Raw genomic sequence first — 115343 nt, 5'->3', positions numbered from 1 at the left:
GATGGTGATGTTCTCCGCATCTACGGCATAAATCAAAGGCTGGAAGCTCTTCATCATCACCCCTTCGTAACGCATCTCCACAAAAGGCAGGTAATCGTCAAAGTTATCGGAGAACAGCAAGGTGGCCCCTGCCTCCAGTTCGAGGGTTATGTTACTTTTCAAATGGATGCTTCCTGTCAGATAAGTTCCGGCGGGAAAGTAAAGCGTTCCTCCGCCATTGGCATTCAGGCGGTCGATGGTAGAGTTTATCAGCCGTGTATTCAAGGACTTCCCGTCTGTTGCCGCACCTGCCTTAATCATATCCACCCGTTCCGCACGGAGCGCAATAGTTACACAAAAACAGAAGAGGAAGAAAAGGGTTATTCTGAGTTTCATAGTCATATTGTTATTGATTATTTTTCGTTCACTACAAACTGGTATGTTCCGCTTTGTACCTCTTTCGGCGCTATCTCTCCGGGAAGGGTAACGACTGCGGTTGTATTTACCGGAACAGAAAGATTCAACGTAAACGTTCCACTCTCATAAGTCCAGTCTACAGCTATCACACCGTAAGGAGTATCATAAGAGCATTTCACATATTTCAGGTCACCAACCGGTTTCGGGGCAATACCAACAATCTGGTATCCATTCTTAACATACGGACGGATTCCGGCCAGCGAATTGAAAAACCATTCATCAATCTGTCCCATCATAAAGTGATTCCAGGAAGAGCCTTGGCGGGGGTCCCACTGTTCCGTCAGAGTTGTGGCGCCAAACTTGAGTTGGAATCCATATCCCGGTGCTTCTTCGTGGTTGAACATCTTATAGATAAGTTCATCCGCACCGTAATTGGCCAACGTCTGGATCAGATAGCGGTTGCCTACATCACCGGTGGTCAACCGGTTGCCATGAGCTTCCACATCTTTCACAAGGTTCATGAAGACCTTCCGGTTCAGGCGATGATCCATTTCATAGATGCCCTGGTGTCCGGCGCTTTGAGTGAGCCGGAGGAAAAGCGGCAATGCATTGCTGCACTGGCTTCCCGTGCCGTATTGTGCCGTATCATGATTCAGAAAGCGTTCATTAAACGCAACTATGATGTCGTATGCCAAAGAACTGTAATATCTGACATCATAATCATTGCCTACAATAGATGCCGCTTTAATTAAATAGTCAACGCTCATGTAATAGTGCGCCGTGGCTACCAACGGAACCGGTGTATTCCGGGAGAAACCGGCACGGAAATCCCCGTAATCATACCAGTCGCCCAGGCCGAAAGAGAGAATATGATTATCGGCCCTGGTAGACAAATAATCAATATAGCGGCGCATATTCTGATAGTATTTCTTTATCAGTGAATCGTCTCCGTATGTTTCATAATACATATACGGAAAAATGACCAAAGCTCCTCCCCACTCCGGAGATTCGGCAAAAGCGTCCATTCCCGGACCTTCAAAAACCACATATTCCGGTGCAGTCGTAGGCATCGCTCCATTGGCATGCTGGGCATCTGCCATATTCCGCATTATCTGAGGGGCAAAGGCTGTGAGATCATAATTATAGAACAAGCCCGGGCCATTGAGGTGCACCTGTTCCAGCCAACCCAGCTTTTCACGATGGGGACAATCCGTAAACACCGACTGCATATTGCTACGCACGGCTTTCTCTATCAGACGATGAGCCGCATTGAAGATGGGGTTGGAACACTCGAACGTAGATACCTTTCGTACCGAGTTATAGACAAAGCACGACTGAATGTTTTTCAGGACAGGCAGTTTTCCCGGATTCTTCTGTCCCTTCAGCACCGCCCCTTCCACCTGGATGTAACGATAGCCATAATAAGAAAAACGGGGATGCCAGGTCTCGTCGCCTTCACCTTTCAAGGTATATTCATAATAATGCTGGCGTCCCGTCTGACGCTGATTGCAAGCACCTTCATCGGTCAAGGCCTCGGCAACTATCAAAGTGACCTTTTGCCCCCGCTTTCCACGCACGGTAATCTCCGGGAAACCAGCCAGATTCTGCCCCATATCCAGTACAAAGGCAGAAGGATCGACCGTTCTTTTGGTTGATTTACAGGCAGAAAGAATCTGTTCAGGCGTAAGTTTCGTCACCTTCTGAATGTCATAGCGCTCCATAATCTTTACCGGAGCCGCCTTCTGCGGACGAAGCATTCCCTTCGGAGCTTCCTGAACCACTACCGGACGCCATTGCCTGTCATTGAAACCGATTTTATTCCATCCTTCCTGTTCACGGCGCGCATCATAATCTTCTCCCCCGTAAATGCAATTAAAAGTGATAGGGCTCAAATCGTATTTCCAGTCGTTATCCGAATAGATTGTCTCCCGCGTTCCATCCTCATAATTAATGACCAATGAAAACAAAAGAGTCGGAGCTCCGAAACTTATCAGCAATTTACGATAACGCCCGCCCTGCACATTATAAAAGCCGTTACCCAACAAAACACCGGCGACATTTTCACCTTTCTGCAACAATTCCGTTACATCATACGTATTATAATACACGCTTTTATCATAATCGCTCCAAAGCGGGGCAAACTCACTGTCGCCTACTTTCTTCCCGTTCAGGGAGAATTCATAAAATCCCAGACCGCAGACTGATGCGGTGGCTTCCACCACTTTCTTATCAGTCCTGAACTCCCGGCGCAGACAAATGCTTTTCTTAGCCAATGTGTCCACAGCCGCCCAGGCCGCTTTAACTTCCGGCTTCTTCAACTCTGCGCCATGAAATCTCCGTCCTTCGGGCAGACGGGCATCTTCACGGGTGATGGCGCCAATCCATTTTGCAGAAGAAAAGCCCTCGGGAGCTAAACGGAATTTCGCCTCACGGCTCCACTCGGACGGCGCATCCGTTTCATCCCAAACGCGCACACGCCAAACATAACTATAGGGACTGTAACGATGAATGTCAGCCTCTTGAGTGGATATTAACTGGCTTTGAGAAGACTTAACTTTTCCGCTGTTCCAGACAGAACGTCCCGTGCAGGTTTCACGAATTTCAACCTGATAGGCGGTCTGCCTCGTCCCGTTTTCGGATGACGACATAGCCCATCCCAGACGGGGATAACCCTCAACAATCACCATTCCCTCCTGCATTTCACAAGTGAGGCGGCTAACCGTTATATTCTTTGCCTGCGCCAGACAAGGCAAACAAAGAAGAAGAAGAATATATCTTTTTAAAACCATCATTAGTCTATCTCTATTTCAGTAAGTAATCACATCAGTCTATACAATAAATGATAATTTAGCGGGCGGATGCCCGCTAAAAATTGACAATTGACAATTAACAATTAGGCTGCGCTATATTGTGCTTAAACAATCGTTCCGAATGGTAATTGTCAATTGTTAATTGTCAATTTTTAGCAGCAAAGCCGCTAAACTATCATTTGCCATCATTTCAATGCATGTTCACAAACAATCCTCGTCAATGTATCCGCATGTCCCACTTCTTTTCCATCTACAAAGATGCGCAACCCTTTTCCCCGGTGGTAACGATCACCGTACTTATCCCAAAGAATAGTAAGATTATGCCCGTGATACAAAACATTGTCCAGGCAGAACCAATCCCATCGATCCGCCGGTATCAGCGGATTCACCTCTACCGTATCGTCCAGACGTGGGCGAAGTCCGATTAAACCCGTAATCATCAAATCATTGAAAGTGGAATGGTTGTAGTAACGGCTTCGTTCCTGGTCGCCTTTCAGCCAATAACCAGTCACTTCATCCAGATATTCGCCGATATAAGGCCGTCCGCGATGATATTGCGATTCCACATACAGCTCCATCTGACGAAAATAGACACTGTCTGACAACACAGTCTGCGGATAGTTATTCATGAAATTAGCCATAGCCGTGAGAGTCTGTGCCGAAGCAAACGGCCAGATTGCACCGTCCCACTCGCATTTACCTACTCCGTGTGTGCGGAATTCAGGATGGCGGCGTTCGGCTGTTGTCAATCCGTAAGGGGCGGAGAATCCCTTCTCGTCCATAATCTCTTTCCAGGCGACTGCATATTGTCCGGCTGTGTCCGGCAAATTGAAATACCAGGGAATATAACCGATAGCTTCGCGCACATTTGCGGAAGAATCCGTACGCATGGTTTCAAAAAACTGATGACGCGTATTCCACAGTTCACTCTGAACCAGACCTCTCAGTGTGTCCGCCTTCATTCCATATTTCATAGCTCCTCCCTCATCACCGGCAAAGATACCCATCAGCGAAAGCGCCTTTGCATTGCCATACATATAGCTGTTGATCGTGGGGCGTGCATACTTCTTTCTACGACCGCCGCTGATAGACTCTTCCATACCGTCCTGCACGTCTCCCTGCCAATACAGTCCGTTCTTCAAACGGTTTGTACGCTCCCAACGTTCATATTCCGTTTCCAGGTCCTTCTTCATGTCCAACATGAAATCCCTGTCCGCATCCACCATATAGCGGGCCAGCACGGCATCCGCATTCCAGGAACTGAACTTATCCATTTTCTTCATCGGACCACCTTCGTTACCACGATACCAGGTGTGAATAATCTGATCCAGATACTCGGGATTGCGAAGCCAACGGCTTTCATAAATATGATGCCCGATAGCACAAGCAATTAAATTGTATTTGTCGGCGTATGAACGCTGCACAAGGAACTCCGTCATGCCGTAACCGGCAGGAGTCTGTTTGATATGTTTACGTAGCGACCACCAACGGTAGTAATACATCTCTTCAAAATTACGTTGCGGGCACTCAAACAAAGGAATATTTTCTTCCATCCACTCCGAAGCTTTCGCATTTGGAATAGCCTGGGCTATATTCTCATCTTCCATTCCATTGAAATAATCCACATAATGCTTAAAATCCGCATAGTTCAGAAAAGCGGCTGTTGCATCTTTATCGGCAGAAGAAGTCTTCACATTGGCAATACGATATTCAACCAAAGCCTCCCGGGCACCTGCATCCAGAAGATCGTATGTCTGGTCGGCAGGAGTATCTACAGTGGGGAATGTGCGTGGCGCTCCGGTGCGGAAAGCTATTCGCTCGATAGAGGCTACAGGGGCAAAGAACATGCGGAGGCCCACTCTTTTACCATCCACATAAACCTGGATGTTACGGTCGGCAACCGAAAGAACAGCCTCGACATGATAAGTCTTTCCCGGCTCATACTTCATCATATTTCCGAAACGCGAACCGCCCTTGGCACGGAAAACGCCATCGGGAGTCAGTTCCAGGCGCGAACAGGCAATGCTGTTCTCATCCAGAAAGTCAATCTGAAGCGTACCTTTATCATTCTGTCCGGCCTGCAAATCAAAGGTTACTTTCAACTCTTTGGAAGCCGGGATTTTACGTTCCACCTTTGCATAATCAAAAGGATCTTTATCCTGCAGGCGCAGCCATTTCCCATCCAAAGAGACCGGCGCCCAAACCGGAGAATAAATATTCCAGTTCGTCAGTCCTGCAATGGTCTCATATCCGGAGAAATTATCATCCGCATGTGCGGACGCCTTCAGTTCTACGGGAACAGGAATACGGGATATCCACATGTCTTCCTTATTCACGCTGTAGGAAACCCACAAGTCACCATCGGCAGGTACTCCGTTTCCTTCCTGAATGCCACGGGCATATTGCGGGCCGTAAGATTTGTAATTCCCACCATAACGCATCGGAGGAATCTCACCATGCACCAGGTTCAGAGTCGTATATTCCAATCCATCTTTGCTCAGGGAGATTGCCAGCGGCCAGCGAAATTCCGACGGATTATACACGGTAGCATACATACCGTCGCTCAGACGCTGCCCCCAGATTTTCGCATTACTGTTGACAAAACCTTTGGCACGAAGCACAGGCTCCGCCCAGGTATGTCCGCCATCTTCACTGATGGAAGTCAGGGCATGTTTCCAAAGACTGGCAATACGCCCATCGGGTAATGTATAACAGTTGAACGCTTTATATCCCTTTTTCAAAGGAATAACCGGGTCTTCCCGGTCAGCTTCCTCCACCCATTGCATCATATACAACGGATTATCCAGAATTTCCTGACAGGCTTTTACGAACTCACGATCCTTACTTTTCCTGAAATATGGATAGTCAGTATTCTTTTCGTTGAACCCGTGGTTATAATAAATAAAATAGATCGGTCCGAAAGAACCATCTTTATTTATTTCGCGTACCACACGTCCAATTCCATTTCCATCATTAGGGTCATCCTTTTTATCCAAGGCAACTCCATAATTTCCCATTGTAATCAGTCGGCCCGATTTGGAAACATAAAATCCTACACGCTGGTGCATGATTGCAATCAAATCTTTAGCCTGTATGCCCGGACGAGACTCTTTTGTATATCCATCCGGTACCTTATAAGGTGGAAACACTACTTCCGGATTTGTCCACTGATAACCATCTTCAGAGGTCATCAGGAAAGTCTGCGAAGGCGGGATGTGCTCATCCGAAGGGTCAGACAGGTACTGATAATAAAACTGCCCGTTCCAATATGCCAGCATCGGCTGGTGATTATAAGTCCACCCGGCACCGTTAGATGCATCAGGGTTTTCACGGTTGGCACGTACCAACTGTATATTGTGCACTCCCACCACCGGAGACAACTGTCCGTCATGATAGGCAGGATTCGATAATTCCGTTCCTGTATAGTGGATTCTATCCTGCGCAGAAACTGTTGCTGTCAGCCATCCGGCAGCCAATACAAAAAGAAGTTTTGTGGAGTTATTCATGATTACGGTTTATTGTTTCGGATTTATAATTATTTCTTCTTATTCCCCTCAAGTAAAGCCTTGACAAGTGACTCCGGAGCTTTGAAGATAGTCCCGTGTTTATGTCCCACAGGTATGCTTACGTTTCTGGTTTCATCGGTAAAGTTAATAAAATCCCGGGTACGTACGGCTCCGTATATTTTTTTTCTGTAAACATCAAAATAAACAAGGTAATCCTCTCCTACTTTCTCTACCGACGGTCCCTCTACAAAGGACTCGGTAAACGGTTGCGAAGCTGGAGAATAAGGTCCTGTAAGTGAGTCGGCGAAAGCTACTTTCAAGTTACGTTCGGGACGTGTATTATCTTTAAGCACCATTACGTAATCGTTTTTCGCACGTTTCAGGATGGTAGCATCAATCGAACTGAATCCCGGATCATATAAAAGTTTGGTTTCCGATATCGTCTTAAAATCTTTCGTTGTGATGTAATATAAACGATGATTATTTTCTTCTTCCTCTATCCCTCTTTCAAAGCGACCCGGGACACAAGATGCCCAAACAACCATAAATTGTCCGTTCTCATCATCATAAAAAATCTCCGGCGCCCATACATTGACAGTCGTCGGTTCATCAGCCATTACCGGAATCATTTGTTGCTCCGACCAGTGGACCAAATCCTTGGAATATGCATAGCCAAATCCAAGATCTCCCTTCCAACTGGTAGTCCATACCAAGTGATAGGTCCCATCCGGGGTACGCACCATTGAGGGGTCACGCATCAACTGTTGTTGTCCCAATGCCGGTTTCAGCCAGACACCGGGAATGCTATCCCAATGCATGCCATCTTCACTATATAAATATCTTAATCCTTCATTAGCGGGCTCATGGAATGAAGTAAACATATAATAGTCTTTGTTTCCCCCACAAGAAGCTAAAAACAAGATGCTTATTGCAGCTAATGTATTTCTAAATTTCCTCATTTCTATAAATCTTTTATTCGATATTATATTATATATACAGAGTAGACGGCGGAAAAAGAGATTTGTACTCAAATAGAGGTGGAAGTTTCAATAACAAAAAAGGCAACCTTACAAGTTGCCTTTTTCCACATCAAACACTAACCATTATGGCGTTTATAGTGAGCCTCCACGTGCCTTCACACGTTTATACCACTCTTCACGTTCTTTCTTCAAATCATATCCGCGCTTAGCAAGATAATTATTGATTCGCCCTTTGTACTTGCCGAAAAAAGCATGTTTCCTATCTGAGTTTTCAGCATCAATGGCAAATTCACGGGCCTCTTTCAGCCAAGCATAAATCTGGGCCTTTTCATCTTCCTTAAGAGAAGGAATCATATCGAGATGCGATTTATAAGTTATTTCCAGAACTCCATACGTCATCCCGTCTTTCACTCCTTCTATTTGTTCCTCATTCAGAAAAAGGGACAATTCTGCAGGAAAAGCGAAATGAATCCGGTAGAGAGCTGCATCTTTAGCGTCTTCTGCAGCTTTCAACGCATTATTTTTCGCATCGCCAGTCAATCCCGACTCTTTGATTTCTTTTACTTTCGCATCACGTACCTCATAAATGTCATTCAATGTGAAGTAACGATTGGCAATAACATTGCGTACATCTTCAGCTACCTTCGCATCATTAATGCCAAGTTTATCCACAATTTTCTGCGAGCGTTTCACAATGGATTCTACATATTCAGGATCACGATTCTCTTTGTCCAGATCAATGGCTTGAGCAGTAAACACCCATCCGGTAAGAAATAACAAAGAGAGTAACAGTATCTTTTTCATAATTACATTAATTTACCTTTTTCAGCCAATGTATCGTAGTTATTTTTCATATCAGTCCAGTCAATCCTATTCTTGGTGCTGATACCATTGATGTATTTCTCAATATTGGTATATCCATCGCCGGTGCAGTCTTCATTCGCATCACTCGGATCATTCGGATTCAGCCCATTGGCTTTTTCCCATTCATCCGGCATGCCGTCGCCATCCGTATCTACGTATGGAGTACCCTTATATTCAGGATAACCTCCCACCTGACGAATATCAGTGATAATTCCCTGCTTATATGAATCTTTCGGCAAGCGACGATATTTGAAGTGTCCATCCTCATCCTGAGATTTCGGAGCCAATCCCCACATGTCACCATAAGCATCTTTCGGAAGTTTCTTTTCATAATAAACTTCTCCTGTTTTCACTTCATGTATGATGCGCTGGTCAACGATATCACGGCAAGGTATATTGGCACCCACATTTTTCAATACGGATTCATAAGCATCATTGGCAGACATGATATTTATATAAGGCATTACAAACGGCTCATAGGCACGCATATTCTCCGTATATCCGTCTGTGTTTCCCTGATTTTCAATCTGAATACCACCTGCCCAGTTGTCTTTTGTAATTTCAGGATAACCTTCCATGATATTACCATCAGCAAAAACACGGCCATACACCTTATAATCAAGTTTACTACGTCCGGCTTCGGGTTTTAGAATACGGTGTCCGACAGGAGAATCTTTCGGAGTCAACGGTCCTGGTTTATAGTAATTATTGACCACATTAAACATCGCACGATAATCACCGCCATCCATTGAACGGTGTACCCAATTATACACAACGTTATTCACAAAATTGAAAATGCCATACCAGCCGACAGAAGGATTACGTCCGGCATTGCTGGCCCAAAGGTTACGCATAAAGGCACAATTCTCACCGCCCAAAGTACTGCCAAAAGCATGATTATATGTATCCAGCGCTTGTGCGGAAATTGTATTCTGAATAGTAACATTCACCGTAGGAAGTTTCTCATCTTTATAGCCTTCGCCCGGACTGTACATGTGACGATAGAAAGAAATATTCTCATCCAGCCCCCAAGTACATGAGCAATGGTCAATCATAATATTACCAATTGGATTACCTCCAAATGAGTCGTCACGACGGGTTACCTTAGTCTCCCCACGGCGGAAACGCATATGACGTACTACAACATCGTGCGTATCTACCCAGAAAGATTCTCCGGCAATGCAAACCCCATCACCGGGAGCTGTTTGTCCGGCAATAGTGACATAAGGGGCACGGACAATAATTGGTGTTTCCAAACGAATAATACCTGCCACATTAAATACAATGATACGGGCACCGCCGCTCTCACAGGCCTCGCGGAAAGACCCCGGTCCACGGTCGTTCAAATTAGTTACGGTAATAACTTTACCTCCACGACCACCAAGAGTGAACATACCGCCTCCTTCAGCACCCGGGAATGCCGGAATCTTAGCCTGCGGCAAATCATCCGGACGAGAAGCCCAAGGAATATAAGGACGCCCTTCTTTAGCTTCCTTTTCAACAACAGGCAAAGCTTTTGCCCATGCTTCATCCGAGCGTTGGCGCCCTTCCGACATTATTTTTCCGCTGATTTTCCCGGCTTCTTGGGTTATATTGGGATATTGAGCCTTTACTGCGGTAGGGATCAACATTGCGACCGTACAAGCCGCTAAAACTACATGTCTCTTTTTCATTTATTTATTAAGTTTGTCAGATTGTTATTTCAAAAATACAATAATAAGACGAAAGGAAAAACGAATTGTAATCAGAAGAAATCATTTATTTTTTCATTTTACGCGCTTCCTGATCCTCTGTCGCCTTTCTCAAATCATATCCACGACTGGATAAGTAGTTATTGATGCGCCCCCGATATTTCGTAAACATCTGGCGCATTTTCCGGGGAGTTTCAAAATCCATACTAAATTCACGCGCTTCCACCAGCCAATGGTGCACTCTATTCTTATCGGACTCCGTTAAATTGGGTAATAGATCAAGAAAGTCATTATAGCGAACCTGAAACAAATTGTAAGTCATAGCGTCCTTTATAGTTTCCACTTGTTCATTATTCAGATAAAAAGAAAGCCAGGCTATATATCCGAAGCGTGAACGATACAAATCAGAATTATACTGATAGTAAGAACGTTCCAATTCGTCAGCTGCTTTCTCTTTAGGCAATCCCATTGCTTCTATTTTCTTATTCCGCTCATCATAATTCTGATGAATTTCCCGTAATTCCAAATATCGGTTAGTTATTACGATTTGGATATTCTCACGAATGGAATCATTGGTCAATGAAAGTCTATCCATAATTTCAGCTGTCTTTTTCCGGGCTTCGTTTACAGCATCAGCCGGAAGATTTCTTGTATTTAGCTTGATATCAGCTGCTAACATAACCGTTGTAGAAAGCAGTAATAAAATTAGAATGGAGAAGATTCGATTCATCATGTCTTTATAGTTTATAGTTATACATAAAATTGATTCAATAATAGGACGATAGAAAAGACCATTTGTAATCGCCAACAAAAGGAATAATAATAAAAAAGATTGAATCTTACTTTTATATAAGATTCAATCTTCAAATTATAAACAGAAAGGATTATTCCTCCGGAGTACAATAATAATATGTACCGTTTTGCTCATCTACGGTGAGACAGGAAGGAGTCTTATTTTCAATCATCCAACCGGCAGTCTGTTCAATCCAATTATTACCTTTGGCCGGATCATACATATCGTAATGAATAGGATAGATATAATACCAACCTCTCCAGGCAAACAGGAAGTTTTGGTCAGTTTCTTTTGAGCCGGATTCCATTCCATATTTATGTCCCATCTTCTCAATCGGATCATACGTCTTCATACCTACTCCATCATAAAATGCTTCTAATTTATCGAAAGCTATATCACGCTCTGCATCATTCATACTTCTTGTAATTCCTGGTACAGCTTTAAATAATTCATTATCAACTAACGGATGGTTTACTTCTGACCCAATATATTCAGGAACCGCATGGGCATTATCCAGATCATATCCCCAGATTTTACTGGTATGTTTAGTTCCAGACAATGGTTTCATACCCAACTTAGTTAAAATATTATTAGATTTTGAATATTCCGGCCTTCCATCTTTGCCATCATAAATTTTCCAACCAGCTCCCCAAGACGCCTCTGGATCATAATATCCATTTGCACTATTATAGCCACCCCCAATATTTGGGTCAAATCCTGCACCACCCTCAAATAACAACCAACGTTTTAAATCCCATGAACGTTTACCTTCATATGCTAGTTCAATTTGACGTTCATTTAATACAGCTTTTATTAATTGATACCGATCAGATATATTGCCTAAACCATAATTATTGGCACTTGAAATACCCACGCGAGAACGAATCTGCCCTAAATAATTCAAACATTCACCAGCTTTTCCTTGAGCAGCATAACATTCAGCCACATTCAACAGCAGTTCTCCATATCGATATTCCATCACATCAGTTCCACTCGTTTCTTCTGCACCTACTGCAATTGCGGGATCAGCCATCTTCCATACGATAGCACGACTCTTTCCATTTGCGCCACTATCACCTTTTTTACCATCGGTATAGCGATACATATTACTTTCCTCATTACTATACTTATAGGAAAATAACCAAAATTGCTTCTTTAATCCAGGCCATTCGCAACCAGAGAAAGCGAAAGTACGATAAAAACGCGGATCACGATTACGATAGAATTTTTCATCATCATAACCATTTTCTGCAATAGCTGTTTTACCATCCTTCATTGGAAAGGCTCTCAATATTTCTTCTGGAGCAGGTATACCAGCACCATCATTGCTGGCAACAGCACTTGGTCGAATTTTGCTTTCCCACTTATTAAAAGTTCCAGGAACCAACGGATCATCATTCATTAAAACAGTAATAATAGACTCTGGATTAAATGCTCCATTATAGTTATAAAAAGCTTTATCCCATGATTCAATATCAGTTACACTCGTACCATAACCGGCTTGTTTTGCAGCCTCTAAAGCTGTCAAATTAGCCGTCAATGCTGCTTGCCAGCGTTTACTGGAAGGATCATCCCAATTTGCATTGAAAATAGGGCTTGCCATAAACAACCGCGCACGAGCAGACATAGCCAATGCTGCAACTGAAGTGAAGCGTCCGTAATTCTCACCGTCCCACTTTGCTGGAAGTAACTTAGCAGCTGCTTCAAAATCAGCACATACTTTGTCAATACATTCTTGCATAGGTAAACGTGGAGAACGGTCACCATTTTCCGGCATATCAAGCTCTGTACAATAATACGGGAATCCCCCCCATTCACGAGCAGCATCAAAATAAAGCCACGCACGAGCAAACATAGCCTGACCTTTCAGACGATTCCAAAATTCATCATCAGCAATCAAGGAACGTGAACGATCAATCTCTTTAATATAATCATTAATCACATATACCGTAGGAAACAAAGTAAAGCGTTCAAAATTATTAAAGTTCTTTACGTTATTTCGCGGATCATTCCAATAAGGAGGATTGGCGATGTGGTTTCCGGCCTTTACATTTTTTACAATCTGTCCCGTATAATATGAACTTTTCCAACCCGTCATTTCTTCTGAGAAAATATTTTGTTTCCCACCAGTAGATTGATCTTGTCTCATTAAAGGATCAGAACCGCAAAGAGGAGAATTATACCTTGACAATATTTGTTTATAAATAGTCGCAAAGACAGCAGTAGCCTGCTGCGGATCGCTGTACACGTCAATAGTAGTCATATTGTTATAATCCTTTTTATCCTTCAGAAACTCATCACTACATGAAGAGAGTCCTATTAGTAGGCCTACTGCACCTATAAATATATTTTTTACATTTTTCATATCATCAATTTTAATATTAGAAATTACATCATTAAAATGTAAGATTAAGCCCCAAACTCCAAGTCCTTAAAGTCGGATATCCTGTCTTAACGCCATCATACATATTCACAAAATGATCAGGGTACGGATTATGGAAATCCCACAGGTTATTCCCTGTCAAGTTAATGGAAAGAGCATCAATATTCACTTTTTTCAGTATAGACTTTGGAAGAGAATATGCAAATGTCATATTACGCACATACATACGGAATGCAGAAACTTGCCAAAAATCGGACGTTTCACCATATGCATTGCCGGCAGCCATAGTCGGATAACGACCATTCGGATTATCTGTCGGGTCAAACATATCATTCACATACGAGAATTGACTCCACATAAATTTTCCTGTACCAGCCTGTGAACCACGAAAATCAAGAAATCCACCCCATGAAGTGGAAATCTGAGCCGACCAGCTGAAATTCCCCCATTGCAATCTCAATTTCGTATTGATACTATGACGGCGATTATCTGCTAACTTCGCATAATCTTCACCATGATCTTTAGAAATAACTCCATTAGGACCAGCAATCGTTTTATTTTCCGTATCAATATCTCCAGCAATATCTTCATATACTAACATACCAGGATACATCTTTTCTTTTGATGTAATACCCAAAAAGTTGGGGGAAGTACCCGCTGCCTCGGCAAGTTTTGTCAGATAATCCCAATAGTTATCAATATCGGCTTGGTTACGAAGAATTCCATCACCGCTACTGGTATGTTTCCAAGTTCTGAATCCATATTCACCTCCCATTCCATGATAGCCAGTATAGTCTGATCTATTAGCTGCCTCGGCGGGATAGTCAAATGTAGGATCTAAACCCAACACCGTTTTATTCCAAGAAACTCCATAGTCCATTCCTATAGAATACTTAATAGGCCCCCAGGATGGAAGTAACGATTGTTTAATATCATCACTCCATCTCACAGAGAGTTCAAATCCCCAGGCATCTTTCTTACCATAATTAATAGAAGGCAATTTGGCACCAACATAAATAGGCTCTTCAGGATCTGAAATTGTCATAATTAAATCTTTAGTCTTATCGTAGTAGAAATCAGTTGTAATAGATAAGCGATTGTCCAGCATATTCATATCCAATCCAATATTGTGCTTAATAGTAGTATCCCATTTGATATTGCGATTGGCTGTACCATTTATATTAGCTCCACTGGTATACTGCCCTCCCAAGGAACCAAAACCCATACCACCCGTAGGTTTTATATTATATATCTGTAACCATTTCCATGCTTCTACATTATCTTTACCTGTCTTACCTAAGCTATAACGTACTTTCAAAAAATCAAATATTTTACCCAAAAAACTATTATTAAAGAACTTTTCTTCGGATGCTACCCATCCTATAGAACCTGTCGGAAAAAACGCCCAGTAGTTTTCAGGAGCAAATTTAGTAGATGCATCGGAACGAAATACAAATTGCGCCAAATACCTGTTATCATACTTATAACTAGCTCTACCTATATAAGAGAGCGATCCACTTTCGTATTTTCTATAATAAGTCCCTTGAGCATCCGAACTTAAAGTCCCAGCTGTAGCGCTCGTTCCTCCATATGACAAACCCAATCCTCTATACAACTGCGATAAATCATCTCCTTTACCTTCTGCACGTTCAACCACTGCTGTAGCTGAAACATCATGTTTTCCAAATATACGATTATAAGAAATCGCAAAACTATATTGTTCACTTTTACTTGTAGTCTTAGCATACTTTACAGTTGGTTTCTTATCAAGATTATCACCATTCGGATCTCCATAATTTATAAGTCCCCATTCCGTATAATCACCTAACAAATGCATTTCTGGTTGATTAGTATTACCAGCACGGGCTAAAGTAAAATAATCACCAACCAAATTTGAATGTGAGTTATTATATGAAATAGCATAAGTACCTTTCAAATTCAAACCTTTGATAAAGGGTACATCATATGTCAGTGAAAAGTTAGCAGAATAACCATTAGTTTCATGATAACTTCTTGATTTAGAAGCTTCCTCCGCAAAATAATTCCATACAGAAGTACCGCTCACAGAAGCATCAGGCTTCGTATCTAATATTTGTGGACCGCCCCATGGAGATACATAATAAGATTCTGTCTTACCACTAACTTCATCATAAATTGAAGTCTCCCAAGGAATATATTTAGGCATATGGTTCAACATAGCATAATCTCTAGATGCTATCTGATTTCCCCATGGACCTGCTCCTACATTCGTTTGGATGTTATTACCCACTTTATCACTATTATAGCCAGATATAGTAGCAGATAGTTTCAAACCCGAAGTGACTTTCACTTCACCACCAGCACGAAAAGTCCATTTAGTATAATCCTGCACATCACCTAAATTCGTATCTTGCTTCTGATAATTGATTCCTGCAAAGAAAGTAACCTTTTCTGATCCTCCGTTGACTGTCAAAGAATGTCGGTGAGAAACAGACGAATGCCATGCCTCATCCAGCCAATTATAATTTAATTCTTTCATGGCTTCCAACTCAGCAGGTGAATACTTATAGTATGCATTATTATTATTACCATTCACTATATCAGCCTGATTATACAAACGATTGGTAAATACCCCCAACTCATAAGCACTCATAGTCTTTGCATGACTTACTGCATCAGCAAAATCTAACTTACCAGAGTAAGAAATTTTAGGGGTACCCACACTTCCTCTTTTTGTCTTTACCAGAATAACACCAGCCGAAGCTCGTGAACCATAGACGGCTGCAGAGGCATCTTTTAATACAGTCATACTTTCAATTTCCGATTGATTTAACATATTAAAAGCAATCATTGAAGGTTCACCATTTTCATCCACTTGAACTACATCATCAATAACAATCAATGGCTGATTGAAACTAGCTGAATTACCTTCAGAGAAGCTCATCGGTTGACGTACCTTAAACGTACCGGTAGAACCCGGGCGGCCATCACTTTGAGTAACCGAAAGTCCAACAACCTGACCCGATAGTGCATCAATAATAGATGAACCGGGTATATCCGGAATATCTTCCATCTTCACATTTGTCGCAGCACCAGTCAAGTCTTTCACACGTTGCGTACCATAACCGACAATAACAACTTCATCCAGCAATTCTGAATCTTCTTTCAACGTTACCTTTAGAATCTTATTTGCTGGAACAGTTACCACTTGAGTCACATATCCTATAAATGATATCTCAAGTTTTGCCCCTACCACTGCATTCACACTAAACATACCGTTTAAATCTGTAATAGCACCAACAGTAGTACCTACCACCTTGACATTAGCACCAATAATGGTTTCACCTTGTTCATCAATCACCGTTCCTTTCACTACTCCCTGCTGCTGAACCACATTTACCGCAGGCGCGTCCTTTGCGGTTACAGCAAAAGCTTCTACAGGAATCGAAAACAAAAAAGAGAGACAAATAATCTTTGCTGCGCTCAGATATCTGCTCTGTGTTTTTCTAGAAAAGATTTCCTCTTTTTTCATCTGTTCATTAATTTAAATTCAAAAATACAAGATTCCCTTAATCGGGCTCAATATTTATTTTACATTAAAAGGACGAACAACTAAAAAATATGTAATCACCTAAAAAGAATAAAAAAAGAAGGACTATCTATATTAACGCTTTATTCATCGGGCATTAAGCCAAGATGTTAAATATTAAAATAATATCTATTTTAGCAAATTACAGTTCATAACAACACAATATTCACATTTTACATAACACACCCTATCCTCCAAAATCGAAATCTGGAATATTTCACGAATAATACAAGAATAATAATGCGCTATTTCTGTATATTATTCCATATTTACAGCTATTTAATGCAGAAAAGGGTTACTACTTACGGGTGAAAAGGTTACTACTTATAGGCAATATGGCTACTACTTATAGGTAAAAGGGTGGCTACTTACGAATAATGCACTTATTTGCGTCATCTTTTTCTCCTATAAGCATACTTTTTAAAGAATATTTCGTTGTAGAATAAATGTAATCATTTCGATATTACACTATCATTCTGCAACTTATCCATTTTCTTTTGCATATTTCCTTATTTACGGATCACTGACTAAAAGAACGCATTCTCAGCTAACTAAAAATACAATTTGTCAGAATGTCAATGCCGTTCATAAAGAATGCATCAACCCACATCTCCTCTGCTCAATTCCCTCTCTCCTATCATATATTGCAATCAGAAATGCGTGAATTCAAAGAATAAGTCTTATCTTTGTCAGAGCTGTAAATACTAAAACTCAGCAGATATGGAAGAAATATACAGACGTTATCCGATAGGAATACAGAATTTTGAAGAATTGCGCAACCGGCAATGCGTATATGTTGATAAGACGGAATTAGTCTACAGATTGGCTAATACCGATAAAGTCTATTTTTTCAGTCGTCCCCGCCGATTCGGCAAAAGTTTACTTGTATCTACGCTCGAAGCCTATTTCCAAGGGAAAAAGGAACTTTTCAAAGGACTTGCAATGGAACGGTTGGAAAAGGAATGGACAGTTTATCCGGTACTACATATAGACTTCAGCTTGACCAAATATACAGAACTGACTGACCTCACAGGACAACTGAATCTTTTCCTACACCGCTGGGAAAAGATTTATGGAAAAGATGAAGTAGAAACGACTTCAGCAGAACGTTTGCAGGGAATCATATTGAGAGCCTACAAACAGACCGGAAAACCCATAGCTGTGCTAATTGACGAATATGACGCGCCCCTGCTGGACAGCAACTCTGATATCCAGCTACAAAAACAGCTCCGCAACGAAATGCGCAAATTTTTCAGTCCACTCAAAGGACTGGGACAATATCTGCGCTTCCTTTTCATTACAGGTATCAGCAAATTCAGTCAGATGAGTATATTCAGCGAACTGAATAACTTGAAAAACATCAGCATGCGTGACGACTTCAGTGCACTGTGCGGCATCACCGAGCAGGAGTTGTTGACACAATTGAAACCAGATATTGAGCAAATGGCTAAAGCAAACAGTGAAACTTACGAGGAAGCTTGCTTGCATCTGAAACAGCAATATGACGGTTATCATTTCAGTAAGCATTGTGAAGACATTTATAATCCGTTCAGCCTGTTCAATGCTTTTGATGCAAAAGAATATAAAAACTTCTGGTTCTCCACGGGTACCCCTACTTTCCTGATAGACCTGCTACAGGAATCAGATTTTGATGTGCGTGAATTGGAAAGCGTAGAAGCTACCGACGAGCAGTTTGACGCGCCCACCGAACACATAACGAGTCCTATCCCGGTGCTCTATCAAAGTGGTTATCTCACCATCAAAGGCTATGATCCGGACTTCCAAATATATAGGCTTGCATACCCCAACGGAGAAGTACGCAAAGGATTTATAGAATCCCTGTTACCTGCCTATGTACATCTTCCCGGGCAGAACAACACCTTCTATGTTGTTTCATTTATCCGCGATTTACGCAAAGGCGATCTTGAAAGTTGCCTGGAGCGCACCCGTTCCTTTTTTGCTTCTATCCCTAACGACTTAGAGAATAAGACCGAAAAGCACTACCAGACCATTTTTTACCTTTTGTTCCGCCTGATGGGACAATATGTGGATACCGAAGTAAAAAGCGCCATCGGTCGTGCAGATGTTGTCGTAAAGATGAAAGATGCCATTTACGTCTTTGAGTTTAAATTCGATGGCACTCCCGAAGAGGCTTTAGCTCAGATAGATAGTAAACAGTACGCTATTCCTTACCAATCGGACGGTAGACGAATAGTCAAGGTCGGAGTGAACTTCGACAGTGCGACGCGTACAATTGGGGCATGGAAAATAGAATAGTCAAGGACTATATTGCTGAGCGTGCAGCAGGTATAACTCATAGGAATAATTATAATTACAACACAAGATTCTTTAATCAAAATTTAAACACTGATTATCAAATCATTGCAAGAAGTTATTTTGTTGTCAACAAAAAGTTAAGAGTTTGTAGACAGGAAGTCAACTCCTTGTCAACAAACTCTTAACTTCTTGTAAGCAGAAAACAGATGATGTTTCTATTGTTTAACACTAAGCCTGTTCACGGTTGCCGCTATCGTTTCTCCCGTCTGTGCTGTGTCCGCAAATTCGGTAGCCAGTCGGCAAACGAAGTTCTTTTCCGCTTGCGCAGGGACGGGCTGACAGATGGGTGCGGCAGGCGGAATTTTAAGGTATTACATCTGTGAGGCACAATTAAGTTACGGGTGTTCGGGGCAGTTCCCCCGTCCACCCGTATAACCCCTATAAAATCAGAATAAATAGGACGAGTATTTTGTATTTCAAGAGAATAGTTTTATCTTTGCAGCAACATCCTTACCCCGCTTCCCGTCAGATCAGCGCGCTCAGGGTAAGCCTTTTATTTTTTATACCCCTATGACTAAAATTCCTTACCTCAAACAACTCATATCTTTTCCGGATCAGATTGCTTTGCTCAAATAGCGTGGGCTTGTTTTCACGGACGAAGCCCAAGCCTTGCACCTGCTACGCAATATCAGTTATTACCGTTTAAGCGGCTACTGGTATCCTTTGCTGGCAGACAAGCAAAACCATTTGTTCAAGCCCGGCAGTACATTCGATGCCGCTTACAATATCTATAAGTTTGATAGCGAGCTTCGTAAGCTGATTATTACGGAACTGGAAAAGATCGAAGTGGCTGTACGCACACAGACCGCCTATATACTCTCTTCCCAATGGGATGGATATTGGTTTGCCGATGCTTCCCATTTTAACAATCCGGTACGTCACGCCAAGATATTGTCAAAGATAGATGAAGAGTACCAGCGCAGTGAACATTGTCGATTCTATACAATAATCTGCTTCCCGGAAGGGCAAAGCGGAGCATTGCGGCTTATTTCGGGCTGCCCGACACGGTTTTTGCTTCATGGCTGCACAGTATTGTTTATATCCGTAACATTTGCGCCCATCATTGCCGCTTATGGAATCGGACACTTAGCATCCACCCGTTAATGCCCCGTTCACCACGCAAGCCCTTTGTCACGCTTCCGGCGAGTGGCACACGGCAGGTTTATTTCATATTGAGCATGACTGTTTATCTATTGGATATAATCAATCCCAACCACTCGTTTGTCGAAAGGTTCAAGGATTTGCTTTCCCGCTATCCTTCGATAGATGTCCGTGCGATGGGCTTTCCGGCTGGTTGGGAAAACGAGGATATTTGGAAATAGACAACAATGTTGCCTAAATTTATCAACGGAAAAGGTGCGACAGTATCTCACCTTATAATAGTCAAAACCTATATAACAAGGTAAGCGACTGAATACATATTATATTTACTCAGTCGCTTACCTCGTTATTACTTCTTATTTATTTCTGAAACACCTCCTTCAAATACTCAATATTCGTCCCATAGTTCTTTCTGACATTATGTACATCATCCTTATCCCGTGAGCGCTCTACGACCAGCCATCCGCTCCACCCTATTTTATCGAGTGTCTTTTTAACTTTATTCATATCCAGCCGCTTATTAAAAGGAAGAGTCACCCCATCCGTATCCGTGCAATGAATCTGACAGATTCTCTTTTTTCCTAAAATCTTAATTTCCTTACACAAATCACGTCCATTCTCTAATGCATTCTGAAATTTGAAATAAATCTTGATGCCGGAAGAATCTACCTCCTTCAACAACTTTACATCACCTTTGGCATCCAATTGGGTTTCAATTCCGATTACTAAACCTTCGGAAGCAGCCATATCTCCCACTTCTTTCAAACGCTTCACAACTTCAGCCCGAAGCTCCGGTTCTCCTTCCCACCCTGCCTTTATTCCTCCTAAAGGAAGAAAAGCAACTTTGGCATCCATCACTTTCATAGCTTCCAAACAGTCCCGAACCAACTCCTTATAATTAGTACGCTCTAAAAAAGACTGACCGTAAAAACCGGACATGGCAACAGAGGGAACTTCCAGTTGAAACTTCCGGGCAGTTTCACGAAATAATTGTTGAAAATGAGGTTCACGCAGTTTATTATCGAACATCTCCCTTTTACCAAGAGATCCCATATCCAATTCTACACCATCACCTTTCAATTCATGTACCAACTGAAACGAACCGATCTTCTGACGCTTCAAAATCATCCAATCACATACGGCTACTTTATAGCGATGTGCAACTTGTATACAATCATCATGAACTGCCTCACAGTTCTGAGCTCCTGCAGGAAGCAAGACAAAAAGAAGTAAATAAATACTAATCAAGACTTGTTTATTCATACTATTAATTAAATTCAAAATTTTTCTCATTTATAATACTATTCAGTTTTTGCGAGAAAACAGCATCATTATCCCTTCCCCTGAAAAGAGAATAAAAAGAATATTCCTCTACGAGAGTCAAGTTTATCTTAAACTTAATAACAAGACGAAAAAAAATATCTTCTGTAATCATCAGTTCTTCTATAAAAAAGGACTGAGTTCTTTTTTATAATTTCAAATACAAGATTATTTTGTAATCACTAATGCGGAAAATCGATGCTCTTACTCTTAACACGTAATGCTATAACTGTGTTGCAACGTTGCTGCACATACTTTGCAATGATACTGCATATACTTTACAGCAGCACTGCATATGCTTTGCAGTAATACTGCACATGCTTTGCAGTAGCACTGCACATGCTTTGCAACGAGACTGCACATACCTTGCAGTGAGACTGTTTCCCTTTTGCAGTAATTCAGTGACATGGATGTAGGGGAACAGAACAGTAGTACATTGATTATCGACTCTAATCCCTTTAATTAATATATAGTGGGGGATGTGGGTGTCCGCACCAAGAACTACCCACTTGAAAGCCCTTTTATGCACATATTAAGAGAAAAGATTCCACACATGCAAAAACGAGGTATTTATTTGACTCATAACAATATACACTGAAAAACAGCTTAAAATTCAGTGCTGACAAAACGTTTGTCGTCACTTACCAACACCTTATCAGCACTGCCGTCAAACCCCGACTGGCAAAGGGTTTGAGAGTTATCAGTGCTGGAGTGCTGACAACTTAAAAAAAACTATATTGAGAGAAAATATAGGAATCACCATGCAATCACATACTCAAACCCATCGAACTTGGGAACAATGCCAAAACCGGAGGCACGAAATACATTAGCTATCTTCCGCTGTTCTTCCGGCGAAATCAGCCGGTCTCCCTTACGACAATGATAGAAGTAACGTTCACACGAAAAACAGTTGACGACTCTGAGGCGGATGCTGTGAGCATCTTTCAAGGGAAAATCTTCAAAGAGATGAGTCATCCCCTTAGCATAGCGAAGCGGTTCGCTCGAACGGTAAAGGGGGCAGGCAGACAGGTCGGACAATTGTTCAACATAAATAGCATTCACCGTATTTACGGTTTGAGGTTGCAGTTCTTCGCTCTCTGTGAGTAACTTCGCCGCTATGGCTCTCAGACAACTGTTCGCTTTGGGACAACAGTCTTTGCCTGCAAAACAATGGGCATAGCCATGAGGGATATCTTGTTTTAATATCATAATGATCTGAAATTAATTGGACATTGCAATTTCATGCAAATGTACCCAATTTATTCCAATACGCGTCAAAATATACTGCTAATAATCCTATCTTTCAACATTGCACATTCATCTTTCAAAAGACCGCAATCCACATCGGCGGGAGCCAATAATACAGCTTTCGCCTCCTCCGCATCGATTATATCCTCCGGGTGTACCCTGAAATAAGCCTCCCATTGAGAAGCCAATTCCGGAGCCACACCCAGTGCATAATCTATGAAATCTTCATCCATCAAAAAAAACTTTACCTTAGCGCTCATACCTATGTCCTTTTTTTAAAGCATTTACATAAATAGGACGCTGTTATCCCGAACGTGTACTCAATACCTACCTTCTTTTGCCTATATTAACAGTTTTCCTGCAATCCTATTACCCTACCAAAGCACGCAATTTTGTCAATCCCCGGTGCATCAAATTGCGTACAGACTGATAATTCATATCCATAATCTCGCAAATATCTTCGTATTTCTTTTCTTCTATATAGTATAAGGTGAGCGCCTCGCGCTGCCGGGGAGATAACTGGTCCATAAGGTTATTGACCAGCAAGAGATTGCTCCGCGTCTTCTCTTCCTCCATATAATCGTCTTCCACATCCGTAGGTGATACCGCATTTATCTCTTCGACGGCCGTGTCGGACATATACATGCGTTTGCGAAGTTCATCACAGAGTTTATTCTTTAATGAAATAAACAAATAGGACTTCAGATTTTCAATGACGCCCAGTTCATCCTTCTTCACATAAAGCTTCACAAAAATATCGTGGATGCAATCTTTCAGCAACTCTTTATCAATAGTCAACTTCAACCCATAATTAAAAAGAATGTTAATGTGCGAATCGTATAGCTCAGAGAAAGCTGCCATATTGCCCGCTTGAAAAGAGGCAAGTAAAGTTTCGGTTGAATTATTAGTCTGTTCCATCATAGCATTAATTCGATTGATTTGATGTTGCAAAGCTATGCGGTATCGACTTAATCTTTAGGTAAAATCTGATATGGAGATTGAAAAAACAAGTACTATGTTTTATAACACTTTTTTATTAGATATTACCTATAAAAAGAAAGGTCCCATCGAATTGGCTTCAACGGGACCTTTTGTTTTACAGTTTATGGAACCAATAAATTCCTTCTTCCTTTTCCGAAGTCTTCAAATGATATACATCATTTATTTTCAAAGACTTAGATATCACATCCACTCTTCCTGTATCAGGGTGAATGTACTTTAATGCATACTTTCCGGACGATAGTGGAACAGGAATTTCTGTTCCGGACTTGGAATAAATGATACTTCCGATACCAGATTTTACCATTTTTCGATAGTCACCCGTGTCTGTTTCTTCTACCTCCATCATCGCAGCATCCTTCAGGAAAGCTTTGTCGGTGCAGGGTATCACCGGACACGAACCTCCCGCCATGAATACCGCCCATCCCATAGCCGGATAATTTTGTGCATAGAAAGTAACCGCCTTATCCGGAAACTTCCGGCGATACTCTCTCACAGCTTTATACGCTTCATCAAAGGTCACCTTTCCTGCCTTCATTTTACGCATGTGTTGGCGGGGAGCCATATTCTTTCCACCTTCCGGAGCAAAAACACCATCAGTATTATAATGCCAGTAACGGATATCTATAACGTCTACTACAGCAGCCCGTTTCGGATCAGCAAGAATGGCATCTTGCACATCTTTCGTGGTACTCAATGCTATCTTAGCCTTTTTACCTGTTTCGGCTTCCCATTCGGCTATTACATCCAGCCAGAATTGCACAAAATGCAAGGGACCCGTAAACTCGGCGCTGGTCAGCTGGATTACATTCGAATTATCGGCAAAGTTATTCAGGCACTGACGGATATACTGCCGGTGTAATTCGCGCCGCACCGGATGGTTAATATCATAAAACATATCTGCAACAAAAATTCTTTTGTCACCGGCAAACGGAACAGGCTCCGAAAATCCCGTCCGGTTGATATTGTTGCTGCTTCTCCAAGGGCAGTCTACCCAATGCGCACCGGCTTCCAGAATGTTATGCTGAAAATAGTTCTCATGAAACAGAAGCAATCCTTCCTTGCCACCTTTCTCCGCAAATTCTTTCAGACGTGACCAATACCAGGCATTGGGGCGATTCAGATCATATTTGCTTAACCCTTCCCAGGCAGTTCCCTGACCACTACGTCCGAAAGGTTGCTCATAGAAAGGTCCCCAGACATCCCCGTCGCGACGGCGGACACGTTCATGGTCATCACGGCGACGGTCATACCAAAGTCCGTAATTCTGGTCGAAAACCAATATATTCTTTTGCTTCATAAAGTTAACCACCGAATCGATACGGTCTGTCAGCCCCAAGCCTTCACGCCCCGGAACAAAACGGGTAATAGCAGGACTTGCTTTCTTCAACTGGCCGGTTCTGAGTTTACCGTTCCACCAGGGAGTGGTGCGGCTTTTTCCTACTAATAAAGCCCCATCCATTTGAATACGCCCGTTTGCAATCACAACTTCAGCCGGGGTCGACGCTTTGCTCTGAGAGTTTTTCTTCTCTTTCATATCATCAATTGACTTCAATCCGGCAATTGCCACCGAAGGTGCAAACTCACCTTGTTCAATCCAATGTTCTAATGTCAACCGCGGATTATAAGTCTCTTTGGCAAGTTCCATCGCAGCTTCAACGGTAGGGCTACTGGTCGCATTCGTATTCCGGGGTAGAATACGGGCACGTTCTGCACATTTTTTTTGCAAACGTTCTTCCAACTGAGCATAAAAAAGGCTGCGTGGCTGTACATGATTATTGGACTGCGCCCATTCACCGTCACCAGAGAATTGTGCCCAACATCCGTAGGCACGGTTCATCGCATCTTTTGCCGGAGCATAACATTCTATTTCGGCAGCGGTGCATTGCCAGAATAAACTATTTGCCGTATTCCAGCCGGCTCCATTCTTATCTTGTCCCAGATTCTTGAATGTAAGGTTATGACCGTCTATATTGACCACATCGAACAGCAACCCGCATGCCCAGGCATCAATGGAACCGCTGAATCCAAGTGATTCATACGAGTCGCATTGTACAAAGGCATTGGGTCCGGCAGCACAATATCCGGCGGCAAAGTCATGGATGCCCTGTTCCGAATAGCAACGCTGAAACAAGGTTTGCTGCCCCAAAGTATAGAAAGTGCAACGACGCATCCCTCCAATCTCAGAAACCGGTTCTCTGGAGATGCAGTCTTCGACCGTAATCTTCGCTCCCGTACGCTCCACAATGACCGCACTGCCGGAAAAATGCTTGAAGTTTATCCGCCTGACCCAGCAGTTTTCCGCATTGGCAATAGAAATGCCCGTCCAGCAATGATCTTCATCTTTGGGATAACGTTTATCATAATCAGAAACCAAAGTCATATTTTCGATACCACACTCCTGTATTCGTCCATTCCATTGATAAGGGGTGACAACCGAAGCACCGTATTGAGCATCTAACGCCACCGTCAATGGAGCATCGATAGTTATCTGATTGCCATCCACTTCACTTATAGTCCGATCCCAGGTCAAATCCGTATCACCGGCTTTCCATCCTAAGGCGCTGATGCCTCCTCCGAAGATGTCACACCCTAAAGAAGCAATCCATTCTTTGCTGGAAGGCCGTGTCACCATTATCCGGTCACCTTTCTTCAAGGAAGCAGAAGCAGATACCTGCAAGGTTCTTGCATTTACCGGAACATAAGCTGAAAGCACCTGCAAAGTGTCTTTTACATTCAAATCGTCCACTCCTTCCATATATATGAAAGCTCCTCTGTCCACTCCTTTTTTCAGCAGAACAGTCTGCTCCTTATCCATACCCCGGAGCACAATGCCGGACGCAGAAATACGAATATTTCCGGATAAAGAGAACTCTCCCCGATCCAGCAATACGGCTCCACGGAAACCGGAAGCATCAGGAACCAACGATGCCACATAGTCAACGGCACGTTGAATGCGCGCAGTATTATCACCTGCCTGCCAGGAGACAAACACCGCATTCCGGGTGGAAGGGATATCCTGTTCGGAAGCACGGTAGCCACAATATGAGTAATCGAGGAAAGCAAAGGTTTGCGCATATCCCTGCGCAAACCCCATACTCAATAATCCTAAAAGGATAATCTTTAATTGTATATTCATTACAACAAACTTATTTTTCCACCATACCTTTACAGCAGACTTTTTCGTTTGGACAAAGTATCATGATTGTTCTTCAAATCCGTCCAGTCTACTTTCTTTTTCGTATCCATACCGTTGATATACTTCTCAATATTAGTATATCCGTCTCCGTTGCAATCCTTCACGGCATCTCCCGGATCATTCGGATTCAGCCCGTTAGCTATTTCCCACGCATCCGGCATTCCGTCACCGTCAGAGTCAACATAAGGTTCCCCCTTGTATTCCGGCAATCCTCCTACCTGACGAATATCTGTGATAATACCTTGTTTATAAGAATCAGCGGGCAAACGTCTTTTCACATAAGGTGAAACAAATTCCGGAGCGTCTTTCACATAAATGGCTTTTCCGGTTTGCACCGTCTTGATGATACGGGCATCCACCGCATCACGTTTGGGTAAAGTTGCTCCCACATTATTTAAGACAAAGCTATAAGCCTTCTTAGCATCCATAACAGTCACGGGAGACATTTCAAACGGTTCGTCCACCCTGATTTGCGGTATAAACTTGTCGGCATCCGCTTCATTGGCGAGTTGCACGCCACCGTCCCAGTTATCCTTCGTCACTTTAGCATTGCCGTGAACGATATTTCCATGCACATAAGCTTTCCCAAAAGACATCGGTTTACTCTTATCACGTCCGGCTTCCGGTTTCAGAATGCGATAAGAGATCGGTTTGTCCAACGGAGTAATAGGACCTGGCTTGAAGTAGTTGTTAATCATGTTATAGAAACTATTGTTATCACCTCCGTCAACGGAACGGTTCCACCAGTTGAAAACAACATTGTTGACAAAGTTGAAGTCACCATCCATACCCACCGAACTGTTACGGCTGATATTGGAAGCGAAAAGATTGCGGCAGAACATGCTGTTATGACCACCTATTGTAGCTCCGAACGCATGATTATAGGCATCCAATGCTTCTGAAAATACGGAGTTCTGGATTGTAATGTTCACAGTCGGCAGCTTTAAACCGTGTCCGTCTGCTCCCCGATTATAAACATGCCGGTAGATGGACATATTCTCATCCAATCCCCAGCTGGCAGAGCAGTGGTCTATGATAATGTTTCCTACGGCATTTCCTCCTAAGGCATCATCACGGAAAGCTACGTCCTGCGCCCCACGACGGAAACGCATATGACGAATCACAACATCGTGCGTATCAATCAGAAAAGACTGACCCGTGACGCAGATACCATCACCGGGAGCTGTCTGACCGGCAATCGTCACATAAGGAGCACGCACATTTATCGGAGCTTTCAAACGGATAACTCCGGAAACATTGAAAACGATGATACGTGCACCGCCCGTTTCACACGCCTCACGCAAGGTTCCGGGACCTGAATCTTCCAGCGAGGTGACTACAATAACCTTACCGCCACGTCCGCCGGGAGTATACATACCTCCACCTTCCGCACCGGGAAAGGCAGGGATATTACTTTTTATCAGATCTTCCGGTTTAGAAGCCCACGGTTTATAAGGACGTCCTTTCTGTGCTTCTTCCAAAACTACCGGCAAAGCTTTCTCCCATGCCGCATCCGATTTCCGGTCGAACTCTGCTTCCTGTTTTGCCGCTCTCGCTTTCACTGAATCGGGAATGACAGGATACTGTGCTGCAACCGGTAATACACATGCAACCAGCATCCAGGCTGATAATACTTTCTTAATGTTGTTCATTCTTTAGAATCTTATTAGGTTTTCTAAGAAGACGGTCAAGAAAACATTTTGTAATCAGTTACTTTTCTCCTTTCCGCCATTCATTCATATATTCACGGGGAGTCTGGTTATATTTTTTCCGGAAACATTTACTGTAATACCCCGAATCTTTGAAACCGACGGCAAAGGCAATCTCGGAAATACTCAAATCTGTATTTTTAATAAGTTCTACAGACTTGTTCAAACGAATATCCTTCACCAGATCGACCGGTGCCAGTCCGGTCAGACTCTTCAACTTCTTGAAGAATGCCGAACGGCTCAAACCAATTCCGGAAGCTATCGTGTCGATATTAAAGTCACTGTCGTCCATATTTTCCTCAATCACCTGATGTATCTTTTCAAGGAATTGCACATCTTTCTTCACAAGATATTGCTCGTAGCTATCTTCCTCCGAAGGATTTTGATTTTCCATTTGCTGGCGGACGCGCTCACGGAACAGTTTCCGCTCAGAAAGCAACTGATCGATGCGCGCCAGCAAATACTCCTTGCTGAACGGTTTGGTGATATATGCATTGGCTCCCAAAGTTATCGCTTTCGTTTTAGCTCCTTCATCATTCTTCGCTGTCAGGATAATAACAGGAATATGACTGATTTGGAAATCCTTACGAATGGCTTGCAGCATTTCCAGACCATCCATTTCAGGCATCATCTGGTCAGTCACCACAATATCCGGATGATGCAGATGTATCTTCTTCAATCCTTCCACCCCATCGTTAGCGATATGGATATTAAACTTATCTTCCAGCTGAAGCTTTATCAACTGGCAAAGATCCTTATTATCCTCCACCAATAAAAGAGTCGGTAATGAAGTATCAATTTCCGACTGTTCCTCTGTACCTTCTTCTGTAGCGGCATCAGCTACGTCAGCAGCTGGAGCAGTCTCTGTATCACTGACATAGAAATCCACTTCCGTTGAACGGTAATGTTCCTTATCCAGCAATAGCTCTACAACAAACACAGAGCCATGCCCTTCCGAACTTTCGGCACGGATTAATCCATGATGCAGGTTTACAATTTCTCTGGAAAGCGCCAGCCCGATACCTGTGCCCTGATAATATGATTTCTTGGCATTTTCTCCCTGCGAAAAACGTTCGAAGATCTCAGTCAGTTTGTTTTGCGGGATTCCAACCCCGTTATCTTTTACCTGCAGGAAACAACGTTTTCCATCTTCCGCAGTCCCGGTAGTCACATGAATGCTACCACCCGAAGGAGTAAACTTGAATGCATTTGATATAATGTTACGGATTACAATACTCAACTTCTCTTTATCCGCCCATACCATGATAGCCTCATCCGGCAATTGGAAAGTGAAACTAATCTCGTTTTCTTCGGAAAGGACACGGAACTCTTTCTGGAAAGAAAGCACCATCTCATTAAAATCAATCAGTGATACATGCAGACGCATTTTCCCATTCTGTATCTTCCGGAAGTCCAGAATCTGATTAACAAGCTGCAGCATCTGATTGGTATTCTTTTCCATCAGTTCCACATATTGTAATCCTTTCGGAGACAGTTTCTCACGCTCTTTCAACTCCTGTATCGGCCCTTTTATCAGAGTCAAGGGAGTGCGGAGTTCATGGGAAATATTGGTAAAGAACTTGATTTTCATTTCCGACACTTTCTGTTCGATATAAATGTCGTTCTTCATCTTAATCATAAAGAAAGCCAGGCGCAAGCCAAAATAAAGGGCAGCGACACCCAGGATTACATAAACAAAGATTGCCCACCAACTTAACCACCAAGGCGGCAAGACGGTAATATCCAATGTGCAATTGGAAACCAGCTCCGGATTTGCTTCATCTATCGTTTCAACCCGGAAGATGTAAGTTCCGGAAGGTACATTGGTGTAGGAAGCGATACGGTTCTTACCATTGTAGTGCCACTCTTTCTCATAACCTTCGAGTATATAACGATAGGACACCCGATTCTGATTATAAAAGTTCAATGCAGCAAACTCTATGGTAAACATGGACTGATTGTAGTTCAACCGGATTGCATCAGCAAACGTAATCGCTTCTTTCAGAACCGGATGCTCACGAAAACTACGCAAATCGCGATTGGATATTTTAAAATCGACAATGCGCGTATCATAGTTCGTATGCTGTGTTTCCAGCTTATCCGGTGAGAAAACCAGAATACCTTGTTTGGAACCGATCCAGAGGTCACCGTTCAATGTACGGAGAGCACTACTTTCTTCAAGCTCTACATTCAGAAAGCCATCATATCTATCATAATTACGGAATTGTTCGGTCGCTTTATTGAAGCAAGACAACCCTATCTCCGTAGCAAACCAAAGATTTCCATTCTTATCTTCTATAATTGATTTGACCACGTCATTATTCATTCCCTCACGAATACCATAGGACTTGAAAACCGGCTCCCGTTTCTCTCTATCATAATGGACCAACTTATTCAGACCACCTCCGAAAACGCTGACCCAGATTTGCGCTTCAGAATCTTTATACAACACATAAATATCATTGTCAGCTACATTCGAGCGCTCGCTCACCTGCCTGTACGTTTCAAACTGAATATCTTCGGGATCGGCAAAATTGCCGTCAAAGGACATCAGACCATCCATTGTTCCCACCCAGATGCGCCCGTCGTTGTCCTCCGCCATTGTACGCACTTCCATATAAAGCCCATAAAGGGGGTATTGTTTCAGACCGTTATATTTATGCTTGAAAACAATCGTTCCGTTCTCTTCGCTAATCAGATTCAGACCGCCGCCCAACACACCTACCCAAATACGCCCCTTACTATCCTGATAAGTGCAATAAACATCATTATTGCTGATTGAATTCGGATTCTTAGGATCATTTTTATAACGTGTGAAACGCAAACCTTGTGGAGAATTCATATCCGGTTCGGCTTTGACAAGCCCATTTCCTTTAGTTGAAAACCACAGATTTCCATCTTTATCCTCCATTATATGATACACAGCACCCACCAGATAATTTTTCTCCGAGAAGATTTGCTTTACCTGTCCGTTACGGTCAAGACGATAAAGAGCCTGCCAACGGGTTCCTGCCCAGATATCTCCGTTCTTCGCCTGATAAAGAGCACGTATTCCCTGATTCCACGAACCGGAAATCTCACCCGCAACCGGTACAGGTGAAACTTCTTTCAGTAACTGAAACTGCCTTTTTGGGAAATTAACCCTATACACTCCGCTATCTGTAGAAGTCAACCATAGGATGCCATCTTTATCTAACAACAGATGGAAAAACAATTGATTCGGCTGGTCGTCAGCAAAAGGCTTCGACTGGTTCAACCGTATCATCTCCAGTTTCTCGCGGTCAAACAAAAGAATCTCTCCTCCGGGAGTCAGAAAAAACATTCCTTGTTCACCGGCATCCTGCATTTCAAAATTTCCAATGGAGTTCTGATCAGGAAATGTAAAATGACGGCTGCTTTTATTTAAAGGATCATAGTATATTAATGCACGGTCGTCCTCCTGAAACCATATTTTATCATATTTGTCGATGAATATAGCTTTATTTTTCCCTTTAATGAAAAACGGCAGTTTTACCAATTGCTTGTAGCCGATATTATATTCATACACACCTTCAACAGTAGTAATATACATCAACCCTGTTTCTGTCACCAACAGGTTGGAAATCGGTAGATTAATTTCCGGGATTTCATAGCGGTTGACCACGCCATTCTGCGGATCGATACTATAAATATGCCCATTCAAATCTCCTAACCACAGATATTGAAAATTATAGGATGCACAAGTAAACTGATGCGGATCGGCAGCAATCTTCTTCTGTACGAAATCAGCAGGCTTATCTTTCAAAGCCGATCCTTTTCTCAAGGAAAGGATTTGGTAATCCATTCCAATCCAATTGATAAACTCGTCAGTTTCACAGAAGATGTTATTCTTCAGGCGCATATCATAGAGGTTGACATTGGGACGCGAATCATGCAACTGCTTCATTGTTATCTTGCCTTCTGCATCCGTATAGGCACGCAACAAGCTCTTATCTTTAGTCAGCAATAGCACATCTCCATCCTCCGTTGTCTGAATCTTAATAATCTGGATATTTTCAGAATACTCTTTCACGTCATCATAAACAGCATGGAAACTCTCATGCTTTTTATCAAACAAGTAAAGTTTACGGTCGATTGTCTTAATCCATAGAAAACCGTTTTTATCTTCTACGATACGCTGAATTTTACGCGGAGGGATATCGGCGGAATAAAACCCGTCACGATTATCATAGGAACGGAACTTTGTGCCGTCAAAACTACACAGCCCATACCAAGTACCAAACCAGATAAAACCGTCGCTTCCTTTTAAGGTACAATTAACGATATTATTAGGCAAACCTCGTTCAGCCGTGTAGTGTTCCACAATCATATTAGGGTAGGCAAAAGCACAAAGCCCCATCATCGACAGCAATAGTATTAGAATAAATCGTTTTTTCATTTATAACAATAGTGATATAAAATGTACCCCAAAGATAAGCTTTTTTTCAATAGCGACCGGGCATATCCGTATTATTTTTCAATTCCAAATTCAGTTTGCTGACGTTCAACCTCATCCAATACCTTTTGCCGTTCCTCTTCAGTGAGCCTTACTTTTGTATCGGATGCCTCTCCGGCAGTTCCGGTTCTTACTGTTGAAGAAATCATCTCCTGTTCCTCATAGCAGAAAGGTAACTCGGCGGGGACACTTTCGAATTCCAGTTCGGCAGCAGTCGGCGCTTGCGTACCTTCAAACTGCACACGAGCCTTAACTCTTATCTTTCCAGCCTTTCGGGTAGAACGAATCAGTACAGGGGCAGAACCGAATTCCACCGCACGGGGATTTGCACCAATTGCGGCATCTCCAATAATTTCTCCCTCACCTTCCACTGTAAAAACGATATTCTCTTTAGCCAGACGACGTACGTTTCCATTATCGTCAGTTACTTCGGCCACCACCACCATAAAATCAGAGCCATCCGCTGTCAGTTTCACGTCCTGTGTATCTACATACAGACGCAACTTGGTAGAACGGCGTGAAGGCATCTTCTTCTGTGTACAAACTACTTTCCCGTTTATGATACCTTCGGCAATCATGTTGACTTTCTGCCAGTTTTTTTGAGTGTAGCTATAGCCACGTGCCTCCCAGAAATCCCAAACATTCTCGAAAACAACAGGTGCATTCGGCAAATGTCCTTTGGTATGGGGCACAGGCTTTGTCCAGTTTTTTGTTCCATCGTAAACAGAAAGCCGGATGGAGTCGCAATTGCTGAATACCACCACATCAGCATCTGAGAATTGCGACATCTCATGAGCAATGAACACCATCGGCCCACATTCTGCCAACGGGTGCTGAAGGCAGGCCGGTGACTGACTACGAAACATTTCATAAGCGTATTTCTTCTGACGGAAAGCATCATAAATTCCACCCCAATACGGGTCAGGATGATACCCGCGCTGATGGTCGAACGGATGCCACTGTGCACCACCGATAAACAAACCTGTGGTACGATACATTTCACCATAGCTCTTAGCCAAAGAGAGTGCCTGCACCAGCAACGGACGTTCCCCCCAGCTGCGGCTCGCACGATTATCGTTGTTATGGGCATACCAGTCATCCACATTCTCTCCAAACTCACGGGTGAAAATGCATTGTTCCGGCCTATCTTCTTTTTCATCATCTCCCGGCCAACCGTACACAACATCATAATGTTCTTTCACCCCCGCCGAATGTACATCGGCAGCAGCTACCGGACGTCCCGGATAGGGATATTCTTCTTTGGTGATTTCAAGTGCTTTCAAGGCAAAGTCAAGCGGATAGCGGGTTTCGTTCAGAATAGGTTCCCACATCAGAACGGAAGGATGATTACGGTCGCGACGAATCATCTCGCGCGTATTCCGGTGAACCAGTTCTCCGAACTCCGGCGCTTTGTTCCAGTATTGCCATCCCGGAGTAGCGACAATCACAAACAGTCCAAGCTCATCACACGCATCCATAAAGGAAGGATCTTGCGGATAATGGGCGGTACGGATAATGGTACATCCGGCATCGCGCAGACGTTTGGCATCACGCCATTGCTGTGAATTCGGCAAAGCATTGCCCACATAGGCAAAATCCTGATGCCGGTTAGCACCGACCAACTGTCCGAAAGGTTTCCCATTCAGCCAGAATCCATCCTTACCACGGAATTCAGCCAAGCGGATTCCGACACGTGTAATTCCTCCGTCAAGGGATCGGGTGCCTTTTTTAACGCGTGATTGTAATCTATATAGATAAGGTGTATCCGGCGACCAGAGTTTAGGGTTCTTCACTCCCAGTTGCTGACGAATTATTTTCTTTTCTCCGGGTTTCAAAGAGAGTTTACCGGAAACCTGGCCGAGCACTTTACCGTCAGCATCTGTCAGTGTCGTTTCCACTGTGACAGTCTCCGAACGGGTATTATCATTCCGTACTTCCGTATTGGCATAAACCTGTGCACTCTTTTCACTGATTTTATCATAATGCACAAACACACCTCCGCCTGCAACTGTCTGAGAATCCATAGCATCAGTAATGGCGACAGGAGATTTTGCAATCATCCACACATCGCGATAGATTCCGCCATGATAAGCAAAATCCAATGTATACTGGCGTTTTCCCGGAGGATAAGATTTGTCATCACTATTATCCGTAAAAACAGCAAGCAAACAAGAGTCTCCGGCTTGTACACCATTGGCGGTCAGGTCGAGCGTAAAAGGCAGATAGCCTCCGATATGTTCCTGAATACGTTTACCGTTCAGGTAAAGAATCTGTTTTCCCATCACAGCTTCAAAATGGATAAGCACGCGCTTTCCTTTGGTTTCAGCCGGAACAACGAAATGTTTCCGATACCAGGCAGGCCCCTGGGAATTGCGGCATCCGCTCGCTTCGGCAGGCATCAGTTCCACGGTATGTGGAGTAGAAACCACTTGCCAGGAACGGTCGTCAAAATCCACAGTTTCCGCTCCACGGATATCACCTTTAAAGAAGCGCCATCCCGGATTAAAATTATAGACTTGCCGTCCACTGCCCGGAAGTTGGATAAATCCGGCAACCGATATTTCAGGGCGATGAGTTTCCGCCGCACTTCCGGTTAATGGCAATAACAGCCAAACAGTCAAGAGTAAAAACAACCTGCTATTCATAGTTTTCTTAATTTATATTATCCGTTTGTATTCCCAATCATTACAACTATATCTTCCTTCCGACTTTCCGGCAAGACTTTTAAATCCGTCACTTTTCCATCCTTCAAGGTCGCTTCCACCGTTGTGTCACCGGGTGCATGAAGTTTAAAGTGTACATCCCATTCTTCAGGCCAGGCAGGAAACAAGAGAATACGCTCTCCGTCAGTCTGCAACAACATTTCCTGAAGTCCTATCATACCGCTGCCTCCCCAATTATGATCGGGCGTCCAGTCGTAGCCCGGTCCCCAGAAAGCGGGGAAACGATGTGGCCCATCAGAGAGTTTTGCCAAAGCAAGCCGCCCGGCCTCTTCTGTCAGTCCCAGACATGCCGCCCAGATGTTATCCTGTTTCCAACCGATATGCGAACGGAACTTGACTGCTTCAGGATCATATAAATAGGTATTACGTGCCAGTTCCAGATTCTCCTTACCCACTCCGTAAATACGCCACGGAAACACTGGATAAAGTTGAGGAGTCTCTACATTATTGATGCGTTCCCAACTCTTGGCAGGAGAAATCGTCTGCTTCACAACCGAAACACCTTTCAGTGAATCTTTCACTTCTATGTACCTCAACGGAACAGGAGGAATTGTTTCCAGCATTTCATTTTTCTTTCCGTATGTTTCCAATACAGTCCGTAACGCAGCAATTGTACTGCTGGCATTGTTCGTCATTTTATACGTTTCGCAGGCAGATCCGGGGAAAAGAATAAGATTTCCGTCTCCATCCAAAGCATTCCGCCCCCGTCGGGAAGCAAGCGAACGGTAATGTTCGTCGAAAAAGGACAGTGAACTTTCAATCAAAGGCAAATACCCGGTAATATCGGCATCCGCATAATTCTTCGTTTCCAATATCATCTGGCAGAATTCAAGCACTGTGTCCCATTCATATTCCAACCATGCGTTATACTCCAAGCCCTTATCGAACCAGGCCGGACGTTTAAAACCATATTCCGCAGGATTGGGTAATCCGAAGTTCTCAATCTGTTCGCAGAAGCAAGCTCCCCCGTGTTGCCAATACACACGACTACGCAATTCCGCATTCTTCAGCATACGGTTATAAAAATCGAATTGAGAAAGCATCATATCGAAGTCACCGCTTTTCAACATCGGCCAATATACAAGCCGTTGGTTCTGTGCGGTCATCGTTCCCCCTCCCCATTTCCGGTAATCCGGAGTAAAAGATTGCTTCTCATCTATATGGCAGGGATCGAAAGTAAACAATCCGCCATTGAATTTTGTCGGCACACTGCCGTATGCATTACAACCCAACATATACCGGAAAAGAGTATAGTTTCTTGCAATCTCCTGTGCCTCTCCCTCCGCTTCTATAAAACTGCGTTGCCAAAAGGCGTTCCACCACGAACGGGTCTGCTTTTTGTCGTTTGAAACGATTTTCGAAGAAAGTTTCCCATGTGGGGCTATCCTCTTCAAAGTTGCTTGCAAACCCTGCTTCCATTGTTCTGTGGTTTCTGTCTGAGCGGTGTGGAGTATGATGGAGAATTGTTGCTTCCGCACGGGCTTTGTTGAACGGAATTTCCAGGCCCGATAATCCGTTCCGGCATATACTCCCTCCGCGGTACCTGCATATTCCAAGTCTTCCAGCAACAGGCATCCACCGAAAGTCAGGTTCTTCAAAGGATTCATCAATTGGGGTTTAACCTCCTCCATGCCTTGTTGTGCCACTGCCACATCAAAAACGGTTGCTTCCGGATTGCGGTGGTAGAAACTGAGGGAGTTGAGAGTTGGGAATTGAGAGTTGAGAATTATGCTGTCAGCAGCCATCACCGCTCCTTTCGGGGGAGCCCACTTATAGGAGCATTGTTGCCCCTCGCCTTTCCTGATTGCCCGTTCGCGGTATCGCCAGTTTTCATAAAAGACTTCCGCTTGCAGAGGCTGGGCATTGGCTATTTCCACATGAATTACCGGATGGAAGACGTCCGCCCAGATTTGTACCTGCGTACCTCCTGCCGCTATCTCGACAAATCCATCGTTCAACTTTAACTCCTGCCGGAAATTATCCGCATCTTTGAAAGGATTGGGAGACATACGAATACGGAAACGGCCTTGCTTCAACTGGCAGTTATTCTCATCAAAAGTGCCGCTACGGCTTACGTAAAACAACACATCGCCGTTTTCCACCCATACATTCATACCAATATCTCCGCCCCCGCAAGGCATAGATTCAGAAGAATTGCGACTCGGGCTATTCCAAACGACATTGGCATGCTGGCTCCAAAGAGCCGACACGCCAACAAAAGCCATTATTATGGTCAGGTAGATTCCCTTCATAGTTCACTTGTCACCAATCATCCGAACGGAAAGAACCTAACGGTAATCCTTCACAGTACACATCTCCTTCCACATAATTCTCAAATCCATACCGGACAGCCACCGGATGCGGCACCTTGTCGCTTTTCACAAGCATCTTACTCCGTTCAATCCATGCTTTAGCCGGATAGAAAACCCTGTCTTCACCCGCAACCTGGAAATTCTTCGATTCGAAACAATTCTTGCCACTGATCCACATGCCTGCACGCTCAAAGCTGACAATCACTGTATCATTTTTGATTTCAATACTCTTATAATAAGGGCTTTCACCATTCACACCTTTTATTCCGTATGTTTTTGTCAGGGCAAGAAGTGCCAGACGTTCACCGGCAAGACGTTTTTTTGCAGGATGAATGCCCTTCTCCATCCCGGCATCCAGCAATACGGCCATGCCACTATTCGGAACGCGGTGTTCCACCTTTGCCTGTGCTTCCCGCAGATAAGCCGAATTTATCACTTCTTTACCTTTTTCTGTGATAATCCCATAATCGTATGGGGCAATTTGGCAATAGTAGAAAGGGAAATCTCCCTGTTTCCATTCCGCACGCCATCCGTTAATCAAGGTAGTAAACATATCTGCGTAAGTGTGGGCACGATTATAGTTATCTTCACCCTGATACCAGATAACTCCTTTCATCGTCATACCAATCAGTGGATGCAACATACCATTGTAAAGCACGGTCGGAGTACGGTTCTTCGATTTGATGTCTGTCTCCGACCGGGGTATTTTTGCCTCCGGAAAGGCTTTCAACCAATCAGCCGTCATCCATGCCTCACAGGCAGAACCTCCCCAGGCGGCAACTACCAACCCTACGGGAACATCCAATATTTCATTGACTAATTTTCCAAAATAATAAGCGGTCGCACTAAAGCCACGCACACTCAAGGGAGCTGCTTCCTCCCATGAACCGACAACGTCATTCTGTGGTGTAAAGGCGGAAGTACGTTTCACCGTAAATAAACGGATATTTGAATTTTTGCTGTGAAGAATATCCATATTGGCATTCTCCACCGGTTGATTTTTAAAACCTTTCATTGGCATCTCCATATTACTTTGACCGGAACAAAGCCATAATTCACCTATCAGAATATTATTCAGTGTTCGAGGAGTTCCATCGTCAAAAGTCAGCGTATAAGGACCACCGGCCACGGGGGTAGACACTGCCAGTTTCCACGCGCCACTTTTATCAGCGGTTACTGAATATTGCTTTCCATTCCAGCCGGTAGTTACCGTCACCGTTTTATTCGGAGTTGCCGTACCCCAAAGATTAGCCTGGGTCTGTTGCTGCATCACCATGCCATCCGAGAATATTGCCGGTAACTTTACTTCGGCCCATGCCGGCAAACAGGCGACTACTAATAAAGCCGCTAATACTACGCCTGTCTTAATCATAAAATTTTTCATTGCCATATATTTTTATTCTTTTGTAAAACTCAAAGGTCCCAGCAAACCCGCCGGAAGCAATGTTTTCTCCTGTCTCCTGTATTTAGCATTCGTCCAGATGCCGTCAAACGGCATTTTCCCTTCATCAGCTCCTTTAAGGGCATTTGCCCAGGTATTCGTCACCTCGATTTCAAGAACATTTGTTCCTTTCTTCAAAGCCGGTGTTATATCAGCACGGAAAGGAGCTGTCCAAACAGTCCCGCAATCCACACCATTCACACGGACAGTTGCCAGATTACATACCTCTCCTAAATTCAAATAGATACGCTGCCCGTCCTTCTGTTTACCCTTCCAGCGAAAGGTTGCCTGATAAATAGCTGTTCCCGAATAATAACGAATCTTCCCATCCTCCTCTTTGCTCCAGTCGAAAAGATTCTTTCGGGTAACCGTATGGCCGTTTGTCGTGAAGGTCACGGTATATTCTTCCGTTTCGAAGGCTATATCCTGAGATTCCTCCACAGAACTATTTCCTTCCGACGCTTTTGGCAAATGATTCTCATTACTATCCACCGGGAAAACAACAAATACAGACTCATCGGGTGCCAATGTCAAAGTAACTTCCGTACGGTTGGCATTCTGTTCATAACCGGGTGCAGCATTTATTTCACCGGTCACCGGATTCCAACATTCCGGCTTTCTTCCACTGATACGCATGCTGGCCGTAAACGTACGTGTTTCTTCTCTCTGATTGGCTATAAAGTAAATGTCTCCCAATTCACCACAACGGTGTGTCCAGGCAATGTCTTCTAGCACAATCAAATCACGTTCCAAACCGTATGCAGAGAAATCATCTTCCATGTAAGGGAGGGAAGGGATCAATACGCCTGCCTCTTTCAGTTCGTTAATCCTCTTCTGCACTTCCGGAGATAAGTCTACCGGACCGGGATTCATCGGACGTGAGAGTGGCAATATCAGCACTTTATAGCTGGCTCCGCCCGGCAATGTCATCCTGCCATTCTCCGTTTTGGCCAGTCGCAACAATGCATCTTTATTAAAACTGTCGTAAGCATAGCCACGAAGCGGATTCACCCACTTCTCCGGGTCAGCCATATTGGCGGAATGTGTGACTCCCACAGGACGCACCCGCAACGGTTGCCCTTCATTGGCCAACCGGATACGTTCACTCTCCACTCTTTCCTTACCAAAAATTCCGGGTAAAGAAGGGACTAACCGTTCCGGAAGTATGGAACGTCTTGGAACTTCCTCTCCGGTGAAGACCGCAATATCCGTTACCGGATGCCCGTACTGCAATAACGCCTGACAACGGGCTGCATACTCTGAAAGTGCTTTTGCACCCTTATTCCACCAGGTCTGATCGCGCTGAAAGAAAAGCCCGATACCATCCAATGTCATACCCGGTTTACGATTCAACCACGGATTATGAACGTATACATGATAGAAAAGACGATTGATGCCTAATGCGTAATTCCGGTCAAGCAATGCTTTCAGCATACCGGGATGTTCATCCCAAGTGCCACGCACTTCCGTAAAGCCCTCTGCCTGAATTATATTTTTACCATATATATGCGCTCCGCTGACAGCATCGAGCATATCATTCAGTTTGTCGTGAGTCGGGCTGTTCAGCCAGAATTCCCCCATAGGAAGGTCTACTTTTTGATAATGCAGCAACCCGTCACTCACCATAGTAGGTGCCACACATTCAGCAGAAAAACGGCAATCATATTCTTTAGCGCAATCAGCCAACACCTGATAGAAAACATCTACTACCAATTCTGATATAGTCGTGCGAACATCACGCAATACCTTCTCGCTATGCCGGGCACTTTCCATAGGAATACCTGCCAATAATGGCAAATAGGGCATTAAATCATAGCCACGGCGTTTACGGAACTCGGCAGCAAAATTATCGCTCCAATTCTGGCTGCCACACTCCCAGCTATCTACATGCATATATTTCAATACACGACGTGCCACTTCCGGCTCGGTCTTCACAAAAGCTTGCGCAAACCAGTTATCAAACTGTTTACGGACTGTCTTCGCGCTAAACTTGTCACATTCCAGTCCTTTCCCGCCTCCACCGGTTGCATTGGTATGTCCTGTAGCAGTATGTCCCATACGGAGCAATTTCCACTTTCCTTCAGGAAGAACAGTTGTCAACGCACCATATCTATATTGATCTGTCAGATTGATAACCTGTGAAAGGGAATAGCAATCATCCTTGCTCACTTCATCTTCTCCGGTATCGGGAGCAACACGCCAGACTAATCCGGCTTTTCCTTCCCACTGGTTCAGACGGGCTTCCCGATGCAGGCGCAATCGCTTAATCTTCAAATTCGGCTTCCACTTGGCAGCATCCATGTCTTCACTACCCGGTTCGCTCCCCTCAGGTGTCCAGTAAAAGCGGAAATAGCGGGCAGTCGTCGCAGGAATAGTATGAGTGGAATTCTCATCCGTATTCTGCCATCCCTGACGGGCAGGTGCCAATTGCTTTACCAGACGATAATTCACACCGTCTTCACTTGCCATCACTTTCAGCCGGTGTGCCTGATAGTTGTTGCCGTTTAATACCACCTCAATGTTACGGCAAGTGAAAGGACGTTCATATTCATACTGAATATAGCACGGATACGAAGAGCGAATAACTCCGGCAGCATCCACATTCACTACTTTTTTAGAATCAAGATTTTTTCCGACAGCTATATTGATACAAGTGACCTTGGCAGGCATTTCATCTGCCGCATCTTCTACCGGCAAGGCAAACAGAGATATATCTTTATAAAAGCCTTTATATGCTTCAGGCTGTGGCAGATGCAATGCTTTGAGCTTTCCGCCATCAACTATCGTATCACTCCACACTACTTTCTGCATGGACTCTTCAGGAGTAATCCAGGGACCGCCTGCCAATGCAAAACCATCACAGATATGCATGCCCAGTTTTAATCCTAAACGGTCGGCTTCCTTCATACTGAAACGTATCAACTCCCACCATTCCGGCGTTAATTGCTGCGCTTTTCCTGCATATTGCGCTCCTTCTTCAAGTCCTTTAATAGGCATCAGATAAGTACCTCCCAGCCCGGCTTGCTTCATAGCTTCCAAATCGGCAGTAATCCCTTCTTTTGATACGGCGCCAAACATCCAGTACCAGAAAGTCCAGGGTTTCGCTTCGTCCGACGGGTGAAGAAACTGCTCATGAAGTGAACGCATCTGTTGGGCACAGACAGGACATACAGTAATCCATGCTATCAGGGATAATGCAATAATTCGGTATTCTAATCGGTTTTTCATTCCAAGTCTATATGTTTACTCTAAGAAAGAGACGAAAAACAAAGTGTTTTGTACTCATTATTCTCTTTCTCTTTTTAATATAGCTACTTATCACACAGAGGCCAATGAAAGCAATACTTAATTACGGTACAGTTATGGGATCAAGTTTGAACGAAAGCGAGATATTGCCAATAGCATAAACAACTAATCCCAAGCCTGCGATGAACGATTTCAGCACAGAGGATGCAGAGGGTATAATTATCTCTGAATTAGAAGTATAAAAGCTCTGTGTCCTCTGTGGTGAAAAGAATCATAAGCGAAAAGGAAGGAATAAATTATTTCTATTTGCTTCGTATTCAGAAGATGATTCCTGTATGCCTTTCTTTTTTCGCCGCTTGGCTGACAAGACTTGTTTTGTTAGGCATTCTTTCTTCGTTCCACTATAGTTATCCTTGCGTTCCACTATAGTTATCCGCAAGGAGCACTATAGTTACCCTTGCGGACCACTATAGTGGAACGAATAAAAAGTAGGCAATGAAGAAGATCTGATTAGGCAATGGGAGAAGTCCGGACAGCATCTTGACGGAGAATCAGATGCGGTGCCTTGTACTCTTGATTTTGATTCAAGCCCACAGATTTCTTATTATTTCTCAAAAGGAAAGGCAAAACCCTCATATTTTAAAAGTTATCTTTATATTTGCCCATTCGTTCTTTAATAAAAACAGAAAACAGGAGTGGAAATATATGGGAAAGCAGCCTAACTTTGACTGTGACAAATATCACCAAATTGCGCAAATGGCCCAAATGGGATGGTGGGAATCGGACCTGAAAAATCGTCAGTATATCTGTTCAGACTTTATCGTAGACTTACTTGGACTTGAAAGTAACCGGATCAGCTTTAACGATTTTCACGGAAGAATAAGGGAAGACCATCGGAAACGCCTCAAAAACGAATTCTTTTCACTCACAAATATAGAGACTTACGAGCAGATGTTTCCCATCAAAGCAAAAGATGGAGAAATATGGGTGTATTCCAAAATCAGCTATAAGCAGCCGGATGAAGAAGGGCACAGAAATATCATAGGATATTTGCAGTGCATAGACAATCACCCCGAACAGCTGAATAAAAACGTGAACATCCTGCAAGTAAACAGCTTGCTTTATCAACAAAACAATATTTCCCATTCACTGCTCGCTTTCTTGCAGTCGGATGACATCACAGAGATTATCAACAAAATTTTGGATGATCTTCTTAGACAAATCAAAGGAGACCGCACCTATATATTCGAAATAGACCGGAAAAACAAGGTGCAAAGCTGCATCTATGAAGCAACAGCAGAAGGAATATCTGAAGAGCTGAACTTCTTGCAGAATGTGGCCTGGGACGATTCCCTTTGGTGGGACCGACAAATTTCAGAAAAGAAATCAATCATCCTGAATACGCTGAATAATATGCCCGCTGAAGCGCAGGTTTATCGGGATACATTGGAAGCACAAGACATTAAATCGGTAATGGTGGTGCCACTTCTATCCAAAGACCAAGTATGGGGATATATGGGCATAGATATGGTGAGAACACATCGCAATTGGAGCAATGTTGACCATCAGTGGTTTTCCTCTTTAGGAAACATCATCAGTATCTGCCTCCAGTTGCGTAAAGCGGAAATCCAGGCCAATAAAGACCGTCAGGCACTGGACCACAGCGAAAAGATTCTTCGCAATATTTATAAGAATTTGCCGGTAGGCATCGAACTCTACGACAAAGATGGATATCTGGTAGATATGAATGATAAAGAAATCGAGATATTCGGCCTGAATGATAAGAATGAGGTGTTGGGAGTCTCCTTATTTGATAATCCTAATATTCCGAAAGATGTAAAAGAGAAATTAAAAGCCAGGGAAAATGTAGACTTCTCAATCAATTATGATTTCTCCAAGATTGATAAATATGTGAAAAGCCACAGAAGAGATATCATTAACCTGACCACGAGGGTAACCCCTCTTTATGACTCTCAAAATCAATTTATCAACTACCTCTTTATTAATATAGATACAACAGAGACAACAACTGCATATAGCAAAATACAGGAATTTGAAGATTTATTCCTTTTAATTGGCGACTATGCCAAGGTGGGCTTTGCGCACTTCAATATAATGACCCGAGATGGTTATGCGCAAGATACATGGTACCGCAACTTAGGGGAAAAAGAAAATACTCCCATGCCGCAGGTTATCGGTGTCTATTCGCATGTACATCCGGAAGACCGGGCGGTGTTGATGAACTTTGTACGCGGAGTGAAGGAAGGGAAAAACACCAGCCTCAGCAAAGAAGTGCGTGTAAATAAAGGAAATGGAAAATATTCGTGGACCAGTATAAATGTAATGGTCAGGGATTATCGCCCACAGGATGGAATCATTGAAATGCTGTGTATCAATTACGATATTACGCCTCTGAAAGAAACAGAACAGAAACTAATCATTGCCCGTGATAAAGCAGAGGAATTGGACCGCTTGAAATCTGCCTTTCTGGCTAATATGAGCCATGAGATACGCACTCCACTCAATTCTATTGTTGGCTTTTCCAGCCTTCTGGCAGAAACGGATGACAGGGAGGAACGCCAGGAATACATAAAAATTGTAGAGGCAAACAATGAACTGCTTTTACAACTGATATCGGATATCTTGGATCTTTCAAAGATAGAAGCTGAAACCTTCGACTTTGTTTATACGGATGTGGATGTAAACGATTGTTGTAGGGAAATCATAAAATCCATGCAGATGAAAGTGAAAGGAGATGTTGAGCTGGCTTTTGAGAAGTATTTGCCCGAATGTCACATCCATACGGACAAAAACCGGTTTACACAAGTCATCACCAACTTCATAAACAACGCACTGAAGTTTACGAAACAAGGCAGCATCTCTTTAGGATACGAACAAACGTCGCCTCAGGAGATAAAATTCTATGTGCGCGACACGGGTCTCGGAATTCCCAAAGAAAATCTGGATAACATATTCGAGCGTTTTGTGAAACTGAATACCTTTGCGCAAGGCACGGGACTCGGACTTTCCATCTGCAAAAACATTGTCACACAGATGGGAGGAAAAATAGGTGTGGAATCGACCGAAGGGGAAGGTTCATGCTTCTGGTTTACACATCCGTATTAATCATTTTATTTTGTATCTTTGCGCCCAATTTACACTAAAGCGCAACAATCATGCAAAAGAATACACAACGTCCGGTCAGTTCTATTGCTTATCCTATATTGATAGCATTAAGTATTTCACATTGTCTGAACGACCTGTTGCAATCGGTGATTACCGCCACTTATCCGCTTTTTAAGGAAGACTTGACACTGAGCTTCGCACAAATCGGATTAATAACACTGGTTTATCAAATGTCTGCATCCGTCTTTCAGCCGGTATTCGGGTTATTCTTCGATAAACGTCCGTTTGCGTGGACGCTGCCGATGGGGATGTTATTCACCATGGCAGGATTGTTGAACCTGGCATTTGCCAACAACCTTTATTGGGTGTTGTTTTCCGTATTCATCATAGGTATAGGGTCATCGGTACTTCATCCGGAGGCATCACGCATCACGTCCCTTGCTTCCGGAGGCAGAAGAGGACTGGCACAATCACTGTTCCAGGTTGGCGGAAACCTGGGAGGATCACTCGGCCCGCTATTGGTGGCGCTGATAGTTGCGCCTTACAGCAGGCATAACATTGCGCTGTTCGCCATTTTATCCGTAATAGCAATCGTAGTGATGATTCCCGTCGGCAAGTGGTATAAAGGTTATATAACCCGGCTGAAGCGTGACCACATCGCTCTCCAGCCACACATGCAGATGCCTTTGCCGATGGATAAGACGGTTTTGTCCATCTCTATACTGCTCATACTGATCTTCTCGAAGTATATTTATATGGCAAGCCTCAGCAGCTATTATACTTTCTATCTGATTCATAAATTCGGGGTAAGCGTACAGGATTCACAGCTCTATCTCTTCGTATTCCTTGTGGCGACAGCTATCGGGACGTTGCTGGGTGGCCCTATCGGTGACCGTGTCGGACGGAAATATGTCATCTGGGGGTCTATCCTCGGAGCGGCACCATTCAGTTTGCTGATGCCTCATGTGGGATTGGTTGCAACAATCATATTGAGTTTCTGTGTCGGGCTGACGCTTTCATCTGCTTTCCCCGCCATCTTATTATATGCACAAGAATTACTACCCAACAAGCTGGGATTGATTTCCGGATTATTCTTCGGATTCGCTTTCGGAGTAGCGGGTATCGCCTCTGCTGTATTGGGTAATATGGCGGACAAATTCGGCATTGAAGCAGTTTATAATGTCTGCGCTTATATGCCTTTGCTGGGGTTGGTGACTTGGTTCTTGCCTAATTTGAAAAAGAAAGGGAAATAATTATATATTCACATAAGTAATAAATCAAAATTAGTTTGATATATAAATGATAATTTACCAGCGTAGCGCTGGATCAAGGTTTCCTTTCGGCATACTCATTGACGTGATAGTACCTGGTAGGCTGAAAGCCTTTTATCTTATAGCCCAGGGCAACGCCCTGGGGGATTGCCATGTGTTTCTCTTTGCACCCTGTAAGGGCATTACAGCACACATGGGCTTTTGCCCTTACAGGGCGTAAGATTGTGGGAGCATCCATTACCCAGGGTGTTACCCTGGGCTGTAAGATAAAAGCCTTACAGGCTTAGGAAATGCACGCTGGTAAATTATCATTTATCAAAATAATCATGTACTTTTGTATTCCGGAATAAGCAACTTAACAGGTTTACATATATGATACAAATTCGTCCCAGCCAGTTTTCAGACTTAGACCGCCTGATGGAGATATTCGATTATGCCCGCAACTTTATGGCATCTGTAGGAAACGGTAACCAGTGGATCAACGGCTACCCACAGCGTGAACTGATTGCCAAAGAAATCACCGACGGACATTGCTATGTATGTGAAGATGAATATAAAAAAATCGTCGGAACATTCTGTTTTGTTCCGAGTCCCGATCCGTTTTATGCTCTTATCGAAGACGGAGCTTGGTTGAATGATGAGCCCTATTACGTCATCCACCGCATTGCCTCTGATGGAAGTTATAAAGGTATCGGTGATATTTGTTTAAATTGGTGCGCCAAGCAATATCCCAGTTTACGTGCGGATACACATAAAGACAATATTATCATGCAAAACTTGCTCATGCGGAACGGGTTTGTCCGTTGCGGAGTTGTGTATGTATCTAACGGGACAGCAAGAATCGCATACCAAAAAACAATCAGATAACTTTTAAGGAAAAATCAAGTAAAAGACGAAGAACAAATTAAATATGATCTTTCATCTGAGCTTTCGCCCCTAAAATTATTTATTTCAAGTAATGATAACAGAATATAATACAAAAACCAGCTTAGAATATAATATACCCTATGTTCTCATAACTTACAAAAAGTTTTACCAATCCTCACTATAATCGCTCATTTAGTCTTTTATTTGCTTCTGTTTTAGTATCTTTGAACCATTAGAAACAGCAGTTGTTGTAAGTTTCTGTACCTTTAGTAGTTGTGATTTGCTTTCATTTTAGTATCTTTGAACCATTAGAAACAGCAATCCGGTCATTTGATCCGTGTATCTGCCTGTTGTGATTTGCTTTCATTTTAGTATCTTTGAACCATTAGAAACAGCACAGCCTCCTTAGCGTCATTCGTACGGGTAGTTGTGATTTGCTTTCATTTTAGTATCTTTGAACCATTAGAAACAGCGAGATTGCAAAATTTATGCGAGAGAATAAGTTGTGATTTGCTTTCATTTTAGTATCTTTGAACCATTAGAAACAGCGCTACAATCATCATTTTGCTATTCATATAAGTTGTGATTTGCTTTCATTTTAGTATCTTTGAACCATTAGAAACAGCAGAAACTGAATAAGTATGTTTATGACCACGTTGTGATTTGCTTTCATTTTAGTATCTTTGAACCATTAGAAACAGCCTATGGGCATGACGAGTTTCAGCCACTGTGTTGTGATTTGCTTTCATTTTAGTATCTTTGAACCATTAGAAACAGCTGCGGTAGACAATAGTCTTGCTTCCCTTATGTTGTGATTTGCTTTCATTTTAGTATCTTTGAACCATTAGAAACAGCGACTGATACGTTGGCGGATGCGTTGTCGTTGTTGTGATTTGCTTTCATTTTAGTATCTTTGAACCATTAGAAACAGCCGCACTTGACCCGCCTAAACTACACTCACAGTTGTGATTTGCTTTCATTTTAGTATCTTTGAACCATTAGAAACAGCTGCATCTTGAGCTTACGCTTGTAGACCTTCGTTGTGATTTGCTTTCATTTTAGTATCTTTGAACCATTAGAAACAGCCTTCCAAGCAAATCAAGCAAATATTGAGCTGTTGTGATTTGCTTTCATTTTAGTATCTTTGAACCATTAGAAACAGCTAATGCGTATTATTTGCGATTTGTCGTTTAGTTGTGATTTGCTTTCATTTTAGTATCTTTGAACCATTAGAAACAGCTAATAATAGGGGGAATATAATAATTCTTAGTTGTGATTTGCTTTCATTTTAGTATCTTTGAACCATTAGAAACAGCGTTTTTACTCGGCAATATAATTGCTTCTTAGTTGTGATTTGCTTTCATTTTAGTATCTTTGAACCATTAGAAACAGCTATTTAACATATTCTAGTGGAGTAAATACGTTGTGATTTGCTTTCATTTTAGTATCTTTGAACCATTAGAAACAGCATGGACAGGTAACAATGTTGCCAAAATACTGTTGTGATTTGCTTTCATTTTAGTATCTTTGAACCATTAGAAACAGCGCCAAGAAGGATGAAGTATTATGGAACATGTTGTGATTTGCTTTCATTTTAGTATCTTTGAACCATTAGAAACAGCTCAAAGAACAAGAGGTTGATGTAGCATATGTTGTGATTTGCTTTCATTTTAGTATCTTTGAACCATTAGAAACAGCGAAAAAATAGGACTCGCGTCATGGTCTCTGTTGTGATTTGCTTTCATTTTAGTATCTTTGAACCATTAGAAACAGCTATATCAAGTAAATAAGGTGGCGCTTTTTAGTTGTGATTTGCTTTCATTTTAGTATCTTTGAACCATTAGAAACAGCAGAGATACAAAAAGACATATCATTAACAATGTTGTGATTTGCTTTCATTTTAGTATCTTTGAACCATTAGAAACAGCCATCAGACAACAGACTTGGACAGAGATAGCGTTGTGATTTGCTTTCATTTTAGTATCTTTGAACCATTAGAAACAGCACTCGCGGCATGGGCTCTTGAAACCATAGGTTGTGATTTGCTTTCATTTTAGTATCTTTGAACCATTAGAAACAGCTATAGGACTACAACTGCAACAGATTCAGTCGTTGTGATTTGCTTTCATTTTAGTATCTTTGAACCATTAGAAACAGCAGGCATGGCTCTGCAATACGGATATAATGAGTTGTGATTTGCTTTCATTTTAGTATCTTTGAACCATTAGAAACAGCAGATTCCCTATTACAATCTAATAATCAATCCATTACATTGCAAATTAGAATTATAAAAAACAAGCTGTTTTCAACTAAAAATCCCGCTAATTGGCGGGATTTTAATTTTAAAACAACTCTAATTGTTGTCCTGGCGCACCCGCATCCTGAGCCTTTTTTCCATTAAAAAGTTCAATATTGCCAAATTGTTTATCTGTAATACACATGATTCCTATCTGCCCAAACTCTGGCAAAAAAGATTTAACTCTTTTTATATGTACATCCGCATTTTCACTACTTGCGCAGTGACGTACATAAATAGAAAATTGGAACATAGTAAAACCATCCTTTTGCAGATTTTTTCTAAAATCGGCATATGCCTTCCTATCCTTTTTAGTATCAGTAGGCATGTCAAACAATACTAATACCCACATAATGCGATATTCACTAAAGCGTTCCATCACATCTCAGGATATGATAGTCTGCGTAACTCACCGCTAAAGCATTTGTAAAGAGAGGCAGTTGTTTGCCCCACCGCTATCATCAAAGGACTACGCTTGCCCGAAATGACAACATCCAATGTTGGAATTGACAAAAGTCGCCCTTTTATCTCTTTTGTCAATACCTCATAACCTATCCCACTCTTCACAATACCATAAACCAAGTCATCCACATACGGCCGGTAAGGTTCCATTATATCATCAGCCAAACAATAAGCATTATACCGATTGTGATGATGAATACCCAATGTAGGCAGAAGTCCACTCACCACCAACCCACGCGCCACAACAGCTCGTAATATAGCATATCCATAATTCAATAAATTATTAGGTGGAATACCTTCTCTATCTCTTGTAAAGCCCTCTATTTCAAATAAATTTTTCCAATAATAAGCTGCGGCACGAGCTTCCAAGTTATCTGGGTCTCCACTCTTCACATCGGCCGCCCATATCCTCATACACTTTATCTCTTCACCCGAACATCTCTGCAATACAGCAGCTTGATTCTCTATTTTCTGCTTGACAGTCTGTTGCCATAATTGTTTTGTTAATGGAAGTGAAGCATTCAATTGCTGCCGAAAACGCTCATTTTGAGTTGTATTACCATACAAAGGAAGCATTAAACCAACAGGCATACTTTTACTATCACAAGTAATAATAGCACAATTATTTTCAAGCAGAGCCTCTAATACTCCCGAAGTAACAGTTATCTGTTTATTATCCAACACCACTACACCAATATCTTCTATTGGCTTAGTCACTTCTGACTTCTGTTTGAATCCTTCTGGTAAAATTCCATTCTTTACCACTTCCGGTAATTTTATCACTAACTGCGCATTTTTTAAAGATAAATAAACCGGATTTCCAAAATAAAATGTCTTTTTAATCATAGTATTTCTATTTTAATGATTACCACTCATCATCTACTTCAAATGGCAATTGATGCATATTATTCGTTTGTAAATATCAACTAATTGGAGTTACTAAATAGAGCTTTGATATTAACAGCAAGAACCCTTCTATGATTATTTCTACCTGGGGACAAGTTGTCCCCAGAACATTTACCATTTTCTATTCTGTTTTTTACAATCTGTAAAATTGACTCTGTCAGTCAATAGACCTATTACATCAACAAAGAACTCTTTTCTATTCCAAACCAAATGTTTTTTTTCACAAAAAGTATACTCATTTTAAAGTTCCAATCTTTATTATATTACCCAACCTATCCACTTTTAAAGGAATACATTTCTCTTTAATTGATTCTTTACTATCTGTAATCTCAACTTTATTTAAAGAGAAATATTCTACCTTGTCAACTATCATATTTGCAATTGCATAAGGAACTCCATATAAACGATTTCCTGTAAAACTAACAACTTTATATATCCTTTTCCTATCTATCAGTTCCTCAATCCTACCCCGCTCCAATTCTTCCTCTGTAGGCACATAAACCAAGTCATTCGGTGACAACCAGAACAACAATTTATTTCCAGCCTCATTTTTCTCCGGAACAGGAGTATAGCCTTGCTTTTCACGTTCAATTACAATATTCAAAGGAATTGTTTCATACACTCTCTTTCCATCTCCCATAGCATAGACAGCAAAAAATAAATTCGTACCCTTAGCTGCTTCTACAAATTTAGTTGATTTCTGTCCTGTCTCACCCACACTATATTTATTACCACGTGGTTCGTAAACCCTTAGTTTATAAATAGGTTGATGAGGTTTACCATTATTCAGAAATTCCAGATTCCTATTCATTTCGTCAATGCCATCAGGAGAAAAAGCTAAATCCGCTTTTCCTTCTTTAGACTCCAAATGTTTCAATAATATTTTCTGAATTCCAGTATCTGTAATGGATTCAATAATTTTTTTCTCTGTAAAACTTGTATCCAAAGCTTTGCGCACAGCTACCAATGGTTCCGAAGAATTATCTGTAAAATAGTAAATAGCTATTTTTGTCAGATTCAAATCTTTCCAAAGAGCTGTATTTTCTTTAAAATACTTCTCAACACGTTTTTTATCATAGTTATAAGAAAAGAGCTGCAATATCTTCGCTTTTAATTTTTTATCTACAATCATTTCAGGAGTGTCCAAAGCCACAGACAATCGTACCTCCTTTACTTTTCGAAGATTCACTCTACCGAATACCGTGTCTTTATGCATAGGCTTCCTTATCGCCCAATTATCCCCTTTAGTTTGTGCTAATAACGTCTTCTTACCTTTTTCATCATAAGACTGATAATAATTAGTACTCTTGTTTATCACCCGAATATTCTGCTTAAAGCTTACCACAATATCATTCAAAACAGCCTGCACATCTTGTGTAAATGTATCCCACGGTTTCTTGATCATCCATTTATAGTTTCCATTATCATCCGTCTTATATTTATCACACAATAATCTTTGTAAATCACGCCGAGTTATTTCAGCATCCTTCCTTGCTGACTCATTATTTAAATAGTTAATGTGATTTCGTGAGGCACAAGCTATAACGATAGCATCCATCGCATGATGACGATGGTCAATACGCTTTTTACTAAATCCCTTTTGAAGTTCCAGCGGCAGTTCAATCTGAAAAAAGCGTTTTCCATCCTTACATTCCCAGTGTCCGAAGCATTGGGTATCTTTTAATTGGTTTAAACGTTCGAATCGGGAAGAAACAATACTATTCCAAACATCATTCAATCCCCAATCCTTCTTCAATCTATCCGTAACGCTACCCGTACAAACCACCACATTCTTTGAGATTGCTTCCTGTTCATACTCGCCATCCTTGTCTTTCTCACGGACAACATTGGAAAGTAAAGTTTTAATTACCTTACTAATATAACGGCTATCATTTAACTGGCGTTTGATAAACTCTTCCGGTATATCATCCATCAGCAGCTTTTTCATCTTAGCCCTCGATTTCGAATAATGTTCCTTCACAAACTGTTCATAAGCCTCAACAGAAAAAATCGTAACGACTTTACCGAAATTCAATTCGACTTTTCGTCCATGATGCTCTTTTATAAACTCATATCCCAAGTATTTATCTTTCAACTTATTCACTTCTGATTCGCAAATTACTTTATTGCTGAACGAATCATCAAAGAAACGAGATTGGGGAATTATATGTTCTATCTCATAAGCCGGTGTAAACAGTTTGGCAAGAGGAATAATTTCTCCTGTATAAGGAGAACGATATTTCTGCTCCAACCATAGTTTATATCGCATAAATTCTGATTTTGAAGGAGATTTACTGTCTTTCAGTTTTTTCAGGAAATTCTCAATATCTTCCGGGATATCCGCTACATAATTTAATATTCCATCTTCATAAATACGTAACAACTCCTGCTGACTTGGTGAATAGGGACGCACATTTTCAATGTTATATTCGGGATTCACAAATTCCGTCAATAATGCCTTGATGCGAAGATTAGCATTTTCATTTTCCAAAACTTGCATCGTCATTTTTGCCCTATCCTTTGCTGTATTTTTCATTTCGCGCCCTAACTCCACATGAATTTCATCAATAGTCCCTACACGCTTCCAAATATCACGGACCACACGTAGTGTTTCCACTATGATTTGCTCTACTATCGGATTACGCAAAGAATGCTGCTTGAATGCTTTCAAATAAGCGTCTATATCAGATGGCGTTTCCCATTTAGCGATGTCCTTCACTTCAGAATGCCGCCCATAGACAACATAACAAACCAACCATAAAGGTAAACCTCTGAAGTCATCAACACTCTGCAAATGTATAGATTTCTCATGAACTTTATTATGAATCTTTTCATCATATTCGCCAGTTACGATTTTGTCTATACGCTCTCTAGTCGTTTCATCAATAGCATCTGCACTCCAGTATTTTCCCATTCGCATCAATGGCAACAGTTTCTTAATAGCTTTGGCAGAATAAGCTCCATACTCTTTTTCAAATGGAGGCGCTTTCTTAAAGGTTTCAACGAAAGCGACCTTATCTAAAGCATGCTTAGTTGCAAATGTGGCTAACGCCTTCTCTAATTCAACTTTATCACTGACTGAATATAGTATATGCCACAGAGCCATCTCATTTTCTGCAGATAAAATAAAGTCTCCGGAGAAGACATGTGCTTTGTCTAATCGGGATTTTATTAAATATCTTGTTTCATTGCAAGGATACATTTTATCTTCCACATAATTCCAACGATAGTTGACTGCTTTATTTTTCAGATTAAACTGAGGATATTTCAGAAAATTCTTCTGGTCAATTTCCTTACGTTCATTCAACCATTCAAATAAAGCTACACAATCTTCCTCTGTATTCAAAAATTCACTAGTCACATCCACATCAGTCAACAATCTGTCTCCTTGCTGCCTTTCTTTTTGATAAATCCTGATATTCGATAGAAAATGCCACAAACGAAACTCTTGAAATAATGGATGCGACTTAGCTATACACTTTAATGACGCATGCTTTATTTCACCAGTCTCCTTGTCCACATATTCATTCTTCTCATAAGGGCAATCGTCAATCAACGATTTCTTACTCTTCAATGGACGCTGATAAAAAAGGATATCTTCTGTAAACATATACACAAAATCACGATTAGCGATGTTGCGCTTGTGTGCATCATTTTGCGGATATAAACATTCAAGACATTTCTTATATAAATCACGGTCTTGCAATTCAGTATGGAAAACAGACTGTTTTTCTAATATCTGCTTTAGCTCTTCTTTATAAAATTTACGTTCTATAGTACGTACTAACTTTCCTCTTATCTTCTGCTGAGGTTTTTGCAGTAATATATCGTAGATATACCAGCCCACAGTCTTACGACTATCGGCCACATCCGCTTCTGTTTTCTTCTTTATCAGTGTCCAATCATCTTCCTTTGGGGCACGGAACGAACGTTTAACCTCACCTTGTTTATCAACTTTAGGAGTTCCATCTTCATTCAGATCTGTTGTCACAATAAACTCCTTAATTTTGCCCTCCCAATCTAATGGGACATTACTTGACCGACGATAAATCCATCCATTTTCCAAATGTACATTATACCAGGTATCTTTTCCCTTTTTTTCGTCCGTTGCCTCCACACACACTACTTTCAAAGCATAATATTCAACCTGCTTATTGGATTTTTCTTCTTCCTCTTCACCTCTCAGTTGGTAATATCCACGTTTCTGATTGAAATTTAATATAATCCACGCTAATTCTTGTTGAGTTATTTTCTCTGTCAGAGCCTTTTTTCTTAAATAATATATAGTCCAGTCATAAGGCACTTTTTTACCATTTGCCACTAATGTTGGCTGATGTTGTGCAAAATCAGCCAGCATCTCGTTAAAAGCGGCCTGAAAGATGAATTCATATTTTCCAGTATCACTCCTCTTCCAGGCCAATTTAGGCTCTGTCAGATTCATAAATTGTCCTGGATGTTTATCCCAGCTTATCTGCTCAGAATAATGTTCCGGCAAAAATTCTAATATGTGCAATACTTTGTGCAATCGTTCACGCCTCAACAAACATCTTTCACGCAAACGTCTTATCCCGCGGAGACGAGTTCTTTCTGCCGTCTGTGAAGTGGTATTTCCCCTATCAAAGTCTCCCAATATAGCAGCATCCATAGGAATTATTCGACTGCCAGCCATCTCTAACCATATTTTTTCACTTTGTTCGGTAATTATCGAATTTATGACAGACCATCCCACACTATTGGTTCCCAGATCCAAACCCAGTGTTACTTTTTTCATAATATCATGTTTTAAAGTTCATATTCACAAAAGTAGAAAAAATAAATATCAGAAGTATAGATTATACCATTTTTATTTCCTATCTTTGTCGTACTAAAATGAAAGAAAATCACAATAAGGATTATTCCGTTGTGAAAACATTAGGTTCCCTCGTCCTTTAACGGGGGATTTTTTATGCCTTGCCCCTACTACACTTTCAACACCATGCACAATTATTAATTCTTTTCCTGAAAACTCTCCATCGTTTCACTATTATTTATACCTTTGCATGCTAAAATTTTCTCATGCAAAGGATGTGATTTTTTCATGCAACATTTGTTGCACGAGACATATACAAATATTGCATGAAAGAGTTATACTTGTTGCACAAATAAATTCATGCGAATGCAATATTAATTCGTCAGAACTAAAGAATTTAATTACTGAAAGAACAAGAATATATTTATGCACTTCGTAAAAACAACATCATTAACCCTTTAACTCAAAATCTTATGAGTGCATATTATGATCTTTACGAAACGCCCGCTCCGAAAGGAAAAAAAGCAGAAAAAGCGCTTCACGCCCGTATCTATCCTAAAAAAACGTACACCACCAAAGAGTTTCTGAAACAAGTAGCTATGCTCCAACACCTTCCGTACGCCCTGTTGGAAGGAGCTCTACAGGGTATTACGGACGAATTGTGCGAATTGCTATCGGACGGTAATATCGTAGAATTAGGAGAACTCGGTTTCCTTAGCACTTCCTTGAAATGTCTGCGAGAAGCCACGCCGGAGAAAAAGATACGTGCAGAATCAATCGTCTTCAAAAATGTGTGTCTGCGCACTAGCAAGGCGTTCAAAAAGAAAATGAGAACTCAAATGACCTTAGAACGTATCCAGTCACCTACCCGTCCTTCAAAGGGAGACATCAATATCGAAAAGAAAAAAGAAGCATTGCTCACATTTCTCGATAAAAATGTCTGCGTCTCACGGAGAGAATACATCAGGCTGACCGGTAGCGGAGAGCGAACTGCCATGAACGAGTTGAATGCATTTATCACTGAAGGCGTCCTGCGCCGACGCGGAACAGGCAGAAATGTAGTATACATCAAAAATGAAGAAGGAAAATGAAAGAACTAGATCAAAACCCTACGCAGTGGTTCGTCTTCTTTAAGGACCAACTGCTGCTGAAAAAAGAAAGAACAGAAAAAGGAGAGATTAAATACAGTGTACCTTATGGTACGAAACCACCGTTGAAACCCGGTACAGGTAGCACTATTCATGAAGTATTTCTGCCTACGGATGAAATGGTGCACGCATTCGACATCGAACAACTTGTTGAGGAAACTGAAGACTGGATCATGGTCAACCTGCGAGGCTCTTACGAATACATCACCCTGGATGACTACAAAGCTGCCGGAAAGGCTTATCAGATATTGTATTGGGATCAGCACAGTCGCTTTTGTCCGGTATGTGGCACGCCTACGGAACAACAAACAGCTATCATGAAAAAGTGTCCTTCGTGTGCCTACGAAATATATCCACCCATTTCTACCGCTATCATCGTACTGATACGCCGTGGAGAAGAACTTTTGCTGGTGCATGCACGCAACTTCCGCGGAACATTCTACGGACTGGTAGCGGGATTCCTTGAACCCGGAGAAACGCTGGAACAATGTGTAGAACGGGAAGTAATGGAAGAAACGGGATTAAAAGTGAAAAACATCACTTATTTCGGAAATCAGCCTTGGCCCTATCCCAGCGGATTAATGGTAGGTTTCATTGCCGATTATGAAGACGGAGAAATCAAACTACAGAAAGACGAACTCAGTGCCGGTGCTTTCTACTCCAAAGAGAACCTTCCGGAAATACCACGTAAACTAAGTATCGCACGGAAAATGATAGACTGGTGGCTAAATCAAAAAGAAGAATTAAAAAGTTAAAAGGAGAGAGATAAATGAAATAAGAACAGATTGCGGAGGACACGCACTCAACAAACGAACAACTACGAATGAAACGACTCTCATTCACATCAACCAATCGCGTGCAACCGCAATCTGTATTTTATCTCTATCGGCAACTGCCTCCCGGCAGCCGACAACTTTTAACTCTTAATTCTTCAATTTTAAATGATCAGAGTCCCACCTTTCCCTCAATCAACAGTATCACCGCTATTACGGAGCAAACCGCAATGGCCAGTGCCAGCCAACGTTCAGCATGAGAGAAGATTGGTTCCCCCTGCGCCCGGTTCTGTTTGCGTGCCACTACATAGAAATAGATACCCACCAAATAGAAAATGGACGTCACAAGCAAAAGCAACAATCCGCCTGCATAGAGCAACCAAAGGCAGAATAAAGAAGACACGATACCGATAAAGCGGTATTGACCAATCTTCTTCGGATCTGTTGTGCTCAGTTCCCCTTTCATAAAGCTGGCTTTCACCAGATAGATTCCGCAGAACAGATAAGCGGGAAGGATCATGACACCGGTAATGTCGATAGCGGCATCGTAAACCGACTTTGCCATAGCAACCATCACCATAAACACCTGCATGATGATACTGGATATCAGCAAGGCATAAATAGGTGTCGACTTCTTATTCTCACGTAGGAATGACTTCGGCAATATCTTTACCTGAGCAGCCGTATAGGGTACTTGCGCACACATCAACGTCCAGGCAATCCAACCACCAATAACAGAGACTATGACACTGAGCACCACAAAGGTATAAGCCCAGTCGCCCACCGCATGTTTCAGCACGTATGCCACGGACGGGTCATCCAACTTTGCCAGTTCAGGCTGGTGCATGATACCATAGGACAAAACGCTGATTAATGCATAAAGCACCAACGCCAGCAGAAAACCGATAACACCCGCTTTACCCACATCTTTACTGTTGCGGGCATGGGCAGACATCACCACGGCACCCTCCACACCGATGAAGCACCAGAGGGTGACAAGCATGGTACTCTTCACCTGTGCTCCTATGGATCCCAAGTCAGGCGTATGTCCCCAGAAATCAAAACTCAGCGCACCTATTTTAAAGAAAATAAAGAGGATAATGACAATTAATATCAACGCCGCGAACTTCACGATAGTGACTATTGTATTCAGGGCGGCAGCAGCTTTCACACCTCTTGCCACAATGAAATACATGGCCCAAATGAAGAACGATCCAAACACCACCGTCTGCCAGCCATGATGAAGCAGCACAGGGAGAAACTCACCGAACGAGTCATTGAGCATCACGGCAAACGCCACGTTACCCATAGCTGCACACAGCCAGTATCCCCAGGCAATGTTAAATCCCACATAATTGCCAAAACCCTCTTTTGCGTACTGATAGATACCTTCATTGAGATCAGGACGGGCATCGGCCAACACCTTGAAGTTGAGCACAAGGAACAATACTCCCACTCCCGAAATGACCCAGGAGATAAGAGTGGCCCCTAACCCCGCTCCTTGTGCCATGTTTTGCGAGATATTGAAAATACCTCCACCAATCATGGAACCGAAGACGATAGCGACGAGTCCGCCCAATCCTAATTTCTTTGAAGTATCCGCCATATCACTTATTTAGCTAATGGTGCATAACCAAAGTTCAGGAAACCGATAGCCGTCAGACAGTATGCAAACGGATTATCGGAAGGTATATTGATGAAATTATGGAATAACTCCTTATCACCGTCCTGTTCCATGCCACGCATGGAGAGTTCATGATTCAACGACTTATTCAACCACATGCGTACTTCTGCACCCGCTATTTCATCATCAATCTTTGAGTCGTAATACTGCACATACTCGGCAGCAAAACCTCCCACAAACTTACCGTTCTTCTTTGCCCATACGATGCCCACGCCGGTAGCAATTGCTTTATGTTCGACATAGTTGGCACCCGATCCGGCGACAATCACTTCCAGCACTGCTCCATGATGAAACTGGTCTTTAATGTCGGGACGGAAAGGCAGATAATGGAATTTCTGATTCATCTCCGGGGTAATGGTCACCAGGTTGCCACGTATTTCGGGCGGCATAACAGAGGTGTAAGGAATTACATTAAAGTTTTCAATTCCGGCTTCGTGCAAGGCGAGGTCATAGGCAAAGGTTTCATAAGGCTGAGGTGGAATACCGTCATTAAAAGCGCCTGTACCACCTGTTACAAATCCGAAAATGGGATAACGTGTCCCTTTCATTTCATCCATGATAAAAATATTTATATAGGTAAAGTCTAGGTTAGGTCTTATTATTCAATCATTGCCAGGTGCTCAAGTCCCAGCTTCTTTTCCCACTCGTCGATAGGCATGCCTTTTAGGTCGGCAGCTTTCATTCCCTCGGGAATGGCATTCTGAGCCAGATAAATGTACGGGGCGCAAGTCAACGCGCAACCCACTTGATTCGGTTCTACGAAAGTGTACTTGTAGCCTACATAAATGCGGTCGTACTCTACCGACTGGTCTTGTCCACACAGCACAATGCTGTTGGTTACTTTACGGAGTGAGCCTTCCAGGAAACCTATGATTTCGGCTTCGGTAGTCCTATCATCGCCATACGTGTTGGCATCCTCGATGAAGAGGCAAGAGCCGTCACTACGATTTTTCAGGATAGCGATGCCAATGGCCGACCATACCCACACAGGTCCGCGGGCTGTCACATCCTTGTTGGCGCAGATGACGTGTGCTCCCGGCATGGGTGGGAAGCGTCGCTGGCCCTCACGTCCGAAGAGGCGTTCGCTTGCTTCCAGCAATGGGCGGGCATTATATACGGGAATAGCGGGTTTTCCATCCGGTTGTTCCTGCATGTACATGGGTTTCTCCTTACCTGTAGCAATATCTTCGTGTACAGCGAGGTCGTATCCCCATACAGCACCGTTCTGACCACAGAAAGAAGATACGGTCAGCATATTGATTTGTCCGATATAGGCATCGTTCTTTTCGCAACGGTCATACGAAACAATGTTTTCGGTAACTACGTCAAGGTCTTTTACATCGACTGTGCCCACTGAGAGTTTCATGGTAGAGATGTATCCCTGACCATTCGGAGCACCGGGGTTCATGTAACCCATGCAGAATTCTTTACTTGGCCCTACGGCCTGTTCAATCACTTTAGCGGCATCATACTTAATGCCGGCAACAAGATCTTTCATAACTATTTTAGTTTAGGTTTAGATGTTGCTTATAGAACGGCATTTAACAGAGAATGATTAGAGGAATGACTTAAAGAAAGTAAAAGAACCTTAATCCGGAAAGAAAGCACACACTGCCCGGCAAAAAACAAAAAAGGTGCAACCCTTCGCAGGATTACACCTTTCCTTCTGCCTTACAGCAGTTTATCTTTAGATACCGAGTGACTTACGAACAGCCACCACCTTTTCTTCTGCTTCTGCATCCGCACTGGCGTAGCATTTCGGGCAACCCATTTCGCCCTTCACCTCGATATAGAACTTGATTTTCGGTTCTGTACCCGACGGACGAACAGAAATCTTTGTACCATCTTCCGTGAAATACTGAAGAACATTTGAAGTCTCCGGCATATCCAGATCAACAGCATTTCCTTGAGCATCGATCATCTTCAATGTCTTATAATCCTTGATCAATTTGACAGGTGAACCTCCGATTTCTTTCGGCGGGTTAGCACGGAAGTTATCCATCATGGCTTTGATTTCATCCGCACCGCTCTTACCGGGTTTCACTACGTTTACAGTCGTTTCTTTAGAGAAACCATACTCTACATAGATATCCATCAGCACATCATACAGCGTCTTGCCCTGATCCTTAGCCCAGGCACAGATCTCAGCCAACAATGAACAGGCAGAAACGGCATCTTTATCCCGAACAAAATCTTCTGCCAGGAAGCCGTAACTTTCTTCACCACCACCAATATATTGCTGCTTGCCTTCGCTCAAACGAATTTCACGTGCAATCCATTTGAAACCGGTGTAGCAATCACGCATTTCAATCTTATTCTTATCAGCGACAGCCTTAATCAGTTCAGTCGTTACAATGGTCTTCACGATGAAGTCGTTGGGCTGCATCTTGCCCATTGCAATACGGTTCTTGATGATGTAATACAAGAAGATCAGACAAGTCTGGTTACCATTGATAAGCACCCACTCGCCCTTATCATCTTTGCAAGCCATACCCACACGGTCAGCATCCGGATCGCTCGCCATTACGATGTCGGCATCAAGTTTCTTCGCCAATGCGATAGCCATAGAAAGCGCCTCAGCATTTTCAGGGTTCGGAGATACCACAGTCGGGAAATTACCGTCCTTCACCATCTGTTCGGGTACGCAATTTACATTCTCAAATCCCCATTCTTTCAGAGAAGAAGGAATAAGCACACGACCTGCACCATGCAGAGGAGTATAAACTATGCTGAGATCTTTCTGACGCTTGATAACTTCCGGATCTATAGAAATAGAATGAACCATATCCAGATAAACCTTATCTACATCAGCACCAATGATCTGAATCAGGTCTTTGTTACCTTCAAATTTGATGTCGGCAACAGTCACCTTGTTTACTTCATCGATGATAGCGGTATCGTGCGGAGCAAGTACTTGAGCACCATCATCCCAATAAGCCTTGTAACCGTTATATTCTCTCGGATTGTGGCTGGCAGTGATATTGATACCGCTCTGGCATCCGAAGTGACGGATAGCGAATGAAACTTCCGGTGTAGGACGCAAATCATCGAAAAGATATACTTTGATGCCGTTTGCAGAGAAGATGTCGGCAGAGATTTTAGCGAATTTGTCGCTATTGTTACGGCAGTCATAACCTACCACTACGGAAATCTGCTCTTTGTCCTTGAAACACTTATTCAGATAGTTGGAAAGCCCCTGTGTTGCAGCGCCTACGGTATAGATATTCATGCGATTGGTTCCAGCACCCATGATGCCGCGCAGGCCACCCGTACCGAATTCCAAATCCTTATAGAAACAATCTATCAACTCAGTTTTATCTTCGTTTTCCAACATGCGTTTTACTTCAGCCTGAGTTTCGGCATCGTATGCCGGGGTGAGCCACATCTGGGCTTTCTCAGTTACCTGCTTGATAAGTTCCTGATTTTCCATACAATTATTGTTATTTTAGAGGTTAAAATATATCTATTAGTTGTAAGACACAAATGTAGGCGAATAAGTTCAAATATCCTACTTTTCCATTAAAGATTTACACTGCTTTGTACAGATTTCACAGGCTTCTTATTGTTCCTGCGAAATCTACAAAGCCTGCAACAGGGTGTTACTTCGGCATCTTATAGCGATCACCGGTTTGTTTCACGTATTCTTCCAGAAACTCTTTCGGATATCCAGGACGTATCACACCTGCCGGTTGACCGATAGCATTACGTTCAAACTTACCGTCTTTCATACGTTTCACCACACCGTCATTGTATTTTACGATAAGGAATTCGCCGAGACGTTTCCAGGTATCGAGCGTACTCTGCGCGGTCATATTCGTATAGTTAGTCAGGAATGCTTTTGCCTGGGCAGGATCTTTGGAATAGAGTTTGGATGCAGCCGATTCGATTCCTTCCTGTGCATCATTGAAAGTAGTTTCCATCTCCGACTGGCTTGCACGTACATCGCCAATCATCAGGTCGTAGCGGGGATAAACCATGTTCGCCACCCAGTTGAAAATCCAGAAAGAAGAATTCCAGGAGAAGGTGATATAGTCGGCACCATCTACACGAGAGTAGCATACAGGCACTTTATCAGTACAGCAATATACAGGGGTGAAAACAGTCATGTTGGCATCATCCGTACCGAACCACAGCACGCCACCGATAGCATCGGGCATGGTAGAGCGCATCTGAGATACGAAAACGAAACCTGACTGCTGGGTAGAGATGGGACGTTCGTTGAAATATTCCTGGTCGTTCACCTTGAAGGACAGCGGAGAAAGACGGTAAGGGGTGTGATAAGGACCGGCACCAAAATCTTTGCTGATATCCAGCGGAGTACCTTCGTAATGGTCGCGCATGGCATTCTTCACATCCTGTACGGAGATTTTGCGGTTGGCTTTCAGGTAGAGAGGCATGGGCTGATTGGTTTTACCTTCTATATAAGGAAGGAATTCCTCACCACGATCGGTAAACATATTGAAGTAACTCCATACGCGGGCTTCGCAGTAACGGCGTGCACCGAAATCCAGAGGAGCGTATGCATCAGCAAAGCTGAAATCTTTGTTCACACCGTTGAAGTAACCTTTTTCGCGGGCAAAAGAGATGACATCGGAAGAATACATACAGTTGTTCTTATCATTCATATCGAACTGGTGAATGCGCGACTGGTTGGCATGTGCCGAGATGCAATCATCAGGGATGCGCACAGCCACCCACACGGCACCACGCACACCGGGGCCTTTGCCAATCATCTCCATAATCCAGATCTCGTTCGGATCAGCGATAGTGAAAGACTCGCCACTGCTGTAATAGCCATATTCCTGTACAAGGTCAGTCATTACCTTGATAGCTTCACGGGCGGTACGGGCACGTTGCAGACCGAGATAAATCAAGCTTCCGTAGTCGATGATACCGGTGGTATCTACCAGTTCCGGACGACCTCCGAAAGTGGTTTCAGCAATGGTAAGCTGGAATTCGTTGATATTGCCGATGACGTTGTACGTCTGGCGTGCCTGCTCAATCTGTCCCAGATACTTGCCGGTGTCCCACTCATGCACATCCATCAGGGTACCTTTCTTATGTATGCCCGCAGGATAATGATATAACTCGCCGAACAACCCGTAAGAGTCGGCAGAATAAGAAACGATTGTAGAACCGTCCGTGGAGGCATTCTTACCAACAATAAGGTTGGTACAAGCCAGTGCATTCACTACTGCAACAGCCACAAATAAGACGGAAAGAGTCAGTCTTTTGCTTTTCATACTTTAGCTATTTAAATTATTAATTCATGTGTCACATATATACAGACTTGTTTACCAGACGAACGTAAACTGTTCTGTTGCCCGGTTGCCGCAACCATCCGTCACGGTGATTTCCACCACATGCTTACCCCGTTCCACCCGTTTAGGGTCAATCTCATAGACCAGGTTCCCACTGATGGAATTAGGTTTGCCAAACAAGGCATACTTCCCGTCGATGGTGCCGCGATAACTGCTTATGCCGGTTTCTTTATCCTTCGCCTTGAACGTAATGCGTCCCGTGCGTCCCCACTGTTGCGGGTTCAGCGGAGTGATTTCAGGAGGCACGGTATCGATAGCAACGGTATACGTACCCAACTCCCGGATGGTCGTCTTCATGAAACCGTCCTCGTACTTGCCACCTATGCTATACTTCCCGCCCCGGGAGTTCACGCCTGCCACATAGTATTTCGACCTATCTTCCAGAGGGCGGCGACGCAAGCCGATGCTCAACTCGCAACGGCCATGTAAAGGGATGCGTGTGTCATTCAACTGATAAGTAAAGGCAACGTCCCCGCTATCTGCACGCACGACATAATTCAGGTACGCGTCGTCATACAGCATCCCGCGAGGAATCACCAGCGACAGACCGGGTTCCTGCAGATAGTTCACCTTATCCCAGCGGAAGATGTACTTCTCCCGATGTTCCACAGGAGCTATCTCCGCCCGCTTTCCATGCACGGTGAAGCGTACTTTCGAAGTGTTTCCCAGGGCATCCTTCAAGGTGTAGACAAAGCGGTACGGACGCTCTTCGTTGATATCAATCAGTCCCCGGTTATCATTTGAAGCATGCAACATCCGCAATGTATTTCCCGGTTCGATGAACGATTTCATATATTGCCCGTATGTCCACGAGTTAATCATGCGGTTCTCGTTCTCCGAGAAGCGATCCACCACACTGCGGAACACTTCCACGCTGTCCACTTCCAGGATAACCGTGTGCACACCGTAACGGTTGTGCACACCATCCATATAGTCGTATGCACGGATGCCCGCTCCTATCAGTCCCCAGGCAGTGATCGGCTGTTTAGGGCTAAGAGGAAAAGCCTGACGCTTCTGGGTTCCGTCCACCATTCCCTTGCCGGGTTGCGGAAACAGCATGATGCCTTCGGCACGCGGGGCGGTGTTGTCCTTCACTTTCTTCTTGAAGAAGGGCAGAGGGTCCACGTAGTCATCCGTATCTGCCTCAAACACATCAAGATGCAGGTGAGGGCCAAAGGAATATCCGGTATTACCGCTCAGAGCGATAACCTGCCCGGCCTTGACGATATATTCGCCCGGTTCGGGGATAATCTCTACTTCCCATGTCTCCTTTTCGTACTGCAAATCTTCTACCCGGCGGGCTATGTCGCCCACAAAAGCGCTGAGGTGGCGGTTGATTGTTTTATACCCGTTATTATATGCCACATCGAGCACATAGCCCGAACCATGAGTGACACGGATACGCGAAATGTATCCGTCGGCCAGCGCCCGCACGGGTTTACCGATGGTGCCGCCCGTCTTGAAGTCGAGTCCGCCGTGGAAATGATTGGCACGTATTTCACCGAAATTACCGGAGAACACAATAGGGAAATCGAAAGGAGGAGTGAACGTTGCCTGAGATTGCACATCCCCACCCGCTTGCGGATAGGCCTGCACTCCCCATGCAAACAGTATAAGGGATAATATAGAATGTTTCATATAGGTCAATAAACAATTTGTCGGGCAAATGTACATTATTCCGGGTAGATTATAAAGGAATGCAAGCAAATATTACCCGATAAATGCCTACCTTTACCGCGACAAATGCCAAAATAATATGCAAATCACCTACTATTTCCGCACCTCCATCCTCGTATTGGCGTGCATTTTACCGGCTTTTACGCCTGCCCTGGCTTCCGGAGCAAGCACCGTTCCGGACAGTCTGCTGACAGAAAAATACATCCGAAGCATATACATATCTGCGCCCGACAGTGCCCTCCACCTGCTCGACGAGGCCGAAAAACGCCGCCTCCCCTCCATGCCTGCGTTCCACATCGACATCCTGCGCAGCATGGTGTACGAAAGCCAGGCCATGTACGTCCTTAAAGAACGTTGCCTGCGGCGTGCCTTGCAGAGCGACTCCGTGCGACTGGTACCTGCACGCCGGCTGCGTCTGCTCTCACAATTGTCTTCCACCCTCGACCGCCTGAACCGATACGAAGAAGGTATCAGTATCTCCACCGAAGCCATCTCCCTCGCCCAAGAGCTGAAGCAAAGAAGTGCCGAGAGCGAACTTCTCTTCACCATCGGACGGATATACCAGGGCATGAAGAACCCCGACCAGGCGCTGGAGTATATGCTCCGTTCCATCAACCTGCTGAAGGGCAGCGACAACGTGCGCGAACTGGCCCTGCTGTCCACTTTCTACGGTGATTTGTCCTCCTTCTACGAGGACCGGAAGCAAAACGACGACGCCATCAGCACATCCGAAGCGCGCGCCGACGTCATCCGCCGCATGAGCGAAATGCCTGGCCCTCCGGCGGGGTATATCGACCAGCAATATGGCTACCTCTACTCCAAGCTGGCCTGCTTCTATCAGGAAGCGGGGCAAGCGCAAAAGGCAGCCGATGCATACGCCCGTTACCGCTCCACCCACTTCTCGCAGGCGTTTCCGGGCAATGCCGAAATCACCCCCTACCTTTTGAAGTCCGGGCAATATAAGGAAGCCCTGGAACGCAACAACACCTGGCAGGGAGTATTTACCGATGGAGACAGCATCAGTTACGGCTATCTGGTACTTCTGGACCGTTACGCCCGAATTTACCGTGGGCTGAAGCAACCCGCACTTGCCGATGCCTACCAACGACGCATCACCGTGCTGACCGACAGCATATATGCCCGCGAAAAACAGAGCCGGGCACACGAATTCGCAGTCATCTACCAGACCTACGAAAAGGATATGCAGTTGCAGAAAGAACGCAGCACCGCCCTCCTCCTGCGTGTCAGTATCGCCATTGCCTGCCTTGTCATAGTCCTGCTGATTATTATACTCAGAGAACGGCAAATGAATCTGCGGCAAACCCGTCAGCGCAACCGCATAGCCGCCCGGCAGATAGATGAGTTGCTGGCACAGAGGGAGGAGTTGAGAAAGATGTATGCGGAAGTAAAAGTTGACAAGGGGGGAAGAGAAGAGGTTGACGAGGGAGAAGAGGATGTGCAGGAGGACGAGGAAGAGAAAGACGAGGAATCGCCTATCGGCTATATCCCCTCAGCCGACGTCAGTGAGAAAAGTCGCCGCCGCTTCATGCAAATGGAAATCGAACTGTTGGAAACAAAGGCTTTCCTGCGTCAGCTGAAACGTGAAGATTTACAGAAGCTTAGCGGACTGAAAAAGAACGATGTCAGCCGCTTCATCAGAGAGAACACCGGCACCAGCTGGAATAATTACCTCAACAAACTGCGCGTAGGTTACTCCGTGTCTCTGCTTAAACAGAAGAGGCTCTACTCCATAGAGGCCATAGCCGACATGGCCGGATTTCAGAGCCGCAGCGTTTACTACGATGCATTCGAGAAGATATATAAAATGACACCGGCACAGTATCGCGAGACGATAGACACGGAGGAGGAAGAACAGGAAGAGGAGGATTAAATAACCCTCACACCTCCCAGCATTTCCATCCTCGATTGGCACAGATATAGACCACATAGGTACGTACATGATAGTTCGGAAAACGCCTCAGTGTATCGTCCGCATAGCGATGCACCTGATCTACATGGTCAGCCAAAGGGGCATCCAGCGCCAGCACCTTTTCCGCATCCTTTGCCTTGAAGTATTTGAACTCCACCAGACGGTCGTCCGTATAATAGTCCGTGCCCGGTATACCCGTCATCTCAAAGTCGGCACGACCTTCGGAGTTGTTCTGCTCGATGGCGAAGGTGTAACACATACTCAGATAGCGTGATACCAGTTCGAAGAAAGAGCAACGGATGAAGTTCTCATTAATCTTATCGAACACCTGTGCGGGGAACTGACCAAGGTATTGCTCGAAGTAATTCTGCACGAGCGATTCGAACCGTCGTTCTTCCGTGAAACGTTCGTAGACGGGTGCGTAGCGCATAGCGCCGCCGTCGATACGGTTCAACACGTTGTAATAATCCATATAGATGCTGCGCATGGTCAGGTTGGGCAACGTCATGCGGTAGGCATTCTGCAGGGTGGTCATGCCCAAGTAGAAAAGGCTGACGGGATAGAAGTTCTTGTCGAAGAACTTCTGCTTGTTGAACTTGCTGGAGAGGTCGGCAACGTTGTAGTATAGCCCGTCGTTGATGACAAGGGCGTCCAGCATTTCCTTCGAGTTCTCAAGCGAAAGGGTGAGCCGACGCAGCCAACCGACATCGGTGCGCAGGTTCTCGTCAATCAGTTCTTCGGGCACTTCACCGTTATTGACTGCGAATTTCTTCAGGAAATAGGTCAGTATCGTTGCGTTGAAGAGCTTCTCGCCACGGGGGCTGAAGCGGTAACCGTCGTAGTTGTTCACAATGAGCTGCCAGATTTCATCGTAACGTTCCTGGCTTCCGGTGTATTTATCGAGTACATAGCGCAGGTACACTTCCGTTTCGGCGTAGGTGAAGCCCAGCATGTTGATGAAGTCATTTTCCAGTGTCAGTATTTCGGCAATGTTGTAACCGCTGGTCAGGTCGTCCATCGTCGCGGGCAGCACGCCGGTACAGAAACAGGTGCGGACGCTGCCTTCGCCGATACCGGCTTTGATTATCTTGAAGAAGGTGCGCAGGAAGCTGTCTTTGGTGGTGACTTTCTCGTAGAGCGGATCGTTGTAAGAAGTCAGTAGTTGGTTGGTGAAGTTGTCATATTCGTCAATCAGGACGTACACCTTTGGCAGGTCGTGCTCACGGGCATAGTTCAGGGCTTCTTCCAGCATCTTTGAGGCATTGCCGAGAGTGGTGAACTGAAAGTCACCGAAGAGGTCGCGATTATGTGTCACCATGATTTTCACAGGACCACAGTTCAGGTCGTTGAAGTTCTTCTCCAGCCCTTCCATGTCGTCCGCCATCACCATCTTCGAGAAGTCGTAGCGAATCACCATATATTGGTTATGCTCCGGTGTGGGGTGGCTACCTACATACGTTCCGCCGAAGAGTCCCTCAAACTTTCCCGCCAAGGTGCGGTCATAATAATGTGCCAGGGTAGACACCAGAAGGCTCTTGCCGAAACGGCGGGGACGCAGAAAAACGGGAGCTTTGTAAAGCTCCAGACGGGGGATATAGTCTGTCTTATCGACATAATAGAACCCGCGGTTGCGCATTTCAGCAAAATCCGCCACCGCATAAGGGATAGTTATACTTACTTGATTGTTCATATTCATCACTGTCTTTGTTACACCCACAAAAGTACGAAAGTTTTTTGTATTAGCTTATTCACGTACAGGTATAATTTCCTCCCAATCCTCACTTCGCACCTCGTTATTTGGAGATAAACTTCTCTAAACTGTAATCTCAAGAAGGGTTCACCACAGAGGACACAGAGGGCACAAGGGCGGTGAATTGGACAAAGAGAGGGAGTAAATCATTCATCCGCCCTCTCCATGCCCTCCGTATTCTCTGTGATTCACCAATTATTTTCCTCTCCCCTCCCCCCTCCCAGAAGCCCTTCTGAGCGGGGTGGCGACAAATTCGGACACCAAGGCGACAAATCCGGACAGGAGGTAGGGTGTATTTCTTGCCCATCTGCGCAGTTCTTATGAACTTCGCCGCATATTTCATTACTACAAGTATTCACCCTATTAATAAAAACGAGTAAAGACATGAGAACAAGAAACCTATTCATCGCACTGACGATGATGACAGCCACCGCGGCAATCACCGCATGCAGCAACGACGACAACCTGGAAACGGTAGACCTCAACAAGCCTATCGACCTCAACCTGAGCATCGGACAGCCCGGCACTAACACACGTGCCTCTGTATCTAACGGAGGAAGCGCTTCCACCTTCACGTCGGGCGACGAGATCAGCCTGACCGCCGTGACCAAAGCCAAGACGGGAGACACCCCGGTAGCCATCGACGTTGAAGGTGCCACCTACCGCAACACCCTTACCTATACTTACGACACCGGACTTCCCGCAGACGAAGCCTTCTACTGGCAGAACACCAGTGATATGCACAGCTTCTACGCCTACTACCCCGCACAGACGAACTTCCCCAAGAAAGCCGACGACGCTTCTTATACTTATACCCACAGCTTCACCCTGCCCACCACCGGCAGCAACATCGACAACTCCACCCTGGCGAAGCTGAATGAAGCCAACTTCATGTATGGCGAGAAAGACTCCAAAGCCACCAACAAGGGTATCAGCCTGGAGCTGAGCCACTGCATGAGCCAGATTACGTTCACCGTGGAAAAGGGTGCGGGATATACAGCCAGTGAAGCCATGCCCACCATCACAAAAGCCGAAATACTGAATAACAAAGGAATGTACACCACCGGAACTTTCAGCCTGAGTGCAGGAAAAGTGACCGCCACAAACGGAGTAACCGCCGGAACACAGGCCATCACCCCTTACAGACCGAAGGACAATGATAGCAAGGACACCAACACCTGGTACGCCATCGTCTTCCCGGGACAGGCGTTTGCCAACGGTAGCGCCTTCATCCGCTTCACCACCAGCGACGACACCAGCGGCAGCACCACCTATACCTACAAGCTGGAGTCAGCCCTCACCTGCACAGCCAACACCAGCTACAACTACGCGCTGAAGCTGAATCGTGGAAGCGTCACACTGAGCGGCCTCACCATTGCACAATGGACGAAAACCGACAAGAGCGGCAACGCAGGTATGGATTTCCCCGGCACCACCCCCAAACCCTAATACACTAACCCCTTCATCCCCCCCCGACCACCATTATGAGAATGACCGACAATAACTTCGGAAGCAACCTGCGCCTGGCACTGGCCATAACCGCCACAGCGGGCGTGATGATATGCCTATGGCTGTTGCTGCACAGCTGCACGCCCCAGACCCTCGACGACGACCGCCCCACGGGTACGGGCATCGCCCTGCGGCTGGGCACCGTCAGCATGGAGCGTGGCGGCAAGGCGCCGACGAGGGCATCGTCGGCCATCACCACCATGAGCGGGTGGGAGTTTGCCTCCGGAGACCTGCTGAACGTGTACGTGCAGGCCACCGGAAGCGGCACACAGGCAAGCAAGGGAGTGTACAGCCGCAACAGCACCGGCGGATGGGAGCCACAATACTCTACGAAAGCGGCCTACTGGCAGAGAAGCACCGGAAACACCGTCAGCATCCTGTGGGGACCCGAGGCGGATGGAAAGGTGTATCACCTGCCCGATTCTTACGACGCACTTCCCGGCAGCGACATGAAAGCGAAGATGTGGAACTACACGAAGTGCACCAACTTCGCCAACCTGTGGCGCTGCTGCGACCTGCTGCACTACCAAGCCGCCGACATCCCCGCCCAAAACACCGCCCTCAGTGCCGAACTGAGCCACAGCATGGCGCAGCTATGCGTGGAGCTGACGGCAGGTAAGGGCATGACGGAAGACGACGTGAAGACAGCCACCGTCAGCATACTGGGCGCATACGGCTGCTACACCACCGATGCCACCAGCCTACAGCCCGTAGCGTGCCAGGCAGAAGATGCCACCGCCACCTCCTCACCCACTACCAAGGACATCACCCTGCTGAAGAACGGCGATACCTCGCTGAAGCACTATGCCCTGCTGCTGCCGAGACAGGTATTCCCTTCTTCGGGACGGATGATAAAGATAAGCATCGGCAGCGGTATCTACTATTACACCCCGACCGGAAACGTGACCCCCACCGCCGGAAACTGCCTCAACCTGAAGTTGCAGGTGGATAAGACCGCCGTCAACGCCTTGAACGTTTCATCCACCGGATGGGACAGCGAGGTGACTACGGGAGAGCCGCCGACGACAGACGGTGAAGTGACAGTGGTTCCTTCCACCGCAGGAAGCCTGACATTGCCCACCAACCTGTCTGGGACAGATAACAAGCTGATGATAACGGGACAGATAGACGGGGAAGACCTCAAAACGCTAAGTAAAAGTATGGACAAGTTCAGCGAACTGTATATAAACGCTACGCTGAGCGGGACGACGGCATTGCCGGAGGAATTTGCTAAGAACATGGCTAATTTAAAGGTCATTACACTGCCGAAAGGGATGACGCGCATAGAAAACTATGCATTCCGAGGTTGCGCAGCCCTGACAAGCATCAGCCTGCCGGAAGGAGTGACAAGCATAGGAAACTCGGCATTCAGCGGTTGTGCAGCCCTGACAAGCATCAGCCTGCCGGAAGGGGTGACAAGCATAGGAAGCTGGGCATTCGGCTATTGCGCAGCCCTGACAAGCATCAGCCTGCCGGAAGGGGTGAAGAGCATAGGAATAGATGCATTCTACGGTTGCGCAGCCCTGACAAGCATCAGCCTGCCCAAAGAACTGACGAGCATAGGAGAACGGACATTCTGCCTTTGTGCAGCCCTGACAAGCATCAGCCTGCCCAAAGGGGTGACGAGCATAGGAAGAGAAGCATTCAGCAGTTGCGCGGCCCTGACAAGCATCAGCCTGCCGGAAAAGCTGACGAGCATAGGAAGCTCGGCATTCCACGGTTGCAAAGCCCTGACAAGCATCAGCCTGCCGGAAAAGGTGACGAAGATAGAAGAACAGACATTCGACGGTTGCGCAGCCCTAACAAGCATCAGCCTGCCGGAAGGGGTGACGAGCATAGGAAACTCGGCATTCAACGGTTGCATCGCCCTGACAAGCATCAGCCTGCCGGAAAAGCTGACGAGCATAGGAAACGCGGCATTCAACGGTTGCAAAGTCCTGACAAGCATCAGCCTGCCGGAAGGGGTGACGAGCATAGGAAACTCGGCATTCTACGGTTGCGCAGCCCTGACAAGCATCAGCCTGCCGAAAGGGGTGGCGAGCATAGGAAGCTGGACATTCAACGGTTGCACCGCCCTGACAAGCATCAGCCTGCCGGAAAAGCTGACGAGCATAGAAAACGCGGCATTCAAAAATTGCACCGCCCTTACTAAAGTCATCCTCCTCACCGGCACCACCCTGCCCACCTGTGGTAACTCCACTACTTTCAACATGCAATCCCCCTCCCCCGTCCTCTTCCTCCCCGCCATATCCGCCGAGGAATTCGCCGCCGCCACCGACAAGTACACCAAATGGGGTTCCCCCACCCCCGCCTGGTCCGCCGTCCACTACGCCTACTCCCCCGGCTCCGGCACCACCCCCGCCGACTACGCCAACCCCGACAACTACCTCGGGCACTGGCCTTAAACGCTAACTTAAAGAACCCCCAATAATAAACCCGATTATTCACCAAACCCATAAAAAAAACTAAAAGCTTATGGCAACCACCACCTTTACCAAACTCATCAGCCTCGTGGCCTACGACGCCACCCTGACCGAGCGCCCGGACGACTTCTACCTCCGCGCCAAAACCATGCCCGACACCATCGACCTCCACGCCGTGGCCCGCGAAACCGCCCTCCGCCTGGGCGGCAAGAACGAAGACGAAGTCTACACCCTGCTCAACGCCGCCGAAAGCGTGAAGTGCGATGCCCTCTCGTCCGGCTACATCGTAGCCACCCCCACCGCACTGATGCAACCCTGCGCCAGCGGCACAGTGCTGAAAGCCGACCTCTCGAAAGCCCCCGACCGCACCAAAGTGAAAGTGTACGCCACCCTCAGCATGGGCCCCGCCCTGCGCCAAAGCATGGAGGCGTGCCAATTGGAAATCTTCACCCAGCCCGCCGTCGTAGGCCCCCTGCTGAACGGAGCCGTAGCCGCCACACGCACCACTGCCGACGGCGCCACCACCCGCGTCCCCCTGCCCGGAAAGAACATCACCCTCACCGGACGGAACCTGAAACTGGCAGGCACCGACCCCGCCGTAGGCGTAACGTTCACCTCCGTAGAGACGCCCTCAAAGAAAGTGTTCGTCCCCGCCGAAGACGTCACCATCAACGAACCCAAACGCCTCATCTTCGTCCTGCCCGCCACCGTCACCGACGGACTATGGCGAGTAAGCATCTCCACACAGTACGGCAGCGGCAGTAGCCGTGTCGTGAAGAACCTGCGAACCTACGAACTGGACGAACCCATCGCTGTGGGCACAGCCGCCGAAGAAGGCGGAAGCGGTAGCGGAGGAGGACAAGGCGGAGGAGGAGGCATAATAGACCCCGATCCGCTGGGATAATTATCCGATGATTACAACGCTGCCTCTCCCTTTGCGCAGAAGGAGAGGCGGGTGATACCCTTAACCATTAGGCGGGTGACACCCCTAACCATTAGGCGGGTGACACCCCTAACCATTGGGCGGGTGACACCCCTAACCATTGGGCAGGTGACACCCCTAACCATTGGGCAGTAGATGCCTGCCCCCGTTAGCGCCTTGTTCAATCGGATTAGCTGATATAATGATGATTTTTTAGACACGGATTACACGGATTTTAGTAAACCACAACAGTGAAATCCGTGTCTGAAAAGAAAAAGCACCGAGATAAATACACATAGTTTAAACAGCCGTCCGCACGGCAATTGTCAATTGTCAATTATAAAAACAGCCTTATGAAACGAACCATCCGCTTGTCCGCCTTGTCTGCCGCCATCCTCGTGATGGCCGCCCTCGCCACCGCCTCCTGCACCGATGCCGTCGCCCCCCTGGCCGACGTGCCCTCCACCGGCGTGTCCACCGATGATGAAGAAGAAGACCTCACCGGGAAACCGATACAGATAGGCAGCGTCGTCAGTCTGGCACCCAATGACGGGGCGGAAACTCGTGCCATCTCCACAGATCCCGACTTCCCCGTAGAAGGAAGCACGATGACGGTGTGTTGCTTCGTGCCGACGGACGCTGTGTTCGGCAAAGCATATTCCCCTGCCGCCCACGCCAACTACATCTATGACGGCACTTCTGCTTCCTGGAAACCCACCAACCCCGATGCCCCCCTCTGCTGGCAAAGCGGCACACTGCGTCACTTCTTCGCCGCCGTTTCGCCCGCAGTGGATGATACGGAGGTGGATTTCGGGGCGGGGGCGAAAGCCTTAATTAGCGAATCAGGAACAGATGCCGATGGCAACTACGTTGTCAACAATATGGTGTTCGACCCTGCCTTCAGCCTGCCCGTCACCTGGACTAACGAACTATACACAGCGTGGGGGCGTGTGCGTTCTACAGGCATCCGCAGCGATTGTTATTACTACAAACCCAAAACTGATACCCAAATCAGCCTGACGCTGTGCCGCCCTCTGGTAAGCATAGACATCATCAGCGAATCCACAAAGGTGATGCTACGCAATGCACCTTCCGCCACAAACAACACCAGCATAGGAGACCTCGAAAGTTATCCCATCCTCCGCACCATGCAGATGCTACCCTCCGATGGTGGGTCGATACATCGTGCCTATACGCTGCCGTACCCCTACAGCGATACGGGAAAAACGAATATCAGCTTTACCACCGATGCCGGAGCCAGCATATCCACCGTAGAAAAGGAGAAACTGATAGCGGGAAGCAAGGTGATGATAAACGGACAAGATAATACATCGGCCGTGACGAACAGCACGGCGGGAGGACTGTCAACGGCACTCAGTGGGGCAGATCCGAATAAGAAGAAGATTGTGATTGGAGGGACGATAAATGATGCGGATATGAGTGCGCTAAAAACCTTCATCAAGAGTAATAGCATCACGGATGTAGTCATTCTGGCGGATGGGGTGACGAGCATAGGAGAAAGTGCATTTAGCGATTGTTCCTCCCTGACAAGCATCAACCTGCCGAAGGGGGTGACGAGCATAGGAGAAAGTGCATTCTACGGTTGCATCTCCCTGACAAACATCAGCCTGCCGGATGGGGTGACGAGCATAGGAGACAATGCATTCGCCCAATGCGCCCTGATAAGCATCATCCTACCGGAAAAGCTGACGAGCATAGGAATGGCTACATTCGCCAATTGTGAGGATCTAACAAGCATCAACCTACCGAAAGGGGTAACAAGCATAGAAGATGGTGCATTCTGTGGTTGCACCTCCCTGATAAGCATCAGCCTGCCGGACAAGCTAGCGAGCATAGGAATGGAAGCATTCGGCTATTGCAGCAACCTTGAAGAAATATCCCTCAGCGGCATCAACGACCAGTTTGAGCTTGCATTACCCACTTTGGGCAGCAAAGCATTCACTAGCACCAAGCTCAACACCCTCTACCTGCGTGACGTCCCCGAAGCTACCTTCAAAGCAAACCTATCCACCTACTCCACCTGGGGCAACATCAGTTGGAAGGCCATTCAGTACGACTACAACGGCACCGGTGACGACCTCGACGGGGCAAACTATGCAGGCCATTGGGTAGCCCCGTGAGCCCGATAACGAACAACAAGAACAACAAGAAACTAATATGAATATCAACCCCATGAACATCACCCACCGCACCCCCATCGCCCGCCGCGCCGCACTCCTGTTGTGCGCCGCACTGCTGGCACTGCCCTTCTACCCCCCTCTGCGGGCGCAAGAAGCCCAAGCAACGCACGAAACGCACGAGTCCCAAGCTACGCACGAAGCACGGGTAGCGCAAGCCCCCTCCGCCGCACCCCGTCCGCCCCGCCTCGCCCTCACCGCCAACCTCCTCTCCTGGGCCACCCTCGCCCCCAACCTCGGCGCCGAACTCTACCTCGCCCCCCGTTGGAGCCTTGCCGCCGACGCCTCCTTCGGCCTCTGGACATCGAGCCACCGCACCCACGCCTTCCGCTCGTGGAGCGCAGGCGGCGAACTGCGCTACTGGCTCCACAGCCCCCGCGGCACATTCCGCCGCACCCACATCGGCCTCTCCGTGCGTGGCGGCGAGTACGACGACACCTTCTTCGGCCCCGGCACCCGTGGCGAAGCCCTCATGGCAGGCATCACCCTGGGCTACCGCTTCCACCTCCCCCGCCGCTGGCAAGTGGACGCCGGAATAGGCGCCGGATTCATCCACACCCGCTACGACCGCTACCGCTGGAACTCCCGCTTCCACCGCTACGAGCACACCGGAAGCCGCACCCGAAACCTCCCCGGCATCACCGACCTGCACGTCAGCCTCGTCCGCCTCTTCTAAGGGGGACACACGCCGCGGCACCCCCATAACCCAACCCATAAGTTAAGTAAGAAAGAAGAAAGAATATGAATACCAACCCACTCCACAGCCTCGCAAGCGTCACGGCCAGCGTCACGACCAGCCTCACCGCCTGTCTCCTCGCCCTCGCCTGCCTCACCGCCTGCGACCGCAAGGAACTCTTCGAGCACCAAGAACTCTACGCCGCCACCGTCAGCATCCGTCCCGACTGGCAGTCGCAGTCCCCCACCGCCTCCGCCCTGCAAATACGCATCCGCGGCACGCACCCCGCCACCGACTTCTCACCCGCCATCAGCACCGACACTACCTTCACCCTGGCAGCGTCCGGTGCCGCAGCCGCCTCTGCCGAAGCCGCCGCCAACGCCACTGCTACTGCCGCTGCCTCCGCCGCCAATGCAGCCCTACCCGAAGCCCTCCTCACCCTGCCCGAAGCCTCCTACAGCCTCATCGCCTGGCACGAAGCCTCCGGCCTCACCTTCGACGGCACCCGCTTCCGCCTCTCCACCCTGCCCGACGGCACCCTTGCCGAACCCGCACCCCTCTGCGCCGCCGCCATCACCTTCTGCGCCATCGCCGGACAAGAAAACCGTCCGCCCCTGAAGATGCAGCCCCATACCCGTCTGCTCAAACTCACCCTCAACATCAGCCAAGGCACCCCCGAACTACTGACCGACGTCACCGCCACCCTCACCGGCTGCGCCGCCACAAGGGAGATAAGAGGAGGAGAGAAGTTGACAAGGGGAGAAGATTGTGAGTTGATGAAGGCGGAGGCTTGTGAGTTGACGAAGGCGGAAGGGGACAAGTTGACAAGGACAGCTGAAACCGGAGACGTGGGCAGCATCCGCCCCGTCTTTACCCGCAACGGCAACACCCTCTCCGCCACCCACCGCCTGCTGGGCATCGCCCCCGCCGTGCGGCAGCAACTCACCCTCACCCTGCACTACGCCGAGGGCGAACTGCAGACCCAAGTCTACGACCTCACCTCCTTCCTCTCCGGCTTCAACCGCTTCAGCCCCGACACCGCCGACGAAGTCTTTACCCTCACCGGCGACCTGCAACTGCAGCAAAGCCTCGAATCCCCCGGAATCTCCGGCACCATCACAGGATGGACCCCGGGAACGGAAACGGACTTGGAGGCGGGAAACAAATGAGTCACATCATCACCATATCACTTTATAGCATTATAACTTTATAACATTATCACCTTATCACATAACCCCATTATCCCCTTATCAATATGAAGTACCTAAGCATCCTCGCAGCCCTCGCCCTACTGGCAAGCTGCACCAACAGCGAAAACGCCCCCGGCACAGGGGACAGTGAACAACCAGTACCGGTAAGCCTCTCGGCAGGCATCGCCCCCACCCGCGTCGTCAACGACGAATGGACAGCCGGAGACGCCATCGGCCTCAGCCTCTACGCTGCAGGCACCACCGAGCCCGCCTCCCCCGCCGTGCTCAACTACCGCTACCTCGCCACCACCACCGGCGCCACCACCGGCTTCAGCCCCGCCACCACCCAGCAAACCGCCTACTATCCCACCACCGGCGCCCAAGTAGACCTGCTGGCCTATTACCCCTACGCCGCCACCCTCAACCCCGACGGCATCCTGCCCCTCGACGTCAGCCGCCAGCAAAGTCTCCCCGCCATCGACCTGATGAGCGCCACCGCCACCGCCGATAAAGACCATCCCAACGTGGCCCTCCGCTTCAGCCACCGCCTGACACGGCTCGTGTTCTCCATCAGCGGAAAAGGAAGCGTCAGCACCGCCAGCCTCGTAGGCGCCACCCTCACCATCCGGGGCATGGACACCCGCGCTGACTACAACCTGCACACAGATACTTACACCACCGCCGATGCCGCTACTGCTGCTGCCGGTAATACTTCTTCTACTACCGCTGCTTCCGGTGACAATAACACCTCCCCGCAAGATATCTCCGTCCCCCTCAACGCCTCCGGCACGCAAGGCACCGCCATCGTGTTGCCCCGCTCCGCCGCCGCAGGCGCAGGCGTCAGCTTCATCATCACCCTGACCGACGGAAGCCACTTCACCGCCCACCTCAGCGACACCCACGAACTGAAAGCCGGAACAAGCAACCTCTTCCGCATCACCCTCAGTCCCGAAGGCATCAGCATCACCGCCACCATCAACCCCTGGGAAGACGCCCCCGAAACCGACCTCTCCACCTCCCCGGTGACGATAGCCGCAGCCACCACTTCCTCCGACAGCAATAGCGGAGACGGCGGCGGCAGTGGAAACGGTGACGGCAGCGGCGACGGCAGCGAAACCTCCTTCTCCCCCGGCAGTCAATTCACCCTCTGGGCAGGCTCACCCACCGGCACCGGCACCCTCTTCACCCTCGGCACCGACGGCCAGTGGAGCACCGCATCTCCCCTCTACTGGGATGCCTACCCCGCCGCCTCCACCACCTTCCACGCCCTCCACCTGCCCGCCGACACGCCCGCAGGCAACCAGATGCCCGACGTGATGGCCGCCACCGCCCCCACCGAACGCTTCGCCCCCGTCACCCTCGCCTTCGCCCACCTCACCGCCCAACTCAACGTCACCCTGAAACCCGGCGCAGGCATCACCTCCGAAGCCCTGCAAACCGCCACCGTAACCGTGCCCCAAGCTATCACCGCCTACGAACTGAAAGGCATCACCCTCACCCCCGGCACCACCCGCGCCGACGTCACCCTCAGCGGCACCCGCGACCGCCGCCACGCCCTGCTTCTCCCGCAAACCATAACCGCCGGCCAACCCCTACTCCGCCTCACCATCGGCGGACAGACCTACCGCCTCGACGCCACCGCCCGCAACGGCGCATTCGAAGCCGGCAAAAGCTACACCCTCAACGTCACCGTGAGCAATGCCGAAATCACCGCCACCGTCAGCATCAACCCCTGGCTGACAGGAGGCGACAGCGAAGGAGACGCCGGGATGGAAATCTGAGAGAAAGGAAGGGAAAGTATAGGACTTGCATAAAAATACTGTTGTAAAACACTCCGCCCGCATGAACATCGGAACCGGGAAATCGTTATCTTGCGACGTCTTTCGAGGGTATGCCGACAACCATCCGCCTACATACAGGCAGTACTTCCGGCAGCCCCTCTATGTTTAACCCCCCAAATTAAAACTGTTAAGGTTATGATTATCGGAGTACCTAAAGAAATCAAGAACAACGAAAACCGTGTAGGAATGACCCCTGCCGGAGTAGCCGAGTTGGTGAAACAAGGTCATACAGTGTATGTACAGGCATCTGCCGGTGCAAACAGCGGTTTCGCGGATGAAGAGTACACTGCAGTGGGTGCGAAAATGCTGCCAACCATCGAAGCGACCTATGCCGCGGCGGAAATGATTGTGAAGGTGAAAGAACCTATCGCCCCCGAGTACAAACTGATTAAAAAGGGTCAGGTGGTATTTACCTATTTCCACTTCGCTGCCGATAAAATATTGACCGAAGCCATGATAGAAAGCGGCGGTATCTGCATCGCCTACGAAACCGTGGAGAAGGAAGACCGCTCTCTGCCCTTGCTCACCCCTATGAGCGAAGTGGCGGGACGCATGGCTACCCAGGTAGGCGCCCGCTTCCTCGAAAAGCCCCAAGGCGGAAAAGGAAAACTGATGGGTGGCGTGACAGGTGTACGCCCCGCACGGGTGCTTGTTCTGGGTGGTGGCATCGTAGGAACCAACGCCGCACAGATAGCCGCCGGCATGGGTGCCGAAGTCCTGATTACGGACATCAACCTCTCCCGCCTCCGCTACCTCAGCGAAGTGATGCCGAAGAACGTGAAGACGCTCTATTCCTCCCTGCACAACATCAAGATGGAGCTTCCCAACATAGACCTCGTGATAGGTTCCGTCCTCATCCCGGGCGATAAAGCCCCGCACCTCATCACCAAAGAGATGCTGAAAATGATGAAACCCGGAACAGTCCTCGTAGACGTCGCCATCGACCAGGGCGGCTGCTTTGAAACCTCCCACCCTACCACGCACAGCAAACCGACGTATGTAGTGGACGGCATCGTTCATTATGCCGTTGCCAATATTCCAGGTGCCGTACCCTTCACCTCCACCATGGCACTGACAAACGCCACGCTGCCCTACACCGTAGCACTGGCCAACAAAGGCTGGCGGAAAGCGTGCAAGGACGATCCCGCACTGGCCCTGGGGCTGAACGTGGTAGAAGGACAGGTGACGTATAAAGCGGTGGCTGATGTATTCGGGCTGAAGTATGAGCCGATAGAGTTGTAATAGTTACGAGCTACAAGCTACGAGTGGCTGCGCTATCACGCTGCAAAGTACTTGTAGCTTGTAGCTCGTAACTCGTAGCCCATGAATTCTTCACGACACGCTCAATGTGTCTTGGAAAACCAATCCTTAAACTCCTGCACACGTGCCTTGCTTACCAGCACTTTCTCATCCGATACCTTACAACGAAGATTAATAGACAGACGGTTGTTGAACCATAAATCAATATCCTTGATAGCCTCACGGGAAATCAGAAATTGCCGGTTGACACGGAAGAACAGGGATGGATCGATACACTCTGTTATTTCATCCAGCGTTTGTGGAAATGTATATTCCTTACCATCGGCAAGAACAACCTTCACTTTACAGTCCTGAATATAAAACAGCAGAATCATATCCACCGAAACCGGTAGCAACTTGTCACCCTTCACCGGAATGAGAAAATGCGTTTTATAACTTTCCCGCTTTTTCAGCGAATGAATTAATTGCAACAAAGCATTGTCAGGGGATTTCCCTTGTTCCGAACCATGCAACTGCTCCAACTTATGGAAAGCTTTCTCAATATCACTCTTGCCAATAGGCTTCAACAAATAATCCACACTGTTCACTTTGAACGCACGAAGAGCATATTCATCATAGGCCGTAGTGAAAACAATAGGGCAGGTAATATCTACATGATCGAAGATTTCAAAGGCTGATCCGTCAGCTAAATGAATATCCATAAAGATCATGTCCGGCATAGAATATATGGCAAACCAATCCAATACAGCCGCAATACTGTCCAAAGTAGCCTCTATTTCCACTTCCGGCTTCACTTCCTGTAACAAAGCTTTCAGGTTGCGGACTGCCGCTTTCTCATCTTCTATAATAATTACTTTCATGAAACACTCGGTATTAAAGGAATACGTATGGTAAACTGCTCGTTCTCGCTGATTTGTATCTCCCGCTTGTAAAGCAAATGATAGCGTTTTGCAAGATTTGCCAGTCCTATACCAGTTCCGGTAGTAGCAGTCAGTTTAGGCTGCACCGGATTGGTAACGATTAATTCTTCCCCTTCGGTATAAATACGGATATTCAATGGATGCCTGTCGCTTATTTCATTATGTTTCACTGCATTCTCTATCAGCATCTGGACTGCCATAGGAGGCAAATAATAATTGGCATATTTATTATCAATACAAATATCAAAAGAGAGATTATCTTCAAAGCGCATCTTCAACAAAAAGATGTAGGCTGACACAAATTCTATTTCATCCTTCACACATACACTTTTCGAATCATTTCCCTGCAAGGTGTAGCGCAAGACACGGGAAAGTTCCTGAATGTATTCCTGTGCTTTATCCTGGTCTTCGCGTACCAGTGACCGGAGAGTATTCAGAGAGTTAAAAAGCATGTGCGGATTCAATTGATTCTTCAAAGCCTCATACTGGTTTAGGATGTTCTCGGCCTGCAACTGCTGATTTTCTATAACGACTTCCTGCTGGCGCCGGATAAGGTAGGATATATAACAACTTCCCGATACGGTACAGGTTATTATAAAATCACGCAGAGGATGCAGATAATGATGTACCATGGCATCAATGGCCGGAATATCGAAAGTGTGATGCAGGAATACAAAACATTTCCCTAACAAACTGCTTAAAATCCAAGTCAGTATCAATGACAATATCATCTTCTGCCAGGTAATTTTTACAGCCGGCTGGTTAAAGTGGAACAGCAAAATGTTCACCTCAAACAGAATCACAAGAGAGATGAAAGTGAAAAACACTTCACTTGCCACATCAGCAGGCCTCATGCCCGGAAACAGTGTCTGGCTCTCGAAGACATCAAAGAGAGAAACCAATTCCGGAAAATGAATCAATGTTGCCACGGAAATGGAAACGATGAGTATGAACAGAGTATACCGATTTTTCATGCTTGCAGTATTTTACATACAAAGATACATTTTATTCCATCACATCCTTATTTTTTCAAAGATAAGGAACCTTATTGTTCAGCCGAAGCCTGCTCTTTCATAATCCTTGCTGTGACATACATACCAGGACGGAATTGATTGTCCACAGTATCTACCCTGGCATAGACTTCAACAGAGCGTGTATCTTCATCCACTTTCTGCCCGATAGATATCAAAGTAGCCTTAAATACTGTTTTTCCCATTCCGTTTACACGAAATTGTACCGGATTTCCCACTTTCATATCTGCCAGATCCTTTTCATAGGTTGTCAATCTGAGTAAAGTCCGACTTTTATCTACTATTTCACAAAGGACATCTCCTACATTCATATATTTACCGACATTCATTTTCACATCTGCCACATAGCCATTGATCGGAGCTTTAATCTGCAAAAAAGGTTGAATACCCTCCTTCAGCAAGACTTCAGGTTCCACTTCCAGTAATTTCAACTGTGCAGCCGCCGCCTCCACACGGCTTTTCATTGAAAGGTAATCTGCCTTGCTTTGCTGAAGTTTCTTTTGGGAGGCTGCTTGTTCGGCAGAAAGAGCTTGCTGGCGAAGGTATTCCGCTTCCAGAAATTCAGTCTGTGCATGACTGTCCAGATATGTCTGTTGTAAAGTTATAAAGTCGGGATTTTCCAGAGTAGCCAATACACTCCCTTGCCGTACAGGTTCACCGGGCAACAAAGAAGTACTTTTAATAACCCCACCCATCGTAAGCGAAACCGTCGCCATCCGTTGTGGAGGAATAACCATTGTACCGTTAAATGATACCTGATTGGGTTTAGAAGTAGCTGAAGTGATAGCATCTACCTGAATGCTATCTGTCACGTTTTCTGCTACGGCAACAGCAGTAGCCTCTTCTGCCGGTTGTACTTCTTTGTTCTCGCCGCATGCTGTCAGCACCAGCAGAATTAAGGGGAAAGTTATCTTTTTCATCGTCATCATTCTATTTAAAAAGTTCGTATTCAAGGGCTGCTATATTGTATTGATATACCGTTTCGAGGTATCCGCGACGAATGTCACGCGCCACATTAACGGCTTGTATAAATTCAGTTATATTAGTTTCGCTATGTTGCAACTGCAGGTTAGCCACCTTCAACAGTTCATCCGCTTCTTTCAATGCCGATGTTGTATAATAGCGCAGACTTTCAGACTGGCGGCGCAAACTGGCAACAGCTTCCGAAACTTTGTTATATAGATTCTGTGTATTAGCCTCAGCTTCAGTTCTTGCTATGACGGCAGCCACTTTCGCTTGCTTTATCTTGCTATGCCGCGGCAAGAAATAAACCGGAAAGGAAACTCCAACCATCCACGAATTCAATCCTTTCAGTGGAAGTATATCCTGACGTACGTAACCGAAGGAAAGTTCAGGGAAAAATCGGCTTCGCTCCACATTCAATTGTGCTTTAGCCTCATTAGCCTGACTCTGAAAATAATTCAGATGGACTTCCGAAAAAGACGGCACCTGATAATCTACCGGAAATAGTACCAATGCCGTATCTGCCGGAATCAATGGCCGGTCTGCATAACAGACCCAATTCAGGCGTGACAAAGCCAATTTTTCCTCTTCTTGTGCCTGAAAAAGGCGATTCTTCATATCCACAGCCATACTGGTGGTCATGTTTTTCTCCAGCAAAGTTATTTCTCCCTGCTGATAACGCAACTCACCCATACGCTGTAATTGCCCGGCCAATTTGTTCTGGTCACTGTATAAGGCACGAAGATTGCAAGCATACAGATAATATGCCCATGCACGCTTCACTTCCGCCACCACCTCTTTTTCAACAATCTTCCGGTAGAAAGTCCCCGTTTCAACCTGCCTGTTCACCAAGGCATTCTTATAAAAAGGAGTCAACAGAGAGCCTAAGCCTTGGGTTACTTCCCACTGCTTGTCTTTTCTAAGTTCACCATTCAGTTGTCCCCATGAATAGTTCATCTCGGTAGGAGACAATTCCAAAACTTCTCCCCTGCCCGCCTTTACCTGGCGGATTGCCGCAGAAGCTATTTTCAACCGGGGATGGTTCTGCTTTGCCAGTTCTATAGCCTGCTCCATCGTCACTTTCTCCTGAGCTTTCGCCGTAAAGGGCAACATAACAGCCAACAATAGAAAGAAGAACAAGAACTTTTTGGCAGAGAAATGACGTTTCCATACCACTGTATAGCTTACAATCTGATAGAAAACAGGAATAATAAGCAGTGTCAATACAGTAGATACAATCAGCCCGCCAATAACTACAGTAGCCAACGGACGCTGCACTTCGGCGCCGGCCGAGGTGGCAATGGCCATAGGAACAAATCCCAAGGAAGCAACCAGTCCTGTCAAGAAAACAGGCCGCAACAGATGAGCGGTTCCACGGGCAATCACCCGTCTGGTAGAAAGAGCATACATAGTTTCTTTTCTTATATCATTAAAGTGATTAATCATTAAAATACCATTGAGAACCGCTACACCAAAGAGGGCAATGAAGCCTACTCCCGCCGAAATGCTGAATGGAAGACCGCGTAGCCATAGTGCCAGAATACCGCCAATCAATGAAAGAGGCACGGTAGAGAACACCACCAATGTATAAGTAACATTCTTGAAAGCGAAAAACAATAGTAACAGAATCAGCATCAAAGCTACCGGTACAACAACCAGCAAAGTGTTGATGGCATTCTGCAAATTCTCAAATTGTCCGCCATATTCGAAATAATATCCGGGCTTTAATTGAATATTCTTGTCCAGCGTCTTCTGTATATCCTGCACCACCTGCTGAATATCCGCTCCACGCACATTGACCCCGATTACAATACGACGTTTGGTTGCATCCCGGTTAATCTGTAACGGACCATTCACCAAATCAATAGTAGCTACCTCACTGACCGGTATCTGAATGCCTTCATTGGAACGGACAAAGAGTTTATCCAGATTCAAATCAGCCACTTTATCCTGATCCAAACGAACCACCAAGTCAAAGCGACGCTCATTTTCAAAGACTACTCCACTTGCCTCTCCGGCATAGGCTGTACGAATAATAGTATTCAATTCTTCTATATTGATACCATAGCGGGCAATCTTTCCACGATTATACTTTACTACCAACTGAGGTAACCCCATTGTCTGTTCTACAATCACATCCGATGCCCCAGGTACCTTTTCTACAAAAGCAGCAGCTTCTTTTGCCTTCTGATAGAGTTCATGTGTATCTTCTCCATAAAGTTTAACAGCAATATCTGCTTTGGCTCCTGTCATCAACTCATTAAAACGAAGTTGAATAGGTTGGGAGAAATTAAACTCTGCACGGTTAGCTAACGGTTCAAGAGCCTCTTTCATCTTCTCTACCATTTCGGCACGACTGACAGCACTGGTCCACTCCTTAAAAGGCTTCATGACAATCATTACGTCGGCATCTTCCACTGCCATCGGGTCTGTCGGAACTTCCGCCGTACCTATTTTGGCTACCACATGTTTTATTTCCGGGAGTTTATCCATCAGGAGTTTCTCCGCTTCATTGGATACTTCGATGCTTTCGCTCAACGAACTGCCGGCCGGAAGCGTCATCTGCATGGCAAAATCCCCTTCATCCAACGTAGGAATAAACTCCGCTCCCAGACGGGTGAAAAGAAAGAGAGAAATAACCAGAGCCACAAACGCAGTTGCAACAGTTTGCCACTTAAAGCGCAAGCAAAATGACAAGGCACGGGCATAGAGTTTATTCAGTGCTTCAAAGAATTTATCAGCAAAAGTCGGTTTTGTCACAATATGATGTTTCAGGAACAGGGAAGCCATCATCGGAACGTAAGTCAAAGATAAGAACAGAGCGCCGATAATGCAAAATACCAGGGTTTTAGCCATCGGCGTGAAATACTTCCCTTCTATTCCTGTCAACGTCAGTATAGGGAAAAAGACGATCAGAATGATGAATACAGCAAATGTCGCAGACCGTACCACACTCGAAGCTCCTTTCTCTACTTCCGCATCCATTTCTTTTGCCGATAAAGTACGTCCTTTAAACTTCTTACTGTAAATATGCGCCAATATACCTTCCAATATAACAATGGAGCCATCGACAACAATACCGAAATCTATCGCCCCCAAGCTCATAAGGTTGGCAGAAACATTAAAGATACGCATCAGAATGAATGCAAATAACATTGCTAATGGAATGACGGAAGCCACAATCAGTCCGGCACGTACATTGCCCAGAAAAACAATCAATACCAGAAATACGATGATCGCGCCTTCTATCAGATTGTAGATAACAGTAGAAATGTTGCGGTTCACTAATTCAGAGCGGTTCAGATAAGGCTCGATAGTAACACCTTCCGGCAATATCTTCTGTATCTTTTCCACCCTTTTCTCCAGTTCTCCGGTTACGACATTGGCATTGGCTCCTTTCAGCATCATGGCAATGCCACCCACACATTCGCCCTTGCCGTCCATTGTCATGGCTCCGAAACGTTTGGGTGCTCCGAAGCGTACCGTACCGATGTCACTGATACGGATAGGAATACCATTGCGATTAGCTACTACTATCTGTTCCACATCTTTAATGCGGCTTATCATTCCTTCGGAACGAATATAATAAGCACGATTTACTTTCTCGATATAGCTGCCACCCGTATTCTGATTATTCTTATTTAAAGCTTCGAACACCTCTCCGATGGTGATATTGAGAGAGAAAAGTACATCCGGATCAACCGCTACTTCATATTGTTTCAGATAGCCTCCGAAACTGTTTATCTCAACAATTCCTGGAATACCTGACAATTGCCGTTTCACAATCCAATCCTGAATGGTACGGAGCTCCATAGCATCATATTTATCTTCATAATCCGGCTCCACTTTCAATACATATTGGTATATCTCACCCAGCCCGGTGGTGATAGGCATCATTTCGGGCATACCCAACTCGGAAGGAATCTCACCAGCCACACTCTGTATTTGCTCGTTCACCAGCTGGCGGGCATCCAGAGTAGGTACACTCTCTTTAAAGACTACCGTCACCACCGACAGCCCGAAACGGGAGACGGAACGGATTTCAGTGACATTCATGATATTGCTCATGGCGATTTCCACGGGCATTGTGATAAGTTGCTCCACCTCTTGTGGAGCCAAAGTTGGTGACACGGTTACAATCTGTACCTGATTATTTGTAATATCCGGAACAGCATCTATAGGAAGTGTCAACATGGAATAAATTCCACCAATCAAAAGAAACAAAGTGGTAAGCCCCACAAAAAGCTTCTTCTTTACTGAGAATCGAAGGATAGCGTCGAACATGTTTTATACTTTTGGTTTTTGCACAAAAGTAAACTATCCGAATTATACACAGAGTGACTATATGCTGAACCGGCTATTTTAGCTATTCAACCGTCGATATCAGTCATTGAAGTGAAACTAGCGATTTACAGCTTATCCCCAAACAGAAAATCTTTCTTCCTCCTATATGCCCATATCAATGCAAGTATCGTAATGCAAAGGTTAAAGATAAACGGAAACTCCTGCGAACGTACATGAAACAATGATTGGAAGAAATCTACAATAAACGGACAAAGCAGCACAGCCAGGTAGTTCATTGCCATCACAAAAGCCAGTGCCAGCGTGGTTTTCTGGGGAACAGCCGTATCCACCGTTTTATCATAAATCAACGGTTGGATAACCCCATAGCCCAATCCCACCAGTATGCAGCCCGGTATGATCAGCCATTCTTTGGGGGAAATCCATATCAGTGCCAACCCCAGTGCAATACACAGCAGACTGTAAAACTTCGTCTTTTCCTTCAGATACTTTACAACATGCCCCAGAAAGAAACCGGGTGCCATGATAGCAAGGAAGAAGAGGGAAATCATCATCCCCGAGTTCCCACTGGAAAAGTGATGTGCCTCCATCAGGAACGGAAGGTTGAACGTCACGATCAATACGATATAAGTGGTAAGCCCGTAGAAAAGCATCAGTTGCAGCAGATGACGGACATGAATACCATACTTACCGGGGATAGCGGGAGCAGCCGTTTCTACCGATGAAGAAGTATCGGCAGGAGATTTATCCGATGACGTGACTTGTGCTTCACCACCCATATTTTCGTCTTTCAGATGGATAGTGAGTATGATGGCTACCAAAGGTAGTAAATAGACCAGGAAAGGCAGATGCCAGTTCACTTCTGCCAGATAGCCGGTAACAGCGGTTGCCACCACCAGCGTAACATTTGTAATGGCGGAACTGTATCCAAACTGCTTTACCCGATAGGTTCCTGTAAAATAACGGGATATCAATCCGGTAGAAAGCGGAATAATCAGTCCCGCACCAATTCCCAGCAGGGCGCTGACAGCTATTAATTGCCACATTTTTGTGGAAAACAGGTACAGCACCCCGCTCGCGGCGAACATCCAGAGCCCCGCGCGTAACAGACGGACAAAGTCGCGTTTCTCAGCCAACTTGCCCGCCAACAAAATAAAAGGTATAATCAATAACGACGGCAAGGAACTAAGCATCTGAATATCCAGTTCCGAAGCATCCGGAAAAGTAGTGGAAAGCTGTCCCAAAATAGGAGAAACAGCCAATCCCGGCAAAGAGGTCAATGCAGAAATAGACCAGATGCCGATCAATGTAATAAGAGGAATGGTTCCCCGGCCGGTATTGATTTTCATATACACATATATATTATAGGGTTTGAAATAGTGCAAGAGAAACAATTATGGTTATAGAAAGTTCAGGAAAGGAGGAAATGATAATTTACCAGCGTGCATCCCCTAAGCCTGAAAGGCTTTTATCTTATAGCCCAGGGTAACACCCTGGGTAATGGATGCTCCCACAATCTTACGCCCTGTAAGGGCAAAAGCCCATGTGGGCTGTTATGCCCTTACAGGGCGCAAAGAGAAACACATGGCAATCCCCCAGGGCGTTGCCCTGGGCTATAAGATAAAAGGCTTTCAGCCTACCAGGTACTATCACGTCAATGAGTATGCCGAAAGGAAACCTTGATCCAGCGCTACGCTGGTAAATTATCATTTATAAAACTAATTTAATAGTGTTACTTTATTGATAAGTCTACATGGCAATGCACTTATCCTTCATTTCAAGCACATCAGTCTTTAAACGGCAACGCAACAGACTAATATCGCAGTGCCTACAAACTAATATCTCAGATACTAAAAAATATTCTTACCATAAATATTCTTGTTTCCTACAATAACTATATAAGTTTCTTATATTAATTATAGAAGTTTCTTACAACATCTGTTGTATGAATAAAAATTAGGCAAGAAATTATTAGTTGACTGCGGTGCTGATATTAGTTATTAGGGGGATAGAATCTAATTTGTAATAAGTAGAATCTATCCCCCTTTTATGCTAATCAGAATTTCCGGTTATCTCAACCTCAACCTGTCTCCTACTTCAGGAATATACTCATCGCCTTTACGGTTCATCTTATACAGATTCTTCAGACGTATACCGTACTTTTGAGAAATGGTATGCATGGAATCGCCATCTCTTACAATATAAACAGTATGCGGTTTGGAGGCTTTCTTCTTTTTCGCTTTCAGATAGATAATATCGCCGGCTTCCAAAGTATAGTCTTTATGCAGGTCGTTATACTTCACCAACTTCTTCCAGCTAATATCAAACTCTCCGCCCAGGAAGCGGAAAGTATCGCCATCACGAGCCACGACATACGCTATATCATTGGCTATATATACCTGATGCGGATTGGCAAGCCAAGGCTTCTTCTTCAACTCTTTCTCCCATTTACGAGCTTCACGTTTGCTCATGCCACGACTGTCGTACTTGTAAAGGTCGTAATCTTCAATAATCGTAATCAGACGGTTGGCATAAGAAGGGTCTGTCGCATATCCGGCTTTCTTCAGACCGCGAGCCCAACCTTTATAATCCGTAATCTTCAGGTCGAACAGGAAAGCATAGCGGGCACCACGTTTCAAGAAGGCGGAATGATCTTCGTAAGAGTCGCGGGGATTGCTGTAAGCACGGAAACATTCATTGCGCGCATCATCATCGTGCCGCACCGTGCGTCCACGCCAGTTGCTGCCACACTTGATGCCGAAGTGATTGTTGCTTTTGCGGGCCAGCGTGCTTTGTCCGGCACCACTTTCCAGAAGTCCTTGTGCCAGGGTGATGCTGGCAGGTATCTTGTGTTCCTTCATTTGCTGCACGGCAAGCGGAGCATACTTTTCTATATATTCCACGTAACGGGCATTCCGGCGCTGCGCCTGGACAGCAACGGCACAAACAAGGAGTGCCAGAATTGCGGTAAGTCTGATAGCGTTAATTCTGTTCATAGTGGTATGAGTTGAGGTCACAAAAATCTTAAAAAGAATTGGATTTACCAATCTCTTTTCTAACTTTGTAACATTAATTACAATATACCTTATAGCCTTATGAAAGATTTGACCTTACAAATTGACATTAAAATATACGAATATAGTGAGTTAAGTGACGCTGACCGTGAACTGATGGATGCGGCGCGGGAGGCAACCAAACGCAGTTATGCACCCTATTCACACTTCTCCGTAGGCGCTGCCGCACGACTGGCAGACGGCAGAATCGTCACAGGTACGAACCAGGAAAATGCCGCTTATCCCTCAGGTCTCTGCGCTGAACGTACCACTTTGTTTTATGCCAATTCACAATATCCCGACCAGCCGGTAGAAACCCTTGCCATTGCCGCACGCAATGAAAGAGACTTCCTTGACGACCCTATTCCGCCCTGCGGTGCCTGCCGACAGGTGATGCTTGAGACGGAAAAGCGTTTCAAACAACCCATGCGCATCCTTCTTTATGGCAAAAAAGGGATTTATGAAATGAAGAATGTAGGCGCATTATTGCCGCTGTCGTTCGATGCTTCCTCTATGGAATAAAAGGTAATTTGTGTCTTTCAAAAGAAATACCTATCTTTGCACCCACTAACTAATAATTGCTACGATGAGAATTTCTAAGTAAAGACAAACCCTTCGGTAAACATCACCTTTTATATGCTTTATTATTCAGAACGCTGAGCATCCCGAATGTAGATGTTTAGCCTATACTGTGTTTGTCTGCCCCCTTCCAATGACTTCCTTTACGGAAGTTTCCGAGATTTTATCCCGTTATTCACTCTCTTAACACAGTATTTTATCATGAGTATTATTATCAGAGACCTTAGCTATGTCCATTCTGACAAGGAAGTCTTGTTTCAACACTTAAACCTGACCGTCAATCCGGGAGACAAAATGGCGCTGACCGGAAACAACGGTTGCGGAAAGTCTACCCTGATGCGGATTATTGCAGGAGACTTATCGCCTGTGGCCGGAACAGTCACCCGTCCCGAACATCTTTATTATGTGCCTCAGCATTTCGGCCAATACGACAACCGGACTATCGCACAGGCTTTAAGGATAGACCATAAACTGGAAGCGCTGCATGCCATATTGAATGGAGATGTATCCGAAAAGCATTTCACCACGCTGGACGATGACTGGAATATAGAAGAACGTGCCCAAGCCGCCCTGGCAGCATGGGGAATGAGCGGTACTCCTCTTTCGCGTCTGATGGACGGCCTCAGCGGTGGAGAAAAAACGCGCATCTTCCTTGCAGGTATGGAACTGCACTCTCCTACCGCTATTCTGCTGGATGAACCCACGAACCACTTGGATATGACTGGCAGGAAGCGACTGTATGAGTTTGTGCAACGTACTTCTGCCGCCGTTTTTGTCATCAGCCACGACCGAACATTGCTGAACTTACTTCCCGCCATTTGCGAGTTATCTTCCAACGGACTGACACAGTACGGTGGAAACTACGACTTCTTCAAGGAGCAGAAAGGCATCCAGCTCAATGCTTTGCAAGAACAGTTGGAAGAAAAACAAAAGGCCCTGCGCCTTGCCCGGAAAACAGCCCGCGAAGTGGCGGAACAGAAAGCGAAACAAAATGTACGGGGAGAAAAAGCAGCTATAAAGAAAGGTATCCCACGAATTATGATGGGCGCCATGAAAGACAAGGCAGAAGTAAGCACCAACAAACTGAAGAACGTGCATGCTGAGAAATCGGAAAAGCTGCAACAGGAGATGCAAAGTATACGAAGCGCTATTCCGCTTGCCGAGAAGTTGAAAACCAATTTCAGTGCCTCGGCTTTGCACGAAGGTAAGATATTGGTCACGGCTACGGAAATGAATTTCCAGTACCCTGATGCTGAACGTCCTATGTGGCAGGAACCGCTCAGTTTCCAGTTGAGAAGCGGCGACCGCTTCTGTATTGAAGGTAACAATGGCAGTGGCAAGACAACTCTGCTGAAACTTATTTGCGGGATACTTCCTGCCGGAAGCGGAAGTCTGGAACGGATTGATTTCAGTTTTGTTTATCTGGATCAAGAGTACTCCCTTATCCGGAATGAACTCAGTATTTTGGAACAGGCAGAGCATTTCAACCGCCGCCTGCTGCCGGAACATGAATTGAAAACGATACTGAACCGTTACCTTTTTCCGGCAGACACCTGGAACAAATCCTGCTCATTGCTCAGCGGTGGAGAGAAGATGCGCCTTTCATTCTGCTGCCTGATGATTGCGGACAATACGCCGGATGCTTTTATTCTGGATGAACCAACCAATAATCTGGATATTGAAAGTATCGAGATCATTACGGCAACTATCCGGGATTACGCAGGAACGGTTATTGCAATATCGCATGACAAGGAATTCCTGAGAGAAATAAATTGCATGAAAAACCTGCTTTTGTCTACAAACCCATCCGCTTCGTCTCAAAAGGAGAAATAGCGTATGGAGGCGGTCTATCTTTGTCGCAATCAATCAAAACAGATAAAGATGGATAAGATTAATGTAATAGCAATCATAGCATTGTTTTTTTCAGTTTGTTGTTTCGCTCAGGAACGACCGGTACAAACTCTACGTGGCGTTGTGAACGACCGGGCATCCGGACATCCCATTCCCTACGCTACCGTACGCCTGACGGATATGCCGGATTTAGGAGCAGTGTGCGACAGCCTCGGCCGTTTCACACTGCCCAAGGTTCCGGTAGGCCGGCATTCGGTAGAATCTTCTTTCATGGGATACGAACCGGCAATCATACGCGAAATACTGGTGACCTCCGCCAAGGAAGTTTATTTGGAAATAGCCATGCGCGAAAACGTCAATGAGCTGAATGAAGTGGTAGTCCGTGCCAACAACCGGGACGAAGCAATGAACAAAATGGCTGTTGCCGGCGCGCGTATGCTCAGTGTAGAAGAAGCAAGCCGTTATGCAGGCGGCTTCGATGACCCTGCCCGGCTGGTGGCTTCATTTGCCGGAGTGGCACCGAGTGTTTCCAACAACGGTATATCCATTCATGGCAATGCGCCCCACCTATTGCAGTGGAGGCTGGAAGACGTGGAGATTCCCAATCCCAACCATTTTGCTGATATTGCAACTCTGGGCGGAGGAATCCTTTCATCACTCAGCGCACAGGTATTGGGCAATTCGGACTTCTTCACGGGAGCCTTTCCGGCAGAATACGGCAATGCTGTTTCAGGTGTATTCGACATGAAATTGCGCAACGGAAACAATCAGAAGAATGAAAATACCTTTCAGGTCGGCATCATGGGAATAGACTTCGCTTCCGAAGGCCCGTTGAGCAAGAAGCATAAGGCTTCCTATATCTTCAACTACCGCTACTCCACCACTGGATTACTGAACGTGGACCTGGGTGGAAAGATGGATTATCAAGACCTGAACTTTAAACTGAACTTCCCTACCCGCAGTGCCGGAACTTTCTCTGTATGGGGAACTGCCCTCATTGATAAATTCAAAAGTTCGTTCGACAGGGAGCCCGGCAAATGGGACTATCTGGAAGACGCAGCGCAAGCACATTCCACGCAATATATGGCAGCCGGAGGTATCACACACCGCTACTTCTTTGACGAAAACACTTTGCTGAAAACCACTCTTGCCGGCACTTATTCCGACCAGGAAGCCTTTCAATTAAATTTCGACCGGGAACTGAATAGTTCTCCTTTCCTTGACCAGTACAGCAGAAGTACCAACCTGATACTGACCTCTTCGCTGAATCGGAAGATAAGCAACCGCTTCACCAACAAGACCGGATTCACGTATACGCAAATGTTCTACAATATGGATTTGAAACTCGCCCCCTTCATTGACCAACCGTTGGAGTTGATATCAAAAGGAGACGGAAACACCAGCCTGCTTTCCGCTTATAACAGTTCTTCATGGGGAATGAGCGACCAGCTAAGCCTGAACTTCGGCTTATACGGACAATTACTCACCCTGAATAATCGCTGGACACTGGAACCGCGCGCAGGTCTGAAATATCAGGCTAACGCAAAAACATCTTTTGCATTGGCTTACGGCATGTACAGCCGTATGGAAAAGCTCGATGTATATTTTGTAAAAACACAAAGCACAGGTGACGAGTCCGTGAACAAAAACCTTGATTTCACGAAAGCGCATCACCTGATGTTATCGTTCGCCTACAAAATGTCGAACAACATGAGTCTGAAAGTAGAGCCTTACGTACAATTCCTGTACGATGTCCCCGTCATGCGCGACAGCTCTTTCTCTGTCCTCAACCGGGATGAATTCTTCGTAGAAAACACGTTGGTGAACAAAGGTCGCGGACGAAACATAGGAGTAGACATCACCTGGGAACGTGCATTAAGCAAAGGGCTTTATTATATGGTGACAGCTTCTTTATTTGATTCGCGCTACCGTGGCGGCGACGGAGTATGGCACAACACACGCTTCAACCGGAAATATGTATTGAACGGACTGATAGGCAAGGAATGGATGCTGGGACGCAACAAGCAAAATATCCTTAGTGTCAACCTGAAAATGACATTGCAGGGCGGAGAACGGTATGCCCCGATTGATGTGGAAGCAACTATGGCGCATCCCGACAAAGAAGTTCAGTATGATGAAACGCAGGCATACTCCATACAGCGTTCGCCAATGCTGATTGGCAACTATACGGTGAGTTATCGTATCAACAAGCGTCGCGTTTCCCATGAATTCGCCATAAAAGGTATCAATTTTACGGGAGCCAAAGAGTACATTCAACACCTTTATAACATAAAAACCGAGAAAATAGAGGCGAGCGAGCAGAAAACGGGGTTAACCAATATCAGTTATAAAATAGAGTTTTAATTCCCTGGAAAGCCTTGTTTTCCATGAATTTATCCTATCTTCGTCAACTTAATTAAAAAGACTCCGATGAAAACAATACCTATCATAGGCAACGACAGTTCTTTCCTATACCGTTTTCTGGTCAGTCCGCGCCTCCGGCTGGCCAGACATGCAACGCTCATTGTTGCACTGCTTGTCATAGCCAGCAATCTGGTATTGTTTACTCTGCGGGACGCAACGGGGGCGTTGGGAAACCGGATATACCTGCTCATATTCAATTTGTTTGTACTGTATGGTTCTCTTTTCTATTTTAATCTGCTTTACCTGACACCCCGCTATCTGCTCAAACAGAAATACCTGACGTATATTCTCTACTTGTCGGGCGGTTTAATAGTGGTGTTTGCCCTACAGGCCACACAAGAATATATAGTATCATCTGTTCTGCACATACCTAATATTTTCACCGGATATCCTAAAGTGGCACTCGTGATGGATTATCTCTCTTCTTTCCCGTTGACGCTCCTTAGCATTATCGGTGGTAGCATGACCGTCCTGTTGCGGTTGTGGATACTGGAGAACCAGCGTGTAATGCAATTGGAGAAAATCAGGTTACAGTCTGAAATAGAACATCTGAAAGAACAGATTAGTCCTTCGATGCTGTTCCGGGTGCTTCATTATTCGGGAGAGCAGGCATTGGTGAATCCGGGAAAAGCTTCCAAGATGCTGATGAAGCTGAGCCAGATACTCCGTTATCAGTTGTACGACTGCAATCGGGAGAAGGTTTTGCTGAATACGGAAATCAAATTTCTCACGAATTATCTGGAACTGGAACAGCTCGTTTCGGGCAAGTTTGACTTCCGGATCAATGCATCCGGAGAAACCGGACGTACATTTATATTCCCTTTGCTTTTTATCCCGTTCATACAGTACGCCGTAAAGCAAACAGAGGCGCAGAAGGTACAACCGTGCTCCATCGAAATCAGTCTGGAAGTTGAGAGTGATACTGTCCTTTTCAACTGTCAGGTAAAAAGAAGGGGACAAGGAGACGAGGGAACAAGGGGACAAGGTTCCTTGCAGCATACAGCAGATATTGCGCAGCCCTTTATCTCCTCATCAACTAATACTCTTGTCAACTATCAGGAACTGAACAAAATCCGGCAACGCCTCAACCTGCAATATGGAGAACAATATCAGTTGGAGTTAACTGACCAAAGCATCCGGCTTGAGCTGAAAGGAGGTGGAAAATGACCGGTAACCGCTTCACCAATTTCCTGCTCGCTCCTCAATATCGGGTGGCAAGGCATCTGTTCCTGCAATTTGTCGTGTTTCTCATCACGGTAAATATACTCTGGAATGAACCTATGCGACCACTTGCATTGCCGCAAAGATTAGTCGGTTGGGCCATTTACTTTTTTTCTATCGATGCGGTTTTCTATATTAATCTATATTGGTTATTTCCCCGCTTCCTATTGAAAAACCGTCTGCTGACGTATGCGTTCGGGGTGATTTTGGTGAGTCTGATAATCATTGTGGCTGTAGCTATATTTCAGATTCTCACTGTCGAGGTTACGACTACCGCAGTCCATTCCCAACTGATTCCTATCCTGATAAATGCCATATCAGGAGTGTTGGCAATGGGATTTACCATAGCCGGAATGTCCGCCATACTCCTACTCCGTCACTGGATACTTTACAACCAACGGGTAGACGAACTGCAATCCGCTACCCTACACTCGGAACTGAGGTTTCTCAAGAACCAAATAAATCCACACTTCTTATTCAATATGCTGAATAATGCCAATGTGCTCATCCGCAAGAATCCTGTTGAGGCATCGCAAGTATTATTCAAACTTGAGGATTTGTTGCGCTATCAGATGAATGATAACTTCCGCGAGCATGTACCTCTCCGTTCGGATATCCGTTTTCTGAATGATTATCTCAATCTGGAGAAGATACGGCGCGACCACTTCGACTACAGCATCACCGAAGAGGGGGAAATTGATGCCATACAGTTACCGGCATTGCTTTTCATCCCATTTGTAGAGAATGCCGTGAAGCATAACTTTGACAGCGAACACCCATCATACGTCCACCTTTTCTTTAAGATTGATAATGACCGCTTGGAGTTCCGCTGTGAGAATTCCAAGCCTGCCGTCGCAATTGCCAAAAGCCGGGTAGGCGGCATCGGACTGACCAATATCCGCCGGAGACTTGAACTATTATATCCCGGTCGCTATCTTCTGGAAGTGGCGGAAACGGAAAATCAATATACAGTAACTCTAAAACTGAACTTATGAATTGTATTATAATAGATGATGAACCCTTGGCACGCGAAGCCATGGAAATGTTGGTGGAAGAAAATAAAGAACTTAGCTTACTGAGCATGTTCAACAATGCCGTGTCTGCCGCACGGTTTATGGAAGAACATTCTGTCGACCTTATTTTTCTGGATATTCAGATGCCCGGTATCACTGGCATAGAATTCGCACACACCGTTTCCAAACGGACACTTATCATTTTCACCACTGCCTATACGGAGTATGCACTGGACAGCTATGAAGTTGATGCCATTGACTATCTGGTAAAACCCATAGAACCGGAACGTTTTCAGAAGGCTGTACAAAAAGCTCTCTCCTATCATTCGCTATTAATGAAGGAAGAGAAAGAAGCCCTTGAGACCAATGTTTCTTCAGAGTATTTCTTCGTCAAGTCCGAACGGAAATACTTCAAAGTGAACTATGCCGATATTCTTTTCATCGAAGGATTGAAAGATTATGTAATCCTCCAATTGCCGGAACAGCGCATCATCACCCGCATGAATATGAAAGGTATCTCCGAACTCCTGCCCCAGGATATGTTCCTCCGGGTAAACAAATCGTATATCGTCAATACGCGGCACATCGATTCGTTTGATAACAATGATATTTATATAGGTAATTATGAGATTGCCATAGGCAACAGTTACCGCGACACATTCTTTGAAGAATTTCTAATGAAAGGAAAAAGAAAAGAATGATAAAGTGGTGAGGTGATAGAGTGATAAATTATCATTTATCTCATCTTATAAACTAATTATGAACGAGTACTTAATAAACATATTGTATTTTCATTATTGCAGCGCATTATAAAACTCTTCCATCTCTTCTTCGCTGACATACTCTCCTTCTTCAAATCTCTTTTCAGAATCTTGCAACAGTTTTCGGGCTTCTCTAACGCCCATCCGATAGGGAGTGTTGGTTAGCTCTTCACTTTTTCGTATGACGTCTTTTATGGTATCGAGTACCTCTTGGTTATTGATGTTCAACACTTCCCTGGCCAATTCTGCTTTATAAGCTTCCAATTCTAAAGTGTTCATAATCGATTTCTTTTTAAGTCCATACAAAGATAAATAAAAGTTCTGTATTCCTAGTAGATTATCATTTACTGCGGCTACCGCTTTTGAAAGAGATGACTCGCCAATAACACCTGTGCGTGTTCCGTAATAAGCATTACGGATAGAATAGATATTGTTACGGTAGTCTTCGCGCGAGTGCCAACTGTACCATGACTCCACAGCATACAAAGCTTTTTCTTCATTTTTTCCAACGAAAAGATCATAAGGGTCACCAATTTTGGCAGTACCTACTTCATTAGCAATATCGACACAACCGTCAATCAGTTGCTCAACACTCGTCAAAGCATCCTGATTCTTAAAGAAATTAGCATAACTGTCACCTTCGTTGTATTTAACTGCCCAGTCATCATAAAGAGTCGTGACATCATTTACCAACAATTGCGCAACTACACGCATGTAATTTCCCCAACTACTTGCATTCTCAGGTGTGTAGTCCAGATTTTTAGCATCCACATCTGTGGTATCATCATCACTACAAGCGGTAGTAGTGAACATCAAGCCCAAAGCCAGGGCCGACCAATAAAAAAACTTCTTCATATTACTTAAACATTAAATTATAAAACCTATCTAAAACTATTTCTTCACAAACCAACCGACATAAGCTATGCCGATGGCAAACTCATTCTCATTGTTATATTTGGTAGATCCGAATACTTTGTTCGTACCAATCTTGCGGGTAGTGTAATCGGCTTTCACAACCAGATTGGGCAATGCGAACCAATTAAGTCCTGCCGTCCATTTGCTCACCTGGCAACGTTTTTCAATCATGGCAGTTCCCTCAGCCTCTTCCTGCGGATTATAGTACTCATAGCGGGCATAAGAAATGAACATCAACGTATCCGACTTTTCCATCCACCTGCACACGGCGTGGATGTTCACCATGTTTGAGGAATTGATAATGCATCGAGTCCGGGATAGGAGATCTGGAACAGATAGTGACGGAATACATCACATTCGAAGTAACTGGTTGGAGAGAGCTTATGAAAATATAAGCTCTCTCTTTTTTTGAATGGTTTTGAATATTAAGTGGAAGTGCAGACATTTATACGTGTTTCATGACAAGCAGCCATCCCTCCTGTTCTTACTTTTGATGTTTACCTCTTTTTCACTCTAAAACAAATGATGTAGAGTGGGGTTTGGGGAGGAAATAACCATTAATTAAAAGAACACTGGAATGAGAATTAAGACATTGAAGGAGTTTATTATAGCTCATGCGGAAACTTTGGATGATTTGTTCAAGTTCTCTGCAGAACATACGTGCCGCAGTATGCTGCATGGTTTGGAGAGGTTTACGGATATGGAATTGCTGGGTTTTAAAGAGCTGACAGCGGGCGTTTTTCTGAGTTTTGAACACTATTTGTTGGCTTCGGGATGTTCACCGAATACTTCGGCGTGTTATTTTCGGTCACTGCGGGCTATTTGCCGACAGGCTGAAAAGGAAAAGTTGCTGAAAGATACACGGCAGCTTTTTAACGGGATTTTTATGGGGTATGAGGAAACAAGGAAACGGGCGTTGAATATTGAACAGCTTCGTATGGTGGCAGAGGCGGATTTGGAGGATGCGCCGAGTCTGGGGATGGCACGGGATCTGTTTATTCTTTCTTATTATCTGAGGGGGATTCCTTTTATTGACTTGGCTTATTTGAGGAAGACGGATATTCATGATAATGTGCTGTGCTATCACCGGAGTAAGACGGGGAGGGCGCTGAGTATTACGCTGGAGCCATGGATGTGGGAGATTATCGGGAGGTATAAATGTGAGAATCCGGATTCACCTTACCTGCTGAGAATTATTCGGAATCCGGGGAGTATTCCGGAAGAGAGACGACAGTATGAAAGTGCTTTGCGGCTTTACAATAAACATTTGTATCGGTTATCTGAGCGATTGGGATTGGAGGTGAGGCTGACTTCTTATGTGGCACGCCATACTTGGGCGACATTGGCGTATAATGAGGATATTCCGGTGGCTAAGATTAGTGCGGGGTTGAGTCATGCTTCGGAGGAGATTACACATACTTATTTGCGCTCGTTTTCTACTGAACAATTGGCGGTGGTGAATTTGCAGATGGCATCGCTGATTAATCCTGCAGCGGAGAAAAAGTGGAAAGGGAAGAAGAAAGAAGCAGGGCGAGATAAAGAGAGAAAAAGCTCTAAAAATGAGTGTCATACAGGTGTTCCGATTCCCGGTAGGAAACGGAACGATTCCGGCGGTAAAGGAACTGTTTTCAATTGAGATAAACAAGGAAAACCGGAAATACTTATCGAAGTTTCCCTCTTTTCTGTAAAAAATCGGTTAGTTTACAACATCAGACACGACAAAAACAGCTCTCTTATTCTGAAAGTTAGATTTTGTCCGGAAAAGTCATGTCAAGAAATAGGATATTGCTGTAATAATATGATATACTGCCTCAAAAGTCCTTTATATAGATTAGAAAGCTTTCACTTTTTTTGTTTGGAGATACGACTCCCCTTACCCATACCTCAATATGGGGGAAGCTCATTATAAAATTGAAGAATACAAGGAGGAAATACGAAGAATTGTCCGCCTTTTAAAAATGGAAGTCAAGTATTATCCGCCTGTCCTATGCTTACGCCGCCGCTTGTTCCGTTTCCTACCGGGAATCGGAACATCCTTAACAAAACAGACAATAATCTACATAAAAAGCAAGCGTCATGTTAACACTCAGAACCAAACTCGCCCTGGCAGTACTACACGACATCCAATATAAGGATTATCAGTTGAGCACTTCCTTCAATTATCCCCCTTCAGAAATCGCATATCTGCTGCAGGCACTCTCAAAAGGACATCTGATTACACTGGCGGAGCACCAGCCGGACAACCTGCCCGAATCTTACCGCCTCGCCTGCGAATACCATAAAATCAACCTACTTTCCATTCTTGAAGCATTGGGCGAAGGCATCTACTTCAACCGTCCCAGCGATGAGGATTTCTATTCCTGCTACGGGACGACAGCCCGTAAGCTGGGCATCATCAACCAAATGACACGCATCTATCTGATGGAGATTTCCATAGCCGAACTCCCCGTCAGTGAATGCCTGACCGGCAACCATACCATAACCATGCCGTAACCCGCATCCGACACGCCAATATAAACCCGAATTACCCATGAAACGACTTTATCTGCTGATTCCGTTACTCTGTACGGTGAGTACCGCTGCCTTTGCCCAACGTGTGGCATTGCGCACCGACCTGCTGTTATGGGGAACCACCACCCCGAATGCAGGGATGGAAACCAGCATCAACCGTCATTTCACAATGGTACTGAACGGTGCTTACAATGCATGGAAATTCGGCAATGACATGAAACTGAACCTCTACCTGGTGCAACCGGAGTTGCGCTACTGGCCCTGCCGCAAATTCGAGGGGCATTTCTTCGGCGTGCACGGACATTACGCTTATTATAATGTGGGGCAGATTCCCTTCTTTTCGGGCATGGAAGACATCATTTACCGGGGCGACCTGTATGGCGGGGGCATCAGCTACGGTTATCACTGGGTACTGGGCGACCGCTTCTCCGTGGAGGCCGTGATAGGCGGCGGCTACGCCCGCATGGAATATGACAAATACCGGTGCGCGGGCTGCGGCGAGCGCATGGGACATTATAAAAGGAATTATTTCGGGCCTACACGGGCCGGTGTGTCACTCATTTATTTCATACGATGAAAGTTATGGTAATTCTCTGCTGCATACTCTGGTTCTGCACCTCCTGCACGTTTGATTTTGACGAGCCGCAGGTGTGTCCCTACAATGTACGGCTGAATTACCGCTATGCCGGAAGACCCGATGCCGGACAGCTCGCCATGTATGTGGACAATATCCGGCAGTTCCTTTTCGATGCGGACGGGATATTGGTGAATACTTGGACGTTGCAGGGCGACAGCCTGGAATACTGGCAGGGGGAATTACCTTCCGGACGCTACACCCTCGTGTCATGGGGGAACTGGAGATATGAAAGCGACATAGTGCCCCCGCCGCAACCCGGCGTGACAAAAATCCGTGAACTGGTAATGACTTCGGCCACGGGAACACCCGCAGGAGGATACCGGACCAATACCGAGAGGCTCTATTACGGGTACAGCACATTCGAAGTTTCCGCCACAGGGGTTTCCGTGAACAGGACCGTATACCTGACACACTGCCACGCCGTGCTCCGGATAACCGTACATTGGGAGGACGGGTATTATCCTGCGGAAGGAACGGGCGGATATACGCTCCGTATGCGGGGCGTGCCTTGCGAATATGGTTTTCCGGCAGGTTACGACATACCGCTGGCTGTGGGCGACGGGGCTTTCACATTCCCCTCCATAGGCAGTCCGGTGACGTGGCACCAGACCCGGGCGGCAATGAACTACAATGACGAACTGACGGGGGAACTGGTGACGTACCGCCTGACATCGGGTTCACACCCGTTGTTGAGTATATACCGGGGCGATGAAAGGATTATGAAGGAGATAGACCTGCAACTTTTCTTTCGCAAGCTGCCTGTCAGTCTGGATGAGAACACGGAACAGGAATTCGACCTGCTGGTAACCATAGGGCGGACGATTGTGGTGACGCAAACGAATGCGTCGGACTGGACGGAAGGAGGAGGACTCGGATAAATTAAAAATTGAAAATTAAAAATTAAAGATGAGGCATATAAAGAAAATAATAGGAGGATTGGCTGGGGTACTGCTGGCGGCGGAAGCATGGGCGGGCGGAACTCCGGTACTCAGTTCGCATGTCTTTACGCAAGGGGACAGTCTTCATATAGAACTGCTGTTGAATCTGGACGATACCAAAGCAGGGAATGCGGAGGCTTACCGCTTTACGCCCGTGCTGCGCAGTGCGGGACGCTTGCAGGAACTTCCGGCAGTGGTGGTGAGCGGGCGTCGCCGTGCCCGTGCCGATCACAGGCAGCAGGCGCTCCAACCCGCATCCGGTTATATTCCTCCTTACCGCACACTTTATGCCCGGAACCGGAAAGACAGTATCAACTATCATGTGTCCATCGCTTACAGTCCGTGGATGGAACACGCCTCGCTGGTGCTGATGCGTGAGCAACGGGATTGTTGCCGGATGGAGATTCTCGGAGTAGAACCGTTGATAGCTGACCTTGCCGTGAACAGTCCTTTCAAGGTTCCGCAGGAGCAGATAGCAGTTTCACAAGTGGAAACAATGATTCCACAAGAGCAGATAAACGTTCCGCAAGTTATTGAAGAAAGACGTGAAACCGTCACCGACCACCGGAAAATGAAAAACACCCCGGAATGTGTGCCTTGCGCAGAGTGTACGGCAATGGTGACTTACCTCACCCCTGAGATGGAAACCCTGAAACACCGCTCGGAAAGTGCCACCTTATATATAGACTACCCTACTGGAATTTATGACGTCCGTCGTGATTTTCATAACAACCGCTCGGAACTGGAGAAGCTGGACAGCCTGATGCGCCCGCTTACTAAAGGGAACCTGGCAAGCATCTCTGATATTTCCATTTGCGGTTACGCTTCACCCGACGGGACGTACAAAGACAATGAAATACTTGCCTCCAACCGCGCCCGCTGTTTCAAGGAATACATGTGTGCAACGTATGTGCCGGGGCACGGCCTTTATAAAGTCTCTTCCGTACCCGAAGATTGGGACGGACTGGTGGAACTGCTGAAACAGCATCCCATGAAACACGGTGACGAGGTGCTGTCCCTTATTGCCCGAGTCGGCATCTTTGAAGGACGTGAAAAACAGTTGATGGATATGTACGGGGGAACTGTCTACCGGGAACTCCTGAAAGACTATTTCCCGCAGTTAAGACGTATACGGGTGACGGTGGGTTATGAAGCCCGCGCTTTCAACATCGAAGAGGCGGCAAGCCTGATATACACACATCCCCGCCTGCTGTCATTGCAGGAGATGTACCGGGTAGCGGCTTTCTACCGTCCGGGTACGGAGCAATACCGAGAAGTTTATGAGATAGCCGCCTATCACTTTCCGGACGATGCGCTGGCAAACATCAATGCCGCCTCGGCGGTAATTATGGCGGGCGACCCGATAAGTGCCCGGCAATATCTGGATAAGGTGGCGGACGATCCGCGTGCTTGGAATGACTTCGGAGTATTGGCTTATCTGGAGGGTGACCGGAAGAAAGCGGAGGAATGGTTCCGCAAGGCACTGGGCATAGAGCCGGAAAAGGCGAGGAAAAATTTGAAGAAGATGAAGAAGGAGGAATGAAGGATAAGTAATGAAAATAAATAATAACTGCATAAAACGCTACAAGAAATGAAAACATTAGCTAAAATCTTGCTACGCCTCTCATTGGCGGTGCTGCCCTGTCTGGTGGTAGCTTGCACCTCGGAGGTGGAAACAACAGGCGGGACTCCCGAAACGCCGGAGAACCCGCAGGCCAATGACCCCAACCGCCGTTCGGTGGTAATCTCACTGCAAAACAAGCTGATTCTGGTACAAAGCACACCGGAGAGTCGCCCTATGACCCGCGACGGCATAGCCGAAGACGATGAGAACCGCATTGGAAGTCTTGATATTTATGCTTTCGGCAGCGATAAGGAAGAAGGGCCTTACACATTTCAGGAACGTTTCGCCTACCGTGCGGAGGCCGGAAAGCTGCCTGCGGGTGTTTCCCCGCTCGACCTGAAATCGGATGAAGCAGCCGGAAGGGTGAATGTGGTGTTCTATCCCCGCAAGGGCCTGTTCACCAAGTTTTATTGTGTAGCCAACCAGACGGAACTGAATGATGCGACAGGACATGAGTACACCGGCTATACCCCGTTGCAACAGAGTTCGCAACAGGCAGGCGTGCCGGGCGATGCGGTAACGACACCCGGCATCCCCACCGAGAACGACTTTATCAAACTGAATACCCCGTTATTGGAGTCCACCGGTTTCAATACGGATATCCTGCTTGCCCCGCTGCCTATGGCCGGTGCCAACAGCCAGCCGGTTGACTTGCGGGAATACAGCATGGGGACATACGTGCGGCTGAACGTCTCGCTCAGCCGTGCCGTGGCACGTTTTGACGTAGTGAATGATGCCGTAAAATCTCATTTCACTATTACCGACATCAGTATGGGCAACGGGCGACAAGGCGTGACGCTGTTCCCTATCCGTCCTATAGGTGATGTACCTGCCACAGCCGACCAACTGATTACCTATCCCTACCGCCCCTTCGACGGGCTGAATGCCAACGCAGGGACTACCACCAAAGCATTCTATTGCTATCCGTGCAAGGCAATGGATGAAGGTTATCTGATACTGAAAGGACTGTATGCGGTGAACCTAACAGACGAGAAGAAAGAGGTTTCTTACCGCATCCCCTTCGAACGGGTGAGCGACGGTAACGGCACACGTATCGAAATCAACCATAACCACCGCTATACGGTGCAGATTACCGAGGCCGACCCTTTTGAGGTAAAGGCGAATATCCGGCTGGTGGACTGGGAAACAGGCGACTACATAGATGATTACGAACCCGACAACGGATTGGACGCCATCATCGTGTCCGACATGACACCCGCAGAAACTAATTACGATGCTAATACCAATATTGTCACACTGGGGCTCACCGCAGGCAGTATCTGCGGCTTCACTGTAGCCACCGGTTCCAATGCCGGGGTGGAAACGAAACTGACCTACTACGGCGGCAGCCCGCAGACCGGGTGGCTGAAACTGGAAGAAATCCCCGTCACCGCTACGCGTGCAGGCGGCACGCAGCAAGTGAAATATAAAGTCTCTTTCAATGAAGACTATACGGGTGACAGCTATCCCCGCGGTATCCTTCGCCTGATAGATAAAGCGGGAGGTAGTGAGGAAGTGATATTGATAGATGCCACTTTTGACATTCCTGTCGTAGAAGCAACAGGAGGCACAATGAACCCCGACGGAATAAACAATTGGGATGCAGCGGAAAATACACTCTATCTGGTACAGGCAACCGGTACTAAAGTTTCTACTGGTGTGATAACTGTCAAATCCATAGGTGGCAGTAAGATAGAGCTTCCCGTTGGTTCGGACATCACCGTCAGTCCAGCTTCAAGCATAAACACCACACAGGAATACACCTTCAAGTGGGCAAGTACGGGCGTCACCGACCTGGCGGAGAAAGAACTTGTCGTAACTCTGAAAAACAACTCGGATGAGACTAAAATCGAAAATGTCAAGGTGAAATTGCTGCCCAATCGAATTAGTAATTTACAGCTAACGAACCAAGGAGCAGGTATTAGCCTCTCAAACATAACGACCACCACTGCCACGCTTACCATGCCTATCATCAAGGATAGGCAATTCACCATTACGATGGATAGTTATAACAAACCTGTCGTAAGCAAGTGTCCGACATGGTTGGAAAATATCACACCGCCGACCACACGTAACACACCAGAAAGTAAAACCGCAAGTTTTACCTTCAAACTGATAGAGAATGCAACGAATTTCGATGATACGCAAATCGTATTTACCAATACTTCTGCTTCCGGTGGCATGGGAATGACGGTAAATATCACGAGAGAATTTCAGATACCAGCGATTTCGGCTATCAGTATGGACCCCACTATAAATTCGTATATATCAGGCAGTAAATCTTTGAATTTATATCAGTTGAAATCTTCTTATTACTCTACAGCTACGCTGAAAGTATATTCTTTGGGAGGAAGTAAATTGCAGTTGCCTTCGGGAGTGGAGGCTAACTTAACATCTGCCAATGCGAAGGAGCAAAATTATATAATTAAATATAAAACAAGTAATCTCGCAACAACGGATGTGAGGGGTGGAACACTTTACGTCAAGAACTTATCAGATGAAGAGAAGAACCAGCCTATCTTGGTAACTTTCAAATCATCAGTGCCTACAGTAACCAGTAATCGGGATGGACAGGGAATCACATATAATCGTACAGCCTCTGATGTAGACATTTATGTTGATGGTGCTTGGGGAACTTCTGGTGAGACTGGGTTTGTATTTACTTTTACGTCTCCAGCAGGATTACAGTTCACTAACATAAGTAATACAAGTGCTTCAAACGTCACGCAAATCAGCACTGGAAGCCAAAGTGGAAGTGTCGGCAGTATAAAAAACGTATTTACCCTTTCATTTAAGAGTTCAGCAACATTCACCAACAACCCCAATTTATATTATTACAATTTTACGACTAAAGATGCCCGTTTCCCGGATTATATGATAGACTTGTATATGAGGATGCCTGTATTCAGAGGCAAAACATCTTATAAGGATAACAATACGAACAGATACTGGATATTCTTGGAGACAACCACTAAAAATTTCGACCAAATTAAAGACAGCGATATACAATCTTCCTATCCGGGATGGCGCCTGCCTACAAAAGAAGAGTGGATGTCATTTGTGGGGAAGACTATTCCTGTTGATGACGGTTGGTACGGTTTCCCTAGTACAAGCAATGTTTTTAACACTCTTATACCAAGTGACCACTGGGTAAAGTGCGCTACAAACAATCCGAATTATAGACTGGATATTGATCGTCCTAATAATAGATGGGGAATAGATATAAACACTTACGACAACTCCTCAGAGCGCCGTATATATCTTATATCGAAATAAATTGCAAACATTAAGCATCAGGATTTGTAACCCGACACATCACATCCGAACAAAGAATTAATTCTTATCGGATTACAAATCCTAATACCAAACACAAGCGGATTGCAAATCTGCTTGAACAAATACCATTTGAAATGACAATCCCTTCATTGGGCATAGCTGGCAACAGCACATTCGTTCTTTGACATGTTGGAATGATTTCTTTTTAAATAAATACCTCTTCTACGATTGAGAATAAAACAGAAATCAGTACTTTTGTGTATTGATGTATAAAAGCAGAAGAATATGAGCGATAAGATTTTTCCCATCGGCATCCAGAATTTCGAGAAGATTCGTCAAGACGGTTATTTCTACGTTGATAAAACAGCTTTGATGCATAAAATGGTGAAGACCGGCAGTTATTATTTTTTGAGTCGTCCGCGCCGTTTTGGCAAGAGCCTGCTCATCTCTACGTTGGAAGCCTACTTCCAGGGAAAGAAGGAACTGTTCAACGGACTGGCCGTGGAAAAGCTGGAAAAGGATTGGATAGCGCACCCCATACTGCACCTGGATCTCAACATAGAGAAGTATGACAATTTGGAGAGCCTGGAGAAAATCCTGAATGATAATCTGGCCTATTGGGAAAGTCTGTATGGCACCCGCCCGACTGAAACTTCCTTCTCCCTGCGTTTTGCCGGCATCATTCAGCGGGCTTGTGAGCAGACGGGACAACGCGTAGTTATCCTCGTGGACGAGTACGACAAACCCATGCTGCAAGCCATCGGGAACGAAGAACTGCAAAAGCAATTCCGCGATACCCTGAAGCCTTTTTATGGAGCACTCAAGACGAAGGACGGTTATATCAAGTTCGCTCTGCTGACAGGCGTAACCAAATTCGGCAAAGTCAGCGTATTCAGCGACTTGAATAATCTGGATGACATTTCCATGTGGAACGAATACATTGAGATCTGCGGAATCAGCGAACGGGAGATTCACGAGAACCTGGAAGCCGAACTGCATGAATTTGCCGCCGCCCGGGGAGTGACATACGATAAAATCTGTGCTGAACTCAAGGAGAACTATGACGGTTACCATTTCACGCACAATTCTATTGGTATTTATAACCCGTTCAGCCTGCTCAACGCCTTCAAACGCAAAGAGTTCAACAGTTACTGGTTTGAAACCGGAACTCCCACTTATCTGGTGAAGTTATTGAAAAAACACCACTATGACCTGGAACGGATGGCGCACGAAGAAACTGACGTCCAGGTGCTGAACAGCGTAGACTCTGAATCCACCAACCCCATTCCGGTGATTTATCAGAGCGGATATCTTACCATAAAGGGGTATGATGAAGAATTCGGTGTATATCATTTAGGTTTCCCCAACAAGGAAGTAGAGGAAGGATTTATCCGTTTCCTTGTGCCTTTCTATACTAACGTAAGTAAAGTGGAAACCCCGTTTGAAGTTCAGAATTTTGTCCGTGAAATACGTTCGGGCGATTACGACTCCTTCTTCCGTCGCTTGCAGAGTTTCTTTGCCGATACCACTTACGAAGTAATCCGCGAGCAGGAACTGCATTACGAAAATGTGCTCTTCATCGTCTTCAAGCTGGTAGGCTTCTATACCCAAGTAGAGTATAAAACGAACAATGGCCGCGTAGACCTCGTGTTGAAGACGGACAAATTCATTTACATAATGGAGTTCAAACTGGATGGCACTGCCGAAGAGGCTTTACAGCAAATCAACGACAAGCAATATGCACTTCCCTTTGTAGCCGACGGGCGAAAGCTCCTTAAGATAGGAATAAACTTCAGCGCGAAAACCCGGAATATCGAGAAGTGGATAGTTGAATCTTAATTGACGCTTAAAAACTAAGCATCCCCCTATATTTTAATCATTCCAACATGTCAAACGAACTTTCGTACTTTGACATGTTGGAATGATTTTTTTGTGAAATACCCTCCCGTTTCGACGGATTATCAATCCGCTGAACAGCTTTTCTCCAAGAAACTCATTCCCCATGCCCTAATTATCTGATTTATCAACCCGGCAGAACTACGGTTTTACCGACATTACTAATTATAAAAACATAGAGATTATGGCAAACGAAATCAAGTATCAAATCAACGGCCAGTTGGCGGACAACACCGTGACCGTGGACAACAAGGAGGATATGATCCTCGTCCCCGTCTCCATCGGCAACGCGGATGAAAACCGCATCATTGCCGAACTGAAAGCCGAAGACTCCGGTCTGCGCGAGGAAACCATCCGCCACGTCTTCGACCTGCAGAAGCGTGTCATCAAGCGACTGCTGATGACCGGAGTGAGCGTAAACACAGGGTTATACTACGCTTCCGTCAGCTTCCGGGGCATCATAGAGAACTCCACCTGGAATCCGGCAAAGAACTCCATCGTGGTGAACTTCAACGTAGGCGCCGACCTGCGGGAAGCCATCAAGCAAACCACGGTGGGCATTATCGGCGAGAAAGGCAGCGCCATGTACATCGGTGGCGTGCAGGATGCTTCCACCCGTGCACTGGATGCCTCAGCCACGGCAGGACGTGCCTTCACACTTACAGGCGGCAGGCTGAAGGTAGCGGGAACCGACCCGACGGTGGGTATTACCTTGACAAGCAGCAGGGACAAGGAAACCAAAGTGACCGAAGACCTCTGGGTAACGAACGATCCTTCGAAACTGACATTCATTATCCCCGCCGAGTTGGCTGACGGAACGTATGAACTGAAAGTAACCACACAGTTCAGCGGCAACAGTAAGACGCTGCTGAAAGTTCCGCGCAGTGTGACGAAGACCATTTATATCGGTACGGCTCCCTCAGGAGGAGGCAGTAGCAGCGGCGGGGATGGCGGCATAGAGGAAAACCCGTTGGGATAAAATAAGCAACAGCAACCGGCAGCCGTACTGTTACGGGTGCCGTAACCGGTCACTTGCGGGTGGCGTAACAGTACTATTACGACCGGCGTAACTGACCGTTTACGGGTGCTGTAACAGTACGGGCCGATAAAAGCCTTATAATAAGATTATTAACTTTCAAATAAAAGTATAGACAAATGATGAAAAAAAGTAACATGCTTTGGATGCCCGCCCTGCTGGCCCTGCTTGCAGGATGCAGCCAGAACGAGTTGGGTATTGACGACGCTCCCACAGACGGAGCGCAAGGCAAAGAGATCCGTCTCGTATTCAGTGGCGGAGGAGAGTCGCAGGAATACACCCGCGCCATCGCCTCCGAGAGTGAAAACCAGATTGACAATCTGGACATCTATGTGTTTGCCGCCACCGCCGACGGCGGAGACTACCAGTACCTGGAAACGTGGAAAGCCGCCGCGGAAGACAACACCGCAGCCAAAACCTTCAAACTGAGCGGTGCCGGAACCGACCGGAAAGCATCCATCTTCCCCACGGAGCTGAAAGGCATCCCCAACCTGAAACTGTATTGCGTGGCAAACAGCACCACGCTCTACCAGGCTGACGGAAACGCAATCGCTCCCCTGACGGCAGTGACCACCAACGCCGCCACCGGAGCCATCGAGACCGAAGGCACGAAAGCCGGGGATTTCGAAAAGTACTTCACCGCCAAACTCCTCCCGACAGGCACCGCCCTGGGCACCCCGCTAGTGATGACCGGAAGCGGCACGACGAAGATACTGGGCAACATCGCCACGGTGAACATCGAACTCAAACGCCGCGTGAGCCGCTTCGACATCGACAATGAATCCGCCAAGACGGGACTGATTATCGAAAGCGTATCGCTGGGCAACGGACGAAACCAATCCACCGTGATGCCGGGCACGCTGGCAGAACTTGATCCTGCCGGACGCACCGCCAGCCTCATCCAGTACCCCACCGCCGAAGGCAGCTACCTCATGCTGCCCAAAGCCAACCAGGGAGTGACGGAAAGCGCCCTTTATACCTATCCGCTTAAAGATACGGACAAGGCGTTCCTCATCATCAAAGGCAAATACCAGAACCCGATGCAGAAAGACCCCGTTCCGGTGGAGTACCATCTTGATATACAACGGGTTCCCGAAGGTGGCGGTGATCCCACGTTCATGGACATAGTAGCAAACACCCGCTACACCCTTCACATCAAGGAAGTGATGGAAGCCACCATCACCGCTTTCTTCGAAATCGTGGACTGGACCAGCGGCGGCGGAGTCATCATCAAACCCGATAACGCAGCGCCCGTAGTGACTGCACTGAATGT

The 115343-nt window shown here is 45.7% G+C and carries 70 protein-coding genes, 4 pseudogenes and 1 CRISPR repeat array (2 of these 75 running past the window's edge); of the genes and pseudogenes, 35 read left to right on the top strand and 39 right to left on the bottom strand.

The features are described from left to right. The 9 genes from BUC01_RS04065 to BUC01_RS04025 form a co-directional block, all read right to left on the bottom strand. Positions 1-375: the 5' portion of a glycoside hydrolase family 28 protein gene (locus BUC01_RS04065; protein ID WP_073312818.1), read on the bottom strand. 963 nt of this gene lie to the left of the window's left edge; 375 of the gene's 1338 nt are visible here — the first part of the coding sequence; it begins with the start codon at positions 373-375; its stop codon lies off the left edge, out of view. 17 nt (positions 376-392) lie between these two features. Beyond that, the gene (locus tag BUC01_RS04060) at positions 393-3185 is read right to left on the bottom strand and encodes a glycoside hydrolase family 78 protein (protein WP_073312820.1); all 2793 of its coding nucleotides are present in this window, start codon (positions 3183-3185) and stop codon (positions 393-395) included. Positions 3186-3391: 206 nt separating this feature from the next. Next, the gene (locus tag BUC01_RS04055) at positions 3392-6712 is read right to left on the bottom strand and encodes an MGH1-like glycoside hydrolase domain-containing protein (protein WP_073312786.1); all 3321 of its coding nucleotides are present in this window, start codon (positions 6710-6712) and stop codon (positions 3392-3394) included. Between the two features lie 29 nt (positions 6713-6741). Then, positions 6742-7671: a glycoside hydrolase family 43 protein gene (locus tag BUC01_RS04050; RefSeq protein ID WP_025833498.1), complete on the bottom strand. Its 930-nt coding sequence runs from the start codon at positions 7669-7671 to the stop codon at positions 6742-6744. Between the two features lie 153 nt (positions 7672-7824). Next, positions 7825-8496, bottom strand: a complete 672-nt coding sequence (locus BUC01_RS04045; protein ID WP_073312785.1) for a DUF3826 domain-containing protein — start codon at positions 8494-8496, stop codon at positions 7825-7827. 2 nt (positions 8497-8498) lie between these two features. Next, positions 8499-10229 carry a thrombospondin type 3 repeat-containing protein gene (locus tag BUC01_RS04040; protein ID WP_073312784.1) on the bottom strand — a complete coding sequence of 577 codons (1731 nt, stop codon included), beginning with the start codon at positions 10227-10229 and terminating at the stop codon, positions 8499-8501. Positions 10230-10314: 85 nt separating this feature from the next. Further along, the gene (locus tag BUC01_RS04035) at positions 10315-10980 is read right to left on the bottom strand and encodes a DUF3826 domain-containing protein (RefSeq protein WP_243462596.1); all 666 of its coding nucleotides are present in this window, start codon (positions 10978-10980) and stop codon (positions 10315-10317) included. A 151-nt stretch (positions 10981-11131) separates the two neighbouring features. Further along, on the bottom strand, positions 11132-13405 hold the full coding sequence (locus BUC01_RS04030) for a RagB/SusD family nutrient uptake outer membrane protein (protein ID WP_025833504.1): 2274 nt from the start codon (positions 13403-13405) through the stop codon (positions 11132-11134). A 31-nt stretch (positions 13406-13436) separates the two neighbouring features. After that, entirely contained in the window at positions 13437-16934 is a 3498-nt protein-coding gene (locus BUC01_RS04025) for a SusC/RagA family TonB-linked outer membrane protein (RefSeq protein ID WP_073312783.1), read from the bottom strand. Positions 16935-17711: 777 nt separating this feature from the next. On the opposite strand from BUC01_RS04025, the gene BUC01_RS04020 reads away from it, so the two are divergent. From BUC01_RS04020 to BUC01_RS25770, 4 genes and pseudogenes are all read left to right on the top strand, one after another. Next, entirely contained in the window at positions 17712-19268 is a 1557-nt protein-coding gene (locus tag BUC01_RS04020) for an ATP-binding protein (RefSeq protein WP_034524535.1), read from the top strand. A 206-nt stretch (positions 19269-19474) separates the two neighbouring features. Next, on the top strand, positions 19475-19651 hold the full coding sequence (locus BUC01_RS25050; RefSeq protein ID WP_243462599.1) for a hypothetical protein: 177 nt from the start codon (positions 19475-19477) through the stop codon (positions 19649-19651). Between the two features lie 286 nt (positions 19652-19937). After that, a pseudogene (locus BUC01_RS26160) lies at positions 19938-20347 on the top strand (Abi family protein); the annotation flags it as partial. An 84-nt stretch (positions 20348-20431) separates the two neighbouring features. Next, positions 20432-20650 carry an Abi family protein gene (locus BUC01_RS25770; protein WP_243462602.1) on the top strand — a complete coding sequence of 73 codons (219 nt, stop codon included), beginning with the start codon at positions 20432-20434 and terminating at the stop codon, positions 20648-20650. Positions 20651-20789: 139 nt separating this feature from the next. Here BUC01_RS25770 and BUC01_RS04010 read toward each other — a convergent pair whose 3' ends face one another. The 11 genes from BUC01_RS04010 to BUC01_RS03960 form a co-directional block, all read right to left on the bottom strand. Continuing rightward, positions 20790-21692 (bottom strand): sugar phosphate isomerase/epimerase family protein, encoded by a 903-nt coding sequence (locus tag BUC01_RS04010; protein ID WP_025833506.1) that lies wholly within the window; start codon positions 21690-21692, stop codon positions 20790-20792. 813 nt (positions 21693-22505) lie between these two features. After that, complete coding sequence (locus BUC01_RS04005; RefSeq protein WP_025833508.1) at positions 22506-22958, bottom strand: DUF6078 family protein; 453 nt, start codon at positions 22956-22958, stop codon at positions 22506-22508. A 65-nt stretch (positions 22959-23023) separates the two neighbouring features. Next, positions 23024-23257, bottom strand: a complete 234-nt coding sequence (locus BUC01_RS04000) for a hypothetical protein (protein ID WP_025833510.1) — start codon at positions 23255-23257, stop codon at positions 23024-23026. A gap of 109 nt (positions 23258-23366) precedes the next feature. After that, entirely contained in the window at positions 23367-23918 is a 552-nt protein-coding gene (locus tag BUC01_RS03995) for an RNA polymerase sigma factor (protein ID WP_025833512.1), read from the bottom strand. 175 nt (positions 23919-24093) lie between these two features. Next, on the bottom strand, positions 24094-27135 hold the full coding sequence (locus BUC01_RS03990; RefSeq protein WP_073312782.1) for a DUF6298 domain-containing protein: 3042 nt from the start codon (positions 27133-27135) through the stop codon (positions 24094-24096). 29 nt (positions 27136-27164) lie between these two features. Then, positions 27165-28847 (bottom strand): polysaccharide lyase, encoded by a 1683-nt coding sequence (locus BUC01_RS03985; protein ID WP_025833514.1) that lies wholly within the window; start codon positions 28845-28847, stop codon positions 27165-27167. Positions 28848-28905: 58 nt separating this feature from the next. After that, positions 28906-33321: a hybrid sensor histidine kinase/response regulator transcription factor gene (locus BUC01_RS03980; protein WP_083595432.1), complete on the bottom strand. Its 4416-nt coding sequence runs from the start codon at positions 33319-33321 to the stop codon at positions 28906-28908. A gap of 71 nt (positions 33322-33392) precedes the next feature. Continuing rightward, complete coding sequence (locus BUC01_RS03975; RefSeq protein WP_025835491.1) at positions 33393-36023, bottom strand: glycoside hydrolase family 2 protein; 2631 nt, start codon at positions 36021-36023, stop codon at positions 33393-33395. Positions 36024-36040: 17 nt separating this feature from the next. Continuing rightward, positions 36041-38353 carry a DUF5703 domain-containing protein gene (locus BUC01_RS03970; protein ID WP_025835493.1) on the bottom strand — a complete coding sequence of 771 codons (2313 nt, stop codon included), beginning with the start codon at positions 38351-38353 and terminating at the stop codon, positions 36041-36043. A gap of 10 nt (positions 38354-38363) precedes the next feature. Next, positions 38364-39797, bottom strand: coding sequence for a sialate O-acetylesterase (locus BUC01_RS03965; protein ID WP_025835495.1), 1434 nt, complete (start codon positions 39795-39797; stop codon positions 38364-38366). Positions 39798-39809: 12 nt separating this feature from the next. Then, positions 39810-43082, bottom strand: coding sequence for a glycosyl hydrolase (locus tag BUC01_RS03960; protein WP_073312780.1), 3273 nt, complete (start codon positions 43080-43082; stop codon positions 39810-39812). 723 nt (positions 43083-43805) lie between these two features. Here BUC01_RS03960 and BUC01_RS03955 point away from each other — a divergent pair. Together BUC01_RS03955 and BUC01_RS03950 are read left to right on the top strand one after the other, a co-directional pair. After that, the gene (locus BUC01_RS03955) at positions 43806-46226 is read left to right on the top strand and encodes a sensor histidine kinase (protein WP_073312779.1); all 2421 of its coding nucleotides are present in this window, start codon (positions 43806-43808) and stop codon (positions 46224-46226) included. 50 nt (positions 46227-46276) lie between these two features. Further along, the gene (locus BUC01_RS03950; RefSeq protein ID WP_034524753.1) at positions 46277-47479 is read left to right on the top strand and encodes an MFS transporter; all 1203 of its coding nucleotides are present in this window, start codon (positions 46277-46279) and stop codon (positions 47477-47479) included. A gap of 73 nt (positions 47480-47552) precedes the next feature. On the opposite strand, the gene BUC01_RS25045 is transcribed toward BUC01_RS03950, so the two are convergent. After that, a complete protein-coding gene (locus BUC01_RS25045) occupies positions 47553-47735 on the bottom strand; it encodes a hypothetical protein (RefSeq protein WP_139261795.1) in 183 nt (60 codons plus the stop codon). A gap of 134 nt (positions 47736-47869) precedes the next feature. Between BUC01_RS25045 and BUC01_RS03940 the strand changes: the two genes are divergently transcribed. Continuing rightward, positions 47870-48364, top strand: coding sequence for a GNAT family N-acetyltransferase (locus BUC01_RS03940; RefSeq protein WP_025836149.1), 495 nt, complete (start codon positions 47870-47872; stop codon positions 48362-48364). A 196-nt stretch (positions 48365-48560) separates the two neighbouring features. After that, positions 48561-50599: direct repeats of the CRISPR family, unit length 47 nt; unit sequence GTTGTGATTTGCTTTCATTTTAGTATCTTTGAACCATTAGAAACAGC. A gap of 107 nt (positions 50600-50706) precedes the next feature. Here the strand turns inward: BUC01_RS03940 and cas2 are convergent. From cas2 to cas9, 3 genes are all read right to left on the bottom strand, one after another. Then, positions 50707-51039, bottom strand: a complete 333-nt coding sequence (gene cas2, locus BUC01_RS03935; protein WP_073312777.1) for a CRISPR-associated endonuclease Cas2 — start codon at positions 51037-51039, stop codon at positions 50707-50709. Next, complete coding sequence (gene cas1, locus BUC01_RS03930; protein ID WP_025835156.1) at positions 51039-51968, bottom strand: type II CRISPR-associated endonuclease Cas1; 930 nt, start codon at positions 51966-51968, stop codon at positions 51039-51041. Before cas1 ends, cas2 begins: the two co-directional genes overlap by 1 nt. Before the next feature lie 295 nt (positions 51969-52263). Beyond that, positions 52264-56799 (bottom strand): type II CRISPR RNA-guided endonuclease Cas9, encoded by a 4536-nt coding sequence (gene cas9, locus BUC01_RS03925; RefSeq protein ID WP_073312776.1) that lies wholly within the window; start codon positions 56797-56799, stop codon positions 52264-52266. A gap of 491 nt (positions 56800-57290) precedes the next feature. Between cas9 and BUC01_RS03920 the strand changes: the two genes are divergently transcribed. Both BUC01_RS03920 and nudC read left to right on the top strand, forming a co-directional pair. Then, positions 57291-57908 carry an HU family DNA-binding protein gene (locus BUC01_RS03920; RefSeq protein ID WP_025835153.1) on the top strand — a complete coding sequence of 206 codons (618 nt, stop codon included), beginning with the start codon at positions 57291-57293 and terminating at the stop codon, positions 57906-57908. Next, positions 57905-58720, top strand: a complete 816-nt coding sequence (gene nudC / locus BUC01_RS03915) for an NAD(+) diphosphatase (RefSeq protein WP_025835151.1) — start codon at positions 57905-57907, stop codon at positions 58718-58720. The genes BUC01_RS03920 and nudC overlap by 4 nt, the downstream gene beginning before the upstream one ends. 190 nt (positions 58721-58910) lie before the next feature. On the opposite strand, the gene BUC01_RS03910 is transcribed toward nudC, so the two are convergent. From BUC01_RS03910 to BUC01_RS03885, 6 genes are all read right to left on the bottom strand, one after another. Beyond that, positions 58911-60344 (bottom strand): basic amino acid/polyamine antiporter, encoded by a 1434-nt coding sequence (locus BUC01_RS03910; RefSeq protein WP_025835150.1) that lies wholly within the window; start codon positions 60342-60344, stop codon positions 58911-58913. A gap of 5 nt (positions 60345-60349) precedes the next feature. Next, a complete protein-coding gene (locus BUC01_RS03905; RefSeq protein ID WP_025835149.1) occupies positions 60350-60979 on the bottom strand; it encodes a pyruvoyl-dependent arginine decarboxylase in 630 nt (209 codons plus the stop codon). Positions 60980-61020: 41 nt separating this feature from the next. Beyond that, positions 61021-61920 carry a histidine decarboxylase, pyruvoyl type gene (locus BUC01_RS03900; protein WP_073312774.1) on the bottom strand — a complete coding sequence of 300 codons (900 nt, stop codon included), beginning with the start codon at positions 61918-61920 and terminating at the stop codon, positions 61021-61023. Between the two features lie 189 nt (positions 61921-62109). Beyond that, positions 62110-63852 (bottom strand): phospho-sugar mutase, encoded by a 1743-nt coding sequence (locus tag BUC01_RS03895; RefSeq protein WP_025835146.1) that lies wholly within the window; start codon positions 63850-63852, stop codon positions 62110-62112. A gap of 169 nt (positions 63853-64021) precedes the next feature. Next, positions 64022-65665, bottom strand: a complete 1644-nt coding sequence (locus BUC01_RS03890; RefSeq protein ID WP_025835144.1) for a C69 family dipeptidase — start codon at positions 65663-65665, stop codon at positions 64022-64024. Between the two features lie 51 nt (positions 65666-65716). Then, entirely contained in the window at positions 65717-67381 is a 1665-nt protein-coding gene (locus tag BUC01_RS03885; RefSeq protein WP_073312817.1) for a M23 family metallopeptidase, read from the bottom strand. 118 nt (positions 67382-67499) lie between these two features. Here BUC01_RS03885 and BUC01_RS03880 point away from each other — a divergent pair, with 118 nt between their 5' ends. Further along, positions 67500-69311 (top strand): AraC family transcriptional regulator, encoded by a 1812-nt coding sequence (locus BUC01_RS03880; RefSeq protein WP_073312772.1) that lies wholly within the window; start codon positions 67500-67502, stop codon positions 69309-69311. A gap of 7 nt (positions 69312-69318) precedes the next feature. Here the strand turns inward: BUC01_RS03880 and BUC01_RS03875 are convergent, their stop codons facing one another. Next, positions 69319-71040: an ATP-binding protein gene (locus BUC01_RS03875; RefSeq protein ID WP_073312815.1), complete on the bottom strand. Its 1722-nt coding sequence runs from the start codon at positions 71038-71040 to the stop codon at positions 69319-69321. A 444-nt stretch (positions 71041-71484) separates the two neighbouring features. Between BUC01_RS03875 and BUC01_RS03865 the strand changes: the two genes are divergently transcribed. The 8 genes from BUC01_RS03865 to ald all read left to right on the top strand — a co-directional run bounded on the left by BUC01_RS03865 (position 71485) and on the right by ald (position 83101). Further along, positions 71485-72549, top strand: coding sequence for a fimbrillin family protein (locus BUC01_RS03865; RefSeq protein ID WP_083595431.1), 1065 nt, complete (start codon positions 71485-71487; stop codon positions 72547-72549). A gap of 41 nt (positions 72550-72590) precedes the next feature. Beyond that, positions 72591-75014 carry a leucine-rich repeat protein gene (locus BUC01_RS03860; RefSeq protein ID WP_217653888.1) on the top strand — a complete coding sequence of 808 codons (2424 nt, stop codon included), beginning with the start codon at positions 72591-72593 and terminating at the stop codon, positions 75012-75014. Between the two features lie 193 nt (positions 75015-75207). Further along, positions 75208-75936 (top strand): DUF4469 domain-containing protein, encoded by a 729-nt coding sequence (locus BUC01_RS03855; protein WP_159106549.1) that lies wholly within the window; start codon positions 75208-75210, stop codon positions 75934-75936. A 371-nt stretch (positions 75937-76307) separates the two neighbouring features. Then, a complete protein-coding gene (locus BUC01_RS03850) occupies positions 76308-78095 on the top strand; it encodes a leucine-rich repeat domain-containing protein (protein WP_073312761.1) in 1788 nt (595 codons plus the stop codon). Positions 78096-78132: 37 nt separating this feature from the next. Further along, positions 78133-78828, top strand: a complete 696-nt coding sequence (locus tag BUC01_RS03845; protein WP_073312759.1) for a DUF3575 domain-containing protein — start codon at positions 78133-78135, stop codon at positions 78826-78828. Positions 78829-78893: 65 nt separating this feature from the next. Then, positions 78894-79997: a hypothetical protein gene (locus tag BUC01_RS03840; RefSeq protein ID WP_073312757.1), complete on the top strand. Its 1104-nt coding sequence runs from the start codon at positions 78894-78896 to the stop codon at positions 79995-79997. A gap of 86 nt (positions 79998-80083) precedes the next feature. Then, positions 80084-81799, top strand: coding sequence for a fimbrillin family protein (locus BUC01_RS03835; RefSeq protein ID WP_073312755.1), 1716 nt, complete (start codon positions 80084-80086; stop codon positions 81797-81799). Between the two features lie 195 nt (positions 81800-81994). After that, positions 81995-83101 (top strand): alanine dehydrogenase, encoded by a 1107-nt coding sequence (gene ald / locus BUC01_RS03830; protein WP_025835763.1) that lies wholly within the window; start codon positions 81995-81997, stop codon positions 83099-83101. 101 nt (positions 83102-83202) lie between these two features. Here ald and BUC01_RS03825 read toward each other — a convergent pair whose 3' ends face one another. The 5 genes from BUC01_RS03825 to BUC01_RS03805 form a co-directional block, all read right to left on the bottom strand. Continuing rightward, positions 83203-83979 carry a LytR/AlgR family response regulator transcription factor gene (locus tag BUC01_RS03825; protein ID WP_025835765.1) on the bottom strand — a complete coding sequence of 259 codons (777 nt, stop codon included), beginning with the start codon at positions 83977-83979 and terminating at the stop codon, positions 83203-83205. Then, positions 83976-85013: a sensor histidine kinase gene (locus tag BUC01_RS03820; protein ID WP_025835767.1), complete on the bottom strand. Its 1038-nt coding sequence runs from the start codon at positions 85011-85013 to the stop codon at positions 83976-83978. The genes BUC01_RS03825 and BUC01_RS03820 overlap by 4 nt, the downstream gene beginning before the upstream one ends. A 71-nt stretch (positions 85014-85084) precedes the next feature. Beyond that, positions 85085-85990, bottom strand: coding sequence for an efflux RND transporter periplasmic adaptor subunit (locus BUC01_RS03815; protein WP_025835768.1), 906 nt, complete (start codon positions 85988-85990; stop codon positions 85085-85087). Between the two features lie 10 nt (positions 85991-86000). Beyond that, a complete protein-coding gene (locus BUC01_RS03810) occupies positions 86001-90317 on the bottom strand; it encodes a CusA/CzcA family heavy metal efflux RND transporter (protein WP_073312753.1) in 4317 nt (1438 codons plus the stop codon). 125 nt (positions 90318-90442) lie between these two features. Continuing rightward, entirely contained in the window at positions 90443-91684 is a 1242-nt protein-coding gene (locus tag BUC01_RS03805) for an MFS transporter (protein ID WP_007216363.1), read from the bottom strand. Positions 91685-91835: 151 nt separating this feature from the next. Between BUC01_RS03805 and BUC01_RS25385 the strand changes: the two genes are divergently transcribed. Beyond that, a complete protein-coding gene (locus BUC01_RS25385; protein WP_073312751.1) occupies positions 91836-92018 on the top strand; it encodes a hypothetical protein in 183 nt (60 codons plus the stop codon). Between the two features lie 386 nt (positions 92019-92404). On the opposite strand, the gene BUC01_RS03795 is transcribed toward BUC01_RS25385, so the two are convergent. After that, complete coding sequence (locus tag BUC01_RS03795; RefSeq protein WP_025832840.1) at positions 92405-93331, bottom strand: glucosaminidase domain-containing protein; 927 nt, start codon at positions 93329-93331, stop codon at positions 92405-92407. A 99-nt stretch (positions 93332-93430) separates the two neighbouring features. Here BUC01_RS03795 and cdd point away from each other — a divergent pair, with 99 nt between their 5' ends. From cdd to BUC01_RS03765, 6 genes are all read left to right on the top strand, one after another. Further along, on the top strand, positions 93431-93910 hold the full coding sequence (gene cdd, locus BUC01_RS03790; protein WP_025832838.1) for a cytidine deaminase: 480 nt from the start codon (positions 93431-93433) through the stop codon (positions 93908-93910). A 258-nt stretch (positions 93911-94168) separates the two neighbouring features. Next, positions 94169-95800: an ABC-F family ATP-binding cassette domain-containing protein gene (locus tag BUC01_RS03785; protein WP_025832837.1), complete on the top strand. Its 1632-nt coding sequence runs from the start codon at positions 94169-94171 to the stop codon at positions 95798-95800. Between the two features lie 48 nt (positions 95801-95848). After that, entirely contained in the window at positions 95849-98182 is a 2334-nt protein-coding gene (locus BUC01_RS03780; RefSeq protein ID WP_073312748.1) for a TonB-dependent receptor, read from the top strand. A gap of 66 nt (positions 98183-98248) precedes the next feature. After that, positions 98249-99409, top strand: coding sequence for a sensor histidine kinase (locus tag BUC01_RS03775; protein ID WP_025832835.1), 1161 nt, complete (start codon positions 98249-98251; stop codon positions 99407-99409). Further along, positions 99406-100458: a sensor histidine kinase gene (locus BUC01_RS03770; RefSeq protein ID WP_025832833.1), complete on the top strand. Its 1053-nt coding sequence runs from the start codon at positions 99406-99408 to the stop codon at positions 100456-100458. The genes BUC01_RS03775 and BUC01_RS03770 overlap by 4 nt, the downstream gene beginning before the upstream one ends. Beyond that, entirely contained in the window at positions 100455-101177 is a 723-nt protein-coding gene (locus BUC01_RS03765) for a LytR/AlgR family response regulator transcription factor (protein ID WP_025832832.1), read from the top strand. Before BUC01_RS03770 ends, BUC01_RS03765 begins: the two co-directional genes overlap by 4 nt. Positions 101178-101570: 393 nt before the next feature. Here BUC01_RS03765 and BUC01_RS26155 read toward each other — a convergent pair. Together BUC01_RS26155 and BUC01_RS03755 are read right to left on the bottom strand one after the other, a co-directional pair. Then, a pseudogene (locus BUC01_RS26155) lies at positions 101571-102092 on the bottom strand (imelysin family protein); the annotation flags it as partial. Positions 102093-102128: 36 nt separating this feature from the next. Next, positions 102129-102374 (bottom strand): annotated as a pseudogene (locus tag BUC01_RS03755) (hypothetical protein); the annotation flags it as partial. Between the two features lies 1 nt (position 102375). On the opposite strand from BUC01_RS03755, the pseudogene BUC01_RS25755 reads away from it, so the two are divergent. The 10 genes and pseudogenes from BUC01_RS25755 to BUC01_RS03705 all read left to right on the top strand — a co-directional run. Beyond that, a pseudogene (locus tag BUC01_RS25755) lies at positions 102376-102547 on the top strand (TetR/AcrR family transcriptional regulator); the annotation flags it as partial. 182 nt (positions 102548-102729) lie between these two features. Further along, positions 102730-103788, top strand: coding sequence for a tyrosine-type recombinase/integrase (locus BUC01_RS03745; RefSeq protein WP_025832826.1), 1059 nt, complete (start codon positions 102730-102732; stop codon positions 103786-103788). A 440-nt stretch (positions 103789-104228) separates the two neighbouring features. Then, a complete protein-coding gene (locus tag BUC01_RS03740) occupies positions 104229-104645 on the top strand; it encodes a hypothetical protein (protein WP_025832824.1) in 417 nt (138 codons plus the stop codon). A 37-nt stretch (positions 104646-104682) separates the two neighbouring features. After that, on the top strand, positions 104683-105240 hold the full coding sequence (locus BUC01_RS03735) for a DUF3575 domain-containing protein (protein ID WP_025832822.1): 558 nt from the start codon (positions 104683-104685) through the stop codon (positions 105238-105240). Beyond that, the gene (locus BUC01_RS03730) at positions 105237-106178 is read left to right on the top strand and encodes a FimB/Mfa2 family fimbrial subunit (protein WP_025832820.1); all 942 of its coding nucleotides are present in this window, start codon (positions 105237-105239) and stop codon (positions 106176-106178) included. Before BUC01_RS03735 ends, BUC01_RS03730 begins: the two co-directional genes overlap by 4 nt. Positions 106179-106206: 28 nt before the next feature. Next, positions 106207-107781: a DUF3868 domain-containing protein gene (locus BUC01_RS03725; protein WP_073312746.1), complete on the top strand. Its 1575-nt coding sequence runs from the start codon at positions 106207-106209 to the stop codon at positions 107779-107781. A gap of 48 nt (positions 107782-107829) precedes the next feature. After that, complete coding sequence (locus tag BUC01_RS03720; protein WP_073312745.1) at positions 107830-111138, top strand: hypothetical protein; 3309 nt, start codon at positions 107830-107832, stop codon at positions 111136-111138. Between the two features lie 285 nt (positions 111139-111423). After that, the gene (locus BUC01_RS03715; protein WP_025832819.1) at positions 111424-112977 is read left to right on the top strand and encodes an ATP-binding protein; all 1554 of its coding nucleotides are present in this window, start codon (positions 111424-111426) and stop codon (positions 112975-112977) included. A gap of 241 nt (positions 112978-113218) precedes the next feature. After that, positions 113219-114013 carry a DUF4469 domain-containing protein gene (locus BUC01_RS03710; RefSeq protein ID WP_081795815.1) on the top strand — a complete coding sequence of 265 codons (795 nt, stop codon included), beginning with the start codon at positions 113219-113221 and terminating at the stop codon, positions 114011-114013. Between the two features lie 176 nt (positions 114014-114189). Then, a protein-coding gene (locus tag BUC01_RS03705; protein ID WP_025832817.1) for a hypothetical protein crosses the window boundary here: on the top strand, positions 114190-115343 show its 5' portion. It continues 1051 nt past the right edge of the window; only the first 1154 of its 2205 coding nucleotides appear in the window; the start codon lies at positions 114190-114192; its stop codon lies off the right edge, out of view.

The organism is Bacteroides stercorirosoris (assembly GCF_900142015.1).
GTDB classification, from domain to species: domain Bacteria; phylum Bacteroidota; class Bacteroidia; order Bacteroidales; family Bacteroidaceae; genus Bacteroides; species Bacteroides stercorirosoris.
The sequence above is the reverse complement of the archived record's forward strand: the minus strand, read 5'-3'. Positions and strand labels throughout refer to the sequence as shown.

Coding starts and splice junctions, on each gene's coding strand:
- BUC01_RS04030 (WP_025833504.1), bottom strand. CDS start 13,405: ATGAAAAATGTAAAAAATATATTTATAGGTGCAGTAGGCCTACTAATA.
- BUC01_RS03845 (WP_073312759.1), top strand. CDS start 78,133: ATGAATATCAACCCCATGAACATCACCCACCGCACCCCCATCGCCCGC.
- BUC01_RS03975 (WP_025835491.1), bottom strand. CDS start 36,023: ATGAATAGCAGGTTGTTTTTACTCTTGACTGTTTGGCTGTTATTGCCA.
- BUC01_RS25045 (WP_139261795.1), bottom strand. CDS start 47,735: ATGGATGCTCCCACAATCTTACGCCCTGTAAGGGCAAAAGCCCATGTG.
- BUC01_RS03710 (WP_081795815.1), top strand. CDS start 113,219: ATGGCAAACGAAATCAAGTATCAAATCAACGGCCAGTTGGCGGACAAC.
- BUC01_RS25050 (WP_243462599.1), top strand. CDS start 19,475: ATGATGTTTCTATTGTTTAACACTAAGCCTGTTCACGGTTGCCGCTAT.
- BUC01_RS04060 (WP_073312820.1), bottom strand. CDS start 3,185: ATGGTTTTAAAAAGATATATTCTTCTTCTTCTTTGTTTGCCTTGTCTG.
- BUC01_RS03920 (WP_025835153.1), top strand. CDS start 57,291: ATGAGTGCATATTATGATCTTTACGAAACGCCCGCTCCGAAAGGAAAA.
- BUC01_RS03985 (WP_025833514.1), bottom strand. CDS start 28,847: ATGAACAACATTAAGAAAGTATTATCAGCCTGGATGCTGGTTGCATGT.
- BUC01_RS04020 (WP_034524535.1), top strand. CDS start 17,712: ATGGAAGAAATATACAGACGTTATCCGATAGGAATACAGAATTTTGAA.
- BUC01_RS04005 (WP_025833508.1), bottom strand. CDS start 22,958: ATGATATTAAAACAAGATATCCCTCATGGCTATGCCCATTGTTTTGCA.
- BUC01_RS03765 (WP_025832832.1), top strand. CDS start 100,455: ATGAATTGTATTATAATAGATGATGAACCCTTGGCACGCGAAGCCATG.
- BUC01_RS03980 (WP_083595432.1), bottom strand. CDS start 33,321: ATGAAAAAACGATTTATTCTAATACTATTGCTGTCGATGATGGGGCTT.
- BUC01_RS03865 (WP_083595431.1), top strand. CDS start 71,485: ATGAGAACAAGAAACCTATTCATCGCACTGACGATGATGACAGCCACC.
- BUC01_RS04050 (WP_025833498.1), bottom strand. CDS start 7,671: ATGAGGAAATTTAGAAATACATTAGCTGCAATAAGCATCTTGTTTTTA.
- BUC01_RS03735 (WP_025832822.1), top strand. CDS start 104,683: ATGAAACGACTTTATCTGCTGATTCCGTTACTCTGTACGGTGAGTACC.
- BUC01_RS03995 (WP_025833512.1), bottom strand. CDS start 23,918: ATGATGGAACAGACTAATAATTCAACCGAAACTTTACTTGCCTCTTTT.
- BUC01_RS03900 (WP_073312774.1), bottom strand. CDS start 61,920: ATGAAAGATCTTGTTGCCGGCATTAAGTATGATGCCGCTAAAGTGATT.
- BUC01_RS03780 (WP_073312748.1), top strand. CDS start 95,849: ATGGATAAGATTAATGTAATAGCAATCATAGCATTGTTTTTTTCAGTT.
- BUC01_RS03720 (WP_073312745.1), top strand. CDS start 107,830: ATGAAAACATTAGCTAAAATCTTGCTACGCCTCTCATTGGCGGTGCTG.
- BUC01_RS03815 (WP_025835768.1), bottom strand. CDS start 85,990: ATGAAAAAGATAACTTTCCCCTTAATTCTGCTGGTGCTGACAGCATGC.
- nudC (WP_025835151.1), top strand. CDS start 57,905: ATGAAAGAACTAGATCAAAACCCTACGCAGTGGTTCGTCTTCTTTAAG.
- BUC01_RS03810 (WP_073312753.1), bottom strand. CDS start 90,317: ATGTTCGACGCTATCCTTCGATTCTCAGTAAAGAAGAAGCTTTTTGTG.
- BUC01_RS03835 (WP_073312755.1), top strand. CDS start 80,084: ATGAAGTACCTAAGCATCCTCGCAGCCCTCGCCCTACTGGCAAGCTGC.
- BUC01_RS03880 (WP_073312772.1), top strand. CDS start 67,500: ATGCAAATCACCTACTATTTCCGCACCTCCATCCTCGTATTGGCGTGC.
- BUC01_RS03805 (WP_007216363.1), bottom strand. CDS start 91,684: ATGAAAATCAATACCGGCCGGGGAACCATTCCTCTTATTACATTGATC.
- BUC01_RS04045 (WP_073312785.1), bottom strand. CDS start 8,496: ATGAAAAAGATACTGTTACTCTCTTTGTTATTTCTTACCGGATGGGTG.
- BUC01_RS25770 (WP_243462602.1), top strand. CDS start 20,432: ATGCCCCGTTCACCACGCAAGCCCTTTGTCACGCTTCCGGCGAGTGGC.
- BUC01_RS03795 (WP_025832840.1), bottom strand. CDS start 93,331: ATGAACAGAATTAACGCTATCAGACTTACCGCAATTCTGGCACTCCTT.
- BUC01_RS04025 (WP_073312783.1), bottom strand. CDS start 16,934: ATGAAAAAAGAGGAAATCTTTTCTAGAAAAACACAGAGCAGATATCTG.
- BUC01_RS03960 (WP_073312780.1), bottom strand. CDS start 43,082: ATGAAAAACCGATTAGAATACCGAATTATTGCATTATCCCTGATAGCA.
- cas9 (WP_073312776.1), bottom strand. CDS start 56,799: ATGAAAAAAGTAACACTGGGTTTGGATCTGGGAACCAATAGTGTGGGA.
- BUC01_RS03990 (WP_073312782.1), bottom strand. CDS start 27,135: ATGAATATACAATTAAAGATTATCCTTTTAGGATTATTGAGTATGGGG.
- BUC01_RS04000 (WP_025833510.1), bottom strand. CDS start 23,257: ATGAGCGCTAAGGTAAAGTTTTTTTTGATGGATGAAGATTTCATAGAT.
- BUC01_RS03940 (WP_025836149.1), top strand. CDS start 47,870: ATGATACAAATTCGTCCCAGCCAGTTTTCAGACTTAGACCGCCTGATG.
- BUC01_RS03895 (WP_025835146.1), bottom strand. CDS start 63,852: ATGGAAAATCAGGAACTTATCAAGCAGGTAACTGAGAAAGCCCAGATG.
- BUC01_RS03740 (WP_025832824.1), top strand. CDS start 104,229: ATGTTAACACTCAGAACCAAACTCGCCCTGGCAGTACTACACGACATC.
- BUC01_RS03730 (WP_025832820.1), top strand. CDS start 105,237: ATGAAAGTTATGGTAATTCTCTGCTGCATACTCTGGTTCTGCACCTCC.
- BUC01_RS03775 (WP_025832835.1), top strand. CDS start 98,249: ATGAAAACAATACCTATCATAGGCAACGACAGTTCTTTCCTATACCGT.
- BUC01_RS03860 (WP_217653888.1), top strand. CDS start 72,591: ATGACCGACAATAACTTCGGAAGCAACCTGCGCCTGGCACTGGCCATA.
- BUC01_RS03875 (WP_073312815.1), bottom strand. CDS start 71,040: ATGAACAATCAAGTAAGTATAACTATCCCTTATGCGGTGGCGGATTTT.
- BUC01_RS03825 (WP_025835765.1), bottom strand. CDS start 83,979: ATGAAAGTAATTATTATAGAAGATGAGAAAGCGGCAGTCCGCAACCTG.
- BUC01_RS03820 (WP_025835767.1), bottom strand. CDS start 85,013: ATGAAAAATCGGTATACTCTGTTCATACTCATCGTTTCCATTTCCGTG.
- BUC01_RS25385 (WP_073312751.1), top strand. CDS start 91,836: ATGGATGCTCCCACAATCTTACGCCCTGTAAGGGCAAAAGCCCATGTG.
- BUC01_RS03950 (WP_034524753.1), top strand. CDS start 46,277: ATGCAAAAGAATACACAACGTCCGGTCAGTTCTATTGCTTATCCTATA.
- BUC01_RS03965 (WP_025835495.1), bottom strand. CDS start 39,797: ATGAAAAATTTTATGATTAAGACAGGCGTAGTATTAGCGGCTTTATTA.
- cas2 (WP_073312777.1), bottom strand. CDS start 51,039: ATGGAACGCTTTAGTGAATATCGCATTATGTGGGTATTAGTATTGTTT.
- BUC01_RS03770 (WP_025832833.1), top strand. CDS start 99,406: ATGACCGGTAACCGCTTCACCAATTTCCTGCTCGCTCCTCAATATCGG.
- BUC01_RS03905 (WP_025835149.1), bottom strand. CDS start 60,979: ATGGATGAAATGAAAGGGACACGTTATCCCATTTTCGGATTTGTAACA.
- BUC01_RS04055 (WP_073312786.1), bottom strand. CDS start 6,712: ATGAATAACTCCACAAAACTTCTTTTTGTATTGGCTGCCGGATGGCTG.
- BUC01_RS04010 (WP_025833506.1), bottom strand. CDS start 21,692: ATGAATAAACAAGTCTTGATTAGTATTTATTTACTTCTTTTTGTCTTG.
- BUC01_RS03745 (WP_025832826.1), top strand. CDS start 102,730: ATGAGAATTAAGACATTGAAGGAGTTTATTATAGCTCATGCGGAAACT.
- ald (WP_025835763.1), top strand. CDS start 81,995: ATGATTATCGGAGTACCTAAAGAAATCAAGAACAACGAAAACCGTGTA.
- BUC01_RS03840 (WP_073312757.1), top strand. CDS start 78,894: ATGAATACCAACCCACTCCACAGCCTCGCAAGCGTCACGGCCAGCGTC.
- BUC01_RS03785 (WP_025832837.1), top strand. CDS start 94,169: ATGAGTATTATTATCAGAGACCTTAGCTATGTCCATTCTGACAAGGAA.
- BUC01_RS03715 (WP_025832819.1), top strand. CDS start 111,424: ATGAGCGATAAGATTTTTCCCATCGGCATCCAGAATTTCGAGAAGATT.
- BUC01_RS04035 (WP_243462596.1), bottom strand. CDS start 10,980: ATGATGAATCGAATCTTCTCCATTCTAATTTTATTACTGCTTTCTACA.
- BUC01_RS03970 (WP_025835493.1), bottom strand. CDS start 38,353: ATGAAGGGAATCTACCTGACCATAATAATGGCTTTTGTTGGCGTGTCG.
- BUC01_RS03725 (WP_073312746.1), top strand. CDS start 106,207: ATGAGGCATATAAAGAAAATAATAGGAGGATTGGCTGGGGTACTGCTG.
- BUC01_RS04040 (WP_073312784.1), bottom strand. CDS start 10,229: ATGAAAAAGAGACATGTAGTTTTAGCGGCTTGTACGGTCGCAATGTTG.
- BUC01_RS03910 (WP_025835150.1), bottom strand. CDS start 60,344: ATGGCGGATACTTCAAAGAAATTAGGATTGGGCGGACTCGTCGCTATC.
- BUC01_RS03850 (WP_073312761.1), top strand. CDS start 76,308: ATGAAACGAACCATCCGCTTGTCCGCCTTGTCTGCCGCCATCCTCGTG.
- cdd (WP_025832838.1), top strand. CDS start 93,431: ATGAAAGATTTGACCTTACAAATTGACATTAAAATATACGAATATAGT.
- BUC01_RS03885 (WP_073312817.1), bottom strand. CDS start 67,381: ATGAAACATTCTATATTATCCCTTATACTGTTTGCATGGGGAGTGCAG.
- BUC01_RS03890 (WP_025835144.1), bottom strand. CDS start 65,665: ATGAAAAGCAAAAGACTGACTCTTTCCGTCTTATTTGTGGCTGTTGCA.
- BUC01_RS03955 (WP_073312779.1), top strand. CDS start 43,806: ATGGGAAAGCAGCCTAACTTTGACTGTGACAAATATCACCAAATTGCG.
- cas1 (WP_025835156.1), bottom strand. CDS start 51,968: ATGATTAAAAAGACATTTTATTTTGGAAATCCGGTTTATTTATCTTTA.